The organism is Pseudomonas sp. OE 28.3, from assembly GCF_014268205.2.
Lineage (GTDB): Bacteria > Pseudomonadota > Gammaproteobacteria > Pseudomonadales > Pseudomonadaceae > Aquipseudomonas > Aquipseudomonas edaphica.
The window spans coordinates 1667152-1779937 of the sequence record NZ_CP077082.1; the positions used below are offsets into that span (position 1 = coordinate 1667152).

At 60.5% G+C, this 112786-nt stretch carries 108 protein-coding genes (2 of these 108 running past the window's edge); 50 read left to right on the plus strand and 58 right to left on the minus strand.

What is annotated here, in order from left to right; genetic code table 11:
• From HU759_RS07435 to rpoS, 8 genes are all read left to right on the plus strand, one after another.
• Positions 1-538, plus strand: the end of a protein-coding gene (locus HU759_RS07435) for an S-(hydroxymethyl)glutathione dehydrogenase/class III alcohol dehydrogenase (protein ID WP_017137160.1). The gene continues 575 nt to the left of window position 1, outside the view; only the last 538 of its 1113 coding nucleotides appear in the window; its start codon lies beyond the left edge, outside the window; its stop codon occupies positions 536-538.
• 8 nt (positions 539-546) lie between these two features.
• Complete coding sequence (gene fghA / locus HU759_RS07440) at positions 547-1392, plus strand: S-formylglutathione hydrolase (protein ID WP_017137161.1); 846 nt, start codon at positions 547-549, stop codon at positions 1390-1392.
• A gap of 54 nt (positions 1393-1446) precedes the next feature.
• Positions 1447-1920, plus strand: a complete 474-nt coding sequence (ispF, locus tag HU759_RS07445; protein WP_012722614.1) for a 2-C-methyl-D-erythritol 2,4-cyclodiphosphate synthase — start codon at positions 1447-1449, stop codon at positions 1918-1920.
• Positions 1917-2975 (plus strand): tRNA pseudouridine(13) synthase TruD, encoded by a 1059-nt coding sequence (truD, locus tag HU759_RS07450; protein ID WP_169985389.1) that lies wholly within the window; start codon positions 1917-1919, stop codon positions 2973-2975. Before ispF ends, truD begins: the two co-directional genes overlap by 4 nt.
• The gene (surE, locus tag HU759_RS07455; protein WP_017137163.1) at positions 2963-3712 is read left to right on the plus strand and encodes a 5'/3'-nucleotidase SurE; all 750 of its coding nucleotides are present in this window, start codon (positions 2963-2965) and stop codon (positions 3710-3712) included. The genes truD and surE overlap by 13 nt, the downstream gene beginning before the upstream one ends.
• 41 nt (positions 3713-3753) lie before the next feature.
• Entirely contained in the window at positions 3754-4389 is a 636-nt protein-coding gene (locus tag HU759_RS07460) for a protein-L-isoaspartate(D-aspartate) O-methyltransferase (RefSeq protein ID WP_169850588.1), read from the plus strand.
• 209 nt (positions 4390-4598) lie between these two features.
• Positions 4599-5441 carry a peptidoglycan DD-metalloendopeptidase family protein gene (locus tag HU759_RS07465; protein WP_017137164.1) on the plus strand — a complete coding sequence of 281 codons (843 nt, stop codon included), beginning with the start codon at positions 4599-4601 and terminating at the stop codon, positions 5439-5441.
• Between the two features lie 106 nt (positions 5442-5547).
• Positions 5548-6558: an RNA polymerase sigma factor RpoS gene (gene rpoS, locus HU759_RS07470; protein ID WP_017137165.1), complete on the plus strand. Its 1011-nt coding sequence runs from the start codon at positions 5548-5550 to the stop codon at positions 6556-6558.
• A 235-nt stretch (positions 6559-6793) separates the two neighbouring features.
• Here the strand turns inward: rpoS and HU759_RS07475 are convergent, their stop codons facing one another.
• Entirely contained in the window at positions 6794-7003 is a 210-nt protein-coding gene (locus HU759_RS07475) for a cold-shock protein (RefSeq protein ID WP_002554837.1), read from the minus strand.
• 389 nt (positions 7004-7392) lie between these two features.
• Between HU759_RS07475 and dcd the strand changes: the two genes are divergently transcribed.
• Both dcd and HU759_RS07485 read left to right on the plus strand, forming a co-directional pair.
• Positions 7393-7959: a dCTP deaminase gene (gene dcd / locus HU759_RS07480; RefSeq protein WP_017137166.1), complete on the plus strand. Its 567-nt coding sequence runs from the start codon at positions 7393-7395 to the stop codon at positions 7957-7959.
• A 107-nt stretch (positions 7960-8066) separates the two neighbouring features.
• On the plus strand, positions 8067-8267 hold the full coding sequence (locus HU759_RS07485; RefSeq protein ID WP_017137167.1) for a hypothetical protein: 201 nt from the start codon (positions 8067-8069) through the stop codon (positions 8265-8267).
• Positions 8268-8292: 25 nt separating this feature from the next.
• Here HU759_RS07485 and pdeM read toward each other — a convergent pair whose 3' ends face one another.
• The 15 genes from pdeM to HU759_RS07560 form a co-directional block, all read right to left on the minus strand.
• A complete protein-coding gene (gene pdeM / locus HU759_RS07490) occupies positions 8293-8943 on the minus strand; it encodes a ligase-associated DNA damage response endonuclease PdeM (protein ID WP_017137168.1) in 651 nt (216 codons plus the stop codon).
• A complete protein-coding gene (locus HU759_RS07495; protein WP_186616812.1) occupies positions 8943-11423 on the minus strand; it encodes a ligase-associated DNA damage response DEXH box helicase in 2481 nt (826 codons plus the stop codon). The genes pdeM and HU759_RS07495 overlap by 1 nt, the downstream gene beginning before the upstream one ends.
• A 57-nt stretch (positions 11424-11480) precedes the next feature.
• Positions 11481-12245: an ATP-binding cassette domain-containing protein gene (locus HU759_RS07500; protein WP_017137170.1), complete on the minus strand. Its 765-nt coding sequence runs from the start codon at positions 12243-12245 to the stop codon at positions 11481-11483.
• A gap of 13 nt (positions 12246-12258) precedes the next feature.
• Positions 12259-13377, minus strand: a complete 1119-nt coding sequence (locus HU759_RS07505) for a succinylglutamate desuccinylase/aspartoacylase family protein (RefSeq protein ID WP_170036468.1) — start codon at positions 13375-13377, stop codon at positions 12259-12261.
• Positions 13378-13386: 9 nt separating this feature from the next.
• Entirely contained in the window at positions 13387-14097 is a 711-nt protein-coding gene (locus HU759_RS07510; RefSeq protein ID WP_017137171.1) for an ABC transporter permease, read from the minus strand.
• On the minus strand, positions 14094-14822 hold the full coding sequence (locus tag HU759_RS07515; protein ID WP_186616813.1) for an ABC transporter permease: 729 nt from the start codon (positions 14820-14822) through the stop codon (positions 14094-14096). Before HU759_RS07515 ends, HU759_RS07510 begins: the two co-directional genes overlap by 4 nt.
• Positions 14823-14882: 60 nt before the next feature.
• Positions 14883-15662 carry a transporter substrate-binding domain-containing protein gene (locus HU759_RS07520; RefSeq protein ID WP_186616814.1) on the minus strand — a complete coding sequence of 260 codons (780 nt, stop codon included), beginning with the start codon at positions 15660-15662 and terminating at the stop codon, positions 14883-14885.
• Positions 15663-15990: 328 nt separating this feature from the next.
• Positions 15991-17625 carry an ATP-dependent DNA ligase gene (locus HU759_RS07525; protein WP_170036470.1) on the minus strand — a complete coding sequence of 545 codons (1635 nt, stop codon included), beginning with the start codon at positions 17623-17625 and terminating at the stop codon, positions 15991-15993.
• A complete protein-coding gene (locus HU759_RS07530; RefSeq protein ID WP_017137175.1) occupies positions 17622-18626 on the minus strand; it encodes a ligase-associated DNA damage response exonuclease in 1005 nt (334 codons plus the stop codon). Before HU759_RS07530 ends, HU759_RS07525 begins: the two co-directional genes overlap by 4 nt.
• Before the next feature lie 235 nt (positions 18627-18861).
• Positions 18862-21303: a penicillin acylase family protein gene (locus HU759_RS07535; RefSeq protein WP_170036472.1), complete on the minus strand. Its 2442-nt coding sequence runs from the start codon at positions 21301-21303 to the stop codon at positions 18862-18864.
• A gap of 206 nt (positions 21304-21509) precedes the next feature.
• Positions 21510-22154, minus strand: a complete 645-nt coding sequence (locus HU759_RS07540) for a glutathione binding-like protein (protein ID WP_170036474.1) — start codon at positions 22152-22154, stop codon at positions 21510-21512.
• Positions 22155-22247: 93 nt separating this feature from the next.
• Positions 22248-23033: an ABC transporter ATP-binding protein gene (locus tag HU759_RS07545; protein WP_170036476.1), complete on the minus strand. Its 786-nt coding sequence runs from the start codon at positions 23031-23033 to the stop codon at positions 22248-22250.
• Positions 23030-24088: an iron ABC transporter permease gene (locus tag HU759_RS07550; protein ID WP_017137179.1), complete on the minus strand. Its 1059-nt coding sequence runs from the start codon at positions 24086-24088 to the stop codon at positions 23030-23032. The genes HU759_RS07545 and HU759_RS07550 overlap by 4 nt, the downstream gene beginning before the upstream one ends.
• Before the next feature lie 204 nt (positions 24089-24292).
• Positions 24293-25411: an ABC transporter substrate-binding protein gene (locus HU759_RS07555; protein WP_170036478.1), complete on the minus strand. Its 1119-nt coding sequence runs from the start codon at positions 25409-25411 to the stop codon at positions 24293-24295.
• A 25-nt stretch (positions 25412-25436) separates the two neighbouring features.
• A complete protein-coding gene (locus HU759_RS07560) occupies positions 25437-27821 on the minus strand; it encodes a TonB-dependent siderophore receptor (protein ID WP_170036480.1) in 2385 nt (794 codons plus the stop codon).
• 197 nt (positions 27822-28018) lie between these two features.
• Between HU759_RS07560 and HU759_RS07565 the strand changes: the two genes are divergently transcribed.
• Positions 28019-28729 carry a response regulator gene (locus tag HU759_RS07565; RefSeq protein WP_017137182.1) on the plus strand — a complete coding sequence of 237 codons (711 nt, stop codon included), beginning with the start codon at positions 28019-28021 and terminating at the stop codon, positions 28727-28729.
• Positions 28726-30111 carry an ATP-binding protein gene (locus tag HU759_RS07570; protein WP_170036482.1) on the plus strand — a complete coding sequence of 462 codons (1386 nt, stop codon included), beginning with the start codon at positions 28726-28728 and terminating at the stop codon, positions 30109-30111. Before HU759_RS07565 ends, HU759_RS07570 begins: the two co-directional genes overlap by 4 nt.
• Before the next feature lie 125 nt (positions 30112-30236).
• Here the strand turns inward: HU759_RS07570 and HU759_RS07575 are convergent, their stop codons facing one another.
• From HU759_RS07575 to HU759_RS07590, 4 genes are read right to left on the minus strand one after another with little or no spacing between them, the layout of a single operon-like run.
• On the minus strand, positions 30237-30449 hold the full coding sequence (locus HU759_RS07575; RefSeq protein WP_017137184.1) for an SEC-C metal-binding domain-containing protein: 213 nt from the start codon (positions 30447-30449) through the stop codon (positions 30237-30239).
• On the minus strand, positions 30446-30928 hold the full coding sequence (locus tag HU759_RS07580; RefSeq protein ID WP_017137185.1) for an LEA type 2 family protein: 483 nt from the start codon (positions 30926-30928) through the stop codon (positions 30446-30448). Before HU759_RS07580 ends, HU759_RS07575 begins: the two co-directional genes overlap by 4 nt.
• Before the next feature lie 20 nt (positions 30929-30948).
• Positions 30949-31419 carry a YchJ family protein gene (locus HU759_RS07585; protein WP_017137186.1) on the minus strand — a complete coding sequence of 157 codons (471 nt, stop codon included), beginning with the start codon at positions 31417-31419 and terminating at the stop codon, positions 30949-30951.
• Positions 31420-31423: 4 nt separating this feature from the next.
• Positions 31424-31921, minus strand: coding sequence for a DUF6231 family protein (locus HU759_RS07590; RefSeq protein WP_017137187.1), 498 nt, complete (start codon positions 31919-31921; stop codon positions 31424-31426).
• Positions 31922-32111: 190 nt separating this feature from the next.
• On the opposite strand from HU759_RS07590, the gene HU759_RS07595 reads away from it, so the two are divergent.
• The 3 genes from HU759_RS07595 (at position 32112) to HU759_RS07605 (ending at position 33984) form a co-directional block, all read left to right on the plus strand.
• Complete coding sequence (locus HU759_RS07595) at positions 32112-32807, plus strand: OmpA family protein (RefSeq protein WP_017137188.1); 696 nt, start codon at positions 32112-32114, stop codon at positions 32805-32807.
• A 132-nt stretch (positions 32808-32939) separates the two neighbouring features.
• The gene (locus tag HU759_RS07600; RefSeq protein ID WP_186616815.1) at positions 32940-33233 is read left to right on the plus strand and encodes a DUF1145 domain-containing protein; all 294 of its coding nucleotides are present in this window, start codon (positions 32940-32942) and stop codon (positions 33231-33233) included.
• The gene (locus HU759_RS07605) at positions 33226-33984 is read left to right on the plus strand and encodes a collagen-like protein (RefSeq protein ID WP_138453675.1); all 759 of its coding nucleotides are present in this window, start codon (positions 33226-33228) and stop codon (positions 33982-33984) included. Before HU759_RS07600 ends, HU759_RS07605 begins: the two co-directional genes overlap by 8 nt.
• A gap of 106 nt (positions 33985-34090) precedes the next feature.
• On the opposite strand, the gene HU759_RS07610 is transcribed toward HU759_RS07605, so the two are convergent.
• Complete coding sequence (locus HU759_RS07610; RefSeq protein ID WP_017137191.1) at positions 34091-34555, minus strand: CopD family protein; 465 nt, start codon at positions 34553-34555, stop codon at positions 34091-34093.
• Between the two features lie 99 nt (positions 34556-34654).
• Between HU759_RS07610 and dinG the strand changes: the two genes are divergently transcribed.
• The 6 genes from dinG (at position 34655) to HU759_RS07640 (ending at position 43141) form a co-directional block, all read left to right on the plus strand.
• Positions 34655-36799 carry an ATP-dependent DNA helicase DinG gene (gene dinG, locus HU759_RS07615; RefSeq protein WP_170036486.1) on the plus strand — a complete coding sequence of 715 codons (2145 nt, stop codon included), beginning with the start codon at positions 34655-34657 and terminating at the stop codon, positions 36797-36799.
• A gap of 113 nt (positions 36800-36912) precedes the next feature.
• The gene (locus HU759_RS07620) at positions 36913-39210 is read left to right on the plus strand and encodes a beta-galactosidase (protein ID WP_170036488.1); all 2298 of its coding nucleotides are present in this window, start codon (positions 36913-36915) and stop codon (positions 39208-39210) included.
• Positions 39211-39292: 82 nt separating this feature from the next.
• Positions 39293-40438, plus strand: coding sequence for an EstA family serine hydrolase (locus HU759_RS07625; RefSeq protein WP_017137194.1), 1146 nt, complete (start codon positions 39293-39295; stop codon positions 40436-40438).
• Positions 40439-40581: 143 nt separating this feature from the next.
• Positions 40582-41739 (plus strand): OmpA family protein, encoded by a 1158-nt coding sequence (locus HU759_RS07630; RefSeq protein ID WP_170036490.1) that lies wholly within the window; start codon positions 40582-40584, stop codon positions 41737-41739.
• Between the two features lie 27 nt (positions 41740-41766).
• Positions 41767-42414, plus strand: coding sequence for a pyridoxamine 5'-phosphate oxidase (gene pdxH / locus HU759_RS07635; RefSeq protein ID WP_099548576.1), 648 nt, complete (start codon positions 41767-41769; stop codon positions 42412-42414).
• 262 nt (positions 42415-42676) lie between these two features.
• Positions 42677-43141: a glycine zipper 2TM domain-containing protein gene (locus tag HU759_RS07640; protein WP_017137197.1), complete on the plus strand. Its 465-nt coding sequence runs from the start codon at positions 42677-42679 to the stop codon at positions 43139-43141.
• 282 nt (positions 43142-43423) lie between these two features.
• Here HU759_RS07640 and HU759_RS07645 read toward each other — a convergent pair whose 3' ends face one another.
• Complete coding sequence (locus HU759_RS07645) at positions 43424-45046, minus strand: methyl-accepting chemotaxis protein (RefSeq protein WP_169985418.1); 1623 nt, start codon at positions 45044-45046, stop codon at positions 43424-43426.
• A gap of 196 nt (positions 45047-45242) precedes the next feature.
• Entirely contained in the window at positions 45243-46418 is a 1176-nt protein-coding gene (nhaA, locus tag HU759_RS07650) for a Na+/H+ antiporter NhaA (protein WP_017137199.1), read from the minus strand.
• Between the two features lie 215 nt (positions 46419-46633).
• Here nhaA and HU759_RS07655 point away from each other — a divergent pair, with 215 nt between their 5' ends.
• Complete coding sequence (locus HU759_RS07655) at positions 46634-47728, plus strand: PLP-dependent cysteine synthase family protein (RefSeq protein ID WP_017137200.1); 1095 nt, start codon at positions 46634-46636, stop codon at positions 47726-47728.
• A 135-nt stretch (positions 47729-47863) separates the two neighbouring features.
• On the opposite strand, the gene HU759_RS07660 is transcribed toward HU759_RS07655, so the two are convergent.
• Together HU759_RS07660 and HU759_RS07665 are read right to left on the minus strand one after the other, a co-directional pair.
• Complete coding sequence (locus HU759_RS07660) at positions 47864-49477, minus strand: NAD(P)/FAD-dependent oxidoreductase (RefSeq protein WP_017137201.1); 1614 nt, start codon at positions 49475-49477, stop codon at positions 47864-47866.
• Positions 49478-49583: 106 nt separating this feature from the next.
• A complete protein-coding gene (locus HU759_RS07665) occupies positions 49584-50255 on the minus strand; it encodes a hypothetical protein (RefSeq protein ID WP_099548579.1) in 672 nt (223 codons plus the stop codon).
• Positions 50256-50437: 182 nt separating this feature from the next.
• Between HU759_RS07665 and HU759_RS07670 the strand changes: the two genes are divergently transcribed.
• Positions 50438-50818: a hypothetical protein gene (locus HU759_RS07670; RefSeq protein ID WP_170036492.1), complete on the plus strand. Its 381-nt coding sequence runs from the start codon at positions 50438-50440 to the stop codon at positions 50816-50818.
• Here HU759_RS07670 and HU759_RS07675 read toward each other — a convergent pair.
• Positions 50803-51402, minus strand: coding sequence for a short chain dehydrogenase (locus tag HU759_RS07675; RefSeq protein ID WP_099548580.1), 600 nt, complete (start codon positions 51400-51402; stop codon positions 50803-50805). The two genes, HU759_RS07670 and HU759_RS07675, sit on opposite strands and share 16 nt — an antisense overlap.
• A gap of 104 nt (positions 51403-51506) precedes the next feature.
• On the opposite strand from HU759_RS07675, the gene HU759_RS07680 reads away from it, so the two are divergent.
• Positions 51507-52421, plus strand: a complete 915-nt coding sequence (locus tag HU759_RS07680; protein WP_017137203.1) for a LysR family transcriptional regulator — start codon at positions 51507-51509, stop codon at positions 52419-52421.
• Here the strand turns inward: HU759_RS07680 and HU759_RS07685 are convergent.
• Genes HU759_RS07685 through HU759_RS07700 form a run of 4 tightly spaced genes read right to left on the minus strand, consistent with a single transcriptional unit; the run spans position 52412 to position 54886 of the window.
• Entirely contained in the window at positions 52412-52897 is a 486-nt protein-coding gene (locus HU759_RS07685) for a DoxX family protein (RefSeq protein ID WP_017137204.1), read from the minus strand. The two genes, HU759_RS07680 and HU759_RS07685, sit on opposite strands and share 10 nt — an antisense overlap.
• Positions 52894-53670, minus strand: a complete 777-nt coding sequence (locus HU759_RS07690) for a DNA-binding domain-containing protein (RefSeq protein ID WP_170036494.1) — start codon at positions 53668-53670, stop codon at positions 52894-52896. The genes HU759_RS07685 and HU759_RS07690 overlap by 4 nt, the downstream gene beginning before the upstream one ends.
• Positions 53667-54554: a DUF692 domain-containing protein gene (locus tag HU759_RS07695; protein ID WP_170036496.1), complete on the minus strand. Its 888-nt coding sequence runs from the start codon at positions 54552-54554 to the stop codon at positions 53667-53669. The genes HU759_RS07690 and HU759_RS07695 overlap by 4 nt, the downstream gene beginning before the upstream one ends.
• A 23-nt stretch (positions 54555-54577) precedes the next feature.
• Positions 54578-54886 carry a DUF2282 domain-containing protein gene (locus tag HU759_RS07700; protein WP_017137207.1) on the minus strand — a complete coding sequence of 103 codons (309 nt, stop codon included), beginning with the start codon at positions 54884-54886 and terminating at the stop codon, positions 54578-54580.
• A 225-nt stretch (positions 54887-55111) separates the two neighbouring features.
• Between HU759_RS07700 and HU759_RS07705 the strand changes: the two genes are divergently transcribed.
• Positions 55112-56404, plus strand: a complete 1293-nt coding sequence (locus HU759_RS07705) for an MFS transporter (RefSeq protein WP_170036498.1) — start codon at positions 55112-55114, stop codon at positions 56402-56404.
• Positions 56405-56454: 50 nt separating this feature from the next.
• On the opposite strand, the gene HU759_RS07710 is transcribed toward HU759_RS07705, so the two are convergent.
• From HU759_RS07710 to HU759_RS07730, 5 genes are all read right to left on the minus strand, one after another.
• Positions 56455-57156 carry an ABC transporter ATP-binding protein gene (locus tag HU759_RS07710; RefSeq protein WP_017137209.1) on the minus strand — a complete coding sequence of 234 codons (702 nt, stop codon included), beginning with the start codon at positions 57154-57156 and terminating at the stop codon, positions 56455-56457.
• 1 nt (position 57157) lies between these two features.
• Entirely contained in the window at positions 57158-57925 is a 768-nt protein-coding gene (gene livG / locus HU759_RS07715; protein WP_017137210.1) for a high-affinity branched-chain amino acid ABC transporter ATP-binding protein LivG, read from the minus strand.
• Complete coding sequence (locus HU759_RS07720; protein ID WP_017137211.1) at positions 57922-59175, minus strand: high-affinity branched-chain amino acid ABC transporter permease LivM; 1254 nt, start codon at positions 59173-59175, stop codon at positions 57922-57924. The genes livG and HU759_RS07720 overlap by 4 nt, the downstream gene beginning before the upstream one ends.
• Entirely contained in the window at positions 59172-60095 is a 924-nt protein-coding gene (livH, locus tag HU759_RS07725; RefSeq protein WP_017137212.1) for a high-affinity branched-chain amino acid ABC transporter permease LivH, read from the minus strand. Before livH ends, HU759_RS07720 begins: the two co-directional genes overlap by 4 nt.
• Before the next feature lie 228 nt (positions 60096-60323).
• Positions 60324-61451 (minus strand): branched-chain amino acid ABC transporter substrate-binding protein, encoded by a 1128-nt coding sequence (locus HU759_RS07730; RefSeq protein ID WP_017137213.1) that lies wholly within the window; start codon positions 61449-61451, stop codon positions 60324-60326.
• Positions 61452-61588: 137 nt separating this feature from the next.
• Between HU759_RS07730 and HU759_RS07735 the strand changes: the two genes are divergently transcribed.
• Together HU759_RS07735 and HU759_RS07740 are read left to right on the plus strand one after the other, a co-directional pair.
• Positions 61589-61795, plus strand: a complete 207-nt coding sequence (locus tag HU759_RS07735; protein WP_138453093.1) for a hypothetical protein — start codon at positions 61589-61591, stop codon at positions 61793-61795.
• A complete protein-coding gene (locus HU759_RS07740; protein WP_017137214.1) occupies positions 61792-62112 on the plus strand; it encodes a DUF2288 domain-containing protein in 321 nt (106 codons plus the stop codon). Before HU759_RS07735 ends, HU759_RS07740 begins: the two co-directional genes overlap by 4 nt.
• A gap of 299 nt (positions 62113-62411) precedes the next feature.
• On the opposite strand, the gene HU759_RS07745 is transcribed toward HU759_RS07740, so the two are convergent.
• Positions 62412-64676, minus strand: a complete 2265-nt coding sequence (locus tag HU759_RS07745) for a bifunctional diguanylate cyclase/phosphodiesterase (RefSeq protein WP_099548586.1) — start codon at positions 64674-64676, stop codon at positions 62412-62414.
• Positions 64677-64814: 138 nt separating this feature from the next.
• The gene (locus HU759_RS07750) at positions 64815-65180 is read right to left on the minus strand and encodes a YkgJ family cysteine cluster protein (protein WP_170036500.1); all 366 of its coding nucleotides are present in this window, start codon (positions 65178-65180) and stop codon (positions 64815-64817) included.
• Between the two features lie 251 nt (positions 65181-65431).
• On the opposite strand from HU759_RS07750, the gene HU759_RS07755 reads away from it, so the two are divergent.
• Positions 65432-66778 carry an MFS transporter gene (locus HU759_RS07755; RefSeq protein ID WP_017137218.1) on the plus strand — a complete coding sequence of 449 codons (1347 nt, stop codon included), beginning with the start codon at positions 65432-65434 and terminating at the stop codon, positions 66776-66778.
• A gap of 128 nt (positions 66779-66906) precedes the next feature.
• Here the strand turns inward: HU759_RS07755 and rapA are convergent, their stop codons facing one another.
• Positions 66907-69753 (minus strand): RNA polymerase-associated protein RapA, encoded by a 2847-nt coding sequence (gene rapA / locus HU759_RS07760; RefSeq protein WP_186616816.1) that lies wholly within the window; start codon positions 69751-69753, stop codon positions 66907-66909.
• Between the two features lie 217 nt (positions 69754-69970).
• On the opposite strand from rapA, the gene HU759_RS07765 reads away from it, so the two are divergent.
• Positions 69971-70312: a hypothetical protein gene (locus HU759_RS07765; protein WP_017137220.1), complete on the plus strand. Its 342-nt coding sequence runs from the start codon at positions 69971-69973 to the stop codon at positions 70310-70312.
• On the opposite strand, the gene HU759_RS07770 is transcribed toward HU759_RS07765, so the two are convergent.
• The 3 genes from HU759_RS07770 to HU759_RS07780 form a co-directional block, all read right to left on the minus strand.
• Positions 70309-71490 (minus strand): aminotransferase class V-fold PLP-dependent enzyme, encoded by a 1182-nt coding sequence (locus HU759_RS07770; protein WP_017137221.1) that lies wholly within the window; start codon positions 71488-71490, stop codon positions 70309-70311. The genes HU759_RS07765 and HU759_RS07770 overlap by 4 nt on opposite strands.
• On the minus strand, positions 71487-71957 hold the full coding sequence (locus tag HU759_RS07775) for a RidA family protein (RefSeq protein WP_186616817.1): 471 nt from the start codon (positions 71955-71957) through the stop codon (positions 71487-71489). Before HU759_RS07775 ends, HU759_RS07770 begins: the two co-directional genes overlap by 4 nt.
• A gap of 90 nt (positions 71958-72047) precedes the next feature.
• Complete coding sequence (locus HU759_RS07780) at positions 72048-72920, minus strand: LysR substrate-binding domain-containing protein (protein ID WP_186616818.1); 873 nt, start codon at positions 72918-72920, stop codon at positions 72048-72050.
• 158 nt (positions 72921-73078) lie between these two features.
• Here HU759_RS07780 and HU759_RS07785 point away from each other — a divergent pair, with 158 nt between their 5' ends.
• The 3 genes from HU759_RS07785 (at position 73079) to ccoM (ending at position 74087) form a co-directional block, all read left to right on the plus strand.
• The gene (locus tag HU759_RS07785) at positions 73079-73564 is read left to right on the plus strand and encodes a lipocalin-like domain-containing protein (RefSeq protein ID WP_099548593.1); all 486 of its coding nucleotides are present in this window, start codon (positions 73079-73081) and stop codon (positions 73562-73564) included.
• Positions 73565-73665: 101 nt separating this feature from the next.
• Complete coding sequence (locus tag HU759_RS07790; protein ID WP_017137225.1) at positions 73666-73827, plus strand: hypothetical protein; 162 nt, start codon at positions 73666-73668, stop codon at positions 73825-73827.
• Between the two features lie 143 nt (positions 73828-73970).
• Positions 73971-74087: a cytochrome c oxidase subunit CcoM gene (gene ccoM / locus HU759_RS30000; RefSeq protein ID WP_017137226.1), complete on the plus strand. Its 117-nt coding sequence runs from the start codon at positions 73971-73973 to the stop codon at positions 74085-74087.
• A 201-nt stretch (positions 74088-74288) separates the two neighbouring features.
• Here ccoM and HU759_RS07795 read toward each other — a convergent pair whose 3' ends face one another.
• The 3 genes from HU759_RS07795 to HU759_RS07805 all read right to left on the minus strand — a co-directional run bounded on the left by HU759_RS07795 (position 74289) and on the right by HU759_RS07805 (position 76816).
• The gene (locus HU759_RS07795; RefSeq protein WP_186616819.1) at positions 74289-75764 is read right to left on the minus strand and encodes an inorganic phosphate transporter; all 1476 of its coding nucleotides are present in this window, start codon (positions 75762-75764) and stop codon (positions 74289-74291) included.
• Positions 75765-76098: 334 nt separating this feature from the next.
• Positions 76099-76299, minus strand: coding sequence for a hypothetical protein (locus HU759_RS07800; RefSeq protein ID WP_003189295.1), 201 nt, complete (start codon positions 76297-76299; stop codon positions 76099-76101).
• A gap of 295 nt (positions 76300-76594) precedes the next feature.
• Positions 76595-76816 carry a hypothetical protein gene (locus HU759_RS07805; RefSeq protein WP_138452464.1) on the minus strand — a complete coding sequence of 74 codons (222 nt, stop codon included), beginning with the start codon at positions 76814-76816 and terminating at the stop codon, positions 76595-76597.
• Between HU759_RS07805 and pcaR the strand changes: the two genes are divergently transcribed.
• The 11 genes from pcaR (at position 76805) to pcaC (ending at position 87806) form a co-directional block, all read left to right on the plus strand.
• Entirely contained in the window at positions 76805-77647 is an 843-nt protein-coding gene (pcaR, locus tag HU759_RS07810) for a pca regulon transcriptional regulator PcaR (protein WP_017137228.1), read from the plus strand. The genes HU759_RS07805 and pcaR overlap by 12 nt on opposite strands.
• A 144-nt stretch (positions 77648-77791) precedes the next feature.
• Complete coding sequence (locus HU759_RS07815; RefSeq protein ID WP_017137229.1) at positions 77792-79132, plus strand: MFS transporter; 1341 nt, start codon at positions 77792-77794, stop codon at positions 79130-79132.
• Positions 79133-79375: 243 nt separating this feature from the next.
• Positions 79376-80233, plus strand: coding sequence for a CoA transferase subunit A (locus HU759_RS07820; protein WP_017137230.1), 858 nt, complete (start codon positions 79376-79378; stop codon positions 80231-80233).
• Positions 80233-81012: a CoA-transferase subunit beta gene (locus HU759_RS07825; protein ID WP_017137231.1), complete on the plus strand. Its 780-nt coding sequence runs from the start codon at positions 80233-80235 to the stop codon at positions 81010-81012. The genes HU759_RS07820 and HU759_RS07825 overlap by 1 nt, the downstream gene beginning before the upstream one ends.
• On the plus strand, positions 81009-82211 hold the full coding sequence (gene pcaF, locus HU759_RS07830) for a 3-oxoadipyl-CoA thiolase (protein ID WP_169985849.1): 1203 nt from the start codon (positions 81009-81011) through the stop codon (positions 82209-82211). The genes HU759_RS07825 and pcaF overlap by 4 nt, the downstream gene beginning before the upstream one ends.
• 17 nt (positions 82212-82228) lie before the next feature.
• A complete protein-coding gene (gene pcaH, locus HU759_RS07835; protein WP_017137233.1) occupies positions 82229-82933 on the plus strand; it encodes a protocatechuate 3,4-dioxygenase subunit beta in 705 nt (234 codons plus the stop codon).
• Position 82934: 1 nt separating this feature from the next.
• Positions 82935-83501 (plus strand): protocatechuate 3,4-dioxygenase subunit alpha, encoded by a 567-nt coding sequence (gene pcaG / locus HU759_RS07840; RefSeq protein ID WP_186616820.1) that lies wholly within the window; start codon positions 82935-82937, stop codon positions 83499-83501.
• A 189-nt stretch (positions 83502-83690) separates the two neighbouring features.
• Positions 83691-84986, plus strand: a complete 1296-nt coding sequence (locus HU759_RS07845; protein WP_017137235.1) for an MFS family transporter — start codon at positions 83691-83693, stop codon at positions 84984-84986.
• A 9-nt stretch (positions 84987-84995) separates the two neighbouring features.
• Positions 84996-86360, plus strand: coding sequence for a 3-carboxy-cis,cis-muconate cycloisomerase (locus tag HU759_RS07850; RefSeq protein WP_186616821.1), 1365 nt, complete (start codon positions 84996-84998; stop codon positions 86358-86360).
• A gap of 10 nt (positions 86361-86370) precedes the next feature.
• Positions 86371-87162, plus strand: a complete 792-nt coding sequence (pcaD, locus tag HU759_RS07855; RefSeq protein WP_017137237.1) for a 3-oxoadipate enol-lactonase — start codon at positions 86371-86373, stop codon at positions 87160-87162.
• A gap of 245 nt (positions 87163-87407) precedes the next feature.
• Positions 87408-87806, plus strand: coding sequence for a 4-carboxymuconolactone decarboxylase (pcaC, locus tag HU759_RS07860; RefSeq protein ID WP_017137238.1), 399 nt, complete (start codon positions 87408-87410; stop codon positions 87804-87806).
• Between the two features lie 27 nt (positions 87807-87833).
• Here the strand turns inward: pcaC and HU759_RS07865 are convergent, their stop codons facing one another.
• The 8 genes from HU759_RS07865 to HU759_RS07900 all read right to left on the minus strand — a co-directional run bounded on the left by HU759_RS07865 (position 87834) and on the right by HU759_RS07900 (position 101238).
• Positions 87834-89429: a M91 family zinc metallopeptidase gene (locus tag HU759_RS07865; protein WP_186616822.1), complete on the minus strand. Its 1596-nt coding sequence runs from the start codon at positions 89427-89429 to the stop codon at positions 87834-87836.
• A 110-nt stretch (positions 89430-89539) separates the two neighbouring features.
• Positions 89540-90427: a polysaccharide deacetylase family protein gene (locus HU759_RS07870; protein WP_017137240.1), complete on the minus strand. Its 888-nt coding sequence runs from the start codon at positions 90425-90427 to the stop codon at positions 89540-89542.
• An 83-nt stretch (positions 90428-90510) separates the two neighbouring features.
• Positions 90511-91761 carry an OprD family porin gene (locus tag HU759_RS07875; RefSeq protein ID WP_186616823.1) on the minus strand — a complete coding sequence of 417 codons (1251 nt, stop codon included), beginning with the start codon at positions 91759-91761 and terminating at the stop codon, positions 90511-90513.
• Positions 91762-91911: 150 nt separating this feature from the next.
• The gene (locus HU759_RS07880; RefSeq protein WP_169985448.1) at positions 91912-93597 is read right to left on the minus strand and encodes a J domain-containing protein; all 1686 of its coding nucleotides are present in this window, start codon (positions 93595-93597) and stop codon (positions 91912-91914) included.
• An 11-nt stretch (positions 93598-93608) separates the two neighbouring features.
• Complete coding sequence (locus HU759_RS07885; RefSeq protein ID WP_017137245.1) at positions 93609-95306, minus strand: molecular chaperone HscC; 1698 nt, start codon at positions 95304-95306, stop codon at positions 93609-93611.
• A 164-nt stretch (positions 95307-95470) separates the two neighbouring features.
• The gene (gene adeC / locus HU759_RS07890) at positions 95471-96928 is read right to left on the minus strand and encodes an AdeC/AdeK/OprM family multidrug efflux complex outer membrane factor (protein ID WP_017137246.1); all 1458 of its coding nucleotides are present in this window, start codon (positions 96926-96928) and stop codon (positions 95471-95473) included.
• Positions 96925-100086: an efflux RND transporter permease subunit gene (locus HU759_RS07895; protein WP_017137247.1), complete on the minus strand. Its 3162-nt coding sequence runs from the start codon at positions 100084-100086 to the stop codon at positions 96925-96927. Before HU759_RS07895 ends, adeC begins: the two co-directional genes overlap by 4 nt.
• Positions 100087-100089: 3 nt before the next feature.
• Positions 100090-101238 (minus strand): efflux RND transporter periplasmic adaptor subunit, encoded by a 1149-nt coding sequence (locus HU759_RS07900; protein WP_017137248.1) that lies wholly within the window; start codon positions 101236-101238, stop codon positions 100090-100092.
• 265 nt (positions 101239-101503) lie between these two features.
• Here HU759_RS07900 and HU759_RS07905 point away from each other — a divergent pair, with 265 nt between their 5' ends.
• Positions 101504-102136: a TetR family transcriptional regulator gene (locus HU759_RS07905; protein ID WP_017137249.1), complete on the plus strand. Its 633-nt coding sequence runs from the start codon at positions 101504-101506 to the stop codon at positions 102134-102136.
• A 382-nt stretch (positions 102137-102518) separates the two neighbouring features.
• A complete protein-coding gene (locus tag HU759_RS07910; RefSeq protein ID WP_099549335.1) occupies positions 102519-103688 on the plus strand; it encodes an IS4 family transposase in 1170 nt (389 codons plus the stop codon).
• A gap of 106 nt (positions 103689-103794) precedes the next feature.
• Here HU759_RS07910 and HU759_RS07915 read toward each other — a convergent pair whose 3' ends face one another.
• From HU759_RS07915 to HU759_RS07925, 3 genes are read right to left on the minus strand one after another with little or no spacing between them, the layout of a single operon-like run.
• Positions 103795-104850, minus strand: a complete 1056-nt coding sequence (locus HU759_RS07915; RefSeq protein WP_170040890.1) for an alkene reductase — start codon at positions 104848-104850, stop codon at positions 103795-103797.
• 31 nt (positions 104851-104881) lie between these two features.
• Positions 104882-106048, minus strand: coding sequence for an MFS transporter (locus tag HU759_RS07920; RefSeq protein WP_186618394.1), 1167 nt, complete (start codon positions 106046-106048; stop codon positions 104882-104884).
• 13 nt (positions 106049-106061) lie between these two features.
• Complete coding sequence (locus HU759_RS07925; protein ID WP_017137252.1) at positions 106062-106388, minus strand: helix-turn-helix transcriptional regulator; 327 nt, start codon at positions 106386-106388, stop codon at positions 106062-106064.
• 154 nt (positions 106389-106542) lie between these two features.
• On the opposite strand from HU759_RS07925, the gene HU759_RS07930 reads away from it, so the two are divergent.
• Positions 106543-107127, plus strand: coding sequence for an ACP phosphodiesterase (locus tag HU759_RS07930; RefSeq protein ID WP_017137253.1), 585 nt, complete (start codon positions 106543-106545; stop codon positions 107125-107127).
• A gap of 113 nt (positions 107128-107240) precedes the next feature.
• Here HU759_RS07930 and HU759_RS07935 read toward each other — a convergent pair whose 3' ends face one another.
• Both HU759_RS07935 and olsB read right to left on the minus strand, forming a co-directional pair.
• The gene (locus HU759_RS07935; RefSeq protein ID WP_017137254.1) at positions 107241-108032 is read right to left on the minus strand and encodes a lysophospholipid acyltransferase family protein; all 792 of its coding nucleotides are present in this window, start codon (positions 108030-108032) and stop codon (positions 107241-107243) included.
• Entirely contained in the window at positions 108032-108787 is a 756-nt protein-coding gene (gene olsB / locus HU759_RS07940) for an L-ornithine N(alpha)-acyltransferase (RefSeq protein WP_017137255.1), read from the minus strand. Before olsB ends, HU759_RS07935 begins: the two co-directional genes overlap by 1 nt.
• A gap of 185 nt (positions 108788-108972) precedes the next feature.
• Here olsB and HU759_RS07945 point away from each other — a divergent pair, with 185 nt between their 5' ends.
• Complete coding sequence (locus HU759_RS07945) at positions 108973-110055, plus strand: serine hydrolase (protein WP_186618396.1); 1083 nt, start codon at positions 108973-108975, stop codon at positions 110053-110055.
• Positions 110052-110366, plus strand: a complete 315-nt coding sequence (locus tag HU759_RS07950) for an amidase (protein ID WP_138454419.1) — start codon at positions 110052-110054, stop codon at positions 110364-110366. Before HU759_RS07945 ends, HU759_RS07950 begins: the two co-directional genes overlap by 4 nt.
• 179 nt (positions 110367-110545) lie before the next feature.
• Here HU759_RS07950 and HU759_RS07955 read toward each other — a convergent pair whose 3' ends face one another.
• Positions 110546-110836, minus strand: a complete 291-nt coding sequence (locus HU759_RS07955) for a DUF3077 domain-containing protein (protein WP_017137258.1) — start codon at positions 110834-110836, stop codon at positions 110546-110548.
• Between the two features lie 558 nt (positions 110837-111394).
• Between HU759_RS07955 and HU759_RS07960 the strand changes: the two genes are divergently transcribed.
• Both HU759_RS07960 and HU759_RS07965 read left to right on the plus strand, forming a co-directional pair.
• Positions 111395-111766: a colicin E1 family microcin immunity protein gene (locus HU759_RS07960; protein ID WP_170040888.1), complete on the plus strand. Its 372-nt coding sequence runs from the start codon at positions 111395-111397 to the stop codon at positions 111764-111766.
• Between the two features lie 236 nt (positions 111767-112002).
• A protein-coding gene (locus HU759_RS07965; protein WP_170040887.1) for a M20 aminoacylase family protein crosses the window boundary here: on the plus strand, positions 112003-112786 show its 5' portion. Its footprint extends 392 nt past the window's final position; the window shows 784 of its 1176 coding nt (coding positions 1-784); its start codon is at positions 112003-112005; its stop codon lies off the right edge, out of view.

Consider the following 112786-nt stretch of genomic DNA (forward strand, 5'->3'; position numbering starts at 1 on the left):
CATCTTCGGCCTCGGCGGCATCGGCCTGTCGGCGGTGATTGGCGCGGTGAAAGCCAAGGCCGGTCGCATCATTGCCATCGACATCAACCCGGCCAAGTTCGAAATCGCCAAGCAACTGGGCGCCACCGACTGTATTAACCCGAAAGACTATGACCGCCCGATCCAGGACGTGATCGTCGACTTGACCGACGGCGGCGTGGACTTCTCCTTCGAGTGCATCGGCAACGTACAACTGATGCGCGCCGCCCTCGAGTGCTGCCACAAAGGTTGGGGCGAGTCGGTCATCATCGGTGTGGCCGGTGCCGGCCAGGAAATCTCCACCCGCCCATTTCAACTGGTGACGGGGCGCGTCTGGCGCGGTTCGGCGTTCGGCGGTGTGCGCGGTCGTACCGAATTGCCAAGCTATGTGGAAATGGCCCAGACCGGCGAAATCCCGCTGGACACCTTTATCACTCACACCATGGGCCTGGAAGACATCAACAAAGCGTTTGATCTGATGCATGAAGGCAAGAGCATTCGTACCGTCATCCACTTCTGAGGTCGGCCATGAACCTGGAAAACCTGTCGTGCCAGAAGAGCTTCGGTGGCTGGCATAAACGCTACAAGCACCATTCCGATGTGCTCGGTTGCGACATGACTTTCGCCGTCTACCTGCCGCCGCAAGCGGAGCAGGGCGGCAAGTTGCCAGTGCTGTACTGGCTGTCGGGGCTTACCTGCACCGATGAGAACTTCATGCAAAAGGCCGGCGCCCAGCGCATGGCCGCCGAGCTTGGGTTGATCATTGTCGCGCCGGACACCAGCCCGCGTGGGCCGGGTGTGCCGGGCGACCCGGACAACGCCTGGGATTTTGGCCTGGGTGCCGGCTTCTACCTGAATGCCACGCAGGAACCGTGGGCCAAGCACTATCGGATGCATGATTATGTCGTGCAGGAATTGCCTGCCTTGGTTGAAGCGCATTTCCCGGCTTCAGACAAGCGCGGCATCAGCGGCCACTCCATGGGCGGTCACGGTGCGCTGGTGTGTGCCTTGCGCAACCCGGGGCGTTACCAATCGGTGTCGGCGTTTTCGCCGATCAACAATCCGATGGATTGCCCGTGGGGCCAGAAAGCTTTCTCCCGTTACCTGGGCGAAGAGCGCTCCAAATGGCGCGAGTGGGATGCCTGCGTGCTGATCAGCGAAGCCTCGGAAAAACTGCCGCTGCTGGTGGATCAGGGCGATCGCGACGATTTCCTTGCCGTGCAGCTTAAGCCTGAGGCGTTGCAGCAAGCGGCCAAGGCTGCCAACCATCCGCTTGAACTGCGCCTGCAGCCGGGTTATGACCACAGTTACTTCTTTATCGCCAGCTTCATCGAAGATCATTTGCGACATCATGGTCGTGCTTTGCTCGGTTAATGTGAGGCAAAAGTAGGTAGAATCACGCCCTGAATTAAATCGGGGCGTTTTTTTATGCGTATTGGCCACGGCTACGATGTGCACCGTTTCGCTGAAGGCGATTTCATCACCTTGGGCGGCGTGCGCATTGCACACCACCATGGGTTGCTGGCTCATTCCGACGGCGACGTTGTGCTGCATGCCTTGAGCGATGCCTTGCTCGGCGCGGCTGCGTTGGGCGATATCGGCAAGCACTTTCCAGACACCGACCCGACCTTCAAGGGCGCGGACAGCCGTGTCTTGCTGCGCCACGTGGTCGGCCTGATCCATGCCAAGGGCTGGAAGGTCGGCAACGTCGACAACACCATCGTGGCCCAGGCGCCGAAAATGGCACCCCACATCGAATCGATGCGCGCGCTGATTGCCGCCGACCTGCAAATTGAATTGGATCAAGTCAACGTGAAAGCCACCACCACCGAAAAGCTCGGGTTTACCGGCCGGGAAGAAGGCATCGCGGTGCACTCCGTCGCCTTGTTGCTGCGCGCATGAATGATCTGCAATTGCTGGGCCCGCGTGCCTATGGCGAGGCCTTGGGCAGCGCGGTTTTGAAGGCAACGGCTGAAGACTTCCAGGTCGACGAAGTGCTGGACATTCCCCTGAGCGGCGACGGTGAGCACCTGTGGCTGTGGGTAGAAAAGCGCGGCCTGAATACCGAAGAGGCTGCGCGCCGTATCGCCAAGGCTGCTGGCGTGCCCTTGCGCACCGTCAGCTATGCCGGGCTCAAGGACCGTCAGGCGTTGACCCGTCAGTGGTTCAGCGTGCAACTGCCGGGCAAGGCCGACCCGGACATGAGCGGGGCCGAAAACGACACCCTCAAGATCCTCAAAATGGGCCGCCACAAGCGCAAGCTGCAACGCGGCGCGCATTCGGCCAACGGCTTTACCCTGCGCCTGACGCAATTGGCCGGCGATACCGCCGCCATCGACGCACGCTTGCAACTGATCGCCCAGCACGGCATCCCGAACTACTTCGGTGCCCAGCGTTTCGGGCATAACGGCGGCAACGTGGTGGATGCCCGTGAGTGGGCGGCACGCAAGGCGTTGCCCGAGCAGCGCAATGTGCGTTCGCGGCTGCTGTCGACCGCGCGCAGCTTTCTGTTTAACAAAGTGTTGGCGGCGCGGGTCGCGGACGGCTCCTGGCAACGTGCCCAGGTCGGTGACCTGCTGGCGTTTACCGACAGTCGCAGTTTTTTTCCGGCGGGTGAGGCTGAATGCAGCGACCCGCGCCTGGCGATTCTGGATCTGCACCCCACCGGCCCACAGTGGGGCGAGGGTGATTCACCGGCCGGCGGCGCGACCCACACGCTTGAGCAAACCATTGCCGCGAGCGAGCCAGAGCTGCGCGATTGGCTGGTGAACGCCGGCATGAGCCAGGAACGTCGCATTCTGCGACTGCCCATTGGCGGGTTGACGTGGCATTATCCCGGTCCTGACATTCTGCAATTGGAATTCGTCCTGCCGGCCGGATGCTTCGCCACTGTGTTGGTGCGCGAGCTTGTTGATCTGGTGCCGGTGGGGCCGACGGACAACCCATGCGTATTCTGATATCAAACGATGACGGTGCCACCGCACCCGGTCTTGCCGCGCTTTATGCTGCGCTGCAGGATTACGCCGAGTGTGTGGTGGTTGCCCCGGACCAGGACAAGAGCGGCGCCAGCAGTTCGCTGACGCTCGACCGTCCGCTGCACCCGCAGGTTCTGGCCAATGGCTTTATCAGCGTGAACGGCACCCCCACCGACTGCGTGCACCTGGCAATCAACAGCTTGTTGGACCAGGAGCCGGATCTGGTGGTGTCGGGCATCAACCTGGGCGCCAACCTGGGCGATGATGTGCTGTATTCCGGCACCGTGGCGGCGGCCCTTGAAGGGCGTTTCCTGGGGCGCACCTCATTCGCTTTTTCGTTTGCCTCACGGCAACTGGATAACCTGGCGACGGCGGCGTATTTCGCCCGCAAGCTGGTGGAAGCCCACGGCTCGCTGGACTTGCCACCGCGCACGGTGCTCAACGTTAATATCCCCAATTTGCCCCTCGACCATATCCGCGGCATCCAGCTGACGCGCCTGGGCCATCGCGCTCGTGCGGCAGCACCGTTGAAGGTGGTCGACCCGCGTGGCAAGGAAGGTTACTGGATTGCCGCCGCCGGCGATGCCGAAGACGGCGGCCCCGGCACCGACTTTCATGCGGTGATGCAAGGTTATGTTTCGATTACCCCGTTGCAGCTCGATCGCACCTTCAGTGATGCCTTCAGTAGTCTGGATGGCTGGCTTGAGGGGTTGCGTTAATGGCGCGTGAACAAGACGACCTGTTGCGTCGTGGTATCGGGATGACCTCCCAGCGTACCCGCGAGCGTTTGATCCAGCGTCTGTATGAAGAAGGCCTGTCCAACGCCCAGGTGCTGGAAGTCATCCGGCGCACGCCTCGGCATCTGTTCGTGGATGAGGCGCTGGCGCATCGTGCCTATGAAGACACTGCGTTGCCAATCGGCCATAACCAGACCATCTCGCAACCTTATATGGTCGCGCGCATGAGTGAACTGCTGCTGGCGGCGGGGCCGTTGGACAAGGTGCTGGAGATCGGCACCGGTTCGGGTTACCAGACCGCCGTGCTCTCGCAGCTGGTGGAACGGGTGTTCTCGGTGGAGCGCATCAAGGTCCTGCAGGACCGCGCCAAGGAGCGCCTGGTGGAGCTCAACCTGCGCAACGTGGTGTTCCGTTGGGGCGACGGTTGGGAAGGCTGGCCGGCGCTGGCGCCGTATAACGGCATTATCGTCACGGCGGTCGCCACCGATGTGCCCCAGGCGTTGCTCGATCAGCTCGCCCCTGGCGGGCGCTTGGTCATCCCGGTGGGCTCTGGCGAAGTGCAACAATTGATGCTCATTATTCGCGAGGACGAAGGCTTTTCCCGGCATGTACTGGGTGCTGTGCGCTTCGTTCCGCTGCTCAATGGCCCGCTGGCCTGATCATTTCTTTGCAAACAGTGAATTCTGTTGATGGGGATGTGTCTTACGGCGGGGCTTATTGAGTCAACATGATTGGAAGCCGGGTTTAAACGCGATGAATTTTTCGTTTCAGTCGTGTACCGGTAAAAAGCCAATGCCCAGTTATACTTGCGACATATTTCAAGCCTGATACAGGCATTCATGTTCGGCCAGCACAAAGGGAGCGGCGGGTGAGTCTCACAGGTCTAGCGCAGCGTATGAGTAAAACAAGTTTTCAGCGACTGGTGCTTGGCCTTGTCTTGAGTTCCTTATTGGTGGGTTGCTCAAGCTCTCCGTCCAGCGGCGCTCGGGTTGTCGACCGAAACGGTGCCAGCGCCGTGCCGCAAAAACCGACAGTCACCACCGGGCAATATGTAGTGCGAAAGGGGGACACGATGTTCTCAATCGCCTTCCGTTACGGCTGGGATTACAAGGCGCTCGCAGCTCGTAACAATATTCCTGTGCCGTATACGATACATCCCGGGCAAACCATCCGTTTCGATGGGCGTACCGGTTCGGCATCTACGGCAGTTGTGACAAAGTCCGGATCTTCGGCCTCGTCCTCAAGCAAAACCACAATCATCACCAGGCCTGCAGGCACCGCTGCGCCTACGGTTGCGAGCAAGCCGGCAGCCACGCCGTTGCCACCTGCCGGGCCGGCGCCGACCGGTTGGGGATGGCCTTCAAACGGGGTGCTGATTGGAAAATTCTCTTCAAACGGTAGTTTGAATAAAGGCATTGATATCGCCGGGGATTTGGGACAGCCTGTTTTAGCTGCGTCTGATGGGACAGTGGTTTACGCCGGGAGTGGTTTACGGGGCTACGGCGAGCTGGTCATCATCAAACACAGCGATACCTACGTCAGTGCCTACGGTCATAACCGCAGGCTGTTGGTTCGGGAGGGGCAGCAGGTCAAAGTCGGACAGACAATTGCCGAAATGGGGTCAACTGGTACAGACCGGGTGAAACTGCACTTTGAGATTCGCCGCCAAGGGAAGCCTGTAGATCCGCTGCAATTCCTGCCCCGTCGTTGATGTGTTGCACAGCCTGTTCCCTCACGTAGAAGGAACAGGCTCCAGCGTTGCCAAGGATAAAGGCGTCGCTTGAGCTTGAGGTCGAACTCACCAAAGGACTATAACAATGGCTCTCAGTAAAGAAGCGCCGGAGTTTGACATCGACGATGAGGTTCTCCTTGAAATGGAGATCCTCACCGAAAAGGAATCGATGTCGAATGATGAAGGAGCTGCTAAACCTTCAGTTCGCACCAAATCCAAAAACGCCACCGCGTTAAAGCAGCACAAGTACATTGACTACACGCGGGCGCTCGACGCTACGCAGTTGTACCTCAATGAAATTGGCTTTTCCCCTTTGCTGACTCCCGAAGAAGAAGTCCATTTTGCGCGCTTGTCGCAAAAGGGCGATCCGGCTGGGCGCAAGCGCATGATTGAAAGTAACTTGCGGCTGGTGGTGAAAATCGCCCGACGCTACGTCAATCGTGGCCTGTCGCTGTTGGACCTGATTGAGGAGGGCAACCTGGGCTTGATCCGGGCAGTGGAGAAGTTCGACCCTGAGCGGGGCTTCCGCTTCTCTACCTATGCCACCTGGTGGATTCGCCAGACCATCGAACGGGCGATCATGAATCAGACCCGTACGATCCGGTTGCCGATCCATGTGGTCAAGGAGCTCAACGTCTACCTGCGGGCGGCACGTGAGCTGACACAAAAACTCGATCATGAACCTTCGCCTGAGGAAATCGCCAACCTGCTGGAAAAGCCAGTGGGCGAGGTTAAACGCATGCTCGGCTTGAACGAGCGCGTGTCTTCGGTCGATGTCTCGCTGGGTCCGGATTCGGATAAAACCCTGCTGGACACCCTGACAGATGATCGCCCGACAGATCCTTGTGAGCTGTTGCAGGACGATGATCTTTCCCAAAGCATTGACCAGTGGCTGTCCGAACTCACGGACAAGCAGCGCGAGGTGGTGATTCGCCGCTTCGGCTTGCGCGGCCATGAGAGCAGCACCCTGGAGGATGTAGGCCTGGAGATCGGCTTGACCCGTGAGCGGGTGCGGCAGATTCAGGTGGAGGGCCTCAAGCGCTTGCGTGAGATCCTCGAGAAGAACGGCTTGTCGAGTGAGTCGTTGTTCCAATAAAGACGCAGTACAAAATGTGGGAGCGGGCTTGTGTGGGAGCTGGCTTGCCTGCGATAGCATCACCTCGGTGTACCTGATACACCGAGGTGTCAGTATCGCAGGCAAGCCAGCTCCCACATAAAGCTCGCTCCCACATTTTTTTGTGCCTGGTATTACCTGGGTGCCGGGACTAAATCCCAGGCATAAAAAAACCCCGCTTTTAAGGGCGGGGTTTTTTCGACTAAGTCAGTACAAGTTAGATAACTTGAACTTCTTCAGCTTGCATGCCTTTCTGACCGCGGGTAGCGATGAAAGAAACCTGTTGGCCTTCTTTCAGGCTTTTGAAGCCGTCGGATTGGATAGCTTTGAAGTGAACGAACAGGTCGTCACCGGATTGTGGAGTGATGAAGCCGAAGCCTTTTTCATCGTTGAACCACTTAACGGTACCAGTTTGGCGATTAGACATGGTGTATCTCCTTGGACAAAGTTAACTGCGACTCAGGAAAAGCCCTGGCCGAGACTGAGTGCAAAGAGCAGGAAAAATTCTTGGAGATGGTTGGATCGAAATTCAACATATCGTGTAGAGATTCTCAGTGACACAAGCAGCACAGTGGCGCCACCTTAACCCTTTTTCCGGGACGTGCCAATGGTATTTCCGAAGGTTTCTCTATTTTCGTGACTGGCGGTGGTATTTACAGTCACCTGGCACTGTAATGTGGGGCCCGGCCCCGCTGGCTGCCGCTTATAGACGGCTGCACATTCATCAACAAATGCCCTGCGCCCTTTGAACCCCAGGGCCAGCCCCGGTAAGATGCCCAACAGAATTTTTCCACCTCGCTATTCAGGACACCCGCCATGAGCATCAAATCGGACAAGTGGATTCGCCGCATGGCGCAAGAACACGGCATGATCGAACCTTTCGTTGAACGCCAGATCCGTGGCGAAGGCGCGGCTCCCGTGATTTCCTACGGTGTTTCCAGCTACGGCTACGACGTACGCTGTGCCGATGAATTCAAGGTGTTCACCAACATCAACTCGGCGATCGTCGATCCGAAAAACTTCGACGAAAAGAGCTTCGTCGACGTTAAAAGCGACGTGTGCATCATTCCGCCAAACTCCTTTGCCCTGGCGCGCACCGTGGAGTTCTTCCGTATTCCACGTGACGTGTTGACCATCTGCCTGGGTAAAAGCACCTACGCGCGCTGCGGCATCATCGTTAACGTGACGCCGCTTGAGCCGGAGTGGGAAGGCCACGTGACCCTGGAGTTCTCCAACACCACCACCTTGCCGGCAAAGATCTACGCCAACGAAGGCGTGGCGCAGATGCTGTTCCTGCAGTCCGACGAAGCCTGTGAAGTGTCCTATAAAGACCGCGCCGGCAAGTATCAGGGCCAGCGTGGCGTTACTCTCCCACGCGCTTGATCGAAAGGTCTTACACGCAAAGGGAATTAGTCTGCGTGAAGTGACTCTATTGGGTGTACTGCCTCGGTGCGTGCAAAACGCGCCGAGCCACGCTTGAGGAGTACTTTATGAAGATCGACCCGCGAATCAGCGCCGAACTCGCCCGGCTTGAACCCAACCAGATTGGTGTTCTGGCCTGGTCCCTGATGGCCGACCCAGCGTATGCGGGTGGCATCCCTGGCCAACCTGACGAAGATTGGCCGCAGCAGCCCACCGAGCCCGGTGAGCCAGTCCTTCCCGATGAGCCGCCTCCCGCGCCTGTCGCCTGACTTATCAAAAGACATGGCTGGCGCTTCAGCACACCGGCCATACGTCTTGATCGCCGATCACAAATACTTGCCGATCGTCGCTTTTCTCTACGGAGTAACCGCCGGTAAAAGCTCCGAATGCCGGCAGCAAGCTGATCTTCGAGCCGATCTGGAAGCACGGCAAACGCAAACTCTGCCGACCTTTGCCGCGCAACCGGTACACAGGATGCACATGCCCGGCCAGCACATGCTGGCTGGGATGGGCATCCGGCTCATGCTGCAATGCAAATGGCCCCATCAATAGCGGCTCGGCCACCACTTCAATCCTCAAGTCGGCAGGCGGGTCGCCAGCGCGTTTATCGTGATTGCCGCGAATCAAGGTCAGGTTCAGTGCGTGATTGCGCTCGCGCCAGGTTCTCAAGGCGCTCAGGGTGCCGCTGGCGTGCGAACCCGGGCCGTGCAGGAAGTCACCGAGAAAGATCACCTGCGCACACGGCAGGGCCGATAACAGGCGGTCCAGGCGCTGCAGGTTGTCGGTAGTGGTGCCCTGCGGCACCGGTTGCCCGAGGCTGCGGTACGCCGAGGCCTTGCCAAAATGCGCATCGGCGATCAGCAGGCACTGGCGGGCGGGCCAGTAAATCGCCTTTTCCGCCAGCAGCCACAACTCCTCACCCTCAAGCGTCAGCGAATAATGCATCAACGTTTCCCGGTATCCGCGACTTTTTCCAGGTCCTTGACCATGCGTGCAATACGCTCGGACAGCTTCTCCGAACTCATGCTCTCGCGCATTCGCTCAACCAGCAGTGGAAAAGCCAGCGGCGTCGGCCGTTCGATCATGTGCAGGTCGAGTTTCAGCGCCGACAAATGACGCAATGTCTCTTCCAGCCGACGAATATCCAACTCATCACGCAGGACTTCTTCTCCGGCCTGGGTCAGCAAAAGGTTCTCTGGGTCGTATTGTTTGAACACCTCAAAGAACAAGCCGCTGGAAGCCTGCACCTGCCGTGTGCTTTTCGGCGCGCCAGGGTAACCGGCAAACACCAGCCCGGCGATGCGGGCGATTTCGCGAAAGCGGCGCAGCGCCAGCTCACCGGCATTCAAGCTGGCCGCCACGTCCAACAGTAAGTTCGTTGGGCTCAGCAACGCTTGATTCAACACAACCGGCCAGTCCACCGGCGTAGCGCTCAATAGTTCCAGCCCGTAATCATTCACCGCAATCGAAAAGGTCACCGGCTGGCCTTGGCTGACCCTCCACGCCAGCAGGCTCGCCAGCCCCAGATGCACCTGGCGACCGGCGAACGGGTAGAGAAACAGGTGCCAGCCTTCCCGCGACTTCAGGGCTTCCGCCAGCAAGTACGCACGTGTCGGCAGGCCAGACCAGCGCAACTGGGTTTGTAACAGGGGTTGCACTGCCCGCATCTCCGGGCCATCGAAGTGCCCGTGGGCGGCTGCATCAAAGCGCTCGACCACCGCCTGCGCCAATTCATTGGATAGCGGCATGCGCCCGCCATTCCAGCGCGGCACGGCAGCCTTTTTCGCGGTGCTGCGCCGTACATACGCGGTCATGTTTTCCACTCGCACCAACTCCAGCAAACGCCCTGCAAACAAAAAACCGTCGCCAGGCTTGAGCCGGGCGATAAAACCTTCCTCGACACTGCCCAGATTCTTGCCGCCGCCGCCCTTGCTCCAGAATTTCAACTGGATACTCGCATCGCTGACGATAGTGCCCACGCTCATGCGATGACGCCGCGCCAGGCGTGCATCCGGCACGCGCCACACGCCATGCTCGTCGGGTTCCACTCGGCGGTAATCCGGATAGGCCGTCAACGACAGGCCGCCATGGCGCACAAACCCCAGCGCCCAGGCCCAGTCGGCGTCAGTAAGGTCACGATAAGCCCAGGCATCACGCACCTCCGCCAACAGCGCATCCGGGGTAAAACCACCGCCCAGGGCCATGCTCACCAAGTGTTGTACGAGCACATCCAATGGCTTGTAGGGCGATTCGCGAGCTTCGATGCGCCGCTGCGCTATCGCGTCCTGGGCGGCGGCGGCTTCCACCAGTTCCAGGCTATGGGTTGGCACCAACGTCACCCGTGATGGCCTGCCTGGCGCATGACCAGAGCGGCCGGCGCGCTGCATCAGGCGCGCCACGCCTTTGGCCGAGCCGATTTGCAGCACGCGCTCCACCGGCAGGAAATCCACACCCAGGTCCAGGCTCGAGGTACACACCACGGCCTTGAGCTGGCCGTCTTTCAGGGCGCGCTCCACCCAGTCGCGTGTTTCACGCGACAGCGAGCCATGGTGCAGGGCAATCACGCCCGCCCAGTCCGGACGCGCCTCCAGCAACGCCTGGTACCAGATCTCCGACTGTGCCCGCGTATTGGTAAACACCAGGCAACTGCTGCTGGCGTCCACTTCGGCCACCACTTGCGGGAGCATCTTCAAGCCGATATGGCCAGCCCAGGGAAATCGCTCGGTGGTCGGCGGTAACAAGGTGTCGACCTTCAGTTCTTTAGCCGTCTGCCCCTGCACATTGATCCCACCGCCTTGTGGGACAAGAACCTCAAGGGCGTGAGACTGATTGCCCAAGGTCGCGGAAATCCCCCACACCATCAAATCCGGATGCCAACGCCGCAAGCGCGCCAACGCCAGTTGCAGTTGCACGCCACGCTTGTTGCCAATCAGTTCGTGCCACTCATCCACGATCACCATGCGCAGGTGCGCCAGGCTGGTCTCACTGTCGGCACGCGCGAGCATCAATGTCAGGCTTTCCGGCGTGGTCACCAGCGCGGTGGGCTGACGCCGGGTTTGGCGCGCGCGTTCGCTGCTGCTGGTGTCGCCGGTACGCAGGCCGACACTCCATGGAATCTCCAGTACCGCCAGTGGCGCCTCCAGGGCGCGCGCCGTGTCGGCGGCCAAGGCTCGCATGGGCGTGATCCACAACACCGTCAGTGGCTCAGCGGGCGCTTTGCGTTTACCGGTGGCGGGCGGGCGAGTGACGGCGAAGCGGTTGAGGGCGGCAAACCACAGCGCATAGGTTTTACCCGCGCCGGTGCTGGCGTGCAGCAGGCCTGATTGGCCGTCTTTAACCGCCGCCCACACGGCTTTTTGAAAGGCGAACGGCTTCCAGCCCTTGGTGGCAAACCATGTTTTGGCGAAATCGAGGGGTTTTGCCATTCGGCGGCTGACGCTCTGGAGTCTCTATGTCAGAGACCCTCCAGGCGTCGCAAAGGTTTACTTCAAGTTACCGCTCAGAAATTGCTGCAGGCGCTCGCTCTTCGGGTTGCCCAACACATCTTCGGGCGTGCCTTGCTCTTCCACCAGACCCTTGTGCAGGAACAGCACCTGGTTCGACACCTTGCGCGCAAAACTCATCTCGTGGGTGACCATGATCATGGTGCGGCCTTCCTCGGCCAAACCCTGTATTACTTTCAACACTTCGCCGACCAGTTCCGGGTCGAGGGCCGAGGTGGGTTCGTCAAACAGCATCACCTCCGGCTCCATGGCCAGGGCGCGGGCGATGGCCACCCGTTGCTGTTGGCCACCAGAAAGGAACGCCGGGTATTGATCGGCCACGCGTGCCGGCAACCCGACCTTATCCAGGTAGCGACGGGCACGGTCTTCGGCGTCCTTCTTGCTGCAACCCAGTACCCGGCGCGGTGCCATGGTGATGTTTTCCAGCACGCTCATATGGCTCCACAGGTTGAAGTGCTGGAACACCATCGCCAGCCGCGTACGCAGGCGTTGCAATTCGGCGTCGTCGGCCACGCGCATGCCATGGCGATCGCTGACCATGCGGATCTGCTGACCATCTAGGGTCATGGCGCCGTCGTTGGGCGTTTCCAGAAAGTTGATGCAGCGCAAAAAGGTGCTTTTGCCCGAGCCGCTGGCGCCGATCAGGCTGATCACATCACCGGTGTTGGCCTTGAGCGAGACACCTTTGAGCACTTCATTGTCGCCATAGCTTTTATGCAGGCCTTCAACGGTCAATTTGTACATGGGGCGTGCATCCTCAAGGCGAAAGTAGGTAGCCGCTGCGGTAGGCTTGCGTGCCTGCAACATGGCTGATCACCATGCCGGCAGTGGCCATGCGCCGCAGCGAACGGGCGTAAAGCAGGCCGGCATGTTTGCAGTGCACAGGCGTTACGCGGTCAGTAATGGGGTCGATGATTTCGGCGATCAGTTGCCCGGCTTCCAGGTATTCACCGGGCAGGGCGCTGAACACCAGCAAGCCGCCGACCGGCGTGGTCACCGGTTCCACGCCCGCCAGCGGCGTGGCCGGGTAGGGCAGCTCGGGCAGTGGCGGCGCGTCACCGGTGATGGCACCGAAGTGAGTCAGATAATCGATGATCGCCTGGCAATCCAGCGCCGCCAGGCCGTGGTTGACGTCGCCCTGGCCGCGCAGTTCGACGGTCACCGAAAAACTGCCCATCGGGATCGGGAAGCGCTCGCCGAAGCGTTGCTGTAACTGCCACCACACCAGCGTGAAGCACTCGTCGAACGACTGCCCGCCGGAGTCGGTCGCCAGCAAGTTGGCTTCCGAGCCGATATAGCGCGCCAGCGGCTCCACCTGCGGCCATGCCTCGGGCGTGGTGTACAGGTGCGCCACGGCTTCAAAGTCGCAATGCAGGTCCAACACCATGTCGGCATCGCATGCCAGGCGTTGCAACACCAGGCGTTGGGATTGCAGCTGGGTAGCAGGCGTTTGCGCCGCAAGGGCCAGGCTCAGGGCGTCGCGAATAAGCTCGACGTTGTGCGTGGGGTCGTCGCCCAGCAGGCCTTCGACCTGATTGCCGACCTCCTCACTGAGGTCGACAAACAGGCGATTGAAATTTTGCCCGCTTTCCAGCTCGTAGCGGCCCAACGGAATGTCCATCAACACCTGCTCAAGTCCCACCGGATTGGCGATGGGCACCAGCACGATCTCACTGCGCAGGCGCCCAGCCGCCGCCAGCTCCGCCAGGCGCAGCTTCAGGTGCCAGGCCACCAGCATGCCCGGCAGCTCATCGGCATGCAGTGATGACTGGATATAGATCTTGCCTTCAGCCTGTTCCGGGCCGAAGTGGAAACTGTGAACCTGCCGCGCCGTGCCCGGCACCGGCGCGATCAGTTCATGCACCTGATGACGCATGACGACTCCTTAGTGGCTCGGCCCGAGAAAGGCCAGCCAGCGACGTTCCGCTAGACGAAACAGCCCGACCAGCGCGAAGGTCACGGTCAGGTAGATCAGCGCGGCGATGCCGAATGATTGAAAGGTCATGTAGGTGGCCGAGTTGGCATCCCGCGCCACCTTGAGAATGTCCGGCACCGTCGCGGTAAACGCCACCGTGGTCGAGTGCAGCATCAGGATCACTTCGTTGCTGTAGTAGGGCAGCGAGCGGCGTAGGGCCGAGGGCATGATCACATAGGCATACAGCTTCCAACCGCTCAGGCCGTAAGCCTTGGCCGCTTCGACTTCGCCATGAGCCATGCTGCGGATCGCGCCGGCGAAAATTTCCGTGGTGTATGCGCAGGTGTTGAGGGCGAAGGCCAGAATGGTGCAGTTCATCGCGTCGCGAAAGAACGCATCCAGCACCGGTTGCGCGCGCACGGCGGCGATGCTGTAGATGCCGGTGTAGCAAATCAACAGTTGGATATACAGCGGCGTGCCACGAAACAGGTAGGTGTAGAACTGCACCGGCCAGCGTATGGAGCGTTTGCGCGAAACGCGGGCGATGGACAGCGGAATCGAGACCAGAAAGCCGATCACCAGCGCCGCGCTGAGCAGCCACATGGTCATCGCCAGCCCGGTGATGTGCTGACCGTCGCTATAAAGGAAAGGCCGCCAGTATTGCTGGATAAGTTCGATCATCGCACGGCCTCCCGGGACCCAGCGGAGTAGCGGCGCTCAAGCCCGCGCAGGACGACGTTGGATGCACTGGTGATCAGCAGGTAGATCAGCGCCGCGATGACCAGAAAATAGAACAGCTGATAAGTACTCTTGCCCGCATCCTGCGCGGCCTTGACCAGGTCCGCCAGACCGATGATCGACACCAGCGCGGTGGCCTTGAGCATCACCATCCAGTTGTTGCCGATGCCCGGCAAGGCAAAGCGCATCATCTGCGGGAAGGTCACGAAGCGAAACCGCTGCCCGCGCGTGAGCCCGTAGGCGGTCGCCGCTTCCAACTGGCCACGCGGCACGGCGAGGATCGCGCCGCGAAACGTCTCGGTGAAATAGGCGCCATAGATGAAGCCCAGGGTGATGACCCCGGCGCTGAATGGGTCGATCTCGATGTAGTCCCATTCCATAAAGTCGGTAAAGCCGGTCAGCCAGATTTGCAGGCTGTAGAAAATCAGCAGCATCAGCACCAGGTCGGGCACGCCGCGAATCAAGGTGGTGTAGAGCTGGGCAGGGATGCGGATCAGGCTGACGCTGGACAGTTTGGCGCTGGCGCCGAGCAGGCCCAGCAGGACGCTGACGGCCAGGGAGGCGACCGACAGTTTCACGGTCATCCACGTACCTTGCAGCAACAGCGGGCCGAACCCCTTCAAGCTGAAGGCACCCAGCCCCAGGGTTTGCAAAAGATCTTCAAACATGAATTCAGGACCTAATGGCGATAAAAAAGCGCCCACCGCAAACCGGTGGGCGCCGGGGTGTTATTTACCGCTGTAGAGGTTCAGGTCGCCGAAGTGTTTCTTCTGGATGGTGGCGTAGGTGCCATCATCGTGTAACGCTTTGATACCTTTATCGAGCAAGGCCTTGAGGTCTTTGTTACCTTTTTTGATACCGACCGCAGTTTTGGATGGCAGCAGTGGGTCATCGATGGCCTTGCTGACTTCGTAGTCAGCGCCGGCTGGCGACTTCAAAAAGCCCAGTTCGGCTTGCAGCATGTCCTGTACGGAAGCATCCAGGCGGCCTGAGGTCAGGTCGGCGTAGACCTGGTCCTGGTTGGCGTAGGCCTTGGTGGTCACACCGGCTTTGTCCAGCACGGCCTTGGCGTAGGCTTCCTGGATGGTGCCTTGCTCGTAGCCCACGGATTTGCCCCTGAGGGACTCAGGCGTGGAGAAGTTCGCGCCCTTTTTGAACACCAGGGACGTCGGGCCGGAGAACAGCTCGCTGGAGAAATCGATCGCCTTTTCACGGGCTTCGGTCACGGTCATCGAGGAAATCACACCGTCGAACTTGTTGGCGTTGAGGCCTGGAATCATGCCGTCGAAGTCGCTTTCAACCCACTTGCACTTCACTTTCAGCTCGGCACAGATCGCATTGCCCAGGTCGATATCGAAGCCTACGAGGCTGCCGTCGGCGGCCTTGGACTCGAATGGCGCGTAGGAAGGATCGACACCAAAACGCAATTCCTTGTATTCCTTGGCCAGCGCGGTACCAGCAGCCATGCACAGAGCCAGTGCAGAAAGGGTCAGCAATGCTTTTTTCATTATGTAATCCCTGGAAACCAAGATAAGCGCTTGTGGCGCGGTTAGGACTGTTACTGAACGGTGTCAGACGGATCACAAGTAGCAATTTCTGCACCATAGTTCCGAATGAGTGTTTTAAAAGGTGGGATAAGGGAGATGTGAGTGTAGGAGATGCCCGAAAATGGGCATGGAAAATTCAGCGCACCATTTTGAAGCAAATGAAATTCAAAATGTGGGAGCGGGCTTGCCCGCGATAGCGGTGTGTCTGCCCAATCTCTCTAAGCTGACCCACCGCCATCGCGGGCAAGCCCGGCTCCCACAGGGTTTTGCAGTGTTTGGGGGGAAGGGGTCAGGTCAACAAATCCTGCAACGTGCCGAGGTTGTCGGCTTCTTCCACTGTCTTATCCTGCCGCCACCGCAACATCCTGGGAAACCGTACGGCAATCCCGCTCTTGTGGCGTTTGGACAAGGCAATCCCCTCAAACCCCAGCTCAAACACCATGCTCGGCGTTACGCTGCTGACCGGGCCGAATTTTTCCACCGTGGTCTTGCGCACGATGGCGTCGACCTTGCGCATTTCTTCGTCAGTCAGCCCTGAATAAGCCTTGGCGAATGGCACCAGCGTGCGTTCAGTGCCGGGCGGGCCGTCCCACACTGCAAAGGTGTAGTCGCTGTACAGACTGGCGCGGCGGCCATGGCCGCGCTGGGCGTAAATCAGTACGGCATCGACACTGAACGGGTCGACTTTCCACTTCCACCACACGCCCATGTCCTTGGTGCGGCCCACGCCGTACAGGCCATCGCGGGCTTTTAGCATCATGCCTTCCACGCCGAGGCGGCGAGAGTCTTCGCGTTGCTCCGCCAGGTCCTTCCAGCTCTTGCCCGTCAGCAAGGGAGATGGCAACAGCACGGGCTGGTTGCACTGCGCGATCACTTGCTCAAGCTGGACGCGGCGCTCGGCCTGGGTGTGGTTGCGCCAATCGTCGTCCTGATGCTCCAGCAGGTCATAGGCCAGGACCGCGACGGGCGCATCCTCCAGGACCTTTTTGCTCAAGGTTTTGCGGCCGATGCGCTGTTGCAACAGCGCGAAGGGTTGCACCGCGTCTTTCCACACGACAATTTCGCCATCGATCACCGTGCCATCCGGCAGGCCGCTGACCAAACTGTGCAGTTCGGGGAAGCGCTCGGTGACCAACTCTTCACCGCGCGACCAGACCCACAGGCGACCGTCGCGCTTGACCAGTTGCGCGCGAATGCCGTCCCACTTCCATTCCACCTGCCAGTCGGCGGGTGCGCCGAGCAAGGCGTCGAACTGCTCCACCGGTTGCGCCAGCCCATGGGCCAGAAAAAACGGATACGGCTGACCGCCGCGTTGCGCATGCTCGTCGGACGATTCGGCGGCGATCAGCTTGAGGTAGCCTTCGGCCGTAGGCCGGTTGGACAAATCGGTGTAGCCCACCAAGCGTTGTGCCACACGTTTGCTGTCCAGGTCGGCCATGGCGGCGAGGGCGCGGGTGACCAGCAGTTTGGACACGCCGACACGAAAACTGCCGGTGATCAATTTGATGCACACCATCAGGCTCGGCTGATCGAGCTGCGCCCATAACGCCGGCAGGCGTTCGGCCAATTCCAGCGGCGGCAGGCCACGCAGGGGCAGCAGCTTTTCCTCCAGCCACACTGCAAGCCCGTCTTCCGAGGTATAGGAGGATTCGGGCAACAACAGGGAAATGGTCTCGGCCAGGTCGCCTACCGACTGGTAACTTTCTTCGAATAACCAAGGTTCTATGCCCGATGCTGCGGTGGCCATGTCGCGCAGCAGACGGGTCGGCACCAATTGCCGGGGCCGCCCGCCGGAGAGGAAGTACACCGCCCAGGCCGCATCTTCGGGTGGCGCCTGGCGGAAGTAGGCTTGCAGCGCGGCCAGCTTGGCGTTGCTGGAGGTGGTGGCGTCGAGGTTGGCGTACAGCTCGGCGAAGGCTTTCATGCCGTGGCCTCTTCTTCGTCATCGCCGTATTCGGTGGTGAACCCTTGGGCGTCCAGGCCCTTTTCGCGCAGATGACGCACCAAAACGCCTACGGAACCATGGGTGACCATCACCCGTTCGGCGCCGGTCTGTGCGATGGCCCACAGCAGTCCGGGCCAATCGGCGTGGTCCGAGAGCACAAAGCCTCGGTCCACACCGCGCCGCCGTCGCGTGCCACGCAGGCGCATCCAGCCGCTGGCGAAGGCGTCGCTGTAGTCGCCGAAGCGCTTGATCCAACTGCTGCCACCGGCGGACGGCGGCGCAATGATCAGTGCCTGACGCAGCAATGGGTCAGTCTTTTTGAAGTCCCCGGCATATAAGGTTTCGGGGATATAGATGCCGGCCTCGCGGTACACGCGGTTCAGCGGTTCCACCGCGCCATGGCTGAGAATCGGGCCGATGCTGGCGTCGATGCCATGCAGGATGCGCTGGGCTTTGCCAAAGGAATAACAGAACAACACGCTGGCTTTGCCGACCGCGATATTGGCCTGCCACCAATCATTGATGCCGGCAAAAATCTGCGCCTGGGGTTGCCAGCGGTAAATCGGCAGGCCGAAGGTGGATTCAGTAATAAAGGTGTGGCAACGCACTGGCTCAAAGGGCGCACAGGTGCCATCGGGTTCGACTTTGTAGTCGCCGGAGGCTACCCAGACTTCGCCCTGGTATTCCAGGCGCACCTGCGCGGAACCGAGCACATGCCCGGCGGGATGGAAACTCAGGGTGACGCCGTGGTGGATGAGTTTTTCGCCGTAGGCCAGGGTTTGCAGGTTGATGTCCTGGCCCAGTCGCGAACGCAGGATGCCTTCGCCGGGAGCGGCGGCCAGGTAATGCTGGTTGCCGGTGCGGGCGTGGTCCCCATGGGCGTGGGTGATGACGGCGCGGTCCACCGGGCGCCATGGGTCGATGTAGAAATCTCCCGCAGTACAATAGAGGCCTTCGGGGCGGGCGATGACAAGGTCCATGGGCGTGCCGGGGCAGTGGGCTTATCAGGTATGAGGGGAGCGAGACTTGAGAAGTTCTATCTAAATGCAGGCGATCAAATGTGGGAGCTGGCTTGCCTGCGATTGCGGTGTGTCAGTCGATTAATTAGTGACTGACACACCGCAATCGCAGGCAAGCCAGCTCCCACATTTTGATGGCGTGACGCGGAGCGTCACAGGATGCATTCCCACGCAGAGCGTGGGAACGATCACCGGGTTACTTGCCGGGTGTGAGGGTCAAGCGGGTTTTCCCGTACACCTTGTCAAAGTTCTGCGGCTGCATAGGGAAGCTCAGGTATTGCGCCTTGAGCGACGCATCGATGCCGTTCGCATAACTCGGGCTGGCCGGGTTGCCGGATTGGCCGATGCCACCTTGACCCATCATCGGTTCGATTTGGCTGAAGTCGACGATCATGCGCAGCGCCGGCACTTGGGTGGTGACAAAATCCTGCCCCCAGCTGTACGGCGCCGGGTTCAGGGTGTTGTGGTCGCCGCCACTGGCAAACGGCCCGCGGATCACCTGGCCATTGGTGTTTTTCCAGGTGGTGGTGTGCAGTTTGCCCCACTGCCAGGCCTTGTGATCACCACCCAATTGGCTGTCGCCAGCGGTGATGGCGGCGGCAAGGCTGCGGGCGAGGATCGCCGGTTTGTCTTCTTTTTGCGCGGTGCGCACGTCGTCCCAGAAGGGGCTGTCTTCGCGGCCCAGCAGGTGGTCGGCGTTGGCGGAATAGGACAGGTTGGCGTTGCTGACAAAGGCTTTCCAGCTGGCGCTGGTTTCCGGGCCGAGTTCGTCGAGGAAGATCTGCTTGGTGCTTTCCTGCAGGAACAACTCATAGATCGCCGCGTCTGCGGAGGTCGGTGCCAGGCGGCCATCAAACGCCATCAAGCGACTGAGCGCTTCGCGTGCCTTCACAGCTTCGGTTGCCGGCAGCGCATCGATTGCCTGTTTCAGTGGCTGGGCCATACCCGGCGCCTGGAACATGGTCTTGAGCTTGGCGGCAAACGTGGTGGTCTGGTCGTACTGCATGGCGATCATGCTGCGGCTGTCATGCTTGCCGGCGTTGGCCAGTTGTGCCAGGCGCTCGCTGCGCTCCGGGGCGTCCCAGGAATTGGACAACTGCATGCCATAACCGCGTGGCGCGGTGCGCTGGTTGGCCGTGCCGATCCAGCCTTGGGCCGGGTCCTGATCGTAAGGGTGCAGCATCGCGTCGGCGTAGCCGTCCCAGTCAAAGCGCGCGTCCCAGCCCGGCGAGGGCAGCAGGCCTTCGCCTTCGCGACGGTTGGGGAAGCGGCCAGTGACTTGCCAGCCAATGCTGCTCGCGTCGGCAAAGATCATGTTGAGGGCGATGGCGCGGATTTCCCGGGTTGCGTCCGAGGCCTTGCCGGCGCTTTGGGCGCGGGACAGGTCGAAGAATGCGTCCAGGCTCTTGTCGTCCTTGAGGTCGGCGGTTTGCAGGGCCAGGCCGAATCCGGTGGTGAGTGCCTGGCTGCTGTTGAGCAGGGCGCCGTGGCGGGTTTCGTACACCACTTCGCGAATCGGCCGCTGGCCGTTGGCGAAGTAGGTTTCGTTGCGCACGACGGCCGGTAGCCATTTGCCGTTGTTCTCGTAGTACAACGCGCTGCCTTGGCGTTTGACCTTCTCCAGGAACAGGTCCTGGGTGTCGCCTTTTACCGCGCTCATGCTCCACGCCACTTTGCCGTTGAAGCCGGACAGCAGGGTCGGCAAACCGGCAATCGAGACGCCGACCGCCTGGTATTTCGGGGCACGGATCTGCACGTAGTTCCATGGCGACGGTGCTTGTGGCTGGGCTGCCAGGTCGTTGGCCAACAGGCTTTTGCCACTGCGGCTGCGTTGCGGGCCGATGGCCCAGTTGTTAGAGGTGGTGACGGCCAGTGCGTTGAGGCTGTTCAACTGCTGGCCGATGCTTTCGAGCCCCGCAAGGCCGGTGATCTGGCTGAGGTTCACGCCCTTGAGCTTGTCGGCTTCGTCCATCGGGATCGGCTCGTCCGGCGCACTCGGCGTCAGCCAGGCGAGCTTGTCGGCCCCGACTTTCTGCGCCAGCACCAGCGACGAGAGTTCTTCCTGCAGGTTGCTCGACTCGCTGAAATTCAGCAGGCAGAACAGCAGCGCCGAATCTTCCGGCTTCCAGTACTCGGGCTTGAAGCCGGTCTGGGCCAGGTCCGGCGGCAGCTTGTCGCGGTAGCGGAACAGGTAGGCGTTGACGCCACGGGCATACACTTCAAAGAAGCGCTTGAGGCGCGGCGACGAAGCGTTATACAGCTCGCCGGCGCTTTTTTTCAGGTTGACCGCGCGCATGAAACGGTCGACATCCAGCACTTGCGGGCCGGACATCTCCGCCAGGCGGCCCTGGGCCAACAGGCGCAAAGTGACCATCTGCGTGATGCGGTCGCTGGCGTGTACATAACCGAGGCTGAACAGCGCGTCATGGAAGGTGTTGCTTTCGATCAACGGCATGCCCTGGGCATTGCGGCGCACCGACACATTCTGTGCCAGGCCTTTGATCGGTTGCACACCGGCCACCGGCGGCAGGGTGTCCTGGGTGCTCTGGAGCTGGCAACCGGCCAGGCTTAAAGCACTGGCCACTGCCGCGGCAACGCCGAACCGGGGGATAAAGTGTGAGAGGGCTGGCGAGGCCATGGCAAAGCTCCTGCGGGGGGTAGCGTCATTAAAGGCGCTACGTTAGTGAGCGCGGCGAAACGACGCAAGCAGGAGTTTGGGTTAAGCGTGAGATCTTGAGACCGGTAGAGAACAATGTGGGAGCTGGCTTGCCTGCGATGCTGACGCCTCGGTGTGTCAGTTACACCGAGGTGATGCTATCGCAGGCAAGCCAGCTCCCACATAGATCAGGATTTTGGCGGATTCACTTTCTGCACCAGTTCATACGCCCGCACCGTCGCCGGCCGTTCCTTGATGCTGTTGAACCAGCGCTGCACGTGCGGGAAGTCCTCCAGACGCTGGCTCTGCCACTTGTGGGAAACGATCCACGGGTAGATCGCCATGTCGGCGATGCTGTAGTCCTCACCCGCCACGAACGCGCGGTCCGCCAGGCGTCGGTCCAACACGCCGTACAGGCGCGCGGTTTCGTCCACATAGCGCTTGATCGCGTAAGGAATCTTTTCCGGTGCGAATTGGCTGAAGTGATGATTCTGACCCGCCATCGGCCCCAGCCCGCCCATTTGCCAGAACAGCCATTGCAGCGCTTCCTGGCGGCCGCGCAGGTCTTTTGGAATGAATTGGCCGGTTTTTTCCGCGAGGTACAGCAAGATCGCGCCGGATTCGAACAGCGAAATCGGCGCGCCGCCGTCGGTCGGGCTGTGATCGACGATGGCCGGGATGCGGTTGTTGGGAGCGATCTTCAGGAAGTCCGGCTTGAACTGCTCGCCCTGGCCAATGTTGATCGGGTGCACCGTGTAGGGCAGGCCGGCTTCTTCCAGGAACAGCGATACTTTGTGACCGTTGGGGGTGGTCCAGTAGTACAGGTCGATCATGAAGCTCTCCAAATGAGCGAATGCCTGTCTCTATAGGTGATGATCAAGGGGCAATAATTCAATCAAACATTTGCGTCTAACCTTAGAAGCCAATCACACCGCCCCATCGACCAACACCTGCAATGACTGCTGCGAGCACCGCTCAATGCGCACCTGTACGCCATAGACCTCGGCAAACAACGCCGGGTCGAGCACCTCATCCGCCACGCCGCTGGCGTACAACCTGCCCTGGCGCAGCACGGCAATATGGTCGGCGAAGCGTGCAGCCAGGTTGATATCGTGCAGCACCACCACGGCGATCAAATTGTGTTCGCGCACCAGCGTGCGCACGCAGCCCATGACTTTTAATTGGTAATTAAGGTCGAGCGCGCTGGTGGGTTCGTCGAGCAGCATCACTTGCGGGCGACGCGCAATCAGCTGGGCGAGGCCGACCAATTGGCGCTGGCCGCCGGACAACGTGCTCAGCAGCTGATCGGCCAAATGCGCGATGCCGATACGCTGCAACGCTTCGAAGGCTTCGCCCAGGCAGGCCTCGCTGGACAGCGCAATGCCGTCCACATTGGCCACACGTAACGCGGCGATCACGCTTTCCATCACGCTGAGGCTCAGGCCCGGCGGCAGGTTTTGCGGCATGTACGTCACGCGGCGCGCACGCTCGGCCACCGACATGGCTGACAGGTCGAGGTCACCCAGCCTGACCACGCCTTGCATCTTTTCCAGCCCGGCAATGGCCCGCAGCAGCGTGGATTTACCCGCGCCATTAGGGCCGATCAAGGCGGTGAGGCTGCCGTGGGGCAGGGTCGGCAAGCTCAGCTCATGCACAATCTGCCGACGCCCGTAGCTGACCGTGGCGTTGTGTACCGATAACCCCGCACTCATAACTGCCTCCCGCGCTTGAACACCAACACCACAAAAATCGGTACGCCCACCAAGGCGGTGACAATGCCCACCGGCACAATCACGCCGGGCATGATCAGTTTGCTGGCAATCGACGACAGCGCCAGCAGCAAGGCGCCGGTCAACGCACTGGCGGGCAGGAGGAAACGCTGGTCTTCACCCACGAGAATCCGCGCGATATGCGGCCCCACCAGGCCGATAAAACCGATGGTGCCTACAAACGCCACGGCGGTGGCCGACAGCAGGCTGATGCGAAGCAACGAGAAAAACCGCAGGCGCTTCACGTCCACGCCAAAGCTTTGTGCGCGGTCTTCGCCCATGCGCAGCAGGGTCAGGCGCGGCGCGGCGGCGAAGGAAAACGGCAGCACCACGGCAACCACAAAGGCGAGGATGCCGAGCTTGTCCCAGTTGGCGCGGGTCACGCTGCCCAAGGTCCAGAACACCAATTGTTGCAGCACGTCTTCGGTGGCCACCAGTTGCAGCAAAGCCACCACGGCGTTGCAACTGAACACCAGTGCGATGCCGAACAGCACCAGGCTTTCCACGCCCGCACCGCGCAGGCGTGACATGGCTTGCAGCAAAAACACCGAGGCGGCGGCAAAGATAAACGCCGAGATGGAAATCGCGGTGTTGGCCGACACCCACAGCGTGGTCACCGGAAACACGATGACCAGCGAGGCGCCCAAGGCCGCCGCCGACGACACGCCCAACGTAAACGGGCTGGCCAGCGGGTTATTGAGGATCGCCTGCATCTCGGCCCCGGCCAGAGACAGCGCGCAACCCACCAGCACCGCCATCAGCGCGTAGGGCAGGCGCACGTTCCAGATGATCACCTGGTCGGTGGCGCTCAGGTGCGACGGATGCAGGATGCCGTCGAGCAACGCCAGCAGGCCCATGCCCGACGGGCCGCTGGCCAGGTCCACCAGAATGGCGCAGACCAGCGCGATGCCGAGCAGCGCCAGCAGCCAGGCACGCCGGGCCAGCAAACGGCGATAGCCATGAGTGGCGCTGGCAAGGTCGAGGGTTTGAGTGGTCATGGGGCTCACACAATGTTGAAAACAACGAAAATCCACATGTGGGAGCTGGCTTGCCTGCGATAGCGGTGTGCCAGTCGATTAATTCAGTGACTGACACACCGCTATCGCAGGCAAGCCAGCTCCCACACTGACTGCATTCCTGCATTCCTGCATTCCTGCATTCCTGCATTCCTGCATTCCTGCATTTGTGCATGGCGCTAGGGGTTACTTGGTTTTGGCGTCAATCCAGTAAGCACCCTGCAGCGGCATCCCCAAAAACTGCTGGTTGATCTGTTCCATAGTCGCTTGCGGGTCGAGCTTGGCGAACAGTTCCGGGTGTACCCATTTGGCCAATACTTCAATCGCCAGCAGGTTGTACGGCGAGTTGTAGAAATCGTGCCACAGGCCGTGGGCATTGCCCTCGCGGATGGCACGGAGGCTGGCGAACTCCGGCCGCGCCAATACCCGATCAAACGCCTCACGGGCTTCATCGGTGCTCACGCCAGCGCCGAGAATCAGCCCAGGCTTGTGGTTGCCGGTGGCCACGTACACATCCGGGTCGGCCTTGAGCGCGTATTCAACGCTGATATCCCCCAGCGCACCCGGCACCACCTCGGCGGCGATATTGCGCCCGCCGACCAGCTTGATCACTTCACCCATGCCGCTTTTGCCGGTGGTGTGCCCCGGTGCCTGCCAGGCACCGGCGAGCAATTCGAGGAACACACTCGGGCGCGGGCCGGCGGCAGGCAAGGTGGCAACGGCGTCGGTGATGGCCTTGATGTGCTGGTCATAGAAACCCAGAAACGCCTTGGCCTGGGCTTCACGGCCCAAGGCCTGGCCCAGCGCGTTCATGCTGGTGTGGGTGCCTTGCACCGGGTTGATGCGAAAGTCGACGAACAACACCGGGATGCCGGCTTTGGCCAGCACGTCTGCCACCGCGCTGTGTTCGGTCGGGCCGTGGCCGGAAATGCTGAACACCGCCAGGTCCGGTTTCAGCGAGAGAATCTCCTCAGCACTGACACTCTGCTCCGACGCTTGCCCGATCAACGGGATGTCTTTGACCGTAGGAAACTTCGCCACATAGGCGTTGTAAGTGTGCTGGTCCAGCAGCTTCAAATCGTTCTGCCAGCCGACGATGCGCTGGAACGGCGCGTCCTTGTCGAGCAAGGCAAACGCCGAAATCAAGCGGCCTTCGCCCAGCACCACACGTTTGACGTGGTCTTTGACCTCGACCTTGCGGCCCAACGCGTCGGTGACTTCATGGGCAGCGGCAGTTTCGGCGTGGCCGAGGACCAGCGCGGCGCACAGCACGCCGAGCTTAAGCACGTTACGAGGTTTGAACATGGAAAGGACTCCGGGTGAGGGGCAATCAGAATTCATAATCGACACTGGCGGTGAGCGTGCGAGCGGCACCTGGGATGCCGTAGAGCTGGAAGCCGTCGAGGGACGCGCCGACCTGGCTGTAATAGAACGTGTTGAACACATTGTTGAGGTTAAGGTTGACCGTGGTGTCCTTGTTCACCTTGTATTGCGCCGCCAGGTTGCTCAGCCAGTAACCCGGGGCTTTTTCGTGGTCGCGGGTGTAGATCGCATACACGCCGGACGGGCCGTTGGCGTAGCTGCTGTTGTTGTTCAAACCGCCGACATCCTTGTTGTCGCTGTAGCGGCGACGGCCCACGTATTGCTCGCCGTAGCTGAGGCTCAGGGCGTCGGTGACGGCGTAGGTGGTCCATAGGTTGGCGGTCAGGTCGGGGACGTTCTTGGCTTCCGCGCCTTTATTGATACCTTTGGTCTGCGTGCTTTTGAGCGCCGAGAAGCCGGTGTAGACGGTCCAGCGCGGGGTGATGTTGCCTTGCAGGCCGAGTTCGATGCCGTCCACACGCTTGGCGGGCAGGGCGCGCACCGGGGCGGATTCGCCGTCCTGGTATTCCCAGGCGTTGTCCAATTCGGTGCGGAAGATCGCCGCCGTGACATTGAGCATGTCGTGGGCAATGTCCCACTTGGTGCCGATCTCGTAGGTTTTCGACTTGGCCGGGCTGTAGTTGCTGGTGGTGGACGCGCCGTAGATCTGGTTGTTGGTGGACGCGCCCAGCGCCGACGGTTGCGCCGCCTCGCTGTAGGACACGTAGATGCTGCCGTTCGGCAATGGCTTGTACACCGCGCCGACGCGACCGCTCACTGCGCCGTCGGTGCTGCTGATGTCGGCCTGGCCGCGCTGGCTGGTTTGCGCGCGCCAGTTGTCGTAGCGCAGCGAGCCGAGCACTTGCCATTGCTCGTTGAGGGTGACGGTGTCGCCCGCGTAGACACCGGCGTTATCGATCACCGAGCGCGGGTCGCCTTCGCCTTTGGTCACGTAGGTGCTGGCGAAGCTGTGGCTGGGGTCGTTCATGTTGAAGAACAGATCGCCGGCCGGCACTTCGGCGTTGCGTTTCAGGCCGCCGTAGGTCTCGTGATAGAACTCCAGGCCGCTGACCACGGCGTGCTGCAGGCTGCCGGTGTTGAACGTGAAGCTGAAGTCGGTCTGGTTATCCAGGATGGTGTAGCGCTTGGACAGGCCAAAATCGCCGCCCCGCAGGATGCCGTGGCCGGTGTTGCTGTTGTTCACGTAGTCGGTGTAGGCATTCACCGTGCTGCCGGGCACTTGGCTGATAGGCCCTACGCCGGTGTAGCCCAAGGTCGCACAGCGGGCGCCGGTGCAGGTTTTTTTACCGCTGGCATCGGCGACGAAGAAGCGTGCCGGCGACAGCACGGCGAAGTTGTCGCTGCGTTCCCAGCGCGTCTGGTTGCGCAGGTGGGCGTCGTGCCAGTCAAAGTCATGCTCGAAGCGGGCGGTCAGCGAGGTGGTTTCGTTCTCCTGGGTATAAAGGCTGGAGTCGCCGTACCAGTCGGAGCGTTTGACGCCGGGCATGCGGTGGCCGTCGGTGCCACGCTGGATCGGCACGCCTCCGTCCGGCGTATTGGTGTCTTTCTGGTAAAAGGTGTCGACGAAAAAGCGCGTGTCGGTGCCCAGGCCGAAGCCGAATGAGGTGGCGATGCCCCAGCGGTCGTAGTCCACGTCGTCGCGGTCGGCCACTTGGTTGTAGTGCTTCATCAGGTTGATGCGCACGGCGGTGGTGTCGTTCAGCTGTTTATTGAGGTCGGCGGTGAGGCGACGGTAGCTGTCGGTGCCGATCCCGGCGGACACCTTGTTGGCATCGCCCAGGTGCGCTTCTTTGCTCACCAGGTTGACGCTGCCGCCCACGGCGGAAACGCCGGACTCGATCGAACCCGTGCCCTTGAACACTTCGGCCTGTTGCAGGTTGAAAGTGTCGGTGCGTGTGGACATGCCCGCGTCGCGCACGCCGTCGACGGTCAGGCTTTGCTCGGAGGAAAACCCACGGATCGAAAACAGATCGCCCCAGCCCAAGTTGCCTTCGCCGGACATGAAGGTGATGCCGGGCACGTTGCGCAACACTTCCTGCAAGGTCTGCGCGTTCTGCTCCTTGAGCACCTGCTGCGGCACGATGGTCACGCTTTGCGGGGCGTCGAGCAGTGGCTGGCTGATTTTGGCGGAGGTCACGCGGTCGACTTTGAAGGTGGAGGTGGCTTCCTGGCCGTCGACCTTGATTTGCGGCAGGCTTACCACCGAATCATTCGGCGTGGCGGCCGGCGCATGGGCCCAGGCGGTCGGCGCAACACTGCCGGCGGCGAGGAAACCGAACATCGGTGCCAGGGTTGTGTGCAGCGTGTGACGTTGGGGCGTGGGCAATGACATAGGTGATGATCCGAGTCTAAATTACAATTACTCTCATTTAGGTTCGGTAGTCTAAAGAGCGATTCCGCCTGCCATGCCCTGGCTTTGTATCGCTGATGCGTGATTATGGTTTCCCACAACATTCCATTACATTTGCGTGTATCGCTGGATGAACTTTCGGCTATCTCCTGCGTTTTGAGTTTTCGGATTGACTGCCCATGGCCAAGCTTGACCACCTGCTGATCGTTGATGATGACCCGCAAATCCGTCAGTTGCTTTGCGACTACTTGAGTGACGCGGGGTTTCAGGTGTCCACCGCCGCCGACGGCAAGGAAATGCGCCGCCGCCTGGCGCTGAATGTGATCGACCTGATCGTGCTTGACCTGATGCTGCCTGGCGAAGACGGCTTGAGCCTGTGCCGCGAACTGCGCGTCAGTTCCAACACGCCGGTGGTGATGCTCACCGCCAAAGGCTCGTTGATCGACCGCATCGTCGGCCTGGAAATCGGCGCCGACGACTACCTGCCCAAGCCGTTCGACCCGCGTGAGTTGCTGGTGCGAATCAAGGTGGTGTTGCGCCGGGTGCAGAGCTTTCCCGATCGAGCACGCCTGGATGAAGCACCGAGTATTCGTTTTGCCGGCTGGCAACTCGACACACGGGCGCGGCAATTGCTCACGCCCGAGGGCGTGGTGGTGAGCCTGGGCAACTCGGATTACCGTGTGCTGCGCCTGCTGTTGCAGCACCCCAACCGGCCGTTGAGTCGCGACTTTTTGCTCAACCATGTCTTCGACAAGGACAGCACGCCGTTCGACCGCTCCATCGACGTGTGTGTCAGCCGCCTGCGCTCGCAGCTGCCGGTGGGGCTGATCAAAACCGTGCGCAATGAGGGTTACATGCTGACCGCCGATGATGTGGTGCTGGAGTCGTGAGACTGCTGCCGCGTTCGCTGTTCGGGCGGCTGGTGCTGATTCTGGTCAGCGGCATGCTCGCGGCCCAGGCGCTGACCAGCAGCATCTGGTACGACCGTCGGCATGGCCAGGTGCTGGAGATTCCTGCGCGGTTGATCGCCACACGCCTGGCAGACGTGGTGCGCCTGGTACACAGCGACCCGCAGCAGGCCGACCAGTTGATCAAACTGCTCAATACGCCGCATTTTCAGCTGACCTTAAGCGATCAGGCCAGCAACACGCCGAGCACGTTGACCGACAGTGACCGGCCCACCGAGCGGCTGATCAAGCAGGTGCTGACGGAGAAAACCGGTTCTGCCCAGACCCTGATGTTGCTGCGCCTGTCTCTGGTTGATGGCGAAGGGCAAGGCGCCGGGCTCTCGACCCTGCTCAGTTCCAAGCCGGTCATCGGGCAGTTCCTGATCGACCTGCGCCTGCCCGATGGGCGCTGGTTGCAGGTGGACGCCAGTGAGGAGCAGGGCTGGACCAGCACGTCGCCGCTGGACTTGCTGTTCGACTACGTGATGCGCATCTATTTGCTGCGCGTGCTGGTGCTGGTGATCATCGCGTTGGTGGCGGTGCGCCTGGCCATCCGCCCGCTCAATGCCTTGGCCAAGGCCGCCGAAGCCCTGGGCCGGGATATCCAGCGCCCGCCGTTAGCGTTGGACGGCCCCACCGAAGTGCGCCGCGCCGCCCAGGCGTTTAATGCGATGCAGCAACGGTTGATAGCCAATATTGCCGAGCGCACGCGCTTTCTGGCGGCGATTTCCCACGACCTGCGCTCGCCGATCACACGCCTGCGCCTGCGCACCGAGATGCTCGAAGACACGCGCACCAAGGAGCGGTTTCGCAGTGACCTGGAAGAAATGGAACACATGGTCTCCAGCACCCTGGATTTTGTCAGCAGCGGCGAAATCAACGAGACGCGGCAGAACATCGACATCAATGCCTTGCTGCAAAGCCTGCAGGCCGACCTTGAAGACGTGGGCGAAAGCGTGACCATTGTCGGTCGCGCCCGGCAACCGCTGCCGGGCTATGCACGCAGCCTCAAGCGTTGCGTGCAGAACCTGCTGGAAAATGCGGTGCGTTATGGCCGAGAGGTGGTGGTGCGGGTTGAGGATCAGGTGGACAGTTTGAAAATCGTCATCAGTGACCGTGGCCCAGGGATTCCCCAGGAGCAACTGGAGCAGGTGATGGAACCGTTTTACCGCATCGAAGGCTCACGCAATGCCGATACGGGCGGTTACGGGTTGGGGCTGAGCATTGCGCACACGATTGCGCGGGCGCATGAGGGCCGGTTGAGTTTGAGTAATCGGGAAGGCGGGGGGGTGGAGGTGGTGTTGCAGTTCCAGAGAAAGCTCTGATCTGAAATACGGAGCAAATGTGGGAGCTGGCTTGCCTGCGATGGCGGTGGGTCAGCTGACACATTGTTAACTGTCAGACCGCTATCGCAGGCAAGCCAGCTCCCACACTGACTGCATTCAGGGCATCAGGCCCCGTGGCACTTCTTGAATTTCTTCTCACTGCCGCACGGGCACGGATCGTTGCGACCCACGTCCTTCAACGCGTTGCGCACCGGCTCCTGGTGAGCGTGGCCGCAGTTCGGGCCGTGGACATGGCCGTGGTCGTGATCATGGCCGTGATCATGCTGATCGTGATCGTGGTTGCAGTCAGGACCATGGACATGGGGTTGCTGAGTCATCGATGTCGCTCCGGAATAAAATCACCGGGGATTATCTCGCCATTGTGGGCGACCTGCACGTCATTACCGATGAATAATCCGGTTTTCAGCTCGCCTTCCAGGCGATAGGGCACGGGTTTGGTCGGGTTTTTGAGCATTTGCACCACATCGCGGATCTTCGGCCAGAGGTTGGTGCGCACCTTCACCCGAAAAAAACCATGACTGCGCGGCGGTATGGTCAGCCATTCGTTGGACTCGCCTTCGGTCAAGACAAAACCGCCCAGGCTGACCTTATAGATCAGGCCGCGCACCGTGAGGTCGGCGTCGTCGCGGTTATCCACGCGAAACCACAGTTTGAATTTCTGCTCCAGCAGCTTGGCCCGTACCACCTCGACTTTCACCAGGGCGACGTGGGGCGTAGGCGCATCGTCTTCAAACCACGACGCGCAGCCGCTGAGACTCAAGGTCAACGCCAGCATCAAGCTGTACATCCGAAGCATGGCGTTTTCCCTGTGGGTGATTAGAGGTAGCTGGAACAGCACTTCTTGAATTTTTGGCCACTGCCGCACAAACATACATCATTGCGCCCGGCCTTGAACTCAACCGTCGGATCGATGAAGTACCAGCGCCCGTCATTCTGTACGAAAGACGACTGCTCACGGTGGCTGTGTTCGCCGGTGCTGTCATGCCAGCGTGCGGTAAAGGTCACGAATGCATGTTCCGGCTGGCCGCCGAACACTTCCGAACTTTCCACCTCCAGGCCCAGCCAGGTGCTCTGCGCGCTCCAGGCGCTGATCGCGATGCGGTCCAGGCCGGCTTGCTGCGCGGGCAAGGTTGTGGCCACCAGGTAGTCCACCAGGCCCAGCACATAGGCGCTGTAGCGCGAGCGCATCAGCGCGGTGGCGCACGGCGCCGGGTGGCCGGCGTGATAGTGGCCGCAGCAGGCATCCAACAGGTTGCCGCTGCCGCAGGGGCAAATGGATGTACTCATCGGGTTACCACCAATACTTTCCAAAATTTTCCGGGTTGGCCCAGAAACGGGCGTTGAGCCAGTCGGGCACCTGTTTGTAGTCAAGCAGATCATAGGTAAACAGTGTCAGTACCTGCTCGTCGCGCTGGAAACGCTCGCCGGCTTGCAGGGCCAGGGAGAAGAAGTCGGTGTCTTTCCAGCCGCAGGCGCCCAGGTCCACCAGCACCGCAATGCGGCTGCTATTAAGGTTGCGAATGCCGCCGAGCAAGGTCAGGCCTTGCGGTTTTGACAGGTGCTCCAGGCAGTCGACCACCAGCGCCAGGTCAAAACGCTGCGCCGCCAGTTCTGCCGGCAACGGCCCGGGCGGGGCGATGGCCACGATGGTGTCCGGGTGCTCGGCCTGGAACGCCTCCAGCGCCGGAAACTGGCTGGCGCCCAACAACAACAGGCGTTTGGGCTGGTGCAAGTCGAGCAAAGCGGCCAGGGCTTGCTGGGGTGTACGGGAAGAAATACCAGCGGTCATCACAGATCCTCACATCAGAACCCTAGAGACTAGCGCGGCTGAGCGTGCGGGCCTAGAGCGGGCGGCAGCGAAAAGTCCTACAAATGCGGCGATCCTCAATGAAACCGGGGGTGTGGCGTACTGGCGCAGATGAAAAGAGCGGTCTTTACTCCACCTGTCGGCCCCCGCCGATCCCCTCAGGAGAAATCACATGAGCATCATGCGGACAGCTCTACCCTTGGTTCTGCTAACCGGAGTATTGACAGGTTGCGCAGGGTTGCAAAAAACCGATTGGCCCACCTGTGCAGCAGTCGGTGGTGTGACGGGCGCTGCCATTGGCGCCACTGAAAGTTCAGCCTATGCGGGCGCAGGCGCGCTGTTGATCGGCGGCATGGCCGGCGCCTATTGCTGGGTGCATGGCGATGGCGACGAAGATGGTGACGGTGTGCCGGACAGCCGCGACAAGTGCCCTGGCACGCCAAAAGGCGTGCAGGTCGATGCCAATGGTTGCCCACCCGCACCGCCGGCCGCCGTGGTTGAGGAAGTGGTGGTGGTCAAGGAAGAAACCATCGTGATTCGCGATGTGCACTTCCAGTTCGATTCGGCCAAGTTGACGGCAGCGGACAAAACCAAGCTCGACATCATTGCCACTCGCCTGAAAAAAGAAGCCCCAGGCGCGCAACTGCGGGTCAGTGGGCATACCGACAGCGTCGGTAAAGATGCCTACAACCAGAAACTCTCGGAAAAACGCGCTCATTCGGTGACGGATTACCTGGTCAGCTCCGGTGTGCCTCGCAGCAACTTTGTCTCGGTGACCGGTGCTGGCGAAAGCCACCCAGTGGCCGACAACAAAACCGCTGAAGGGCGTGCGTTGAACCGTCGCGTGGAAATCCAGATCAACCGCTGACAGCCCTTGCCCCTGCGGGCACCGCAGGGGCATTGCCGGCGAGCCCTGGCAAGTTTTTTCATCCTTCACTGGCAAATCGCCTGCAGAAGTCGGTACTGTGCGCCCAAAGAATAATAGGCAGGGGCATGCGGGATGAAGGTGTTTTGGGGGCTGGGAACGTTTCTGACGTTGTTGTTCTGGGTAGTGGTGCTGGTCAACCTGTTCCGGCCGCTGACGAATCCGTTTCACCTGTTGGTCAGCCTGGCCGGCAGTCTGTTGATGCTTACCCACCTGCTTGAATTGCTGTTGTTCAACAGCAGCTTGAAACACCGTGCCCACCCTTGGCGTGACCGCTTGCAGATTCTGCTGGTGGGGATGTTCCATGTGCGGGGCCTGTCGGCGCCTGCTGCGGTTAATGAAACGAACGAGGAGGCCAATCATGCGTAAGGTTTTTCTGTTGGCCCTGTTGGTCAGCCCCATTGCTATGGCGCAGAGCGTCAGTGTTGAAACCAACTCGCTGATGCGCCTGCCCAGCAGCACCAGCGTGTTACAACTGGAGCGCCTGGATGTGGCGGACTACGGCACGTTGCTGGTGCCGGCGACCATCAGCCAAGTGACCGTGGATGAGTTGCACCTGGGTCGCGAGGCGCGTATCACCATCGCCCCCGGCAATACCGCGCTGCAATTGCAGGTGCGTAATGCGCAACTGGAACATGGCAGCCAGATCACGTCGCGCGGCGCCCCCGGTACCCACGAAAAGCCGGCCAAGGCCGGGCGTGACCTGGTGCTGCGCATTAACGCGCTGACCGCCGAAGAGCTGTCGGTGGACGCGCGTGGCGGCGCCGGTGCCCAAGGTTATGCCGGCCTCGATGGCGCCAACGGTGTGGACCCAGGCTGCACCTGGGGTTCCGCCGGGCGTGGTGCCAATGGCGATAACGGCGGCGACGGCCTGCCGGGCGCGTCGGGGGCGACTGTGCGGGTTGAGCTGCCACAGAGCTTCCCGGCAGAGCAGATCAAAGTGTGGGTCGACGGCGGGCCGGGTGGTTTGGCCGGTACGGCGGGCAAGCCGGGCAAAGGCGGGCAGTCCAAGGGCTGCCTGGTGTACCGCGCCGATGGCGGCGATAAAGGCCGGCCAGGGCTGGAAGGCCAGCCGGGGCCGGCTGGGCCTGCGGGTGCTGTGACCATTCAGCGGTTGTGAGTCGTTTGGGCTGACGCCATCGCGGGCAAGCCCGGCTCCCACAGGTTGGAATGCGTTCCAAATGTGGGAGCCGGGCTTGCCCGCGATGAGGCCCTGAAAGACAACCTCAGAACATCGGCCGCGCCGAAGCAATCGCCACCACCACCAACCCCACTATTAAATTAATCCCTACCAATTTGCGGATCTGCCCCAGCGCAGCCGCGCCCGCCGGCCAATCCTCAGCCGCCACCGCTGTGCGCAGTTCCGGGAACTTCAGTGCCTGGATGCGGATAAACAGCGCCGTCATCACCAGATACAGACCCATCATCACCTGCACATAGCGCGGCGCAGTCTCAAAACCACTGAAGCGCAGTTGCAACAGGCCGATGCCGCTGATCGGCAAAATCAGCACCGCGACCCAGACCCACACAAAAAAACGCTGAAACACATTTGCCCACAGCTTGAGCCGGGCAGGGCCTTCAAGTGCCGCCATGGCGGCGGGACGCAGGATCATCCAGGCGAAAAACATACCGCCGACCCAAACCAGGGCGGCCAATACATGCAGGGTGTAAGCGAGGCTAAACGCGGTCATTGTGGTACTCCGTTCTGCGCGGGATTAATTAGCGGGGTATGATAGCGGCCGATCCGAACCACTGAAAATTTATCCAGCGTTTTTTGCGCCCGACTATCCATGATCAGCACTGAACTCAAAACCACGATCCAGGGCGCCTATTCGCGTTTTCTCGAAGCCAAGAGCTTGAAACCGCGCTACGGCCAACGCCTGATGATCGCCGAAGTGGCCAAGGTCCTCGGGGATATCGACACCGACGACGAAGGGCGGCGCAGTGGCGACCCTGCGATTGTGGCTGTCGAGGCCGGCACCGGCACCGGCAAGACCGTGGCCTACAGCCTGGCCGCGATCCCTACCGCCAAGGCTGCCGGCAAGCGCCTGGTGATCGCCACCGCCACTGTCGCCCTGCAAGAGCAGATCGTCTACAAAGACCTGCCCGACCTGATGCGCAACAGCGGTCTGAACTTCACTTTCGCCCTGGCCAAGGGGCGTGGGCGCTACATGTGCCTGTCCAAGCTCGACGTGTTGCTGCAGGAAGGCCATGCGCAAACCGCCACTGCCTCCTTGTTCGAAGAAGAAGGCTTCAAGATCGAGGTGGATGAAGTCAGCCAGAAGCTGTTTACCAGCATGATCGAGAAGCTGGCCGGCAATAAATGGGACGGCGACCGCGACAGCTGGCCCACCGCTCTTGAAGATTCGGACTGGGCACGCCTGACCACCGACCACAGCCAGTGCACCAACCGCCATTGCCCCAACTTCGGCCAGTGCGCCTTTTACAAGGCCCGCGAAGGCATGGGCAAGGTCGACGTGATCGTCACCAACCACGACATGGTACTGGCCGACCTGGCCCTGGGCGGCGGCGCGGTGTTGCCGGACCCGCGCGACACCCTCTACGTATTCGACGAAGGCCACCACCTGCCGGACAAGGCAATTGGCCACTTCGCCCATTACACGCGCCTGCGTTCCACGGCCGACTGGCTGGAAACCACTGCCAAGAACCTCACCAAACTGCTGGCCCAGCATCCGCTGCCCGGCGATTTGGGCAAGTTGATCGAGCAAGTGCCGGAGCTGGCGCGGGAGATCAAGACTCAGCAGCAGTTCATGTTCAGCGCCTGTGAACAGGTCGCCGACTTCAAGCCCGGCGAAGACGTGGAGGGCCGTGAGCGGCCGCGCCACCGCTTTGTCGGCGGGCTGATCCCCGAGCATATGCGCGAAATGGGTATTGAGCTGAAGAAGGGCTTTTCACGCCTCACCGACCTGTTCACGCGCCTCACCGACTTGCTCAAGGAAGGCATGGATGGCGAGGTCAATATCGGCATCGCCAGCAACCAGGCCGAGGAGTGGTACCCACTGTTCGGCAGCCTGTTGTCACGCTCCCAGGGCAACTGGGAGCTGTGGACCGCCTTCACCGTCGAAGACCCGGAAGACAACCCGCCGATGGCGCGTTGGCTGACCCTGTCGGAAAGCGGTGCGCTGTTCGATATCGAGGTTAACGCCAGCCCCATCCTCGCCGCCGAAATGCTGCGTCGCAACCTGTGGAACTTGGCTTATGGCTGCCTGGTGACCTCGGCCACGCTGACGGCCCTGGGCACTTTCGACCGTTTCCGCATGCGCGCCGGGCTGCCGAAAAAAGCAGTGACGGCCGTGGTGCCGAGCCCGTTCCACCATGCCGATGCTGGCGTGCTGCGCGTACCGGACCTCAAGGCCGACCCACGGGATGCGGCCGCGCACACGGCGGCGATCATCCGCGACTTGCCGGAGCTGGTCGAAGGTTCGCGCGGCACACTGGTACTGTTTTCGTCACGTAAACAGATGCAGGACGTGTTTGACGGCCTCGACCGTGACTGGCGCAAACAGGTGTTTATCCAGGGCAACCTGTCCAAGCAGGAAACCCTCAACAAACACAAGGCGCGGGTTGATGGCGGCGATTCCAGCGTGCTGTTCGGCCTGGCCAGTTTTGCCGAAGGCGTGGACTTGCCCGGCGCCTATTGCGAGCACGTGGTGATTGCCAAGATCCCGTTCTCGGTACCGGATGACCCGGTCGAGGCAGCCTTGGCCGAGTGGATCGAGGCGCGGGGCGGTAACCCGTTCATGGAAATCTCGGTGCCGGATGCGTCCTTGAAGCTGGTCCAGGCCTGCGGTCGCTTGCTGCGTACCGAGGAAGACCGGGGCACCATCACCTTGCTCGACCGCCGCTTGGTCACGCAGCGCTATGGCAAAGCTATCCTTAATGCCTTGCCGCCGTTCAGGCGCGAAATTTCTTAAGCCACTCATTTATTAAGCTGCTGTGGGCGAAGTCGCCCACTTCGTGGTCTATCTCACTGCCACGCTTTATGTCATCAGGCCAGTTATCGGCCGATTGGGAGAACCTTGTTCGTATGATTCGCACGCTGCCTGCTCTTTTTGCCCTGTTATTCGCTGCGCCCTTGATGGCCGCGCCTGCCGGGCAACAAACGCTGTTCAACTTCGTCCGACCTGCCGATGTGGTCAAGGTGGCGACTCAGGACGCCAGCCTGCCGCAATACAACGCCGAACAAACCCCCGAAGGCGAGGTGTTGCGCCGCATCACCTTCAACCCGGTGGCCGAACCGAGCCTGGTGCTCAGCCCGCAGGCCGGGAGCTGGGACTGGTCGCAATCCGGCGCCATGAGCCTGCGTATCCAGAGCGCCATGGACTGGGCGTTGACCCTCTATGTCAAAGTACAGAGCGTCGACGGCAAGACTCTGGTCAGCCGTATCGACCTGCCGGCCGGCCCGGCCCAGACCCTGTTGATCCCGTTGCAAGCCAACTCGCCGCTGAGCCAGGGCATGAAGGCCGGCCCGCCCATGCCGATCACCCTGGACGGCCAGCGTGTATTGCTGGCCGCCAGTGCTGGCGAGATCGACCGCAGCCAAGTGGCCTCGGTCACCTTGTCGATGCTCAAGCCCAACGCCGCCCAAAGCATTTTGCTTGAGCGTTTTGGCGTGCAGGACAGCGAGCCGGTGCTGAAGGCGGTCTACAGTGAGCTGGTGGACGCTTATGGCCAGTCCACCCGTGCGCGCTGGCCGGAAAAGGTCAGCACTGACGAGCAACTCAAAGCCGCAGCGGCCAAGGAGCAGCAACAGCTCAAGGGCTGGCTGGCCGAGCGTGACAAATCCGCTCTGGACCAATACGGTGGCTGGAACAAAGGCCCGGCGTTCGACGCCAGTGGTTTTTTCCGTACCGAGAAGCGTGACGGCCGCTGGTACCTGGTGACGCCGCAAGGCCATCCGTTCTATTCGTTGGGTGTTAACACCGTGGCACCGGACAACAACCAGACCTACGTGGCCGGCCGCGAGTGGATGTTCGCCGCGCTGCCCAAGGCTGGCGAACCGTTCGACAAGTACTACGGCAGTGGCGATAACCGGGGCGGCAACGGTGCCGATCAGGGCCGCGGCTTCAATGTCGGGCGTTGGTACGATTTTTACGGCGCCAACTTGCAGCGTACTTATGGCGGCGAAGGTTTCGACCAGAAGCGCTGGGTCAGCCACACCCTCGACCGCCTGCAAGCCTGGGGCTTCAACACCGTGGGCAACTGGAGTGATGAGGACCTGGCCCGCGCCGACCGTGTGCCCTACACCTTGCCGCTGTCGATTGTCGGTGACTACGCCAGCATCAGCACTGGCACCGACTGGTGGGGCGGCATGCCCGACCCGTTCGACCCGCGCTTTGCCATGGCCACCGAACGCGCCGTGGCCATTGCCGCCCGCGACCACCGTGATGACCCGTGGCTGATCGGCTACTTTGCCGACAACGAGCTGGCCTGGGCCGGCCCCGGCGATGATCCAAAATCCCGTTACGCCTTGGCCTATGGCACGTTGCGCATGACCACCGACGTACCGGCCAAACGCGCATTCCTCAAACAACTGCGCGACAAGTACCGTAACGAAGAAGGCCTGTCGAAAGCCTGGGGCATCCACCTGGCGGGTTGGGAGCTGATGGAAGACCCAGGCTTCGAGCCGCCGATGCCGAGCCCCGAGCACCCGGAAATCGAAGCTGACTTCAAATATTTCCAGAAGACCTTCGCTGATGCCTACTTCAAAACCATCTCCGATTCGTTGAAATGGCACGCGCCCAACCAGTTGCTGCTGGGTGGTCGGTATGCCGTCAGCACGCCCGAGGCCGTGGCGTCCTGCGCCCAGTATTGCGACGTGCTGAGTTTCAACATGTACACCCTGAAGCCGCAGGACGGTTATGACTCTGCTGCCTTGCGCGCGCTGGACAAGCCGGTGCTGATCACCGAGTTCAACTTCGGCTCGGCCGACCGTGGCCCGTTCTGGGGCGGCGTGACACAGTTGGCCCGTGAAGAAGACCGTGGCGTGGCGTACAGCAACTTCCTCAAGCAGGCCATGGCCGAGCCATCGATTGTCGGCGTGCATTGGTTCCAGTACCTGGACCAGCCGGTCACCGGGCGTCTGCTGGATGGTGAGAACGGCCACTTCGGGCTGGTGGGCATCACCGATGTGCCGTTCCAGGGCTTTGTCGAGAGTGTGCGTAAAAGCAACCTGGCGGCGGTCGACCAACTGGGCAAGGAAGCCGAAAAAGCCAAGGCGGCCAGCAAGGTTCGCGAGAACGAAGGCGGCAAGTCCGGGCAAGAAGGCAAAGGCGCGGGGCAGGGCGCCGGGCATGCGGGTGGACACTCTGGAAATGGCCATTGATTCATCACTGACGGGTTCACAAAACCTGCAATGACTGGAACAATGTCGGCCACTTCTTACGGTGTTTTCCAAGGCGGCTTAGGTGCAGATTCAGGGTCATTACGAGCTCCAGTTCGAAGCGGTACGTGAAGCCTTTGCCGCGTTGTTCGATGACCCGCAGGAGCGTGGTGCCGGGCTCTGTATCCAGATCGGCGGCGAAACCGTCGTCGACCTGTGGGCCGGTACCGCCGATAAGGACGGTGCCGAGGCCTGGCACAGCGACACCATCGTCAACCTGTTCTCCTGCACCAAGACCTTCACTGCCGTCACGGCCCTGCAGCTGGTTGCCGAAGGCAAGCTGAAACTGGATGCGCCAGTTGCCGACTACTGGCCCGAGTTTGCCGCGGCGGGTAAAGAAACCATCACGCTGCGCCAGTTGCTCTGCCACCAGGCCGGGCTGCCGGCGATTCGCCAGATGCTGCCGACCGAAGCCCTGTATGACTGGCCACTGATGGTCGACACCCTGGCGGCCGAAGCCCCGTGGTGGACGCCGGGCGAAGGGCATGGCTACGAGGCCATCACTTATGGCTGGTTGGTCGGCGAGTTGCTGCGCCGTGCCGACGGGCGCGGGCCGGGCGAGTCGATTGTGGCGCGGGTTGCGCGGCCCCTGGGCCTGGACTTCCATGTCGGTTTGGCGGACGAAGAGTTTTATCGGGTTGCGCATATAGCGCGCAGCAAAGGCAATATGGGCGATGAAGCCGCGCAACGTTTACTTCAAGTAATGATGCGCGAACCTAATGCCATGACCACCCGTGCATTTGCCAACCCACCGTCTATTCTGACCAGCACTAATAAGCCCGAATGGCGGCGGATGCAGCAGCCAGCGGCAAATGGTCACGGTAATGCGCGCAGCCTGGCAGGTTTTTATAGCGGATTGTTGGACGGTAGTTTGCTTGAGAGCGACATGCTCGAACAATTGACCCGCGAACACAGTATCGGGCCAGACAAAACATTATTGACTCAAACCCGTTTCGGTTTGGGGTGCATGTTGGATCAACCGCAACTGCCCAATGCCACCTTTGGCCTTGGCCCGCGTGCGTTTGGCCACCCTGGCGCCGGTGGTTCGGTGGGGTTTGCCGACCCTGAGCGCGATGTAGCATTTGGTTTTGTGACTAATACACTGGGCCCTTATGTACTTATGGACCCGCGTGCGCAGAAGTTGGTCGGAATATTGGCCGGTTGTCTGTAAAGAGCTTGCTGTTTCACGTTTTTTTGTTACAAAGGCAAGTATAAGAAGGCGCTGAACGAAATTGTGTAACTTTACTGTTCTCTAAGCGTCTGTTTAACGGGTCAACCAGGCCCCCCGTTTTTTTCTCATTTTGTGGATACCTCATGTTATCGAACAAGTCCTTGGCACTGGCGCTGTGCCTCACTATTACTGGCTGCGCACAAACACCACAAAGTGATGCCGAAGGTGGGCACTGGTGGTCATTTGGATCTGACAAGGCTGCTACCAAGGACGCCGTGACACAAACCGACGCCAAGCCGGATGCCAAACCTGCCGCCGGCGCCAAGCCTGTCGAACCTGTGGCCGCCGCTGCTGCTCCAGCGCCTGCACCGGTAGCCAAGGCTGACACCGGCTTCAACTGGTGGCCGTTCGCTGCCAAAAGCGCCGACGAAAAAGCGGCGGATGCCAAGGCCGACCTGAAAGCCGACCTCAAGGCCGCAACCCCTGCTTCCACGCCGGATGCTGCGCCTGCCGTCGCCAAGACCGACACCGAAACCAAATGGTGGTGGCCGTTCGAAAGCAAGCCAAAGCCACTGGCCAAGGTTGATGTGACCAACGTGCAGATGCCCGACCCGAAAATCACCCAAGCCTGGCTGGATGATTATGAGCCGCGTCTGCGCGCCGCCATCAAGGACAGCAACCTGCAACTGGAACGTCGTGACAACGTATTGGTCGTGATTGCCCCGGTGGACGGCTCCTACAACCCGAAACGCCCGGCAATGCTGCTGCCGGTCACACTCGGCCCGTTCACACGCGTTGCCAAAGCTGTTGAAGCTGACCCCAAGACCGCGGTCCTGGTCCTGGGTCACGTTGATGCCACAGGTACCGCCCCGGCCAGCCAGGCGTTGACCAAAGAACGCGCGCAATCCATCGCCTCTATCTTCAGCCTCAGCGGCTTGAAGCAGGATCGCTTGATGCTGCGCGGTATGGGCGACCTGATGCCGCGTGCCGCCAACGACAGCAATCAGGGGCGTGCGCTGAACCGTCGCATGGAAATCATGTTCACTCAGCGTACAACTATGTTGGCGCTGCTGAGCAAGTACAACTCGGGCAAACCACCGGTCGCTGACATGGTCGCTGTGCAAACTGCGCCAGCCCCTGTGCCGGCTCCGGCTGCGAAAAAAGCGGCTCCGGCGAAAAAAGCCCCGGCCAAGAAATCTGCCGCCAAGCCAGCTGCGAAAAAAGCCGCTGCCAAGCCTGCCGCGAAAAAAGCCGCACCGAAGGCTGCCGCCCCGGCTGCGAACGACCAGGCGAAAAACTGATCCGTTGAAACAGAAGGATAAAGCTGCATGACCCAGGCACTGGCCGATATGCGCCGTGACTACACACGGGACGGTTTGAGCGAGGCCCAGGCCCCGGACGAGCCGTTTGCGTTGTTCCACCAATGGTTTGGCGATGCGGTGAAAACCGAGCAGCCACCGGTGGAGGCCAATGCCATGACCCTGGCAACGGTCGACCAGGACGGTCGCCCGCACTGTCGCATCCTGCTGCTCAAGGGCCTGGATGCACAGGGTTTTACCTTCTTCACTAACTATCAGAGCGCCAAGGGTGAACAACTCGCGGCGCGGCCGTTTGCGGCCATGACCTTCTTTTGGCCCTCCCTGGAGCGCCAGGTGCGCATCGAAGGGCGGGTGGTCAAGGTCACGCCTGAAGAGTCGGATGCCTATTATCAGGTCCGGCCTTTGGGCAGCCGTCTTGGCGCCTGGGCATCGCCGCAAAGCCAAGTCATTCGTGACCGTGAAGAGCTGCAGGAGCTGCTCAAGCAGACCGAACAGCGTTTCAGCGATACCCAACCCGACTGCCCCGAGCATTGGGGTGGCTATCGTTTGTTGCCTGAGCGCATCGAGTTCTGGCAAGGCCGCGCCAGTCGCCTGCATGACCGCCTGAACTATCGCCTGCAAGCGGGCGAGTGGACGCGCGAGCGCCTGGCGCCCTGAGCTACACCTTTCGTCATTCCATCTGAATGGTGATCATCACGCCGAAGTCTCTACACAGAGGCTTCGGCGTTTTTGATTGCGTGACTACAATAAAGAGCGCTTCCACGTGATTTTTGGATCGGGGCGGGAGCTACCGTTCGTCGAGTTTTTTGGTGCTGGCAGTCTGTACTCAGGCTGAATGAAAGCAATTTTCTGGCGTGCTTGCCGTGACAGGCGCCAAGCAGCGGCGTCTAATGAATACCTGTCCTTTGGAGTTGATGCTATGCGTAAGTCTGTTTTACTAGTTGCCTGCTTTACCACCTTGTCGTTGCTGTTGGGTGGCTGCGCCTCGAGTCTGACCGGCGACTCGTACTCCCGTGACGAGGCGCGTCGTGTACAGACCGTTCGTATGGGCACCATTGAATCCCTGCGGCCGGTGAAAATCGAAGGCACCAAGACCCCAATCGGCAGTGTTGCCGGTGCAGTGGTCGGCGGCGTTGGCGGCAGCGCGATCGGTGGTGGCCGTGGCAGTATCGTCACTGGCGTAATCGGTGCGGTTGCCGGTGGCTTGCTGGGTTCCGCCGCTGAAGAAGGTCTGACCCGCACCCAGGGTGTTGAAGTTACCGTTCGCGAAGACGACGGCAGCATGCGCGCCTACGTCCAGGCCGTCGACCCTAACGAAATCTTCCGCATTGGCGACCGCGTGCGCATCATGACGGTTAACGGCACCAGCCGTGTAACGCGCTAAGCGCTGGTTGTAGAAACGCAAAACCCCAACCGGGTGACGGGTTGGGGTTTTTTATTGCCTGCGGTTTTTTGAGAAAATGCAGGCGATAAAAAACCGCTTTAGTAGGGCGGTTTTTATTGCAAGCCATGTCTAAGTTTGCCTGTGGCGAGGGAGCTTGCTCCCGTTGGACTGCGTAGCAGTCCCATGCTTTTAAAGCAAAGAGCAGGGGCCGCTACGCGACCCAGCGGGAGCAAGCGCCCTCGCCACAGGTACGGTGTCCGGGCAGGCATTCACGCACTCACTTCACACCTGAAAGTGCTTCACCATCGTATTCAACTCATGCGCCAGGCTGGCAAGCGATTGCGAAGCGGCGGTGGTCTGAGTCGAGCCTTCGGCGGACTGAATCGACAGCTGTTGAATATTCAGTAAGTTGCGGTCGACCGCCCGGGCAACGTCAGCTTGCTCCGCCGCCGCCGTGGTAATCACCAGATTGCGGTTGTTGATCTCGTCATTGGCGGCAAGGATATCCGCCAGCGCTTGCTGCGCCAGTTCGGCCAGGCCAATGGTTTGCTGGGTCATGGTGCTGCTGTCGAGCATGGTGTTGACGGTGCTGGCGGTGTTGGTCTGGATGCTGCCAATCATCTGTTCGATTTCCTGGGTCGATTGCGCGGTGCGATGGGCGAGGGCGCGTACTTCGTCGGCGACCACGGCAAAACCACGGCCCGCATCACCGGCCCGCGCCGCTTCGATGGCCGCGTTCAGTGCCAATAAATTGGTTTGCTCGGCAATGGTGCGGATAACGTCGAGCACTTTGCCGATGCCTTTGGCCTGCTCGGCCAGGCCGCCCACTTGGCTGGAGCTTAGCTCTACACCACGGGTCAGGGCCTGGATGGAACTCAGTGCCTCGACCATACGTTGCTGGCCTTTCAAGGCGATGCTGCGCGACGCCTGGGACAGGTCGGAGGTGGTGGCGGCATTCCGGGCGACCTCTTCAATGGCCGTGGTCATCTCGGTGACGGCCGTGGCGGCCTGCTCGATCTCGCCATGTTGCTGCTGCAGGTCGCGGCTGCCCTCGGCAGTAACGGCATTCAGTTCCTCGGCCGCTGCCGCCAGTTGGCTCGACGAGCCGGTTATTTGCCGCAGTGTCTGCACCAGGTTATTACGCATGGTCTCTTGTGCCCGCAACAGGCGTGTGGCTTCGTCATTGCCGGTCGGGTTGATGGGCTGGCTGAGATCGCCCTTGGCGATGGTTTCAGCCACCCGTACCGCCTCAATGATGGGGCCGGTGATGCTGCGGGTCAGCAGCCAGGCCACCAGCACCGTGCCGCCACTTACCAGCACGATGACGATGGCGATACCGCCCACGGCATGCTGGTACGCGGCCACGGAAGTCTGGCCGGCAAGTTCTGCGCCCTTGTTGGCGAGGTCGATCAATTGATCGAAGTTCTTGGTCATCTGCTCATAGCTTTCTCGAATGCTGTTGAGAAAGTCACGGGCGCCAGCCTTGTCACCTGAGCGCGAGCGTTTGAGCATCTCGGTGTGGTTCTTGGCGTACCCTTCCAGGCTCTGGTTAAACACGTCCAGGCGCGATTTTTCCTCCGGCGTGCGCAGCAGCGCTGCATATTGAGCCAGTTGCTCCTTGACGCTCTTCAGGCGACCCGCGGATTTGTCTTCGTACGTCTGCATATCGGCGTCGCTGGCGGACAGGATGTGCGCCATTTCCCCCAAGCGAAAACGATCCAGCGAGGCATTGGCAAGGGCGAGGATCCTCACGCGCTGCATCCAGTTGTTTTGGATGTCGGCAGCCTGGGATTGCACTTCGCCGATCTGCTTGAGCGCGAACAGGCCGAGAAACACACTCAGCGACGCAATAGCAGCGAAGCCGATGAAGGCTCTGGCTGCGATTCTTATATTTCTCAGGAACATGGGTTTTCGCTCGGGCTGGGAACGCGTTGAAGAGCTGTGTCAGGCGGGTGCCCCAGACGGGGCAGGCGGATCGCCACAATCCTTAGTCGGCGGCCGAGACAAAGTCTTTAGGCGTTACGCGAAAGTGTCATCTTCGCCAAAAGAAAAACCCCAACCGGGTAACCGGTTGGGGTTTTTTGTGGGGCGTTCAGAGTGTTCAGGCTTTCTTGCGACTCGCCAGCGCTGTGACCGCGTAGCCAATACAGGCTGCCAGGATCGACCCGGTGAGGATGCCCATTCGATCCTCACCCGCGAACTCACTGGCGCCCGGCACAAACGCCAGGGAGCCGACAAACAGGCTCATGGTGAAGCCGATGCCGCACAAGATGGCCACTCCCAGCACTTGGCCCCAATTGGCGCCGCTGGGCAGGGTGGCGATTCCGGTCTTGATGGCCAGCCAAGTGAGGCCGAACACGCCGATGGTCTTGCCGATCAGCAGGCCGGCAGCGATGCCCATGGGCACGTGGTGAGTGAAGCTGTCCAGGGTAACCCCGGTCAGCGACACGCCAGCGTTGGCGAAGGCGAACAACGGCAGGATAGCGTAGGCCACCCAAGGGTGCAGGGCGTGCTCCAGAGTCAGCAGTGGCGAGGGTTCGGCATTTTTGGTGCGCAGTGGAATGCAGAACGCCAAGGTTACCCCGGCCAGGGTGGCGTGCACGCCACTCTTAAGCACGCAGACCCACAGGATCAGGCCGATGATCATATACGGGCCGAGCTTGACCACGCCCAGGCGGTTCATCGCGATCAAGGCGACCAGGCACGTGGCCGCGCCCGCCAAGGCTGCATTCGACAGTTCGGCGGAGTAGAACACCGCGATGACGATGATAGCGCCCAGGTCATCAATGATGGCCAGGGTCATCAGGAACAGCTTCAGTGACACCGGTACACGCTTGCCGAGCAGGGCCAGGACGCCGAGTGCAAAAGCGATATCGGTGGCCATCGGGATTGCCCAGCCGGCAAGTGCGGCGGGGTTGTCCTTGTTCAGTGCCCAATAGATCAAAGCCGGCACCACCATGCCGCCAATCGCGGCCGCCCCCGGCAGTACCACTTGCGATGGCTTGGACAGGTGGCCGTCGAGCAACTCGCGTTTGACCTCCAGACCGATCAGGAGGAAGAACAGCGCCATCAGGCCATCGTTGATCCACAGCAGCGCTGGCTTGGCGATTTTCAGCGCGCCAACCTGCGCCACCACCGGCGTATCGAGGAAGGCGCCGTAGAGGTGGGATAGTGGTGAGTTATTGATGATCAGCGCCAAAGCGGCAGCGGCGATCAATAACAGACCGCTGGCGGCCTCCAGCTGGAAGAAACGGGTGAAAGTGTTACGCAGAGGCAAGGGATGCTCTCCAATAAGGTTCAATAGGTGGGTACCCTAACCCGTACTGTTAGTTGTTAAAACAAAAGTTATATTCTTATTTGTTATAAGAGAGGGTCAGGATTGGTCTTGCGTCAAAGCTTAGCAATTGTGTGTCTAATTGAGTCGTCACTGTATCTGTGTGGCGTGTAGGAAAGCCCCTAAAATCGGGACTGAAACCCTTAGAGACTCACCTCATGAACGACCACCGTACCTGGGCTCGCGAAGCCATCCGTGTCATCGAAGCGGACTTCCAGCGCAGCGCCGACACGCACCTCATCCCTCTTCCATTGCCGGGGCTGCCGGGTATCGAGTTGTACTTCAAGGACGAGTCCAGCCACCCCACTGGCAGCCTCAAGCATCGGCTGGCGCGTTCGCTGTTCCTTTATGCGCTGTGTAATGGCTGGCTCAAGCCGGGTGCGCCGGTGATCGAAGCGTCCAGTGGGTCTACTGCGGTGTCGGAGGCGTACTTTGCGCGTTTGCTTGACCTGCCGTTTATCGCGGTGATGCCGGCCACCACGTCCCAGGCGAAGATCGACCAGATTGCCTTCTATGGTGGCAAGAGCCATCTGGTAAAGGATCCGACGCAGATCTACGCCGAGTCCGAACGTTTGGCGAAGGAAAGTGGCGGTCACTTCATGGACCAGTTCACCTACGCCGAGCGCGCGACGGACTGGCGGGCAAACAACAACATCGCTGAGTCGATTTTCCAGCAGATGCGTTTTGAGCATTACCCGGAGCCGAGCTGGTTGATTTCCAGCCCCGGCACCGGTGGCACCACGGCGACCCTGGGCCGCTACGTGCGTTATCGCCAGCATTGCACCCGCGTGCTGTGTGCCGATGCCGAGCGTTCGGTGTTTTTTGACTACTACCAGACGGGCGATGCCAGTTTGCGTCTGGAGTGCGGTTCACGCATCGAAGGGATCGGCCGGCCACGCGTCGAGGCTTCGTTTTTACCCCAGGTGATTGATGCGATGGTCAAGGTGCCGGATGCGCTGTCATTGGCAGCCATGCATTACCTGGCCGAGCGGTTGGGGCGGCGGGTGGGTGGTTCCAGCGGGACTAACCTGATCGGCGCTTTGGTCGCGGCGCTGCAGATGAAAGCGGCGGGGGAGTCGGGGTCGATCGTGGCGATCTTGTGTGATGGGGGCGAGCGGTATGCGAACACATACTACGATCAGGCTTGGTTGGCGGAGCAGGGGTATGAGCTTGGCGGCTTGATTGCAGCCGTTGCGGCCAGTGTAGAGAAGGGTGAGCCGTTGCCTGCCAGCGTCCTGCGCGCCAATATCTGACACGCCCCATCAACTAATGTGGGAGCTGGCTTGCCTGCGATGGCGGTGGTTCAGTCGAGAAATTCGGCGACTGACACTCCGTTATCGCAGGCAAGCCAGCTCCCACATTTGATCCGGGTTGGCTGTAAGAAGTGCTTAAGCTTCTATACCCAGCATATCCCGCGCCAACGCCTCGGCAATCCGAATTCCGTCAACACCCGCCGACAGGATGCCACCGGCGTAACCTGCGCCTTCACCGGCCGGGAACAAACCTTTTACGTTCAGGCTCTGCATCGACTCGTTACGGGTAATGCGCAGTGGCGACGAGGTGCGGGTCTCAATACCGGTCAGTACCGCATCGTGCAGCGAGTAACCTTTGATCTGTTTCTCGAACGCCGGCAGCGCTTCACGAATCGCCTCAATGGCGAAGTCCGGCAATGCCAGCGCCAGGTCGCCCAGGGCCACCCCCGGCTTGTAGGACGGTTCCACACTGCCAATGGCGGTGGACGGCTTACCAGCGATGAAATCACCCACCAGCTGCGCCGGCGCCTCGTAGTTGCTGCCGCCGAGGATGTAGGCGTGAGACTCCAGGCGCTCCTGCAACTCGATACCGGCCAGCGGTCCGCCTGGGTAATCCACCTCAGGCGTGATGCCGACCACGATGCCGGAGTTGGCGTTGCGCTCGTTGCGTGAATATTGGCTCATGCCATTGGTGACCACGCGGTTCGGCTCGGAAGTCGCCGCCACCACGGTGCCGCCCGGGCACATGCAGAAGCTGTAGACCGAACGGCCGTTCTTGGCGTGGTGTACCAGTTTGTAGTCGGCGGCGCCCAGTTTCGGGTGCCCGGCGTATTTGCCCAGGCGCGCTGCGTCGATCAGTGACTGCGGGTGTTCGATACGGAAGCCCACCGAGAATGGTTTGGCCTCCATGTACACGCCACGGCCGTGCAGCATACGGAAGGTGTCGCGGGCGCTGTGGCCCAGGGCCAGAATCACGTGCTTGGAGAGGATCTGCTCGCCGCCGTCGACGACCACGCCGTTCAACTGGCCATCTTCGATCAGCACATCAGTGACGCGCTGCTCAAAACGCACTTCACCACCGAGAGCGATGATCTGCTCGCGCATGTTTTCCACCACGCCGGTCAGGCGGAAGGTGCCAATGTGCGGCTTGCTGACGTAGAGGATTTCTTCCGGCGCGCCGGCCTTGACGAACTCGTGCAGCACTTTGCGACCGTGGAACTTCGGGTCTTTGATCTGGCTGTAGAGTTTGCCGTCGGAAAAGGTCCCGGCACCGCCTTCGCCAAATTGCACATTGGACTCGGGGTTGAGCACGCTTTTGCGCCACAGGCCCCAAGTGTCTTTGGTGCGCTGGCGCACTTCCTTGCCGCGTTCGAGGATGATCGGCTTGAAGCCCATCTGCGCAAGCAACAGCCCGGCGAAAATGCCGCAGGGGCCGAAACCCACCACGATCGGCCGTTCAACCAGGCCTCGCGGCGCCTGGCCCACCACTTTGTAGCTGACGTCCGGTGCCGGGTTGATGTTGCGGTCATCGGCGAACTTGAGCAGCAGGGCGGCTTCGCCCTTTACGTTCAGATCGATGGTGTAGATGAAGCACAGCTCCGACGATTTCTTGCGCGCGTCGTAGCTGCGTTTGAACAGGGTGAAGTCGAGCAGGTCATCACTGGCGATGCCCAGGCGCTGCACGATGGCAGGCCGCAGGTCTTCTTCGGGATGGTCGATGGGCAGCTTGAGTTCGGTGATTCGTAACATGACAGGATCCGGTGGGCGGCGGGCTTCGATGCCGGCTGTTTTGCAAACCGGCGATTATAAGCCCCAAAGGCTGATTCCCGTCATGTTAAAACAGCCCAAGGCTGAATCAGTCGTCCCGCGAGCCGCCGAATGATGCACAACCGCGCTGGACCTGGCCATTGACCCGCAACTCGGCGGTCATGTGTTGCAAGCTCCCGCTGGCGGCATCGATGCAGCGTTGTGGGGCTACCCACAGTTCGATGTGCTGGTTATTGGCTTCGGTCATCAGGTTGAAACGGCCGTCACCCAGTTGCTCTTCGACAAAAGGCACCGCCAGTGGCGGCTGGCCCTCGCGTTCCAGCACCATGCCCTTGGCCGTTACGCTCATCGCCCAGGCCGGTTTATGGCCATTGGCCCGCAGAATCATGCGTTTGAAGTCCGGGTCGTTACAGGCCGAGGTCGAGCGTTCTACACGATACAGTTGTTGCAGGTCGACCGAACCCTGGGTGCCGCTGGCCACCCCGGAAAACTTGCCGCGTAAATCGGCAAACAGCACGCCTTGCTGGCCGGCCAGGGACGCGGCTTCCTGCAAGACGCTGGTGCCGCCGGTGTCATTGACCACGTAGTTGCGTTTGTCGCCGCACGGCTGGAACAGCAGTTTGTCGCCCACTGCCGTGAGCTCACCCTGCATGCGGGTCAGCCCGACGGTAGACGGTTTGGCCGGCTCGCTCTCGAACATCTGGCAAGCGGTGAAGAGGGGCAGCAGGGCAAACAGAGCAAGGGTACGGGCGGCGCGCATTATTGGGTCTCCAAACTAGTGCCGCCACGTTACGCAGGGTGGCGCCGCATCACAAGCTCGGGACACAGTTTGAATAATCTGTTCCCTGGACGATGGCAGCGCAGGCGTTACTAATAGGGATGTTTCCTATAGTGAAGATTGGAGAGCCGTGAGAGTGTCGGCGTTTTTGGTAGGGGGCCGTGATGAGTATCAAATGGAGTATTTGCGTTCTTTTGCTCTGGGCAGGCGCTGCCTTGTCAGACGAGCCCATCCGGTTCGTCCTCTCGTCAGCCAGTGATTTCACCGACATCTCGGTGACGCTGAAAAAGGCCGAAAACCCTGATCCGGCCTACGTTGAGGTGAATGTCACGTTAACTCCTGAGGCGAAGGCAAGAGCGAAATCCCTTACGTTGCTTGCCTACAAGAAGCACCTGACACTTTATGTCGACGGCTATCAGCTCAGTACCGCCATGGTTCAAAGTGAGCTGGGTGGGCAGTTCAGTTTTGTTGCCCCGCGCGCACTGGTGATCGAGTGGATGTCTCAGTTCTCGCGTGAGGCAAGCGCCACTCAACCCACGATGTAGGTCTGACCAGTCTGTAAGCCTTCGACACTTTTCGCGTAGGCCAGTGCTACATCGGCACCCGGAGCCGGTTTGTAGCCGCGGAAGTACGGCGCGTAGCTGCCCATGGCTTCGAGCAAGACGGTCGGGCTCACCGAGTTGATGCGCAAGCCGCGCGGCAATTCGATCGCCGCCGCCTTGACGAAGGCATCCAATGCGCCGTTGACCAATGCGGCAGAAGCGCCGGTGCGGATCGGATCGCGGTTCAGAATGCCGCTGGTAAAGGTGAACGAGGCACCGTCGTTAGCGTAGTCGCGGCCGATCAGCAGCAGGTTGACCTGGCCCATCAGCTTGTCCCGCAGGCCCAGTTCAAAGTCGGCTTCGCTCATCTCACCCAGTGCCACAAAATTCACACTGCCTGCCGCGCAGACCAACGCGTCGAACTTGCCGGTCTGCTCAAACAGTTTGCGGATCGATGCGCTGTCGCTGATATCCACCTGGAAGTCGCCGCCGCTGCGGCCGATGCTGATCACCTCGTGACGCTGCGCCAGTTCCGCCTTGACCGCTGAGCCGACCGTGCCGCTGGCACCAATCAATAGGATTTTCATCGTGCTGTTCCTCCGGGGATTAAGTGAGGTTTCAGTCTAGGATGGCTTTTTAAGTGGATAAACGCGCTAATAGGCAACCTTTGGTTTTCAATTGGAAACAATCTATGAGCGAAATGGATGACCTGGCGGCCTTTGCCGTGCTGATCGAGGCGGGCAGTTTTACCCTGGCGGCGGAGCAATTGGGCTGCAGCAAGGGCCAATTGTCCAAGCGCATCAGCCAATTGGAAGCGCAGTTTTCGGTGGTGTTATTGCACCGTACCACTCGCAAGCTCAGCCTGACCGCCGCCGGTGCGGCGTTGTTGCCCCAGGCTCAGGCGCTGGTGGACCAGGTGGAGCGCGCCCGTCAGGCGTTGGCGCGGCTCAAGGACGATCTGGCTGGCCCAGTGCGTATGACGGTTCCGGTGTCGCTGGGGGAAACCTTCTTCGATGGCTTGTTGCTGGAGTTCACCCAGCAATACCCGCAGGTTCAGATCGAGCTGGAACTGAACAACAGCTACCGCGACCTGGCGCGTGATGGCTTCGATTTGGGCGTGCGCATGGGGGCGATGGATAACGAGCGGCTGGTGGCCAAGCCACTGTTGGCCTGGCATGAAATGACCTGCGCCAGCCCGGCCTACCTTGCGCAGCATGGCGAACCGCTGACGCCTGCGGATCTGGCCGCGCACACCTGTCTGCTCAACAGCCATTACAGCGGGCGTGAGGAGTGGTTGTACCACCAGCAACATGAACTGCTGCGGGTGCGGGTCAGCGGTACCTTCGCTTCCAACCACTACAACCTGTTGAAAAAAGCCGCCTTGGTGGGCGCCGGCATCGCCCGCCTGCCGTCCTACGTGTTACCGGCAGAACTGGCCGACGGGCGCTTGCGCTGGCTGCTGCGTGATTATCAAACGCGCAGCATGCCGATGTACCTGGTTCATCCTTATCAAGGTGGCCTGCCGCGCCGAACCCAAGTGTTGGCCGACTACTTGGTGGACTGGTTCAGACGCAGCGGCGAAACCCTGGATCGCCTTCAGCGGTAACGGCGCGCGATCAGGTGATCAATCGACAGGCAACCTGGGCCTTTGGCCACCAACAGCAGCAGTAACGCGATCCAGGTGCCATGGGTGGGGTAGGCCTCGGGGTAGACGAACAGTTGAATGGTCAAGGTCATGCCGATCAGCGCCAGGGCCGAGAAGCGCGTGGCAAAGCCCACCAGGATCAGTACCGGGAAAAAGTGTTCGGCAAATGCTGCCATGTGCGCGGCCACTTCCGGTGACAGCAAGGGCACGTGGTACTCGCTGCGAAACAGCGGCAGGGTTGAAGCGGCAAGCTTGGGTTCGCCCAATTGGAAGGTGCCGTTGATGATATCAATCGCAAAGCCTTCGACTTTGGTCTGGCCGGACTTCCAGAACACCGCCGCAATGGAAAACCGTGCGAGAAATGCGATCAGGCTGTAGGGGATTTTTTCGAACAGCGCGATGGTCCGTTTTACCAGGCAAGTAGGGGAAGTGTTCATGGCGATTCCTTTTGTTCTGTGTGCAAATGAATGATGGCGTCGTGGCTGATCAGCAGTGTCAGGCAATGGTTGAGGTCGAATTCGGCTGATGCTTCAAGCGCGTGCTCTACCGCCATTTCCAGGCCTGATCCCTGGTCAAGGCTGTTGATAAACGCCACCGAACCGCTGTCGATGGCGAAGACCTTGACCGCCAAGCCCTGGCGTAACACCAGTGCACTTTGGGCGTACCAAGGGTTCAAGGTGGCAATGGTGCCTTCGGTCTGGTGCGCGGCCCATACCGCAACCACGGCGTAGGGTGAATTCAAGGTGGCCAGGGACGGATGCAGGTGCAGGCTTAGCTGCCCCAGGTCGGTCGGCCCTTGCAGTTGTTCAAGGATGGCCTGCTGATTCAGTGGCTGGCGGTCCGCGGCGTGATAAGCACGCACCCGCAGGCGTTCCAGGCGTGCGACGTCCGCCAGGTAAGGCACGCTCGCAGCCGGTTCGAACGCCTGGATGAACGCGGCAAACGTGCTGCCGTAATCGCTGATCAACGGGCTGTCGGGCGGGCTGGCTTGCACGTACAGGCTGGCCATCGCGCGAAAAAATTCATCGCCAACCAATTGCAGCGTTACCGGATAAGCGGCGGCGAGCGCGTTGATCAGCGAGCTGTGGACATTGTTTCGATACACCGCGAAACGGCTGGCCGGGTCGGCGCCGTTGTTGCTGAACAATCCGTCGGGGCAGGCCTGATCGGCGTCGAGCAAGGCGCCGGCAAATGCAGCTTGATCGCTCATAGCTTCAATACCTTCGCCTGTGACAGATGCCAGTCGGCGTGTTGGGCTTCGGCGTGTAACACGCTGAAGGCGGGCACCTGGTTGTCCCGCTCGATCAGCGTGGCCACCGGGCCGGTGTACTTGAGCACCTGTTCATAGAGCTGCCACACCGCGTTATCGATGGGCGCGCCATGGTCATCGATCAGCAGGCGGTCGCCCAGGCTGTCGGTGTCTTCGGCAAAGCCGGCCAGATGAATCTCACCGACGGCCTTCAGCGGTAGCGCATCGATGTAGGCCAGTGGATCGCGCTGATGATTGATGCACGACACATAGACGTTGTTGACGTCCAGCAACAGCCCGCAACCGGTGCGCCGGATGATCTCGCTGATGAAGTCCGTCTCGTCCAGAGTCGAGCGTTGGAACTGCAGGTACGTCGAGGGGTTCTCCAGCAGCATCGGCCGCTTGAGGGTGCTTTGTACCTGATCGATGTGCTCGCACACCCGGTCCAGGGTCGCGGCGTCGTAGGCAAGCGGCAGCAAGTCATTGAGGAACACCGGGCCGTGGCTGGACCAGGCCAGGTGTTCAGAGAAAGAGTGGGGTTGATAGCGTTCGATCAGCGTGGCCAACCGTGCCAGGTGCTCACGATTAAGCGGGCCTTCGCCGCCGATGGACAGACCCACGCCATGCAATGACAGTGGGTACTGTTCGCGTATCAAACCCAGGTAGTGATGAAACGGGCCGCCGGCGACCATGTAGTTTTCGGCGTGAACTTCAAAAAAACCGATATCGGGCGAGGTCTCGAGCACTTCAAGAAAGTGCTCGTTCTTCAGCCCCAGCCCGGCCCGGTAAGGGAGGCCGGGCACCTGAGCCGGTGAGACCGTGTGCTGGGGTAAAAGCGTCATCATCAGTACTCAGGTTTTGCAGGGTTTCAGGACTTGGCGGTGAAGGCTGCTTCCTGGCCGAAACCGGTCGGCGAGGTGGCGCTTGGGGTCTTTGCGCAAGTGCCGGCTGGGACCAGTTTCCAGGCGTTGGCCTGGTCTTTGACTTTCGAGGTACCGGCGCAGGTAGTACCGGCGCCTGCAGCGCAATCGTTCTTGCCGGCTTCGGCGACACCAAAGCACTTGTCCATTTTCGCTTCGTCAGCGTGGGCCATGTTGGTCAGGGCGGAAAAGCTCAGGGCCGAACCCAGGGCCAGAACGAGGGTAGCGGCGGACAGCGAACGGGATTTAGTAGTCATGGTGTAACTCCAGCAGTGAGGTTGGGTAAGGAAGCGTTTTTGCTTGCTTACCCCTCTAGAGTTGGGGCATCAGGCTGCGTTACAGCAGGTGATAAATAAATTTTCGAGGCCGAGCAAATGGCGCCGTGAGTCTTAGTGTTCGCAAGCCCCGTATGCGCTTGCTGTAGGATCAAGCAATGCCTGGCACTGGGCGAATGTGCGCAAGACCAATAAGGAGCGTTGGCTGTGAAGAACCGCTTTGCAGATTTTTTCATCAGCAGAAATTTCTCATTCCTGTGGCTGGGGCAAGCCCTCTCATCGTTTGGCGAGTTCGTTTTCGAGAGCACCGTCATTGTGTGGCTGGTGACTGACCTGTTTCACGACAGTGCGTTCTTGCCGATGGCCGTAGGCCTGGCAGTGGCGGCTTCGGCTATACCGCGTGTATGGGTGGCCCCACTGGCCGGGGCTTGGGTCGATCGGATGGCCCCGCTGTACGTGATGATCGCGGGGGATGGGATTCGGGTGCTCAACTTCCTGATCTTTTTCGTGATCTATTCACTGGCCGGGTTGGACCCGATGCAAGTGTTCGTCGGCGTTCTGCTGTTGTTGTTGGTGAACAGCACGGCCGCACAGTTTTTCAACCCGTCGCGCCAGGCGATAATGCAAGTGGTCATCCCTACGGCTCGACGCGTTGAGGCATCGGCCAAGGCAATGTTTTCCCTGACGGGTATTTCAGTGTTGTCGGCGTCCCTTGGGCCGGCCTTATTTGTCTGGGTTGGCCCCGCCCTGGCACTGCTGATAAATGTGCTGGCTTTTGCCTGTTCGGCCCTGTGCATCGCGTTTACCCAGGGCCTGCGCCGGACCTTGCTGGCCGAGCAACAACGGCTGCCCTTTTGGCGTGGAGTGCTCGCAGGGCTGCGGTTTTCCTGGGGGCACGCCTCGATCAGGACGTTGTTGATCGGTGTCGCGTTGTACGGGTTTTCCCTGGGGGTCAATAACGTCGCGTTGTCCTTGTATGCATTCAAAACCCTGGGCTTGAGCCCTTATGAATACGGCCTGATTCTCGCGGCGTTCCCTGTCGGCGGGTTGGTTGCTGCCGTGCTGGTCCGGCCGCTGTTGAAGTCATTGAGCACGCGCCAGGCCTTTACCTTTGCGTTACTGTGCATGGGGTTCAGTTACCTGGCGTATTCGCTGCATCCGCCGTTTTACCTGGCCTGGGCGCTGATGTTCAGTTGTGGGTTGTTCTTCTCGGTGTTTGCGATTGTGCAAGGGCCGATGCTTCAGGAAGCCGTGCCTGAAGGCTACATGGGGCGTGTGTCCGCAACGGTCACGCCGGTACTGGCCATCGCCTCGTTGACCGGTACGCTGGTGTGTTCTCAGACATTGAATAGGGCAGAGCGCGTCATCGCCTATTTCGACGCGCCGCTGGATGTGTACGGCGCGTATATCTTCCTGGCGGCGGGCTTGTTGCTATTGGGCGGGGCATTGATGCTGGCCGGCCAGCGCGCGGGCAAGGGGGAGTTGGTCGCGACGCTTTGAACCGCGATAAAAAAACGGCCCGAAGGCCGTTTTTTTGTTACCTCAATGGCTCAGCCACCGAGATAGGCTTCACGCACCTTCGGATCCGTGAGCAATTGCTCCCCGGTGCCCTGCATCACCACCCGGCCGTTTTCCAGCACGTAGGCGCGGTCGGCGATTTTCAGCGCCTGGTTGGCGTTCTGCTCCACCAGGAATACCGTCACACCGTCCTTGCGCAGTTGTTCGATGATATCGAAGATCTGCTGGATGATGATCGGTGCCAGGCCCAGTGAAGGCTCGTCGAGCAGCAACAGCTTGGGCTTGCTCATCAGCGCCCGGCCGATGGCGAGCATTTGCTGCTCGCCGCCGGACATGGTGCCGCCGCGCTGGCTGAAGCGTTCCTTGAGCCGTGGGAACAGGTGCAGCACCTTGTCCATCTGCTCCTGATAATCGCCCTTATCGGTGAAGAACCCGCCCATGGCCAGGTTCTCTTCCACCGTCAGGCGCGAGAACACACGACGGCCTTCGGGCACAACGGCAATGCTCTTGCGCATGATCTCGGAGGAAGCCTGGCCCACCAGTTCTTCACCCATGTAGCGGATGCTGCCGCTATGGGCCTGCGGTGAACCGCACAGGGTCATCAGCAAGGTCGACTTGCCGGCACCGTTGGCGCCGATCAGCGTGACGATTTCACCTTGGCGCACTTCCACGTTGACGCTGTGCAGCGCCTGGATCTTGCCGTAGAAAGTGGAAACGTTTTCGAATTGCAGCATTTTACGCTTCCCCCAAATAGGCTTTGATCACTTCCGGGTTGTCGCGGATCTGCTCCGGCGTACCGTTGGCCAATGGCGTGCCCTGGTTGATCACCACGATGTGGTCGGAAATGCTCATGACCAGTTTCATATCGTGTTCGATCAACAGCACCGTGGCGTTGTTTTCCTCACGCAGCACCGTGATCAGCGCCTTGAGGTCTTCGGTTTCCTTGGGGTTCAGGCCGGCGGCCGGTTCGTCGAGCATCAGGATCCGCGGGCGGGTCATCATGCAGCGAGCGATTTCCAGTCGGCGTTGTTGGCCGTAAGCCAGGGTGCCGGCCGGGCGGTTGGCAAACTCGGTGAGGTTGACCTTGTCCAGCCAGTACGCCGCGTATTCCATGGCCTCGCGCTCGCTCTTGCGGAACGCCGGGGTCTTGAACAGGCCAGCAAAGAAGTTGGTGTTCAAGTGCCGGTGCTGGGCGATCAACAGGTTTTCGACCGCCGTCATGTCCTTGAACAAGCGCACGTTCTGGAAGGTACGCACCACGCCCTTGCGGGCGATCTCGTGACCGGCCAAGCCCTGGATGGGTTGGCCATCCAGCAGGATGCTGCCACCGCTCGGCTTGTAGAAGCCGGTAAGGCAGTTGAACACCGTGGTCTTGCCGGCGCCGTTCGGGCCGATCAGCGCCACAACCTGTTTCTCTTTGACGGTCAGGGCCACGCCGTTGACCGCGAGCAAGCCGCCAAAACGCATGCTCAAGTTTTCGACTTTCAGGATCTCGCGGCTCATTTGCGCAGCTCCATGTGTGGGCGTTGCATCGGCAGCAGACCTTGAGGACGCCAGATCATCATCAGTACCATCATGGCGCCGAACATCAACATGCGGTATTCGCTGAACTCACGCATCATTTCCGGCAGCAGGATCATCACGATCGCCGCCAGGATCACGCCCAGCTGCGAGCCCATGCCACCCAGTACCACGATGGCGAGAATGATCGCCGACTCGATAAAGGTGAACGACTCCGGGGTCACCAGGCCTTGGCGCGCGGCGAAGAAGCTGCCGGCGAAACCGGCGAAGGTTGCCCCCAGGGTGAATGCCGAGAGTTTGATGACGGTCGGGTTCATGCCTAATGCACGGCAGGCGATTTCATCTTCGCGCAACGCTTCCCACGCGCGGCCGATCGGCATGCGCAGCAGGCGGTTGATCACGAACAGTGCCGCCAATGCCAGCAACAACGCCACCAGGTACAGGAACACCACTTTGCTCACCGGGTTGTAGTCGATCCCGAAGTATTCGTGGAAGGTCTGCATGCCTTCGGCTGCGGTGCGGTCGAACGACAGCCCGAAGAACGTCGGTTTGGGGATGCTGCTGATGCCGTTGGGGCCACCGGTGATATCGGTGAGGTTCCGCAGGAACAGCCGGATGATTTCACCGAAGCCCAGGGTCACGATCGCCAGATAGTCACCGCGCAGGCGCAGCACCGGGAAGCCCAGCAGGAAGCCGAACGTGGCCGCCGCCATGCCGGCCAGTGGCAGGCAGATCCAGAAGCCCCAGCCCAGGTAGTGCGAGAGCAGCGCGTAGGTGTAGGCACCCACGGCATAGAAACCCACATAACCGAGGTCGAGCAGGCCGGCCAGGCCGACTACGATGTTCAGGCCCAGGCCCAGCAACACGTAGATCAGGATCAGGGTGGCAATGTCGACGGCGCCGCGCGAGCCGAAGAACGGCCAGATCAACGCGGCCACGATCAGCCCGATGATGATGTAGCGCTGGGTACGCGGCAGGGTCAGGAATTGGCTGACCTTGGGCGACACCAACGGGCCACGGTTGCCCTTGAGCAACGCACCGACCTGCTGGGTGAACAGCACACGCAGGAACATCAGCACCGAGCACAGGGCGATGATGGTCAGGGTCACGGGACCGGTGCCATGCACTTCCAGGTTGATGCCGACAATGCTCAGCTTGAGGCCGAGTACCGGAAAGGCCACGGCCCAGACCAGCAAGGCGCTGAAGAACGCCGATTTAAGATATCTGCTCATACTTTCTCAACCTCCGGACGACCCAGGATGCCGGTCGGACGGAACAACAGCACCAGAACCAACAGGCCGAACGCCACGACGTCCTTGTACTGGTCGCCGAACACGTCGGCGCCAAAGGCTTCAGCCACACCCAGCACCAGCCCGCCGAGCATCGCGCCCGGAATACTGCCGATACCGCCCAAGACCGCTGCGGTAAAAGCCTTGAGGCCTACCAGGAAACCGGCGTTGGGGTTGATCACGCCGTACTGCATGCTCAGCAGCACCGCCGCAATGGCTGCGAGTGCGGCACCGATCACGAAGGTCAGGGCGATGATGTTGTTGGTGTTGATGCCCAACAGGTTGGCCATCTTGATGTCTTCGGCGCAGGCCCGGCAGGCGCGCCCCAGACGGGAGCGGGAAATGAACAGGGTCAGGCCGAGCATTGCCACCAGGGTGACGACGAAAACCAGCACCTGCATGTACGAAATCAGCACTTCTTGTGCGCCACCTGGGCCGAAGGAGAAGCTCCCCGGAATCAGGTTGGGAATGGACTTATCCTTGGAGTCCTGGGACAGCAATACAGTGTTCTGCAGGAAAATCGACATGCCGATGGCGGAAATCAGCGGGATCAAACGGTTGCTGCCACGCAAGGGGCGGTAGGCGACGCGCTCGATACTGTAGCCATAAGCACTGGTCACGACGATCGATGCCAGGAACGCAGCGGTCATCAACAGCGGCAGGGAATGGATACCCAGCATGGCCAGCCCGGCAAGGGCGATGAAGGCCACGTAGGAACCAATCATGTACACCTCGCCATGGGCGAAGTTGATCATTCCAATGATGCCGTAAACCATTGTGTAGCCAATGGCTATCAAGGCATAGGTGCTGCCAACGGTCATGCCGTTAACCAGCGTTTGGAAAAAATGATAGATCTCAGGCATTACAGCGCTCCTAAAAACCCGATACGCATTTCACTGGTGGAGTCATTTCCGGCTCGGTGCCCTGCTCTGTGATCAGGTTGCACGAAGCGTTTGCCAGCGAACCGCTGGTGACGGTTTTAAGATTTTCAGGTGAGCCAGCGCCCGGATCGCGGGTGACATGGCCCATAAACCTCGTAAAACAAAGCCCACTGCTCTCACAGTGGGCTTGTTGGACCAGTAACGCCTGGCTTACTGAGGGGAAACTTCGGTTTTTGGTTTACCGAAGTGCCATTCGTAGACCACGAATTTGAAGTCCTTCAGGTCACCCTTGGCGTCGAAGCTCAGGTCGCCAGTTGGGGTCTTGAAGGTGCCGGCGTGGATAGCAGCAGCCACTTTGGCGGTGTCTTCGCTTTTCGCGGCGGCGATACCGCCGGCGATCACTTCAACGGCCGAGTAGGCCGGGAACACGAACGGACCGGTTGGGTCCTGCTTGTTCTTGGTGAACTCTTCAACGATGGCCTTGTTGGCCGGGTCGGTGTCGAAGGATTTCGGCAGGGTAACCAGCAGGCCTTCGGAAGCGCCCTGGGCGATTTGCGAGATGGAGTCGTTACCCACACCTTCTGGGCCCATGAACTTGGCGTTCACGCCTTTTTCCTTGGCCTGGCGCAGGATCAAGCCCAGCTCTGGGTGGTAGCCGCCGTAGTAGACGAAGTCGACGTTGGCTTGCTTGAGCTTCTGGATCAGCGAGCCGAAGTCTTTGTCGCCAGCGTTGATGCCTTCGAACAGGGCGACTTTCACGCCTTTCTTCTCGAGGGTCTGCTTGACGGCGGTGGCGATGCCTTCACCGTACTGCTGTTTGTCGTGGATAACAGCAACGACTTTCGGCTTCACGTGGTCGGCAATGTAGTTACCGGCCGCTGGGCCTTGGGCGCTGTCCAGGCCGATGGTACGGAACACCAGCTTGTAGCCACGGGAAGTGATTTCCGGGCTGGTAGCCGCCGGGGTGATCATGATCACGCCTTCGTCTTCATAGATGTCGGACGCTGGCTGAGTGGAGCTGGAGCAGAGGTGACCGACCACGAACTTGACGCCGTCGTTGACCACTTTGTTCGCTACGGCAACGGCTTGTTTTGGATCGCACGCATCGTCGTATTCTTTCGCTTCAAGCATTTTGCCGTCGACACCGCCCTTGGCGTTGATGTCAGCGATTGCCTGCTTGGCACCCATGAATTGCATGTCGCCGTATTGCGTCACTGGACCTGTCTTAGGCCCGGCGATACCGATCTTGATGGTGTCGGCTGCGAACGAATGGCCGGCAACCCCAGCCAGGACCATAGCGGCAAACAGTTTGGAAATCTGCTTAGTAGCCTTATTCATAGTGCTCCACTCTTACTGTTGTATTTTTTATAGTTCTAGCGGCCTTGTGAGCTGCAGAACCGGATCAGATATCGCGGATATCCCCCGGCATTGCCCTGGCAACTGTACCGGTACAGTGTAGAGCGCCGGTTCATCGCTTGAAAAGCTGGCTGCTGGGGGCAAACCTTGGGTGTGTCGCTTTAATGAAAGAAAAAGACAGAATTGCGGCGGGCTTATGCCAGAGTTTCGGGCAATCCTTGGCTTTCCTGACACTTTCGTTCGGTGCCTCATTTGCAACTGGGTTTTTCTGCCTGACGCCTGACGCTATGATTGCGCCGATTTTTTCTTCAGGTGAATTCCCATGACGCAAGAACCTAGCACCCTCTATGCCAAGCTGCTCGGTGAAACCGCCGAAATTTCCTGGAAGGAGCTTGAACCGTTCTTTGCCAAGGGTGCCCTATTGTGGGTCGACGCTGGCCTGGATTTGATCGAAGCGGCCGAAGGAATGGCCGAGGATAACCGCGACAAAGTCGCTGGTTGGCTGGCCGCAGGGAGCCTTGGCGAAGTGTCTGCGACGCGGGCGTTGGACTTGGTTGAGCGTGATCCGAGCCTGTGGGCGGTCGTGGTTTCGCCGTGGATTCTGATCCAGGAAAGGGCGGCGCAAGAAAGACTCGCACTATAAAGGTGCGCGTTTTCTTGCCGAGCAAGTGTGTAGCCGAGTAACCGCTGGCGCCGTGATGGCATCTTGCCGTAGAGAAAGGTCACAGGTGACGGTGACGTAAGCGTCACGGGAACAGTTTTAAAGTGGGCGGAACATCGGGGGAATTGTTTCCGGGTGTGGCAAAGCCAGATCGTTCCCACGCAGAGCGTGGGAACGATCAACCCTGACTTTTCAAGAGGAGTACCCGGCGTACTCCGATGATTCGGCCGCTCGTCGGCGTTCATCCAAGTAGATGATGGCTAAATCCCAAAGATACGACGTCATCGAATGGGCCTGACAATCGACGGCGGGCCGATGCGGCCTGCACCAGGGTCCTTCGGCGCGATGGCGTCCTTATTGCCCTCGATGCTGAACGGGTAGAGTGGGTTGCGCATCTGGATGCCCTGGATCACACCCACCACATCGCTCAAAGGCACCGCCGGGCTCAGCAGGTAACCCTGGATAAAGTCGCAGCCGTGCTTGAGCAGCAGTTCAAATTGCGCCTGGGTTTCCACGCCTTCGGTGACCACCTGCAAGTGCAGGGTATGGGCCATGCCGATGATCGCCTGGACGATCTCGACATCGGCGGTGGACTTGGGAATGTCCTGGATAAACGACCGGTCTATCTTCAGGGTATTGAGCGGCAGGCGCTTGAGGTAGGCCAGGGATGAATAACCGGTGCCGAAATCATCAATGGCCAGCGAAACGCCCAGGGCGCGGATCTGGCGCAACAGCGCCAGGGTGCTGCTGATATTGCCCATCAGCGCGTTTTCGGTGACTTCCAGTTCCAGGCGGCTGGCGGCGATCCCGGCAAAACGCAGGGCGGCTTCGATCTCATCTGCCAGCTCGTCACGGGCCAGGTTCAAGGCCGAGCAATTCACGGCCATGGTCAGCTCGGTGTAACCGCGGTCAGACAGCAGGCTCAAATCGTGACAGGCCTGACGCAATACCCAGTGGTCGAGTTCGGCAATCAACCCGTTGTTTTCGGCGATGCCGATAAACCGGTCCGGGGCCAGCAGCCCATGTTGCGGATGTTGCCAGCGCACCAGTGCTTCCAGGCGGGTGACCTTGCCCAGCTTCATGTCGAAGATCGGCTGGTAGAACAGCACCAATTCATTGCGGCCGCGCAACGCAGCGCGCAATTGCTCCTCCAGTTGCAGCTCGAGGAAGGCGCGGGTTTTAAGGTTGGAGCTGAAGAAGTTCAAGCTGTTGCGACCGGCATCCTTGGACTGGTACAGCGCCAGGTCAGCGGTTTTAAGCAACTCTTCGCAGGTCAGTCCGTCATCGGGGAACAGGCTGATGCCAATGCTGGTGGTCATCACCATGCGCCGGCCGGCCAGTTCGATTGGTTCTTTCATCTTATGCATGATGCGCTGGGCCAGGTGCCGCGCTTCGTCGCGATGGTGAATGTTGATCAGGATGCAGAACTCGTCGCCGCCAAACCGCGCGACCACATCGCTATGGCTGCGCACCGACCCCTTGATATGCCCGGCCAGTACGGTGAGCAGTTGGTCGCCGGCATCGTGGCCAAGGCTGTCATTGATGCGCTTGAAGTGGTCGATATCGAGGAAGATCACCGCCATCATGCCGTGGCCGGCGGTTTTTTCGGCGACCTTCTCGGCAAAGATCTGGTTGAAGCCGCGACGGTTGAGCAGGCTGGTCAGCGCATCGAAGTGCGCCACTTGTTGCAGCGAGGCACGGGCTTGGTCCAGCTCACTGAGCAGGGCGTTGACCCGGCGCAGGTCACGCTCCTTGTGCTGCAGTTTTTTGTCGGCGAGGGCGGCGCTGACGCTGCTGCCAATCACCAGCAGGGTGATCACGGCCACCGACAGGCCCAGTTGAATCGGGTTGTTATCCAGTGGCAACGACAGGTCAGCACCGGCCGGTACCAGCATCCGCATGGCCGCCATGCCGGTGAAGTGCATGCTGAGGATGCCCGCGCCCAGCACCAGGCTGGCGGCGTACTTGAGCAGTTGATGAAACACGCCGGCGCCGGTGCGCAGGTAGCTCGACAGCAACAGCGCGGCCAGGCTGGCGCCGATGGCAATCGCCACGGAGGCCATGAACAGGTCGGTCTCGAAGTACACATCGGCCTGGGAGCGCATGGCCGACATGCCCACGTAATGCATCAGCGCGATACCCAGGCCCATCCATACCGACGCCAGCAGGTATTGATGGAATCGCAGATGGGTATGACTCAGGGTTTGCATGGCGAACAGTGAAGCGATCAAGGCGATCACCAGCGAGGCGAACGTCATGATCAATTCATAATGAATGGCGATAGGTGCCTGGAAGGCCAGCATGCTGATGAAGTGCGTCGACCAGATGCCACCCGCCAGGCAACCCGCTCCCAGCCAACGCCAATGACGGCGGGCGGTAGGGTCTTCGACATGGCCGACGCGCTCAGCCATGTCCAGCGTGCCGAAGCCGGCCGCGCAAGCAACCAGATACGCCAGTAGCACCAGAAAAGGGTTATGACTGCAATTGAGTAATAAGTGCCCGTTCTCTGGCAGGTCGGTAAAAAAATGCAGACCCAGCCATTCCATAGCAAGCCCCGTCATAGCGTCACGTCACAGCCAACGGCGATGACCTATGAAGTCGATTATAGAAGCCGCGCGGGATTTGCCATGGATAATGGCACTTTGCTTTCAACCATTTTGGCATGCCCGCCATAGCGTTTGATGCTAAGCGCTGATCGGCAGGTCCAGTTCAAAAGGTGCTTCTAATGGCGGCAGGCCAAAGGCGGCGCGAGCGCTATCGCAGTCGACGTTCTGCTCGCCCTGGCTCCACGACGCATCGAACTCTCGGCAGGGGCTTGAGCGTTGTTCATAGATGGTGCAACGGGTGCCCTTGCCGACCTCACCCTCGAGGCTGCAACACCTGGCGGGTTTCTGGTCGGTACCAATCATCGCCACGCGTGTGGGGTTGATCTGCACCACCAGGTCATCGGGCACCGTGCCGCCCGATGAGGCGCACTCGCCCCAGAAGAAAGACACGCGAAAGTGTGAACAGCAGGCACCGCAACTCAGACACGGACTGGCTTCGGACATGGGCGTCATCGATAAGAAAAGTAGGATGTGGGTGTTACGGAAGGCTCGCCATTCTATCCGTGCCATGGCGGTTGGGAAGGGGGGCGCGAACTTATATTTTCGTAGGGAAAGTCCCGTCGCTGCGGGTGAAATCATGCCCTATCAGCTTTACGAATCATTACAGACAAGCGTGCCTGGCCTGATTATGTTGCAGGTACCGGGCAGGATGCATCGGGCATCGCAGCTCTCATAACAATAAAAGAGACGGACCCATGCAGAACTCGACCCAAGCGGCGAATGCCTGGCGCATTCTGTTCCTGCTGTTCCTCGCCAACCTGTTCAATTTCTTCGACCGCACCATCCCCGCCATCATCATCGAGCCAATCCGCATGGAATGGCACTTGAGCGACTTCCAGCTCGGTATCATCGGCACCGCCTTCACCATCGTCTACGCCATCGCCGGCCTGCCGCTCGGGCGCCTGGCCGATACCGGCTCACGCAGCAAACTGATGGGCTGGGGCCTGTTTGCCTGGAGCGGGCTGACGGCGGTCAACGGCATGGTCGGCAGCTTCTGGACCTTTTTGCTGGTGCGAATGGGCATCGGCATCGGTGAAGCCAGCTACGCGCCGGCGGCCAATTCGCTGATCGGCGACCTGTTTCCCGCCCACCGCCGCGCCCGGGCCATGGGCATTTTCATGTTGGGCCTGCCGTTGGGCCTGCTGCTGGCGTTCTTCACCATTGGCGCGATGGTCAAGGCGTTCGACAGCTGGCGCGCACCGTTCTTTATCGCCGCCGTGCCGGGGCTGATCCTCGCGATCTTTATGTTCTATATCAAGGAACCCAAGCGCGGCGCAGCGGAAACCGTGCAAGTCTCCCAGGAGCGCGTCGACCGCCCGATTCGTCGCGTTCTGGCGGTGCCGACCTTCCTGTGGCTGGTGCTGGCCGGGTTGTGCTTTAACTTCGCCACCTATGCGTGCAATTCATTTTTGGTGCCGATGTTGCAGCGTTACTTCCTGATGCCGTTGCAGGACGCCGCGGTGGCCACCGGCGTGATCGTCGGCATCACCGGGCTGGTGGGCCTGACCCTGGGCGGCTGGATTGCCGACAAGATCCATCAGCGCGTCGCCAACGGCCGGCTGCTGTTTGCCGCGTGCAGCTTGATTATCTCGACCATTACCACTGCCTGGGCCTTGCACGCGGGGCGCATTGAGATTGGCGTGTTTGTGGCGCTGTTCAGTGTGGGCTGGTTGTTCGCCTATAACTTCTACACCTGCGTGTACACGGCGATTCAGGACGTGGTTGAGCCACGCCTGCGCGCCACGGCGATGGCGCTGTTTTTTGCCGGGTTGTACTTGCTCGGCGGTGGCATGGGGCCGGTGGTGGTGGGCGGCCTGTCCGACCATTTTGCCCATTCGGCGATGTACGCCGATGGCGCCTCGCAGATGACCGAGGCGTATAAAGCGGTTGGGTTGCACGACGCCATGTACCTGATTCCGGTGGCGCTGTTCTTGACCATGCTGTTTCTGTTCCAGGCCTCGCGCAGTTTTGTGCGCGATGCCAAGAAGATGAAAGATGGGTTGGGGGCGGTTGAGGTGCCGGCTGCTGCCGCTGTAGCTTGATCGTTCCCACGCTCCGCGTGGGAATGCATCCTGTGACGCTCTGCGTCATGCTTCTAGGAGCGGACGCAGAGCGTCCAGGGCGGCGTTCCCACGCAGAGCGTGGGAACGATCAAAGGCCCGCATGTTGATCAACCCGCCACCAACACCCGAATCGCCTCCAACCGCAGCGCAGCCTTGTCGAGCATGGCCAGGCCTTGCTCGCGCTGGTTGCGCAGCGCCACCAGCTCGCTGTCGCGCACGGTCGGGTTGACCGCTTGCAACGCGGTCAGGCGCGCCAGTTCTTCGTCGGTGTCGGCTGCCAGACGGCGTTTCGCCTCGGCCACACGCTCGGCGTGACGCGGGGTGATCTTCTCTTCACCGGCATTGATGCGTGGCGTGAGCTGATCGCGCTGGGCCTGCACAAACTTGTTGGCGCTGGCGCGTGGCACGCTTTCCAACTGGTCGTTCAAGGTTTCAAACGACACACGACCGGACAGGTCATTACCGTTGGTATCCAGCAGGCAGCGCAAGGCGGCCGGTGGCAGGTAGCGGCCCAGTTGCAGCGAGCGCGGCGCAACCACTTCACTGACGTAGAGCAGTTCGAGCAACACGGTGCCTGGCTTGAGCGCCTTGTTCTTGATCAGCGCCACGGCGGTGTTGCCCATCGAGCCGGACAGCACCAGGTCCATGCCGCCTTGCACCATCGGGTGTTCCCAGGTGATGAACTGCATGTCTTCACGCGACAGCGCCTGGTTACGGTCGTAGGTGATGGTCACACCTTCGTCGTCGCCCAGGGGGAAGCTGGCGTCGAGCATTTTTTCGCTGGGCTTGAGGATCAGTGCGTTTTCCGAATGGTCCTCGCTGTCGATGCCGAAGGCGTCGAACAGGGTTTCCATGTAGATCGGCAGGGCGAACTGGTCGTCTTGCTCAAGAATGTCTTCCACCAGCGCATCGCCTTCACCCGCGCCGCCGGAGTTGAGCTCCAGCAAGCGGTCGCGACCGGTGTGCAGTTCCTGTTCCAGACGCTCGCGCTCGGCACGCGCTTCGTCGATCAGGGCTTGCCACTCGCCGTCGTCGGCGTTTTCCAGCAGCGGCAGCAGGCGTGGGCCGAACTGATGCTGCAAGGCGTTGCCGGTCGGGCAGGTGTTGAGGAACGCGTTCAACGCTTCGTGGTACCACTGGAACAGGCGCTCTTGCGGGCTGGTTTCCAGGTACGGCACGTGCAGTTCGATCACATGCTTCTGGCCGATCCGGTCCAAACGGCCGATCCGCTGTTCCAGCAGGTCGGGGTGGGACGGCAGGTCGAACAGCACCAAGTGGTGGGAGAACTGGAAGTTGCGGCCTTCACTGCCGATTTCCGAGCAGATCAGCACCTGGGCGCCGAACTCTTCGTCTGCGAAGTAGGCAGCAGCGCGGTCACGCTCGAGGATGTTCATGCCCTCGTGGAACACCGTGGCCGGGATGCCGGAGCGCACGCGCAGGGCGTCTTCCAGGTCCATGGCGGTTTCGGCGTGGGCGCAGATCACCAACACTTTGGTGCGCTTGAGCATTTTCAGCTGGTCGATCAGCCACTCGACGCGCGGGTCGAAGCGCCACCAGCGGTTTTCTTCTTCAACATCCGGTTGCGATTGGAAGCTGACTTCCGGGTACAGCTCGGCGTGTTCGCCCAGCGGCAGTTCGAGGTATTCGTCCGGGTTCGGCAGCGGGTAGGCATGCAGCTTGCGCTCCGGGAAACCCTGCACGGCGGCGCGGGTGTTACGGAACAGTACGCGGCCGGTGCCGTGGCGGTCGAGCAGCTCACGCACCAGGCGTGCGCTGGCTTCGGTGTCGCCATCGTTGACGGCGGTGAGCAGTGCTTCACCTTCGTCACCGAGGAAACCCTGGATGGTTTTGTGCGCTTTTGGCGACAGGCGGCCCTTGTCCAGCAGTTCCTGCACGGCTTCGGCTACCGGGCGATAGTTCTCGCTTTCGGCGCGGAAGGCGTGCAGGTCGTGGAAGCGGTTCGGGTCCAACAGGCGCAGGCGTGCGAAGTGGCTGTCCTGGCCCAGTTGTTCCGGGGTGGCGGTGAGCAGCAGCACGCCAGGGATCACTTCGGCCAGTTGCTCGACCAGCGCGTATTCCGGGCTGGCTTTTTCTTCATGCCACACCAAGTGGTGGGCTTCGTCGACCACCAGCAGGTCCCAGCCGGCAGCGAACAGCGCGTCCTGGGCCTTCTCGTCGTCCACCAGCCATTCGAGTGCAACCAGTGCAAGCTGGGTGTCTTCGAACGGGTTGGCGGCATCGCTTTCGATAAAACGCTCTTCGTCGAACAGCGCAACCTGCAGGTTAAAGCGGCGGCGCATTTCCACCAGCCACTGGTGTTGCAGGTTTTCCGGCACCAGGATCAGCACGCGGTTGGCGCGACCCGACAGCAACTGGCGATGAATCACCAGGCCGGCTTCGATGGTCTTGCCCAGGCCCACTTCGTCGGCCAGCAATACCCGTGGCGCGATACGGTCAGCGACTTCGCGAGCGATGTGCAGTTGGTGAGCAATAGGTTGCGCACGCACGCCGCCCAGGCCCCACAGCGAGGACTGCAACTGACGGCTGGTGTGTTCCAGCGTGTGGTAGCGCAGCGAGAACCAGGCCAGCGGGTCGATCTGCCCGGCGAACAGACGGTCGCTGGCCAGACGGAACTGGATGAAGTTCGACAGTTGGGTTTCCGGCAGGGTGACCTGCTCGTTCTGCCCATTGAGGCCGTGGTAGACCAGCAGGCCATCGACGTCGTCGACTTCCTGTACGGTCATTTTCCAGCCTTCGAAATGGGTGATGCTGTCACCCGGCGAAAACCTCACACGAGTGAGGGGCGCATTCCGTAGCGCATACTGACGAGTGTCGCCAGTGGCCGGATAGAGCACGGTCAACAAGCGCCCGTCCTGTGCCAGAACGGTGCCTAACCCCAGCTCTGCTTCGCTGTCACTAATCCAGCGTTGCCCCGGTTGATACTGCTGCGCCATGCTGCCTGACTCCCGCCGTGAAAAAGCCGACTATTCTAACGGAACACGGCTTCCAGACCAAAAGGAATAGCTGCAGCTTCAAGCTTTAAGCTCCAAGCGGCAAGAAAAAGGGCGATATGTTCGTCGGATAGATGACGATTGGTTCACAAGTTGGGGGCTTGATGCTCAAGTCGCCCCTCCCGCAGCCGACAGTCTGCGCAATAGGAGACTAAAAACCATGCTGCCACCCATACTGCCCTTGAGCGTTGTACCGGTCACGTCGCAACTTGATCCGGTGCGCCAGAAGCCGGATATCCCGCCCGTGGTGCCCGTGCAGGCCGGCTCCAACGAAAGCACCATCGACCTGAAAAAGGGCGATGCCGAGCAGTCGACTTTGTTACTGCGCGAAGAACAACGCCGCCAGCAAGAACAGCAGAAACGCCGGCGCGAAGCGGATGAAGACCCTGACGCGCACTTGGCGATCCCCGGCGATGAGCTCAACGCCGACAACACCGTGCCGGTAGCGCCGCTGATCGAGGACGCGCCGCGCCAGGGTTTGTGGGTGGACGTCGAGGTTTAATCGCGCAATTCGCGCAGCGCGGCGATCAGCAACTCGATGTCGTGTTCGGTGTTGAGTGGGCTGACAGAAACCCGCGCGATGCTTGTAAGACCCCGCGCCTGCATATCCAGAGGCGTGTAGGCCACACCATTGGCGCCGATGTTGATGCGCTTTAATCCCAGCCGACGTTTGAGTTCAAACGCCTCCCAGCCGGCGAGGTTAAAGGCGATCAGTCCTGAGTGAAGCGTGCCCAGATCGTGCAGGGAAACGCCCGGAATCTGACGCAGCGCGTCGCGGATTCGTCCGCTAAGCTGCAAGACCCTTTCCCATGTCCGCTCCACGCCCAGTCGGTTAACTTCCTGCAACGCATTGCCCAACCCCGCCAATAAGGCGTAGGACACTTCGCTGGTTTCAAAGCGGCGGGCATCGTTACGCAGGTCGAACCCTTCAACGGTCCAGGGCGCCGAGAACACGTCGCGCTGGGCGGGGTTCAGGCGTTGCAGAAAGTCTGGTCGCACATACAGCAGCGCCGTACCCCGCGGCCCGCGCAGGTGTTTACGCCCGGCGGACTTGAGCACATCGCAGTGCAGCGCCTGCACATCCACCGGCAACTGGCCGACCGCTTGGCCGGCGTCGATGAAGTAGGGGATTGCGTGGCGCCTGGCCACTTCGCCGATGGCTGGGGCAGGGTTGATCAGGCCGCCGTTGGCCGGCAGCCAGGTCAGGTCGATCAGCTTGACGTTGGCATCAATCATTGCTTCCAGCGCCAATGGGCAGACTGCGCCGGTTGCATCGCAGGGAATCACCTCCACTCGGGCACCCGCTTGCACGGCCAACTGCATACTCGCCAGGTTGCCGCCCCATTCATGGCGCCCAACCAGGATGCGATCGCCCGGCTGCCACGGCCCCAAGGCCTGGAAAGCCAGGCTCCAGGCGGTTGAGCCGCTGCTGGCGAAGGCAATCGAGGAGACGGGCGCATTGAGTAATTGCCCAGCTGCGCGCCGGGCTTTTTCTACCAGGATCGCGCCATGCTCGCCGGCCTCCATCGGGCCATCGCGGGCTTCGCGTTGCAACTGGTCGATGATCGCGTCGAGGGTGGCTTGGCTCGGCAGCGAGGCACCGGCATGGTTGAAGTGCACGATGCCTGATTGGCAGCCAGGTGTGTCGTCACGCAGATGCTGGACCTGCAGCGGGCTCACGACAGCAGCTCGAAAATTGCGTCCACCTCCACGGCGACGCCGGCGGGCAGGCTCGAGACGCCGACGGCGGTGCGCACGTGCCGGCCTTTGTCGCCCAGGGCATTGACCACCAGATTGGATGCGCCATTGGCAACGACGCTTTGGCGCGTGAAATCGCCGCTGCTGGCGATGAACACGCCCAAGCGGAGAATGCGCACTACACGCGACAGGTCATCACCGATGGCAGCACTTAACTGGCCGAGCAAGCCCAACGCCGCCAGCTCTGCTGCCTGGGCACCTTCTTCATCGCTGAGGGATTGCCCCAGCCGGCCGATGTAGGTGGGTTTGCCGTCGAGCATAGGAATTTGCCCGGAGATAAACAGCTGGTTCTGGCTGACCACATGATTGATGTAATTGGCCGCCGGCTGGCTAGGGGTTGGCAGCGTCAGGCCAAGGGCTTGTACGCGTTGGCGGATGGAGTCGCTCATGTTGGATCCTCTTGGGTTAAGAGGTTTGAGCATGTTTGTTGTATCAATGGGCGACAAACGGATAGATCTCACTCGACGTATCGAAATAGCTCATGCATCGGCGCAGGTGTCTTTCAACCATTGACTGAAGCATTCGACCGCTTGGCTCGCAGGGCCTTGAGGCACGATCAGCCAGTAACCGATTTCACTGTGGTAGGGCGGCCAGTCAAAGGCTTCCACCAGGCTGCCGTCCTTGAGCCTGCGCTCTATCAGGCGGTGACGGCCCATGGCGATGCCTTGGCCAGCCACGGCGGCTTCGACCACGATGTTGTAGTCGTGCAGCAGCACGCGGGAATGGTGGTCGAGGTTGACCTGGTAGTGCGCCGACCAATCCGTCCACTCGAAAGGGCGGTGCGAGGTGGCCATCAACAAGGGCGCATTGTGCAGTTGGCTGGCCTTGAAGGCCGGGCTGCACACCGGTGAAATGACTTCCGCCATCAAACGCGTGGCCTGTACATCGGGCCAGTCGCCCTTGCCATAGCGGATGGCCAGGTCGACCTCCGCGGTGGCGACGTTGGCTAATTGAATCGCCGGCAGCAGTTCCACCTGGATATGCGGGTAGCGGTTGAGAAACCCGGCCAGACGCGGGGCCAGCCACAGGGTGGCAAACGAGGCCAGCAGGCCCACGCGCAAAATTGTGGTCGTGGGGGCGACTTTCTGCGCGCGGGTGGCGGCGGCGATCATATCGAGGGCCGGGCGGATTTCGTCGTAGTAACGTTGGCCGTCGGCGGTCAGATCAATCGCGCGGGTGCGTCGGATAAACAGTGGTTTGCCCAGATACTGTTCGAGCTTTTGCACTTGGTGGCTGAGTGCGCTCTGGGTAACCGACAACTCATTGGCGGCCTTGATAAAACTCAAGTGCCGCGCCACCGCCTCAAAAGCGCGCAGGGCCAGCAGCGGCGGAAGGTCATTGTGCAGTGCCAACTGAGTGCGCCTACAGGGTAAGTTGGGAAGTGTCGATTTTGGGCGATGTGCTTCCTTTTGTCGCCCGCAGATTCTCCTGTCGTAGTTTGGGGATATGCCCTACATCTCCCCGGGCAGCCGTGCGCAAAGCTCTGTGTCTTTTTTGAGACGGTAGAGCGATGAAACTCCCTATAAAGGCAAATGTGATCGGGTTGGCTGTTTCAATGGGCCTTTGCGCGGGCGCAGCAGCGAATGAGTCACCGCTGGTCGGGGCCTGGAAGCTGGTCGGCTATCAGGTCGAGTCCCAGGATACCCGTGAGAAAATTCCGGCAATGGGCAGCCGTCCTTCCGGGCGCGTTATTTTTACCGCGGATCATCGAGTGGCTTTCGTGTTGACCGGTGAGGGAAGAAAAGCCGGCGCTTCCGACGCTGAAAAATCAGCGCTGTTGAATACGCTGGTGGCTTATACCGGTATTGAGCGGGTCGAGGGCAATCAATGGTGCACAGAGGTTGATTCTGCCTGGAATCCGGCGTGGGTGGGGACGGTGCAATGCCGCGATTTTCAGGTCAGGGGCGATACGCTGGAAGTGCTGACGCCCTGGCGCCAAATGCCGAATTGGCCGGGGACTACACGTTCCATCATTACGTTTGAGCGGGATAAATAAGCGCCAGGAAAGAGAAGTACGAGGATTTTCACCCAGGCATTTGCCGTCGAGCGGGAGAGGCCGCATTATTGAGCCATTCCCGCCACGACGTAAGCCCAGCCATGAGTGAAGACGACAAACTGATCGACCTGAATGCCGAACGTGCCAAACGTGTGCATGACTTGAATGACAAGCGCCTGAATGAAGTTCGCCAGGCATTTGAGCAGGCGATGCCGCTTGGCAAAGTTAAGAAAAAACCCAAGAACAAGCCGAAAAAGCGTTGAAACAGCCTGCATTTGTTGATGCAGGTCAGTTATTACCCTTCTTTAAGCCCCGTTGCGGGCGACATTGATCCCGGTCAATTTTCCACTCCGCCTTCTCCATTAACTTAGCCCTATCGCAACAGGGCATGAGCAGGAGGCCGGTCATGTTTTTCGATAATGTGGTGTTTGCCGGGGTGCTGACTGTCAGCCTCATGGTGCTGTTTTTTGTAGGGTTTGGGATTTTTATCTGGAAGGACGCTAATAAGCGTAAAGAACCGTAAGTTCTTCTGGGTTACATGAGCACGCAAGGCATTTTGGGCGACTTCGGTCGCCCTTTTTTTTGCCTGCTATTTAATGTGATCGTTCCCACGCTCCGCGTGGGAATGCCGCCGAGGACGCTCTGCGTCCCGCACCTGTAGTTGTGAGATAAAAAAAAGCGCGATCCCCATCAGGATCGCGCCTTCTTTTTCAGCCGCAGCCTATCAACTACCCAATGCCTTGGACGCCAGCCAGAACAACCCGGCTGACAGGCCCACGGTTGCCGGCAAGGTCAACACCCAAGCCATCAGGATGGTCTTCACCGTGCCGCCTTGCAGGCCGCTCTTATTGGCAACCATGGTCCCGGCCACGCCTGAAGACAGTACGTGAGTGGTGGAAACCGGCAGGCTGAAAATGTTGGCCAGGCCAATCATGCTCGCCGTGGTGATCTGTGCCGACATGCCTTGGGCATAGGTCATGCCCTGCTTGCCGATCTTCTCACCGATGGTCAGTACCACACGCTTCCAGCCCACCATGGTACCCAGGCCCAGGGCCAGTGCGACGGCGAGGATCACCCAGAACGGGGCGTACTCGGTGGTGGCGGTCAAGTCTTTGCGCAGCTTGTCCAGGTCGGACTTCTCACGCGCATCCAGGCCCGGCAGCTTGCCGACTTTCTTCGCGGTGTCGTCCAGGCACAGCAAGTAGCGGCGCACTTCAATGCGGTGCTCGGCAGTCAGCGAGTGGTAGTCGGAAACGCCTTTCAGGGTTTCCATCAATGCATTGATAGTCGGCTCGGTCTGCTGCGGGTTGCACCGAAACTTGCCCGGCAGGTCGTCCTTCACGCTTTTGCCCAGTGCCAGGAACTCGCCGAGCGTGGCGTTATTGCGCTCGTAAAACTGGCTCAAATGCACGGTGGCATCGCGAGTACGTTCAATCTGGTAAGTGGTGCTGCCCAGGTCGAGTACGAACTGCGCCGGTACGATACCGATGAGCACCAGCATGATCAGGCCGATGCCTTTCTGGCCATCATTGGAGCCGTGTACGAAGCTCACGGCCATGGCCGAGATCACCAGTACCAGACGGTTCCAGAACGGTGGGTGCTTCTTGTCGTCAAGTTTGCGGCGCTGGTCCGGGGTCTTGTGCATTTTCGACAGTGGGCGCCACCATTTCAGGCCGATCAGCACCAGAGCTGCGACCATGAAGCCGGCCATCGGCGAGAACACCAGGGAAGCACCGATATCGATGGCTTTCTGCCAGTTCACACCGTCAGCCAATGGGATGTCGTTGATCAGGGCATTGGCCAGGCCGACACCAAGGATCGAGCCGATCAAGGTATGGGAGCTGGAGGCCGGGATACCGAAGTACCAGGTGCCCAGGTTCCAGGTGATCGCCGCTGCCAATAAAGAGAAGACCATTGCCAGGCCATGGCCGGTGTTCACATTGATCAGCAACTCCACCGGCAGCAAGTGCACGATGGCGTAGGCGACGCCGACACCACCGAGCAACACGCCGAGGAAGTTGAACACCCCGGAGAAGAACACGGCCAGGTGCGGCGGCATGGCTTTGGTGTAGATGACTGTGGCCACCGCGTTAGCGGTGTCATGAAAGCCATTGATGAACTCGAAGGCGAGGACAAAGGCCAGGGCGAGCAACAGGCTCACTAGAACCCAAGCATCCAGTCCGCTGAATAAATCGATCATGAAGGTTTTCTGACCCGGTCGTAAGGGGGCGCGATTATGCCAGAAAACCTCAGTAATCGATGCATTAGCTGCTCATCGGTAACAATCTTCACTGAAAAAACACCGGGCAAAGCGGCGCATCCCAGGGTTTTCGGGGCTTTGGCAAGTCTTTGATTTATAAAGTGCGGGGCCGAAAAGACACGGATTTGTCATGCAAACGTCATGTCTGAAACATTTGTATGAAATTTCGTTGGCGGCAGCAGGACGCTGACCAATGGTGAGCCAATGCACGGTGCCTTCCGCCGGCGCTGGGCCGGCAGAGACAGCAAGACCCTGGAAACTCTGAGCGAAGGGCTTATGGCTCTTCGGTCTTGAGTTCCTGTTCAATCTTTTGAATTTCCTGGGCAAATGCCTGATCCAGCAAACTGGCCCGTTTGCGCCAGGGTTTGCGCTCGGGTTCAGGTTGCGCGGCGTAGGTGGTGACTTCCCCGCCGTAAACGTCCTTGTAACGTTGTTCCTGGCGCTCAAGTTCCGCGCGCAGTTCGTCTTTCGTCACAGTGTTACCTAATTAAGTTGAGTGTATTGACGGTGCAGCGTCATGCCTGAAAGTCGTCCTCGGGTTGTTCAAGATTGAACAGTAGAACCATTCAAGTTTGAAAAAGGGCCAAAGGGCAAATCTTATAAACAGGTATGTGTGACCGATGATGCCTGTAACGCGCATCGCCTCGTGAGCTCCACTCCCGATGATAATGAAATCGGGCTGACCTCTGCACAAGCTGCATTATAGCGGCGCATTTGGATAAAACTATCAGCATTAAGTTAAAAAGCGTCAACTTCGTGTGAGACTTTTGTTACATGACGGTGTGAGTCATTTGCGCGTTTTGCGCATGACTGTAGTGGTCTACCCGGCTGTCGGGTTCCATCGGCAAAATTGCGATAATCGCATGGCTGTCCGATAATCGCCCGATGTTGCGGGCGCAACCTTGTGCATCCCGGCCGGCACGGCTTGTAATGGCGGCCAACCCTCCCTGCGGTTGAAAACAAGAGAAAGGACCCTGGAAATGAACGATCAATTGCGCAACTCCTTCGCATCAGTGGCGCCGCCGATCGTGGCTTCACCGGCCAAGCGTATCCAGGCGTTTACCGGTGATCCGGACTTCATGACCTCCCTGGCGCGCGGCCTGGCAGTGGTGCAAGCGTTTCAGGAGCGCAAACGCCACCTGACCATCGCCCAGATCAGTCATCGCACCGAAATCCCGCGTGCCGCCGTGCGCCGTTGCCTGCACACCTTGATCAAGCTCGGTTATGCCACCACCGATGGGCGCACCTATTCGCTGCTGCCCAAAGTCTTGACCCTGGGGCATGCGTATTTGTCCTCCACGCCATTGGCCGTATCGGCCCAGCCTTACCTGGACCGTATGAGCGAGCAATTGCACGAGGCTTGCAACATGGCGACCCTGGAAGGCGACGACATCCTTTATATCGCCCGCTCGGCCACCACCCAGCGCCTGATCTCGGTGGACCTGTCGGTGGGCGGGCGTTTGCCGGCGTATTGCACATCGATGGGGCGCATCCTCCTGGCGGCGCTGGACGATGCCTCGCTCAAGGACTATCTCGACCACGCCGACCTGCAAACCAAGACCAGCCGCACCCTGACCACGCCCGAAGCCTTGTTCGAATGCCTGCAACAAGTGCGTCAACAAGGCTGGTGCATCGTCGATCAGGAGCTGGAGCAGGGTTTGCGCTCCATCGCCGTGCCGGTGTACGACGCTTCCGGCCAGGTGTTGGCCGCGCTCAATGTCAGCACCCACGCCGGGCGTGTCAGCCGCAGCGAGCTGGAGCAGCGGTTTTTGCCAAGCATGCTCAGCGCCAGCCGCGAGTTGAGTGCGCAACTGTTTGCCTAAGTGTTCGGTGACCGCACAGATCCCGGCTTGATCAATTGACGCTGTTTCCCCCGACTTATTACTGTGCGGCAGCGCTCTGAAGAGCCGCCCAATAATAATGACGACCCCAGGTCGTTGGCCCGCCATCGGTGTGGAATAAAAATAATGAATCAGCCTTCTGTCGGTACCACCCTGGACGTGCAGTCCTTTATCAACGCCCAGCCACTCTCGCGTTACCAGTGGCGTGTGGTAATCCTGTGTTTCCTGATTGTCTTCCTCGATGGCCTCGACACCGCTGCCATGGGCTTTATTGCGCCTGCGCTGTCCCAGGACTGGGGCATCGACCGCGCCAGCCTTGGCCCGGTAATGAGTGCCGCGTTGATCGGCATGGTGTTTGGTGCGCTCGGTTCCGGCCCGCTGGCGGACCGTTTCGGGCGCAAAGTGGTGCTGGTGAGTGCGGTGTTGGTGTTTGGCGCATTCAGCCTGGCCTCGGCCTACAGCAGCAACGTCGACCAACTGCTGGTGTTGCGCTTCCTGACCGGGCTGGGCCTGGGCGCAGGGATGCCGAACGCCACGACGCTGCTGTCCGAATACACCCCCGAGCGCCACAAATCGTTGCTGGTGACCAGCATGTTCTGCGGTTTCAACCTGGGCATGGCCGGCGGCGGGTTTATCTCGGCCAAGCTGATCCCGGCGTTTGGCTGGCATAGCCTGCTGCTGATCGGCGGCATTCTGCCGTTGATTTTGGCGGTGGTGCTATTGGTATGGCTGCCGGAATCGGCGCGTTACCTGGTGGTGCGCAACCGCGGCACCGACAAGGTGCGTAAAACCTTGTCTCCCATCGAACCTACGATCGTTGCCCAGGCGAGCAGCTTCAGCGTGCCCGAGCAAAAAACCGTCAAGGCGCGCAACGTGTTCGCGGTGATCTTCTCCGGCACCTACAGCGCCGGCACCCTGCTGCTGTGGCTCACCTACTTTATGGGCCTGGTGATTGTTTACCTGCTGACCAGTTGGCTGCCGACCCTGATGCGCGACAGCGGCGCCAGTATGGAACAGGCAGCCTTTATCGGCGCGTTGTTCCAGTTCGGCGGCGTGCTGAGTGCGGTCGGCGTGGGCTGGGCAATGGACCGCTTCAATCCCCACAAGGTCATCGGCACTTTCTACCTGTTGGCCGGGGTGTTTGCCTACGCCGTGGGGCAGAGCCTGGGCAATATCACCGTACTGGCGACCTTGGTGTTGATCGCCGGAATGTGCGTCAACGGCGCGCAATCGGCCATGCCATCCCTGGCCGCGCGCTTCTACCCGACACAGGGCCGCGCGACCGGTGTGTCGTGGATGCTCGGCATCGGTCGCTTCGGCGCGATCCTCGGCGCGTGGATGGGCGCCACCTTGCTGGGCCTGGGCTGGAACTTCGAACAAGTGCTGACGGCGCTGGTGATTCCGGCGGCGTTGGCCACGGCTGCCGTGGTGATCAAGGGTATGGTCAGCCATGCGGATGCTACCTGATCCCCGCGCGATTCAAGTGGGCGCTAAATTGTGTGGGAGCTGGCTTGGGTGGGAGCTGGCTCCCACATAAGCCAGGCCCTCAGACTGAGCGAGTTTTCGTAAACGATTAGCTAGACAACAATCCGTTCGATAATCGAACGCTGAGTCGATTATCGGATTGTTTGGCCCATTTGCCCGGCTTAATCTTCAAGCACTTCGGCGCCACCTCAGCGCCTTTTTCGATCAACACCGGGAGCCCAACCCATGGCTGAAATTCTCACCCTGCGTGATGCGGTCAAGCGCTTCGTGAACGACGGCGATACCGTCGCCCTCGAAGGCTTCACCCATCTGATCCCTACGGCAGCGGGTCATGAAATCATTCGTCAGGGCAAGAAAGACCTGACGCTGGTGCGCATGACGCCTGACCTGATCTACGACCAGTTGATCGGTGCCGGCTGCGCGCGCAAGTTGATTTTCTCCTGGGGCGGCAACCCGGGCGTGGGTTCCCTGCATCGCCTGCGCGACGCCGTTGAAAAGCAATGGCCGCAGCCGCTGGAGATCGAAGAACACAGCCACGCCGACCTGGCCAATGCCTACGTTGCCGGAGCCTCGGGCCTGCCGTTTGCGGTGCTGCGCGCCTATGCCGGCTCCGACCTGCCCAAGGTCAACCCGCTGATCAAAACCGTGACCTGCCCATTCACTGGCGAAGTGCTGGCGGCCGTGCCGTCGGTGCGTCCGGACATCACCGTGATCCACGCACAAAAGGCCGACCGCAAGGGCAATGTGCTGCTCTGGGGCATTCTCGGTGTGCAGAAGGAAGCGGCCCTGGCGGCCAAGCGTTGCATCGTCACCGTCGAAGAAATCGTCGATGACCTGAATGCACCGATGAACAGCTGCGTGCTGCCGACCTGGGCCTTGACTGCGGTGTGCCATGTACCCGGTGGTGCGCACCCGTCCTACGCCCATGGCTACAACGAGCGCGACAACCGCTTCTATCAGGCGTGGGACCCCATCGCCCGCGACCGTGGGACCTTTACCGCGTGGATCGACGAATATATCCACGGCACCGCTGACTTCAGTGAATTCCAGGCCAAGCTGGCCCACGCGCAGGAGGCCAAGTAATGGCTTACTCGACCAATGAAATGATGACCGTCGCCGCCGCGCGCCGCCTCAAGAACGGCTCGGTGTGCTTTGTCGGTATCGGCTTGCCTTCCAAGGCCGCCAACCTGGCACGCCTGACCTCGTCGCCGGACGTGGTGCTGATCTACGAATCCGGCCCGATTGGCGCCAAGCCAAGCGTATTGCCGCTGTCGATCGGTGACGGCGAACTGGCAGAAACCGCCGACACGGTAGTACCGACCGGTGAGATTTTTCGCTACTGGCTGCAAGGCGGGCGCATCGACGTCGGCTTTCTCGGCGCCGCCCAGGTCGACCGCTTCGGCAACATCAACACCACCGTGGTGGGCGATTATCACCAACCCAAAGTGCGCCTGCCGGGTGCCGGTGGCGCGCCGGAGATTGCCGGTTCCGCCAAGAGCGTGTTGATCATCCTCAAGCAGTCGGCGCGCTCGTTTGTCGACAAACTGGACTTCATTACCTCGGTCGGCCACGGCGAAGGCGGTGACTCACGCAAGCGCCTGGGCCTGCCTGGCGCCGGCCCTGTAGGGATTATTACCGACCTGTGCATCATGGAACCGGAGGAGGGCAGCCATGAGTTTGTGGTCACCGCGCTGCACCCTGGCGTCACCCGTGAACAAGTGGTGGCAGCCACCGGTTGGGCAATTCGTTTTGCCGACCACGTAAGCACCACCGCCGAGCCGACCGAGGTGGAGCTGACCGCGCTGCGTGATCTCGAAGCGCGCACTGCCGCCGCCCACGGCCAAGCACCGGGAGAAGCCTGATGCGTGACGTCTTTATCTGTGATGCCATCCGCACGCCCATCGGCCGTTTCGGCGGTGGCTTGTCCACGGTGCGCGCCGATGACTTGGCAGCCTTGCCAATCAAGGCACTGATCGAGCGCAACCCGTCGGTGGACTGGAGCGCGGTCGACGAAGTATTCCTCGGCTGCGCCAACCAGGCCGGTGAAGACAACCGCAACGTCGCGCGTATGGCGTTGCTGTTGGCGGGCTTGCCGCAAAGCATTCCGGGCGTGACCCTCAACCGCCTGTGCGCCTCGGGCATGGACGCGATCGGCACGGCCTTCCGCGCCATCGCCAGCGGCGAAATGGAGCTGGCGATTGCCGGTGGCGTCGAGTCGATGTCCCGTGCGCCGTTCGTGATGGGCAAGGCTGACGCGGCGTTTTCGCGCAACATGAAACTGGAAGACACCACCATCGGCTGGCGTTTTATCAACCCGTTGATGAAGGCCCAATACGGCGTGGATGCGATGCCGCAAACGGCCGATAACGTCGCCGACGACTACAACGTGTCCCGCGCCGATCAGGACGCCTTCGCCCTGCGCAGCCAGCAACGCACCGCCGCCGCGCAAGCCGCCGGGTTCTTTGCTGAAGAAATCGTGCCGGTGCGCGTCGCCCATAAAAAAGGCGAAACCGTGGTGGAGCACGACGAGCATCCACGCGACACCACCCTGGAGGCCCTGGCCAAACTCAAGCCGGTCAATGGCCCGGATAAAACCGTCACCGCCGGCAATGCGTCGGGCGTGAATGACGGTGCGGCGGCGCTGATTCTGGCGTCTGCCGAAGCGGTCAAAAAGCACGGCCTCACCGCCCGCGCTCGCGTATTGGGCATGGCCAGCGCCGGCGTTGCGCCGCGTGTAATGGGCATCGGCCCGGTGCCGGCGGTGCGCAAACTGGTGGAGCGCCTTGGTTTGGCGGTCACCGACTTTGACGTGATCGAACTCAACGAAGCCTTCGCCAGCCAAGGCCTGGCGGTGCTGCGTGAACTGGGGATCGCCGACGATGCCGCGCAGGTCAACCCGAACGGCGGCGCCATCGCCCTTGGCCACCCGTTGGGCATGAGCGGCGCGCGGTTGGTGCTGACGGCACTGCATCAGTTGGAGAAAACCGGCGGCCGCAAAGGCCTGGCGACCATGTGTGTGGGCGTCGGCCAAGGCCTGGCCCTGGCGATTGAACGCATCTGATAAGAGAGGATTGCTCCATGAGTGACAAGCCCGGTTACCGGCGCCCGCAAGCGGGCACCCAACCTGATTACCTGCACCCGGCCTACCAGTCGACGAACCTGCGTTCGCCGTCTCAGCCATTGGTGTTTCTGCCGCACTCCTTGTCGGAAATCACCGGCCCGACCATCGGCGCCGAGCGGATCAACGAGAAGGACAACGACCTCACCGCCCAGCACGAAGGCGAGCCCCAGGGCGAACGCATCATCATCCACGGCCGTGTGCTGGATGAAAACGGCCTGCCGGTACCGGGCATTCTGGTGGAGATCTGGCAGGCCAACGCCGCCGGTCGCTACAACCACAAGCGCGACCTGCACGACGCGCCGCTGGACCCGAACTTTACCGGCACCGGCCGCACCGTCACCGACGCCGACGGCTGGTATCAGTTCCAGACCATCAAGCCCGGCGCCTACCCGTGGGGCAACCACCACAACGCGTGGCGCCCGGCGCATATCCACTTCTCGCTGTTTGGTCCCAGCGTACTGACGCGACTGGTCACGCAGATGTATTTCCCCGGTGACCCGCTGCTGGAATACGACCCGATCTACAACTGTGTGCCGGACACCAGCGCCAAGCAGCGTCTGATCGCGCGTTTTGATCTGGAAAAAACCATTCCGTCCTATGCCCTCGGCTATCGCTGGGACATCGTTTTGCGCGGCCGCGACGCCACGCCGATGGAGAAATGAGATGACCCTCAATGCGACCACGTCCCACACCGTCGGGCCGTATTACCACATCGGCCTGACCTGGCTGAACCGCGAAGACCTGACCGTGCCGGCCACCTTGGGCGAGCGCGTGGCAATCAGCGGGCAGGTGGTGGACGGCAACGGTGATGTCGTCAACGACGCCATGCTGGAAGTCTGGCAAGCCAATGCCGCCGGCAAGTACGACCACCCCGAAGACGAGCAGGCCAAGGCCGTCGATCCCACCTTTGAAGGGTTTGGCCGGGTGCCGGTGGATGCCGAAGGCCGCTTTCGGTTTACCACCATCAAGCCGGGCAGTGTGCCGGGCCTGCAAGGCACGACTCAGGCGCCGCATCTGGTGGTGCTGGTGTTTGCCCGTGGTTTGGTCAAGCACCTGCTGACGCGGATCTATTTCGATGGCGAAGCGTTGAATGGCGATGACCCGTTGCTGGCGTGTGTGCCTGCGGAGCGTCGCGCTACGTTGATTGCCAAGCCGGATGCGCAGGGTGTGCATCAGTGGAATGTGATTTTGCAGGGCACAGACAAGGAGACGGTGTTCTTCGATTATTGAGTTGAGCTGGCGGGCGCCATCGCGGGCAAGCCCGGCTCCCACATTTTGAACGGTGAACAGGTTCAAAGGTGGGAGCTGGCTTGCCTGCGATGGCGCCCTCAAGGCCGCACCTATGCAAAAGTCTGCTTGCGGAACATGGTTGTTGCAAAGTATGTCTAGGCTATAACCGTTCCCACTGAGTAAAAAAACATGACAACAAAAACGAGTCACTACACCGGAGAAGAACGCAGCAAACGGATTTTTGCGATTGTCGGGGCCTCCTCCGGCAACCTGGTCGAATGGTTCGACTTCTACGTCTATGCCTTCTGCGCGATTTATTTTGCCCCGGCGTTTTTCCCCTCGGACGATCCCACGGTCCAGTTGCTCAACACCGCCGGGGTGTTTGCTGCCGGATTCCTGATGCGACCCATCGGTGGCTGGCTGTTTGGCCGAGTGGCCGACAAGCACGGGCGCAAAAACTCGATGATGATCTCGGTGCTGATGATGTGCGCCGGTTCGCTGGTCATCGCCTTTTTGCCCACCTACAAAGATATCGGCGCCTGGGCGCCGGCCTTGCTGCTGGTGGCGCGCCTGTTCCAGGGCCTGTCGGTGGGTGGCGAATACGGCACCACGGCGACCTACATGAGTGAAGTGGCACTCAAGGGCCAGCGCGGCTTTTTTGCGTCATTCCAATACGTGACCCTGATCGGCGGCCAATTGCTGGCGGTGCTGGTGGTGGTGATCCTGCAACAGATCCTGAGTGAAGAAGAACTGCGCGCCTGGGGCTGGCGGATTCCGTTCGTGATCGGTGCCATTGCTGCGGTGATCTCCCTGCTGCTGCGTCGCACCTTGAAAGAAACCACCAGCAAGGAAATGCGTGAAGACAAAGACGCCGGCAGCATCGTCGCGCTGTTCCGCGACCACGGCAAAGCCTTCATTACCGTGCTGGGCTACACCGCCGGTGGCTCGTTGATTTTCTACACCTTTACCACGTACATGCAGAAATACCTGGTGAACACCGTGGGCATGCACGCCAAGACGTCGAGCTACATCATGACCGGCGCGCTGTTCCTGTACATGTGCATGCAGCCGCTGTTCGGCATGTTGGCGGACAAGATCGGTCGACGTAATTCGATGCTCTGGTTCGCAGGCCTGGGCACGCTGTTCACCGTGCCGATCCTGCTGACCCTGAAAACCGTCACCAGTCCGTTCCTGGCCTTTGTGTTGATCACCCTGGCTTTGGCGATCGTCAGCTTCTACACCTCGATCAGCGGCCTGGTCAAAGCGGAGATGTTCCCGCCGCAGGTGCGCGCACTGGGTGTGGGCCTGGCGTATGCGGTGGCGAATGCGATTTTTGGTGGTTCGGCCGAAGTCGTTGCGTTGAGCCTGAAATCCATTGGCATGGAAAATACCTTTTACTGGTACGTCACCGCGATGATGGCGGTCGCTTTCCTGTTCAGCCTGCGTCTGCCCAAACAGGCGGCTTATCTACATCACGACCTCTAGGGATGAGTTATGACACTGCGCACGAGCAATCAACTGTTCGACGCTTACTTCACCGCTGACAGCATGGCCGAGGTGTTCTGCGACCAGGGACGTTTGCAGGGCATGCTGGATTTCGAAGCGGCGCTGGCCCGGGCCGAGGCCCGGGTCGGGCTGATTCCGCAAGCCGCCGTCGCACCGATTGCCCAGGCGTGCCTGGCTTCGCTTTACGATGTGGACGCCCTCGGTGAGGCGATTGCCTCGGCGGGGAATTCGGCAATTCCGCTGGTGAAGGCCTTGGGCAAGTTGATTGCCGCTGAAGATGCCGGTGCCGAGCGTTACGTGCACCTGGGCGCGACCAGCCAGGATGTGATGGACACCGGGCTGGTGCTGCAACTGCGCCAGGCGTTCGCGCTGATTGAAGCGGACCTGGCGCAATTGGGCGAGGTGCTTGCTGCCCAGGCCCAGCGTTATGCCGACGTACCTTTGGCTGGGCGGACCTGGCTGCAGCATGCGACGCCGGTCACGCTGGGGATGAAAATTGCCGGGTGGCTGGGCGCGGTGACGCGCAGTCGCCAGCGCCTGGCCGAGCTGAAGCCGCGCTTGTTGGTGCTGCAGTTCGGTGGCGCGTCCGGCACCCTGGCGGCACTTGGTGAGCACGCCATGCCGGTGGCGCACGCCTTGGCGGCTGAGTTGCAACTGGGCTTGCCCGAGCAACCCTGGCACACCCAACGTGATCGGCTGGTGGAGTTTGCCAGTGTGCTCGGCCTGATCGCCGGCAGCCTTGGCAAACTGGGGCGCGACCTCAGCCTGCTGATGCAGACCGAAGCGGCGGAGGTGTTCGAGCCGTCGGCGCCGGGCAAGGGCGGCTCATCGACCATGCCGCATAAGCGCAACCCGGTGGGCGCCGCCGTGTTGATCAGCGCTGCCACCCGCGTGCCGGGGCTGGTGGCGACGATGTTCAGCGCCATGCCCCAGGAGCACGAGCGCAGCCTGGGCCTGTGGCACGCCGAGTGGGAAACCCTGCCAGAGATTTGTCGGCTGGTGTCCGGTGCCTTGAAACAGGCGCTGTTGGTGAGCCAAGGCTTGGAGGTCGACCCCGAGCGCATGGCGCACAACCTCGACCTGACCCAAGGGCTGGTGCTGGCCGAAGCCGTGAGTATCGTGCTTGCCCAACGCCTGGGCCGCGAGACCGCTCACCATCTATTGGAGCAATGTTGTAAACGCGCCGTCGCCGAACGGCGACATCTGCGCGCGGTTCTGGCGGACGAAGCACAGGTCACCGCCGAGTTGTCGGCGGTGGAACTGGACCGCCTGCTCGATCCGGCCCACTACTTGGGCCAGGCTCAAACCTGGGTTACCCGTGCGGTGACCGACCATTTTGCTTTGACTGCGTAAGGAGACCGCCGTGGCATTTGTACAACTGGCCGAAGGCCCATTGCATTACCAACTGGACGGGCCTGAGGGCGCGCCGGTGCTGGTGTTGTCCAACTCGTTGGGCACCGACCTGCATATGTGGGACATCCAGATCCCGGCCTTCACCCAGCACTTTCGCGTACTGCGTTTCGATACCCGTGGCCATGGCAAATCCCTGGTCACCGAAGGGCCGTACAGCATCGAGCAGCTGGGTCGCGATGTGATTGCGTTGCTCGATGCGCTGGATATTCAGCGTGCGCATTTTTGCGGGCTGTCCATGGGCGGCCTGATCGGCCAATGGCTGGGCATCCACGCAGGTGATCGCCTGCTGCGCCTGGTGGTGTGCAACACCGCCGCCAGGATCGGCACGCCGGAGATCTGGAACCCGCGAATCGAGATGGTTTTGCGTGACGGTGCGGCGGCCATGGTAGCGCTGCGCGATGCGTCGATTGCACGCTGGTTTACCGCCGATTTCGCCGCCGCCAACCCGCACCAGGCCCAGCAGATTACCGACATGCTTGCCGCCACGTCGCCCCAAGGTTACGCCGCCAACTGCGCAGCCGTACGCGATGCGGATTTGCGCGAGCAACTGTCCACGATCCAAGTGCCGACCCTGGCGATTGCCGGCACCGAAGATGCCGTTACGCCGCCGGCCGGCAGCCGCTTTATCCAGAATCAGATCAAGGGCGCCGAGTACGCCGAGTTCTACGCGGCGCACCTGTCCAACGTACAGGCCGGCGCCGCGTTCAGCGACCGTGTGCTGGCGTTCCTGTTGGCTGATTAAACCTGTGGCAGCGAGCTTGTTCTGGAGAGCTGACGTGTTCTGTATAGCAGGCTTGTTGTGACAGACAGGCTTGTTGTGGCGAGCAGGCTTGCCCTGCGTTGGGCGGCGAAGCGGCCCTGATACAGACACCGCGTTCTTCCCGATGAACCGCATCGCCAGGTTTTGGGGCCGCTTCGCGCCCCAGCGCAGGGCAAGCCTGCTCGCCACACGTGTTCGAGCTTCTATCAAATGTTTAAGGAGTTTTTGTGGACGAGAAACAACGTTATGCCGATGGCCTGCAAGTGCGTCGCGAAGTGCTGGGCGATGCCCATGTCGACCGCAGCCTCAATGCCCTGACCGAGTTCAACAGCGAGTTCCAGGAAATGATCACCCGCCACGCCTGGGGTGATATCTGGACCCGCCCCGGCCTGCCTCGGCATACCCGCAGCCTGATCACCATCGCCATGTTGATCGGCATGAATCGTAGTGAAGAATTAAAACTTCACCTGCGTGCCGCCGCCAGCAACGGCGTGACACGCGCCGAGATCAAGGAAGTGCTGATGCAGAGCGCGATCTACTGCGGGATACCGGCAGCCAATGCGACGTTCCACTTGGCCGAGTCGGTGTGGGATGAGCTGGGCGTCGAGTCACGGGAGTCGGTTTGATCAACCCACTCCCTCGCTCAATACCCCTCAGGTGTAGGTAGTGCGTAACGGACGGCGCATCTCCTCTCGAAACCCATTTTCGGAAAACGGCTTGGGGTTTGTTGTACTCGGTTCGGCCGCGGGGTGACCTACAAAATTAAATGGCTGAGCAACGGTAAACAGTCCTACGGCTTGCCGTTCATCATTGGGTTCACCGTCGGGGTTCTCCCGTATGGCGGTGCTGCCTGCGAGGAACGTTCCCGAGGCGCCATTATAGGCGTGGGCCATTTCGTGATAGAGGGCGTTGACGGGTGCGCTGTCTGCATCCAGCGAATACGAGGGGTTGTATTGTATCTGCGCACCCGTTGCGACGGCGCCAGCTTGTTGGTGTGTGATGAAGCCTTGGGCCGCAGGTGCCAGCGTATCCATAGAGTGACCTGCTTCGAGGTGGTTGCGAATGGCCGCATTACTGAAGTAGTAGCTGCCGTTGTCCTCCGTCAATTCAGTAATGCGTACCGGGGAATCATTCCGCTGAGCTGCGGCGTCGGCAGTACCGAGCATTCTCTTGCCTTGCCGGGATATTCTTAGCAGCTCCATATCGTCTTCTACGTTTTGTACGAACTCGGCAGAGCCCTCAATCACATAGCCACTTTTGCCCACCTCGCTGTGTTGCGTGTGAACGCGCTGGGAGCCCGGGGTACGATGAACCTCGTCCGACGGTTTGGCGTAGATGACGGTATTGTCGTTATCAGACCTGACGATGTTTTTGTCGCGCCCGGTGTAAATTGTGGCGGGGCCATTTGCGACGATCAGGTTTTCACCTTTGCCACCGTGCAGGACTGTCGGGATTTGAGTGTCGTTGCGCGTGACAATCATGAAGTCGTGACCGTCGCCGCCGTCCATGAACAGGCGACGATCAGCCGAGCCTTTTCCTGCCTGCATACGGTCATTGCCATTGTTGCCTTTCAGGACACCGTTCCCGGTGCCGGCGATCAACACGTCATTGCCATCGTTACCGAATGCGATGCCGTCGCCGCTCCCAAGCTTGAGCATATCGTTCCCCGCACCGCCATAGAGGCGGGTGTCTCCTGCGCCGGCACGCGCGTAATCATTGCCGGCGCCGAGCTCGATGCGAATGGCGTTTTTAACTTCAGGATCGATCAGAACACAATCGTCGCCCCCGTTGGTCCTGATGCGTAAGGGTTGCGATTCACTGCCGTCAGGGGACGTCAGCAGGTTCAGTTGATAGGGCTTATTGTTGATGGTCGCGATCAGACTATGACCCGGGCCTTTTTTAATGGTTACCTTGTCGGCACGGTTACCGGTCTCGATTACAAGTTCGTTGGAGGACGAGCCTATCGGCTTGCCGTTTTCGCTCATGTAGGCGATTTCCTGGTAGAACTTCACGTGCTTGTCGTGTCGCAATACGTCGGTGTTGATGTATTTTTTTTGGGTACTGTCCAGCGGATGCTGATCGGGAGTGAGTTTGGAATGCGAGGATAGGTATAGAAAATCTATCGGTCTGTCGCGCCCCACGTAGTAGGAACGCCGGGCACTGATCTCAATGGGCGCTTGCGATGCTGTTGGCGTTGTATCCGGGAGGGCAATCGAATGCTGATTAAGCGATGGCGAAGTGACGTTCATGGGATTCTCTTTTTTATTGACGTCCCTATGTGTGTTGGCGGCGTGAACTTGAGTTCCCCATGAGCGGCAAGCGCAAGTAGCAGCAAATATAACCGGTCGTCGCAGAGCGCCTAATGCGAGTCCGCATCCCACACCCAGTTCCACACCCCCGGCAGATGCACTACTTCATTCATATCCTTGACTGTGCGTGCCAACGCTGCGCGTTCCAGCGTGGCGTGGTCGGTGTAGAACGGCTCGGCTGCGACCTTCATGCCATTGATCCGAGCGCTGTCCATCAGGATTTGCAAGTACTCCTGCATGTGTCGCGCGGTGTAACGGTTGATATCGTGGAAGGTCACCACCACGGGTATCACGCCGTCCACCGTTGGCAGTTCGCCCAGAGCAATGCGTTCGCGCACCACAGACAGTTGCCGATACAAGTTCGCTCGCCGGCGTGGGCTGCCATTGAAACCCCAGATTTTTCCGTCATTGGCACTCAGGTCAGTCAGCAGCACATGCATGCCGTGGCGCTGGTAGGCGGCGAAGGTGCGCCGGTCGTAGTTCCAGAAGGGTGGGCGTACCAGCGTGGGCGCAGTGCCAGTGATCGACGCAATGTCGGCTGCGCCCTCGGTGAGGGTGCTTTCCAGCTCGGCGTCATTGAGCCAACGGTGGTTGGTGTGAAACGCCGTGGCTGTGTGAAAGGCCAACACATGCCCGGCGGCGTATTCGCGCTCCATGGTCTTGCGACCCCGCAGGCTGCCACCGGAGCGGGACGCTTCGGTCTGCAGGAAAAATACCGCCTTGATGCCCGGCAGTATCGGGTTGTGCAGCAAATCGGCCATCACTGACCGGCTGGGGTTGTTATAACCCGAGGCGCTGGGGCCGTCATCGAAGGTCAACAAAAAGCGGATGGGCGCCTGAGCCTGCAAGCGTTGCGCCGTCTGCGGCGTCAGGACGACAGGTGCGCCGATGCAGCCGCAAAGGCTCAGAGCCAGGACCAGCATGGCGAAGAATTTCATGGTGTGCATGCGCTCGAATAGAGGCCGCTGCTGGGCGGATCAGCAGCGGCAGGCGCGCACCATACAGTAAGTCCGACGCTGGTTTACAGCAGACTTATCGGGTAGCTGACGATCAACCGGTTCTCATCAAATTCGTTGTTGCTGTAATCACGACGCATCGTGGAGTTGCGCCAGCGCACATTGAGGTTCCTGAAGGTGCCGCTTTGCACCGTATAGCCCACTTCGCTCTCGCGCCCCCATTCCTTGCCGTCGGTGATGGTGCCGGTATGCACGTTGCTACCGCTGATATAACGGTTCATCAAAGTCAGGCCAGGTATGCCCAGCGCGGCGAAGTTGTAGTCGTGGCGCACTTGCCAGGACTTTTCCTGGGCGTTGTCGTAGCTGGAGTTATAGCTGTCGTTGGCCAGGGTGCCGCCGCTGGTGCCGTTGACGCGCATCCAGGCACTGTTGCCGGTGAGTTTTTGCAGGCCGACATAGAAGGTGTTGCCGCCGTAACGGGCGGAGAACAGGCCGGACCAGGTCTTGTTGTCCAAGTCACCTGCCCGGGCGCTGCCGTCGTCCTTGCCGTAGAAAAAGCCGAGGTTGGCGCCCAGGGTCCAGTCGCCTATGGGCTGGCTATGGATCAGGTTGATGTATTGCTGGCTGTAGATGTCCTTGAGCTGGGCATTCCACACGCCGACTTGGGTGCGTTTGTCGTTGAACGCGTATTCACCGCCCTGGAAGTTGAAACGGTCGGAGGTGAAGGCCGTTTTACCGACCATCGACATGTCGGTCATGCTGCTGTCGTCGCGTGGGCTGTTGGCGCGGAACTGGCCGCCATAGAGGGTCAGGCCGTCGATCTCCTTTGAGGTGATCTGCCCGCCACGCAGGGTTTGCGGCAGGGAGCGGCCGTCGTCCGAGCGCAAAATCGGCAGCACCGGCATCCATTCGCCGACCTTGACTTCGGTCTTGGAGATTCGCGCCTTGAACGCGACCCCAAGACGCCCGAAGTTATCCGCCGGGCGGCCGTCGCGGTCCAGCGGCAATAGCTGGGTGCCGCCGGTGCCGCGCCCGCCATCGAGCTTTTGCGAGTACATGCCCAATACATCCACACCGAAACCCACCGTGCCCTGGGTGAAGCCGGAGCGGGCATCGAGGATAAAACTCTGCGTCCACTCCTGCGCGCCACCCTGGGTTTTGGTCGGGTTGGTGTAATTGCGGTTGAAGAAGAAGTTGCGCAGGTTGAGGTTGGCGCTGGCGTCTTCGAGAAAGCCGTGTTCTTCGGCGGCGACGGGCAGGGCAAGGCTGGCGACAGCGGTTGCCAGCAATAGCTGGCGCGGGCGGAACGTGCTCATGGTGTTGGACCTGTTGTTATTGGGTTTATGCAGGTGCCGGCCATGGTGAGGGGCGGTGCGGGAGCGATGAAAGTAGGGTAGGGCGGGTTGTGGGCGATGATCGAACGCAAGTTGCGGGCCAGCGCACTACGCTCAGGCCCGATCTTCTTGTTACCGTTTTGGCAGGTCGATATGTGTCCATGGCACAGTTGGCAGGTAATGCTGCGCGACGATGATCACCGCCACCATCACCACCAGGAATACCACTTGCAGCGGGCTCCAGAAGGCCCAATGCAGACCATTGAGCCACGGATAGTTGAGGCTTTTCTCACCCATGTGGCCGATGCGTTTGCTGTGCAGCAGGTTGATCAGCAGCATCCCGGCATAAGTAATCGCCCCCAGAATCCCCAGCATCAGCCCGCACGCCACGAGCATGGCCAATTGCGGGATGCCGTGGCGTAACACCAGCCAATACTGGTTGGGGTTGACGCGCTTAGGGATCAAATACTGGCTCAGCCACAGGTCCGCAACCATAAAGGACGAACTCATCCAGACCCACACCTGCGTGATCCGAAAGAAAACCGCGGCCGGCAAGATCGCCAATACCACTAAGATGAGTACGACCCCGAAGTCCAGCTCTTCGGTTTGAACGTGAGCGAGGTTCAGGACAGCGGCCAAGGCAAAGATCGCCCAGAGCCGGATAAGCACTTGGACGTAAATCGGTCGTGGGACGAATTTGCGCCAGAAGAACAGGTCGCTTTGGGGCAGGCGTTCGATCAACTGCGGATAACGCCAGGTCAGGGTTTCGCCCAGATGCTGGCAGGCGTTCCATTCGTTTTGGCCAAACGTGCCGATGATGCTCATCTGTTGGGTGGCGGTCATGGGCGTGAGCAACAAGCGCGCGGCCAGGGCGTCGGCGCTGGTGCGCCGGGTGTCCTGGGCTTTGTCTTGGAGGTTGATATAAAAGCTTTCCTGCTCGCAACGCGACACCAAGCCACGCCACATCCACTCAGGTTCCGGGTACACGCCTTTCTGGTCGTCCCAGCCAAAGGCCTGGCACACGCGTTCAAACAGCGGCACGCTCCATTGGGTGTCGTGCAGCAGTTGCAGAATAATGCGCTGCCACTGTTGCTGCTGATCGAACACCCGCAGCCAGGCTTGCTCGTTGTAGTGCGTCAGTTGGGTGATGAACTCGCGCTCGGCCTTTTGCTCCAGCAGTTCCTGCAAGGTGCGGCGGTAGTCCTGCAGCAGCTCGCTGGTGAGGGCTTCGTGCTGCCACGGGGTCATCACCACCTGTTGCCAGGGCGTCAGCCATTCCAGGTGTTGCATCGCCCAACCGGCAATTGCACTGCGCTCGCCGGGGGCTTCAAAGCAGTGGCGCAGCAGGCCGGCCTGGAATGTTTCTTCGCAGCTCTGCTGTTGGGCCTGGGCCCAGCGTTCATCGAGGTTGTGCAGGTTCACGCCGGCGAGCAGCGCGTGGGCCGGGTCGGGCTTTGGCGCTTCAAACGCGGCGGGGCTGAGTGGGCTGATGTTCATCAGCTCGGCGAGGTCATACGCGTTTTTCGCCATGGGCGGTTCGAACGACGCAGGACTCAAGGGGCGAACGTCCATCAGTTCAGCCAGATCGTTGAGATTGCCGTGTGCCTGTTCGGCCATCGGCGCCTCGACGGTTTCCACTTCCTCGTTGTCGGCCCGCCAGCGCGCGATGTTCAGCGCCTGTTCATAGGCCTCGCGCAGGCGCTGGAAACCCTCGGCGTCATCGTCCGGGCGGCAGCTTTTCAGCAGTCGCGCGTAGGTGCGCTTGATGGTCCGTTCGTCGGCATCGTCTGCCAGTTGCAACACTGTCCAACAGTCCATGTGGATTTCCTTCAGCGCCAGAACCCGTTATCGAGTTGCTCAAGTTGTCGGGTCAGCTCGCTGCGGGCCTCACGGATGCGGCGTTCGTCCTGGGTGTCGAGCACTTGCTGGAACTGCGCGGCCCAGTGTCCGAGTTGCTCACGCAATTCGCCGAGGTTTTCCTGGTAGAGCCGCTCGAGGCGGGCGGTCAGCACGGTGTTGACCTGCTGGTCGCGCGGGTGAATTTTCAACAATGCCAACGCTTGCAGGCGTTGCTGGATCTCTTGCGGGCTGAGCACGCCGGGGTTGTTCTCGATCACCAGCGAGTGCTGCTCGCCGGTCAGCGGAATGTTCACCTGAGCTTCGAGCAAACCGTTGTTGTCGTAGGTGAAGCGCACGTCCAGCGAGACTTCGCCAGCCTTGCGCTTGGGCACGGGGATTTCCAACTGGCCCAGTTCGATATTGTCTTTCACCAGGCGACTTTCGCCTTGGTAAATTTTCAGCAGCACGCGGGGCTGGTCGTCGTAGAGCGTGACCACGCTTTTGACCCGGCTCACCGGCACGCTGCTGTTGCGTTCGATCAACGGCAGGTAATGCCCGCTCTCGATATGGCCGCCGTACTGGTTCGAGGTTTCGATACCCAGGGTGTAGGGGCAGACGTCGGTCAGCACGATTTCTTCCAGCGCCGCCGAGCGGGCCTTGAGCGCGGCCTGGATCGCCGCGCCGTGGGCGACCACCTGGTCCGGGTCGAGGCTGATGGACGGGAAACGCCCGAACAAACCTGCGGCCAGTTTGCGCACCAGCGGCATGCGCGTGGTGCCGCCGACCAGCAGGATTTCATCGAGGTCGCCGACCCGAATCCGTGCGTCGCGCAGGGCGCGTTCAATCGGTGCGCGCAGGCGTTCCAACAACGGCGTGTAGAGCTTGGCGAGTTCGGCCTGGGTGATGGTTGTGACCCACTGTTGGCCATCTATACGCAGGGCGAACTCGGCGCTGTCGTCCTGACCCAAGGCTTTGCGCACGCGCTCGGCTTCGCGGCGCAGGGCTTGCAATACACTGCTGGTGGGCGGGAAACCCTGGGCATTGCGCTGGCTGTCGACGAAGTGTTCCAGCAACAACGTGTCGAAGTCTTCGCCGCCCAGGAAGTTGTCGCCGGCGCTGGCGCGTACTTCCATCACACCGTCGAACAGCTCGATGATCGACACGTCAAAGGTGCCGCCGCCGAGGTCGAACACCAGGAACGAGGTTTCCTTGTCACGCTGGTGCAAGCCATAAGCCAAGGCGGCGGCGGTGGGTTCGTTGATCAGTTTTTCAACATTGAGCCCCGCCAGTTCACCGGCAATGCGCGTGGCTTTGCGCTGGCCGTCGCTGAAGTAGGCGGGCACGCTGATCACTGCTTCGGTGACGGTTTGGCCGTAGGTGCGCTCGATGTCTTCTTTGAGGCTTTTGAGGACCAGCGCCGACAGCTCTTCGGGGCGGAACGAGCGGTCGCCCAGGCGCACTTCGGTGGCACTGCCCATGTAGCGCTTGAACAGCGACGTGGTCAGGAGTGGGTGAGTATGCAGGCGTTCCTTGGCGGCTTGGCCCACCAGGATACGGCCTTGATCATCCAGGCCGACCACGCTGGGGGTCAGCAACTGGCCAAGCGCATTGGGCACCATTTCGGCCGCATCGCCGCGCCACACGGCGGCCAGGCTATTGGTCGTCCCCAGGTCGATTCCTACGATCATTACGACAAGCTCCCTCTGTGGTCTGTAAGAATCTGTTACTAATTTTACCCTGAAAGGTTGAAGGGAAGGCAAGCCAGCGCCCACCTTTGATTCGCGCTGATTAACGACATGGCAAAAAAAAACCGCTTCCGGTAAGGGAAGCGGTTTTATCTACATCAGCACGATCAGAACAACTTCAGCGCCGGTGCTTCTTCTTTCAACGGCTCGTTCTTCGCGGTCTGCTCGTTCCAGCCGCCGCCGAGGGCCTTGTACAAGTTGACCTCGCTGTTGAGCTGCGCCAGGCGGTCGGTGATCAGCGATTGCTGGGCACTGAACAGTTGGCGCTGGGCGTCGAGGAAGGTCAGGTTGCTGTCGACACCAATGCGGTAGCGACGCTCGGCCAGGCGGTAGTAATCCTGGTTGGCCGCAACGAAGCCGCGCTGAGCATCCAGCTGCTGCTTGTAGGTCTCGCGGGCGGCGAGGCCGTCGGAGACTTCCTGGAAGCCGGTCTGGATCGCCTTCTCGTAGTTGGCCACGTTGATCTCTTTCTGGATCTTCGAGTAGTCCAGGCTTGCGCGCAGGCTACCGGCGTTGAAGATCGGGATGTTGATCTGCGGGGCAAACGACCAGGTGCCCGAACCGCCTTTGAACAGGCCACCCAGGGTAGGGCTGGCGGTACCGGCGCTGGCAGTCAGGCTGATGCTCGGGAAGAACGCAGCACGGGCCGCGCCGATATTGGCGTTGGCGGCCTTGAGGTTGTACTCGGCCTGCACAATGTCGGGACGACGTTGCAGCAGGTCCGAGGGCAACCCGGCAGGCACTTCGCTGAGCAGGTCATCCGACAGCGGCTTGCTGGTGATATTGGCTGGCAGGCCAGTGCCCAGCAACAGGGTCAGGCTGTTTTCGTCCTGTGCCACCTGACGCGTATAGCGCGCCAATTGAACACGGGCGTTTTCCACCGAGGTGCGTGCCTGGCTGAGGTCGAGGGCCGAGGCCACGCCGACTTCGTTGCTGCGCGAGGTCAGCTTGAAGCTCTGCTCAAACGCGCCGAGGGTGTCCTGGGTCAGCTTGAGCAGTTCCTTGTCGGCCTGCCAGGTCAGGTAGGCATTCGCCACACTGGCCACCAGGCTGATCTGGGTGCTGCGCCGCGCTTCTTCAGTGGCGAAGTACTTTTGCAGCGCTTCTTCACTCAGGCTGCGCACGCGGCCGAACAGGTCCAGCTCATACGAACTGATACCCAGGCCGGCCGAGTACTGGCTGGAGATGCTCGATTCGCCGGTCTGTGACAACTTGGCCGGGGTGCGCGAGCGGCTGCCGCTGCCGGTGGCCGAAACCGCCGGGAACAGGTCGGCACGCTGGATCTGATACTGCGCCGCATAAGCGTCGATGTTCAGGGCAGCGACACGCAGGTCACGGTTGTTGACCAACGCGGTCTGGATCAGCTGTTGCAGGGCAGGGTCATGGAAAAACTGCTTCCAGCCTTGCTCGGCAGCGGCCTGGCTCGGCGCCTGGGCCGACGAGTACGCCGGCCCCTGCGGGAACTGGGCTGCTACCGGCGCTTCAGGGCGCTGGTAGTCAGGGATCAGCGAGCAGCCACTGAGCACGAATGCGGTGACGGCTAAGGAAAGTAGCGACTTGCTCATTGGCCAGCCTCTTTAGGAGTTTCAGTAGTGTCTTTCTTTTTGCGTTCGCCAGCGGCGGATACAGTTGCGTAGAACAGCGGCACCCAGAAGATCGCCAGCACAGTGGCCGTGATCATACCGCCGATCACGCCGGTACCGATCGCATGCTGGCTGCCTGAGCCGGCGCCCGTGGAGATCGCCAGCGGCAATACGCCGAGCATGAACGCCAACGAGGTCATGATGATCGGGCGCAGACGCATGCGGGACGCTTCGATAGCCGCCTCGACGATGCCTTTGCCTTGCTCATGCAGCTCTTTGGCGAACTCCACGATGAGGATGGCGTTTTTCGCCGCCAGGCCCACCGTCACCAACAGGCCCACCTGGAAGAACACGTCGTTGGACAAGCCGCGCAGGCTGGTGGCGATCAACGCACCGATCACCCCTAAAGGTACCACCAGAATCACCGCGATCGGGATCGACCAGCTTTCGTACAGTGCCGCCAGGCACAGGAACACTACCAGCAGCGACAGTGCGTACAGCGCTGGCGCCTGGGAGCCGGAAAGGCGCTCTTCGTACGACAGGCCTGTCCAGGCATAACCAACACCGGCCGGCAGTTCTTTGGCAATGCGTTCGACTTCGGCCATTGCATCACCGGTACTGTAGCCAGGTGCCGGGGTACCGAGGATTTCCATCGCCGCTACACCGTTGTAGCGCGAAAGCTTGGGCGAACCGTAGATCCACTTGCCCGACGAGATGGCCGACAGCGGCACCATTTTCCCGTCGTTGCTGCGCACGTACCATTTGTCCAGGTCTTCCGGCGACATGCGGCTGGCGGCGTCACCTTGTACATACACCTTTTTCACGCGACCACGGTCGATGAAGTCGTTGATGTAGCTGCCACCCAAGGCAATGGCCAGTGTCTGCTGGATATCCGCTAGGCTGATGCCCTGGGCACTGGCCTTCTCGTCGTCAACGGTCAGCTCGTACTGCGGCTCGTCGTTCACGCCGTTAGGACGTACGCCGGCCAGCACCTTGCTTTGTGCCGCCGCACCCAGGAACTGGTTACGTGCAGCCATCAGCTTGTCGTGGCCGACGCCACCCTGGTCTTGCAGGAACACGTCGAAACCAGTGGCGTTACCCAGCTCCAGTACCGAAGGCGGCACGATGGCGAAGACCATGGCGTCCTTGAAGGCCCCGAAGAAGTAACCCTGGGCACGCTTGGCCACTTCGAACACCGATTGGGTAGAGTCACGCTCATCCCACGGCTTGAGCATCACGAATGCAAGCCCCGAGCTCTGGCCACGACCGGCGAAGTTAAAGCCGTTCACGGTAAACACCGACTTCACCGCCTTGCCTTCGCCTGGCTCGCCTTCCTTGTCGTTCAGCAGGAAGGCGCGCATGTCGTCGACGACTTTTTGCGTGCGCTCAGCCGAAGCACCGACCGGAGTCTGCACCTGGGCGAAGATCACACCCTGGTCTTCCTCAGGCAGGAACGCGCTTGGAATACGGGTGAACATCCAGATCATGCCGGCCAGGATCAGCGCATACACCAGGAATGCCGGAATCTTGTGCTTGATCATGCCGCCCACGCCGCGCTCGTACTTGAGTACGCCACGGTCGAAGGTGCGGTTGAACCAGCCAAAGAAGCCGCGCTTGGGCTGGCCGTGTTTTTCCGGATCAATCGGCTTGAGCATGGTGGCGCACAAAGCCGGGGTGAAGATCAGGGCAACCATTACCGACAAGGCCATCGCCGAAACGATGGTGATGGAGAACTGCCGGTAGATCACACCAGTGGAACCACCGAAAAACGCCATCGGCAGCAGTACCGCCGACAGTACCAGGGCAATACCCACCAGGGCGCCCTGGATCTGGCCCATGGACTTGATCGTCGCTTCCTTGGGCGACAGGTGCTCCTCGGCCATCACCCGTTCGACGTTTTCCACCACGACGATGGCATCGTCCACCAGCAAGCCGATGGCCAGGATCATGCCGAACATGGTCAGGGTGTTGATGGTGAAACCGCACGCCGCCAGGATCCCGAAGGTACCCAGCAATACCACCGGTACGGTCATGGTGGTGATGATGGTGGCACGGAAGTTCTGCAGGAACAGGAACATCACCAGGAACACCAGCACGATCGCTTCGACCAGGGTGTGAACCACACCGGAGATCGATTCGGTCACTACCGGGGTGGTGTCATATGGCACCACCGCCTTCATGCCAGGCGGGAAGAACGGCTCCAGGGACTTCACTGTTTCGCGGATGGCCTTGCCGGTGTCCAGTGCGTTGGCACCGGCCGCCAGCTTGATCGCCATACCCGAAGCCGGCTTGCCGTTGAACTGCGCACTGATGCTGTAGTTCTGGCCGCCCAGTTCGATGCGTGCGAGGTCACCCAGGCGAACCTGCGAGCCGTCGGTGTTCACCTTCATCAGGATCTTGGCGAATTCCTCGGTGCTTTGCAGGCGCGTCTTGCCGATGATCGTGGCGTTCAGCTGGGTGCCGGGCAGGGCAGGCAGGCCGCCCAATTGGCCGGTGGCCACCTGCACGTTCTGGGCCTTGATGGCATTGCTGACGTCCACTGGCGTGAGCTGGTAGTTGTTCAGCTTGGCCGGGTCGAGCCAGATACGCATGGCGTACTGCGAACCGAACACCTGGAAGTCACCCACCCCCGCGGTACGGGAGATCGGGTCCTGGATGTTGGACACGATGTAGTTGGAGAGGTCGTCCTTGGTCATGCTGCCGTCTTCCGACACCAGACCGATCACCATCAGGAAGTTCTTCACCGACTTGGTCACGCGGATACCCTGTTGCTGCACTTCTTGCGGCAGCAGTGGGGTCGCCAGGTTCAGCTTGTTCTGTACCTGGACCTGGGCGATATCCGGGTTGGTACCCTGGTTGAACGTCACGGTGATGGTCATGCTGCCGTCGGAGTTACTGTCCGAGGAGACATAACGCAGGTTGTCGATACCGTTGAGCTGTTGTTCGATCACCTGCACCACGGTGTCCTGCACGGTTTGTGCGGACGCGCCTGGGTAGGTCACCTGGATGTCGATGGCGGTCGGCGCAATGGCCGGGTATTGGTTGATGGGCAACTTCAGGATCGAGAGTGCCCCGACCAGCATGATCACCAGGGCAATTACCCAGGCGAAAATGGGACGGTCGATAAAAAATTTCGACATGGATTACTCCCCTTTACCAGCATCGGCAGCAGGCGCTGCGGCAGTGCCGGCGGGTTTGGCGTTGTCAGCGTCTTTAACCTTGACTTCGATGCCCGGCTTGATGAACTGCAGGCCTTCGGTGATCACGCGGTCACCGGCATCCAGGCCCTTTTCCACCAGCCAGTAGGCGCCGGCAGTGCGGTTGGCAACCAGTTGACGCTGCTCGACCTTGTTGTCCTTGTTCACGATCAGCGCAGTCGGGATGCCCTTGAGGTCACGGGTCACGCCTTGCTGAGGTGCCAGGATGGCCTTGCTGTTCACACCGGCTTGCAGCTGGGCGTGGACGAACATGCCCGGCAGCAGGGTGTGGTCAGGGTTGGGGAACACCGCGCGCAGGGTCACGGAGCCAGTAGTCTGGTCCACCGACACTTCGGAGAACTCCAGCTTGCCGTCCTGGGCGTAGGCGGTGCCGTCTTCCAGGGTCAGCTTGACCTTGGCAGCGTTGTCGCCGGCTTTTTCCAGCTGGCCGCTTTCGAGGTCGCGGCGCAGTTTCAGCATTTCTGCCGAAGACTGGGTGACGTCGACGTAGATCGGGTCCAGTTGCTGGATCACGGCCATGGCATCGGCCTGGCCATTGCTGACCAGCGCGCCTTCGGTGACCGAAGAACGACCGATACGCCCGGAGATCGGCGCGAACACTTTGGTGTAGCGCACGTTGATCTGGGCGGTTTGCACGTCGGCTTCAGCCGTCATGCGGTTGGCCACGGCGGTGTCGTATTCCTGACGGCTGACGGCTTGCTCATCGACAAGTTGCTTGTAGCGGTCGGTGATGGACTTGGTCTGGGTCAGTTTCGCTTGAGCGCTTTTGAGGGTGGCGTCATACACCGACGGGTCGATCTGGTAGAGCTGTTGCCCTTCCTTCACGTCGCCGCCTTCCTTGAACAGGCGCTTGAGAATGATGCCGTTCACCTGGGGACGAACTTCCGCGATGCGGTAGGCAGTGGTGCGGCCTGGCAGCTCGGATGTCAGGGTAAAGGCTTGCGGTTGAATAGTGACCACGCCGACCTGAGGGGTTTGAGCGGGCGGAGCCGCTTCTTCCTTTTTACATCCGCTGAGCAGCGATGCCAGGGCGACGGCAGTGACCAGAGCGGTAACAGCTGGCTTAAGTTGCATGAAGATCCTCGGGTCAGGCGCGCAAAATGCGCACAAGAAGTGTGGAAGGGTAAAAAACAAGCCGTGAGTGGATAAGTAGCTTGCTACGCAATATACTTACGTTCACGGTTGTTTGTAAACTCTTGACAGGCTTCGCGGATTGTTGACAAAGCAAGCGCCAAAGCCTCGATTTTAGTACGTTCGGCGTCCAAGACGACGTCGTCCCACAATTATTCAGATGTTGCTCAAGCACCATCCAAAGTGTCCTGATTGAGGTTTTACTGCCATGGTTCGTCGCACCAAAGAGGAAGCTCAGGAAACGCGCAGCCAGATTCTCGACGCCGCCGAGCAAGCCTTTTATCAACGCGGTGTGGCGCGCACCACGCTGGCGGACATCGCCGCGTTGGCCGGGGTGACGCGCGGGGCTATCTATTGGCATTTCAGTAACAAGTCCGATTTGCTCCAGGCACTGCTCGACACGCTGCACGAACCCCTGGACGAATTGGCCCGGGCCAGTGAAAGCGAGGATGAAGTCGACCCGCTGGGCTGTATGCGCAAGCTGTTGATCCATCTTTATCATCAAGTGGCCCTGGACCCGAAAACCCGGCGCATCAACGAAATCCTGTTTCATAAGTGCGAGTTCACCGATGAAATGTGCGACATGCGGCGCCAACGCCAGACCCATAGCCTGGAGTGCAACCTGCGTATCAGCCTGACACTGCGCAACGCGGTCCATCGCGGGCAACTTCCGGAAAACCTCGACACCACGCGTGGCGCGGTGTGCATTCATGCCTATATTCACGGCCTGATTGGCCAATGGCTACTAGTCCCCGACAGCTTCCAGTTGCATCAGGACGCCGAACGCTGGGTTGACGCAGGGCTGGACATGCTGCGCTTGAGCCCTAGCCTACGCAATTAAGACAAAATGCGTAATTGCATCCAGTTGTGTCAACAGTAAAGTCCAGAGACAGTCAATCGTCCCTTCGCAGGATTTGCGGGGTGACTTTATATACGGGCTGGCGGGCGGTTGATAGGTAGCCGCCTAAGTATTTTGTAGCGATATTGTTGCAAGGCTGTGAAGGAGTGTTTCCCAGCTACTGTGCGATCGTTCCCACGCTCCGCGTGGGAATGCATCCTGTGACGCTCCGCGTCACGCTTTAGGGGCAGACGCAGAGCGTCCAGGGCGGCATTCCCACGCAGAGCGTCACTAGTGTCCGGTAAAAACCAAAGGGGGAGCTTGCTCCCCCTTGTTGTTCGCGACTGTCAGTCATAATCGGATTTTTCAGACTCGATTTTGACCCATGTTTACCAGTACCCGTTTAGCCCACCTACTCAGTGCGATCCCGCGCCAGTTCTTTCGGCAATCCACCGAAAAGCACCAGGCTGATCGCTACGTCAAACGCTGCACGAGCTGGCAATTGCTGGTGACACTGGTCAGCGGCCATATAACCCAAGCTTTAAGCCTGCGGTCCTTGGCCACTTTTTCCGAAACGCTAAGTCCGCATAGTTACCATCTTAAAGCGGGGCCCGTCGCCCGATCGACCCTGTCAGATGCCTTGAACAAGCGAAACTACCGGCCATTCCAGGATCTTTGCCAATTGCTGTTGAGCGGCATCAGCCGCCAGCAGCGCAAAGAAGTCGGTGCCATGATTAGCCTGCTTGATTCCACGTCAATCACTTTGCGCGGACCTCACTTTGATGACTGGACAGCCTCCACGAAAACCCGCATCACGCAGGGCCTGAAAGTACATGTCGGACTAGATTTGGCGCAGTTGGCCCCGGTGTACGTCAACATCACTCCTGCCAACGTCAACGACCTGAGCGATGCGCTGGAAATGCCGATTCAGGTCGGCATGACGTATGTCTTTGACAAGGGATATTGCGATTACAACTGGTGGCACCAGTTGCAGACCAAAGGAGCCTTTTTCGTCACCCGCCTGAAAAAAAACGCCAATATCAAAGTGCTGCACAAGCACTCGATCGCAGCCGAGCAAAGCCCCGTCATGACCGACGAAGTCATCCTGTTCGGAAAAAAGCATCTAGGCGGCAAGCGTCTTAATGACTACCGAGAAACGCCGGCAAGACGCGTGGTGGTAGAACGCGAGGGACACGCCACGCCGTTAATCCTGGTGACCAATGACTTCGTAAGATCAGCCGAAGAAATCGCGGGATTGTACAAAGATCGCTGGAAGATCGAGCTGTTTTTCAAGTGGGTCAAGCAACATCTGAAACTCAAACGCTTCTACGCATTCTCTGAAAACGCCGTGCGTCTGCAGATTTACAGTGCCTTGATCAGCTACTTGTTATTGCACCTTTACCATCGTCGCTCAGAATTTACCGGTTCGTTGTTTGAGCTGACGGTTCGCATATCTCATGTCCTGCACGAACGGCCCGCGACGCCAGAGTTGAGGGATCGACGAAGGCAGGAGCGAGAAAAGCTGAAGGCTGCCCAAGGCAGCCTTCAGCTATGAAACATGTTTACCGGACACTAGTGACGCAGAGCGTGGGAACGATCAATCAGCCGAAAAAAAGCCCCGGTTCCTGCGAACCGGGGCTTTTTCGTTTCAGCGAATTACATCACAGCGCCAGCGTGGGGTAGTCGATGTAACCCACTGGGCCTTTGCCGTAGAAGGTTTCCGGGTGCGGTTCGTTCAACGGCGCATCGGCCTTCAGGCGCGCCGGCAGGTCCGGGTTGGCAATGAACGGCACGCCGAAGGCCACTGCATCGGCCTTGCCGGCCGCCAGCCAGGCGTTGGCGCTGTCTTTGGTGAAGCGTTCGTTAGCGATGTACGGGCCACCGAAGGCTTTTTTCAGTTGTGGACCGAGGCTGTCGCCGGCTTCTTTTTCACGGGAGCAGATGAAGGCGATGCCACGCTTGCCCAGCTCGCTGGCGACGTAGGTGAAGGTTTCCGCCAAATTGTCGTCGCCCATGTCGTGGGAGTCGGCGCGTGGTGCCAAGTGCACACCCACACGGCCGGCGCCCCAGACTTCAATGGCGGCGTCGGTCACTTCCAGCAGCAGGCGAGCACGGTTTTCCAGGGAGCCACCGTAGTTGTCGGTGCGCTGGTTGGTGCTGCTTTGCAGGAACTGGTCGAGCAGGTAGCCGTTGGCGCCATGGATCTCCACGCCGTCAAAGCCTGCGGCCTTGGCGTTTTCAGCGCCGACGCGGTAAGCGTCAACGATGTCGGCGATTTCAGCGGTTTCCAGGGCGCGTGGCGTCGGGTAGTCGGCCAGCGGGCGAACCAGGCTGACGTGGCCTTTAGGCTGGATGGCGCTTGGTGCCACCGGGGTTTCGCCGTTGAGGTACGACTCATGGGAGATACGGCCCACGTGCCACAATTGCAGGAAAATCTTGCCGCCCGCGCCGTGTATAGCCTTGGTTACATTGGCCCAGCCGCGAACCTGGTCGTTGGACCAGATACCCGGTGTGTCCGGGTAGCCAACGCCCAGCGGCGTCACGGAGGTGGCTTCGCTTAAGATCAGCCCGGCGGAAGCGCGTTGCACGTAGTACTCGGCCATCAGCGCGTTGGGTACGCGGCCTTCATCGGCGCGGCAGCGGGTCAGCGGCGCCATGATGATGCGGTTGGACAATTGCAGGTCGCCCAGTTTGATCGGATCGAAAATAGTCGTCATGGGAAAACACCCTTCTCTTTAAGTGGATTGATCAGTTGGTCACAGGGGCCAGGTCGGCATCGCCGCTCTGACGGAAAGTAATCAGGGTCACCAGCAGGGCCAGAATCGCCAGGGCCGCCGCGGCCAAAGGCACGCTGGTCAGGCCGAAACCGTGGGCAATCACGCTGCCGCCGACCCAGGCGCCGAGCGCGTTGCCGATGTTGAAGGCGCCGATATTCAAGGTGGACACCAGGTTTGGAGCGGCCTTGCCGAAGGTCACCACGTTGATTTGCAGCGCCGGTACGGCGGCGAACGAAGCGGTGGCCCACAGGAACAGGGTGATTTCCGTCGGGATCACCGCGACGCTGGTCCAGGTCAACACCGTGGAGACCACTGCCATGCTGATGAACACGCCGATCAGGGTGGCGGCCAGGCGTTTGTCCGCCAGCTTGCCGCCAATGATGTTGCCGACGGTAAGCCCCAGGCCGATCAGCAGCAGGGTCCAGGTCACGCCTTTGGGCGACACGCCGGTGACATCGCCGAGCAGCGGTGCGACGTAAGTAAAGAGGGTGAACATGGACGCGGCGAACAACGCAGTCATGGTCAGCGACAGCCAGATGCCGGCGCCCTTGAGCGCGGCCAGTTCGGCGCGCATGTCGAGTTTTTCTTCGTCACGCTTGGCCGGCAGGAAGCGGATCAGACCGATCAAGGCGACTACGCCAATCACCGTCACCGCCCAAAAGGTCGAGCGCCAGCCGGCTTCCTGTCCCAGTGCGGTACCCAGCGGCACGCCGAGCACGTTGGCCAGGGTCAAACCGGTGAACATCAAGGCCACGGCCGAAGCCCGTTTGTTGGCCGGCACCAGGTTGGCCGCTACCACCGAACCGATCCCGAAGAACGCACCGTGGCACAGCGCGGTGACCACACGGGCAAACATCAGCACGTTGTAGTCACTGGCCAGGGCGCAGAGCAGGTTGCCGACAATAAAGATGCCCATCAACGCTACCAGGGCGGCCTTGCGTGGCAGCTTGGCGGTGGCCAGTGCCATGAACGGCGCGCCGATGGCCACGCCCAGGGCGTAGCCGGTGACCAGCCAGCCGGCGCCGGGGATCGACACGCCCAGGTCCGCCGCCACATCGGGCAGCAAGCCCATGATGACGAACTCGGTGGTGCCGATGGCGAAGGCGCTGAGGGCCAGTATGAGTAGCGAGAGGGGCATTGGCGTTTCCTTGTTACAGCGCTGCGTTTTCGTCAGCACTGAGTTCGGTGATGAGCGCCGCGAGGAAGGCCTGGATGGTTGCCTCGTTGCGTTTGAAAAAATGCCACTGCCCGGCCTTCTGGCTGCTGATCAACCCGGCGCGTTGCAAGGTGGCCAAATGGGCCGACACGGTCGACTGCGACAAGCCGCAGCGCTGGTCGATCTGCCCGGCACAGATCCCGTATTCGTGGTTGTGCACTTGCTCGGGAAACTGCACCTTCGGGTCTTTCAGCCAGGTGAGGATGTCTCGTCGTACTGGGTGTGCCAGGGCTTTTATTATTTCGTCGAGGTCAATGGACATGGCGGTTGCTCGGTTTCGTACAGCGTTATATCGCGATGAGGCGAACTTTAAATCGGTCTATCCCGATATACCAATATGATTTTGATCTGAGATCAGGCTATTTCGGTATATCGGGTTATAACGATACGTAATCGGCAGTGGTAGACTGCGCGGCATGAATTATCTCGCACATCTGCACCTGGGCGGCCAACTTCCTGCTCAATTGCTCGGCAGCCTGTATGGCGACTTTGTAAAAGGCCGCCTGCAAGGCCAGTTCAGCCCGCAAATCGAGTCGGCGATTCAGTTGCATCGCTCAATCGACCGCTTTACCGACAGCCACCCGCTGGTGGATGAGGCGTTGTCACGCTTCAGCCTGACCCGCAAGCGCTACGCCGGGATTGTCCTCGATGTGTTTTTCGACCACTGCCTGGCGCGGGATTGGGCGCTGTACGCCGAGCAGCCGCTGGAACGCTTCACTGCGCAGGTGTACCGCGTGCTGGCGGCCGAGCCGCAACTGCCGGGGCGGCTGGCGCAGATTGCGCCGTATATGGCGGCGGATGATTGGCTGGGTTCGTACCGCGAGTTTGCGGTGATGGAGCAGGTGTTGCGGGGGATCTCGCGGCGCCTGACACAGCCCCAGGAATTGGGCCATGCGATGCAGGAGTTGCGGGTTTTGTATGAGCCGTTGAGTGAAGATTTTCGGTTGTTTTATCCAGAGCTACAGAAGTTTGCACAGCTCCAACTGACTACTGAGATCTAACTGTGGGAGCTGGCTTGCCTGCGATAGCGGTGGGGCAGCCACATCTCTTTCAACTGACAGACTGCTATCGCAGGCAAGCCAGCTCCCACATTTGAACCGGTGTTCAGTTCATCTCAGGCCGCAAATGCAGGTCGAGCCGCCACCTGCTCAACTTCCGGCAACGGCCCAAACAACGCTTTCTGCACCGCCTGCTGCGCCTGATACGCCAGCGCCGCACGTTCCTGCCCGGCACAGGCAATCGGCTGGAGCACATGAATCTCCACATCACCCTGGTCATTACTGAACAGACGCATCAGGTGCGAGAGCAAATCGTCATCGCCAATAAAAGGTGCCAACGCATCCACCTGCCCATCACGCAAATAACGAATCGCTACCGGTTGCAGCGACACATCCGCATCAATCGCACTGGCCAGCAAACGCCCGTGGAACGTACGCAGGCTGCGCCCATCAGTGGTGGTGCCTTCGGGGAACATCAGCAGCGGATGCTGTTGCTCCAGATGGCGAGTCATCTGCTTGCGGATCAACTGGCTGTCGCCTGAGCCGCGGCGAATAAACAAGCTGCCGGCCTTGGCCGCCAACCAGCCGGCCACCGGCCAGGTGCGCACTTCGGCCTTGGACAAAAACGACATCGGCGCCACCGCGCCGAGCAGCGGAATGTCGGTCCAGGACACGTGATTGCTTACCCACAGCATCGGCTGCGTCGGCAACTCACCGTGTACCGTCACGCGAAAGGGCAGGGCGTTAGTCAGCCGTGCCATAAAAAAACGCGACCAACGCTGGCGCCGCACCATCGAGTTGGCAATGCCCATGCGTTCGAATACACCAAACACACTGGCCATGCTCAACCCCAGCGCCACCACCAGCAGCACCCGGGCAATGCGCCCGTACACGCGCAGGCGGCTCATCACATGGCCGCCTTGAAGTGGCGGGCGTAGCGCGGGCACAACTCATCGCGCTTGAGCAGGATGAACACATCGGCCACCTGGAAGTCTTCATCCCAGCACGGCTCGCCGCAGATCTTCGCACCCAGGCGCATATAGGCTTTGAGCAGCGGCGGCATTTCCGCGATGACGTTGGACGGCAGGTCCAGCGCCGGCAGTGGTTTTTTCGGTTCGGCGCGCAGGTGCTCGTTGCACAGGTAGCGTTCGCGCAGGCGCTGCATGATCGCGTGAGCCTGGATGCCGCCGTCGTGCATCGGGATGCTCGCGCAACCCATCAGATAGCTGTAACCGCCCTGGTTGAGGACTTCGGCCAACTCGCCCCACAACACCGCGATGGTGCCGCCATTGCGATAGGCCGGGTCGACGCAGGTGCGGCCGATCTCCAGGATCGGGCCTTGCAAATGCAGCAAGCCATGCAGGCTGAATTCTTCTTCGCTGTAGAACCGGCCCAAGGTGCTGGCGGCCTGGTGGTCGAGCAAACGGGTGGTGGCCACCAGTCGACCGCTGTTCAAATCCCGCACGCCTATATGGCTGCAGTGAACATCATAGTCATCCATGTCCAGACCCTGTTCCGCGCCTTTCAGCTTGGCGTTGAACTCGCCGCTGAACACGTTGAAACGCAGGGCCTGGGCTTCCTGCAAAGCCTTGGCGCCAACCAGGCGTTCGGCTTGCAGACGGCGTTCATTGCCGGTGTCGCTGATGCGGGCGATCTGAGTCATGGCGAATCTCCGAGTGCCGGCCACTTACCGGCCGGTCGACTTGTTTGTCCAAACTCAGGCTATGTAGGCTCGGTGTCAGCTCCATGAAGTTATGGTGACGCTTGGATGACAGGCCTTCCTGTCGCAAATCTGTCATGCGCCTGGGCTAGGCTCGCGGGCTTGAAAGCCCCCTTGAGTTTGCGTCCATGGTCCGAGGCCTGTTGTGCGTTGCCCTGCTGTTAGTCACCGCTGCCGCCCACGCCGACACCTGGCCGGACAAGGAATGGGCCAAGGGCGCGCCGCTCGAAGGCCCGGCGGTCGATGCACTGAATGCCTATGCTTTTCCACCCCGTGACGACGCCACTCGTAAAGGCATCCGCACCGACGCGCTGCTGGTGATCCGCGATGGCGTGATCGTTTACGAGCGCTACGACGCGCCCACCACCGCCAGCACGCCGCACCTGACCTGGTCGGTGAGCAAAAGCTTGATGGCCACTGTGCTCGGCGTGGCCTACGGCGAAAATCGCTTCAAACTGAATGACCCGGCCGCGCGTTTTTACCCGCCGATGAAACAGCACCCCAAAGTCACCATGGCCGACCTGCTGCACTGGGCCTCGGGCCTGGATTGGCAGGAAGACTACGAATACGCCCCGCTGAAATCCTCGGTGGTGGCGATGCTCTACACCCGAGGCCGCAGCGATATGGCCGAGTTTGCCGCAGCCACCGAGGCCGCCGCCGCACCGGGCCAGGCCTTTCGTTATTCCAGTGGCGACAGCAATATTCTGTCCGCCGCCCTTAAAGGCATGCTCGGCCACAAGGCCTATATGAGTTACCCGTGGGACGCGCTGTTCAAGCCGCTGGGCATTCACAACGCCTCCTGGGAAACCGACGCCGACGAAACCTTCGTCGCCTCGTCCTATGCCTACCTCACCGCTCGCGATTTGGCGCGGGTCGGCCTGCTGATGGCGCGCGACGGTCGTTGGGGAGAGCAGCAGTTGCTGCCTAAAGAGTGGGTCGCCTTCAACCGCCAGCCATTCGATAAATACAAGGCCGGCCAGGACGACGCCGTCCCCGGCGGGCAATGGTGGCTCAACCTCGACGTACGAGGTGCCCCAAGACCCTGGCCCGATGCGCCTGCCGACACCTTCGCCGCCCTCGGCCACTGGGGCCAGGCGCTCTATGTGCTGCCCGACGAACACCTGGTGATCGTGCGCTACGGCGATGACCGTGACGGCACTTACCGTCACAACGAACTGCTCAAGCGCGTACTGGCGGCGGTGCAACCATGATCCGTCGTCATCCGTTTATCAGCGTGTTTTTGCTGCTGTTGCTCGCCCTGTCGGGCTGGGTGTGGCACGAACGCGTCAACCTGCAAGCCTTCCCAGACATCATCGCGGCGTACACGGCCAAGGAGTATTGCTCGTGCCGGTATGTGGAGAACAACCCGGCGGACTATTGCCTGGGGTATGTGAAGCAGTATGTGCCGACCAGTGCGTTCACTGATTCGCCGGAACGCAGTGAAGTCACGGCAAGCGGCTTAGGGCGCACGCATACAGCGCGCTGGCTAGGCGACCGCCAAGGCTGCCGCCTCAGCCCCTGACACACCAAAGATTCTCTGTGGGAGCTGGCTTGCCTGCGATGGTGGCGGCACAGGCGACAGTGATGTTGACTGACCGGCCGCTATCGCAGGCAAGCCAGCTCCCACATGGATTTGTGCTGATCTTGGGAAATGAGGCAGTCCGGACAGGCGCCCGATGCACTGCACCGGGCGCGGACGACTTACTGCGGGGTTGGGCTGCCAGGCTGCAAGGCCAGCAACAGGTCATCGATGATCGCCTTGCCCATTTCCCCCAGGTAATGCGAGGCGAATGCAAACTTCTCCGCCTTGGGGTCCATGGCGGCTTCAAGGGAGAGCATTTTTGCGTAATAGAGCACGTGGGATGCGTGTTCGAGGGCTTCTACGAGCGGAACCCCGGCGTTGACGCGGAAGAGTTTCAGGTGGCTTTTGTTTTCTCCGCAGTCTGCGAAGGTGGCGGCGCCGAGGGTTTCGGCTGATGTGGCGTTAGTCATAACTGAATCCTTTTGCATGAACAAAAAGAGCTGCCACTAACGTTTCCAGGCGAAGGGTGGCAACTGTACGCGGGCTGGAAACCGAGGCAAAAGGAACCCGGCAGACCCGAAGGTCTCCCACGTACAGCCGCCAAAAAGCACAATCTGCAGGCATAAAAAAAGCGCCTGCTGATTGTTTGACGACGCTGTAGCGTCCTTAAGCGTCGGGTTTCCAGGCCCGGTCGCTGATGAGCAGCGACGGAGGCGAGGTTAACCCTATGCACGCGCCGTCGCAACCGGTGGCCAATAGCTGTCCGCAATCTGCGTTGTGTGGCGAGGGCGCTTGTCGGATCGCCGTACCGTCCCGTTTGACTGCGCAGCAGTCACCGGCTTTTTGGGGGCGCTTCGCACCCCAGCGCAAGCAAGCTTGCTCGCCACAGGGTTATGCGCAGCGGCAGAAGTGTCGGTTGTTGCCTTGAAACTTGCCGGGTGCTGTGTTTCCAGCGCGCGCCCCTGTAGTAACCTTGCCCGCGGCCGACCCCACACACGTCGGCCGTTAACAGGCATAAAAGGAGACTTATGACGCTGGGGCGCAAGGCCGAAAAATACTTCAGGATGATAAGAACGCGAATGGGCCTGGAGAAAAACTATTATTTAAAAAGCTTCATTATTGCGTTGTTTATTTTTTGCATGAGCGTCTACGGTTTCAAATCAAGCGAAAAGGCCGCGATCTATATTTTGATCTGCGGGGTTAATGCGCTGTTGTTCCCGCTGGCCAGGCGTGCAGTCGAAAACGTTGTCTTTCGTTTTACTGGAAAAGAATTTTGGGCGACACATCCCCTACAGACCGCCGCATCGAATGGTGGTCACACACTGCTATGGATGTTTTATTTCGTTTTTGCCATTCCGCTTGGCGTCTTCTATGGGCTGTGGTTGTGGCTGAAAAAATAGTGCCCGTTCGCGCGGCCTCTGCTTTCTGAGAACGGAACCTCTAGTTGTTGGGCCCCGCGTTTTGGGCGCGCTTCGCACCCCGGCGCAAGCAAGCTTGCTCGCCACAGGGTTATTAGGTGTCGGCCTTAGGTTCCACCCAGTGGAACCACCTTTGATTGTCCTCGCGCTCACATCGCGCTTAGCTGTCGATGTGCCGCCAACAAGAACGGGACCACCCGCCTGTGAGGAGAATCACCATGCGCCCACACCAGCACATTATGGATTGGCTCAGCGACGTCGCCAGCGACTTGCACGCTGTGCGCCACGATATCCACGCCCATCCCGAACTCGGCTTTGAAGAAAACCGCACCAGCGCGCTCGTTGCGCAGTCCTTGAAAGAATGGGGCTACGAGGTGCACACCGACATCGGCAAAACCGGTGTGGTCGGCGTGCTGCGCAATGGCAGCAGCTCGCGCACGCTGGGCATTCGCGCCGACATGGACGCCTTGCCCATCATCGAGAACACCGGCGCGGCCTACACCAGCCAGCACGCTGGTTGCATGCACGCCTGCGGGCATGACGGCCACACCACCATGCTGCTCGGTGCCGCGCGTTACTTGGCGGCGACGCGGCAATTTGACGGCACCTTGAACCTGATTTTCCAACCCGCCGAAGAAGGCCAGGGCGGCGCCGAGGCGATGCTGGCCGATGGTTTGCTCGAGCGCTTTCCGTGTGACGGCCTGTTCGGCATGCACAATATGCCGGGCTTGCCGGCGGGGCATCTGGGCTTGCGGGTCGGGCCGATGATGGCCTCGCAGGACTTGCTTACCGTGACGCTGGAAGGCGTCGGTGGCCACGGTTCCATGCCGCATCTGACGGTGGATCCGCTGGTGGCCGCCGCGAGTATGGTCATGGCGTTGCAAACGGTGGTGGCGCGCAATATCGACACCCAGGAAGCCGCCGTGGTCACGGTCGGTGCGCTGCAAGCGGGGCAGGCCGCCAACGTGATTCCTCAGCAAGCGCTGTTGCGCCTGAGCCTGC

What these genes read in the sequence shown, in the direction of transcription:
- HU759_RS07765 (WP_017137220.1), top strand. Translation starts at nt 69,971, where the DNA reads ATGCTGCCACCCATACTGCCCTTGAGCGTTGTACCGGTCACGTCGCAA.
- HU759_RS07955 (WP_017137258.1), bottom strand. Translation starts at nt 110,836, where the DNA reads ATGACTAACGCCACATCAGCCGAAACCCTCGGCGCCGCCACCTTCGCA.
- HU759_RS07545 (WP_170036476.1), bottom strand. Translation starts at nt 23,033, where the DNA reads ATGAGTGCGGGGTTATCGGTACACAACGCCACGGTCAGCTACGGGCGT.
- HU759_RS07510 (WP_017137171.1), bottom strand. Translation starts at nt 14,097, where the DNA reads ATGATCGAACTTATCCAGCAATACTGGCGGCCTTTCCTTTATAGCGAC.
- HU759_RS07645 (WP_169985418.1), bottom strand. Translation starts at nt 45,046, where the DNA reads ATGTTCCTGAGAAATATAAGAATCGCAGCCAGAGCCTTCATCGGCTTC.
- HU759_RS07710 (WP_017137209.1), bottom strand. Translation starts at nt 57,156, where the DNA reads ATGCTGCAATTCGAAAACGTTTCCACTTTCTACGGCAAGATCCAGGCG.
- truD (WP_169985389.1), top strand. Translation starts at nt 1,917, where the DNA reads ATGAATGATCTGCAATTGCTGGGCCCGCGTGCCTATGGCGAGGCCTTG.
- HU759_RS07895 (WP_017137247.1), bottom strand. Translation starts at nt 100,086, where the DNA reads ATGTCGAAATTTTTTATCGACCGTCCCATTTTCGCCTGGGTAATTGCC.
- HU759_RS07595 (WP_017137188.1), top strand. Translation starts at nt 32,112, where the DNA reads ATGAGCATCATGCGGACAGCTCTACCCTTGGTTCTGCTAACCGGAGTA.
- HU759_RS07875 (WP_186616823.1), bottom strand. Translation starts at nt 91,761, where the DNA reads ATGAGCACGTTCCGCCCGCGCCAGCTATTGCTGGCAACCGCTGTCGCC.
- HU759_RS07755 (WP_017137218.1), top strand. Translation starts at nt 65,432, where the DNA reads ATGCAGAACTCGACCCAAGCGGCGAATGCCTGGCGCATTCTGTTCCTG.
- pdxH (WP_099548576.1), top strand. Translation starts at nt 41,767, where the DNA reads ATGACCCAGGCACTGGCCGATATGCGCCGTGACTACACACGGGACGGT.
- rpoS (WP_017137165.1), top strand. Translation starts at nt 5,548, where the DNA reads ATGGCTCTCAGTAAAGAAGCGCCGGAGTTTGACATCGACGATGAGGTT.
- HU759_RS07590 (WP_017137187.1), bottom strand. Translation starts at nt 31,921, where the DNA reads ATGACCGCTGGTATTTCTTCCCGTACACCCCAGCAAGCCCTGGCCGCT.
- HU759_RS07685 (WP_017137204.1), bottom strand. Translation starts at nt 52,897, where the DNA reads ATGAACACTTCCCCTACTTGCCTGGTAAAACGGACCATCGCGCTGTTC.
- surE (WP_017137163.1), top strand. Translation starts at nt 2,963, where the DNA reads ATGCGTATTCTGATATCAAACGATGACGGTGCCACCGCACCCGGTCTT.
- HU759_RS07565 (WP_017137182.1), top strand. Translation starts at nt 28,019, where the DNA reads ATGGCCAAGCTTGACCACCTGCTGATCGTTGATGATGACCCGCAAATC.
- HU759_RS07795 (WP_186616819.1), bottom strand. Translation starts at nt 75,764, where the DNA reads ATGATCGATTTATTCAGCGGACTGGATGCTTGGGTTCTAGTGAGCCTG.
- HU759_RS07475 (WP_002554837.1), bottom strand. Translation starts at nt 7,003, where the DNA reads ATGTCTAATCGCCAAACTGGTACCGTTAAGTGGTTCAACGATGAAAAA.
- HU759_RS07655 (WP_017137200.1), top strand. Translation starts at nt 46,634, where the DNA reads ATGAACGACCACCGTACCTGGGCTCGCGAAGCCATCCGTGTCATCGAA.
- HU759_RS07700 (WP_017137207.1), bottom strand. Translation starts at nt 54,886, where the DNA reads ATGACTACTAAATCCCGTTCGCTGTCCGCCGCTACCCTCGTTCTGGCC.
- pcaH (WP_017137233.1), top strand. Translation starts at nt 82,229, where the DNA reads ATGAGTGACAAGCCCGGTTACCGGCGCCCGCAAGCGGGCACCCAACCT.
- HU759_RS07960 (WP_170040888.1), top strand. Translation starts at nt 111,395, where the DNA reads ATGACGCTGGGGCGCAAGGCCGAAAAATACTTCAGGATGATAAGAACG.
- HU759_RS07720 (WP_017137211.1), bottom strand. Translation starts at nt 59,175, where the DNA reads ATGAGCAGATATCTTAAATCGGCGTTCTTCAGCGCCTTGCTGGTCTGG.
- ispF (WP_012722614.1), top strand. Translation starts at nt 1,447, where the DNA reads ATGCGTATTGGCCACGGCTACGATGTGCACCGTTTCGCTGAAGGCGAT.
- HU759_RS07605 (WP_138453675.1), top strand. Translation starts at nt 33,226, where the DNA reads ATGCGTAAGGTTTTTCTGTTGGCCCTGTTGGTCAGCCCCATTGCTATG.
- adeC (WP_017137246.1), bottom strand. Translation starts at nt 96,928, where the DNA reads ATGAGCAAGTCGCTACTTTCCTTAGCCGTCACCGCATTCGTGCTCAGT.
- HU759_RS07915 (WP_170040890.1), bottom strand. Translation starts at nt 104,850, where the DNA reads ATGACGACTATTTTCGATCCGATCAAACTGGGCGACCTGCAATTGTCC.
- HU759_RS07740 (WP_017137214.1), top strand. Translation starts at nt 61,792, where the DNA reads ATGACGCAAGAACCTAGCACCCTCTATGCCAAGCTGCTCGGTGAAACC.
- HU759_RS07485 (WP_017137167.1), top strand. Translation starts at nt 8,067, where the DNA reads ATGAAGATCGACCCGCGAATCAGCGCCGAACTCGCCCGGCTTGAACCC.
- pcaG (WP_186616820.1), top strand. Translation starts at nt 82,935, where the DNA reads ATGACCCTCAATGCGACCACGTCCCACACCGTCGGGCCGTATTACCAC.
- HU759_RS07790 (WP_017137225.1), top strand. Translation starts at nt 73,666, where the DNA reads ATGAGTGAAGACGACAAACTGATCGACCTGAATGCCGAACGTGCCAAA.
- ccoM (WP_017137226.1), top strand. Translation starts at nt 73,971, where the DNA reads ATGTTTTTCGATAATGTGGTGTTTGCCGGGGTGCTGACTGTCAGCCTC.
- HU759_RS07870 (WP_017137240.1), bottom strand. Translation starts at nt 90,427, where the DNA reads ATGAAATTCTTCGCCATGCTGGTCCTGGCTCTGAGCCTTTGCGGCTGC.
- HU759_RS07675 (WP_099548580.1), bottom strand. Translation starts at nt 51,402, where the DNA reads ATGAAAATCCTATTGATTGGTGCCAGCGGCACGGTCGGCTCAGCGGTC.
- HU759_RS07925 (WP_017137252.1), bottom strand. Translation starts at nt 106,388, where the DNA reads ATGTCCATTGACCTCGACGAAATAATAAAAGCCCTGGCACACCCAGTA.
- HU759_RS07610 (WP_017137191.1), bottom strand. Translation starts at nt 34,555, where the DNA reads ATGACCGCGTTTAGCCTCGCTTACACCCTGCATGTATTGGCCGCCCTG.
- HU759_RS07525 (WP_170036470.1), bottom strand. Translation starts at nt 17,625, where the DNA reads ATGAAAGCCTTCGCCGAGCTGTACGCCAACCTCGACGCCACCACCTCC.
- HU759_RS07585 (WP_017137186.1), bottom strand. Translation starts at nt 31,419, where the DNA reads ATGAGTACATCCATTTGCCCCTGCGGCAGCGGCAACCTGTTGGATGCC.
- HU759_RS07660 (WP_017137201.1), bottom strand. Translation starts at nt 49,477, where the DNA reads ATGTTACGAATCACCGAACTCAAGCTGCCCATCGACCATCCCGAAGAA.
- HU759_RS07935 (WP_017137254.1), bottom strand. Translation starts at nt 108,032, where the DNA reads ATGAGCCGCCTGCGCGTGTACGGGCGCATTGCCCGGGTGCTGCTGGTG.
- HU759_RS07575 (WP_017137184.1), bottom strand. Translation starts at nt 30,449, where the DNA reads ATGACTCAGCAACCCCATGTCCATGGTCCTGACTGCAACCACGATCAC.
- HU759_RS07505 (WP_170036468.1), bottom strand. Translation starts at nt 13,377, where the DNA reads ATGCGTCATCAGGTGCATGAACTGATCGCGCCGGTGCCGGGCACGGCG.
- HU759_RS07550 (WP_017137179.1), bottom strand. Translation starts at nt 24,088, where the DNA reads ATGACCACTCAAACCCTCGACCTTGCCAGCGCCACTCATGGCTATCGC.
- fghA (WP_017137161.1), top strand. Translation starts at nt 547, where the DNA reads ATGAACCTGGAAAACCTGTCGTGCCAGAAGAGCTTCGGTGGCTGGCAT.
- HU759_RS07540 (WP_170036474.1), bottom strand. Translation starts at nt 22,154, where the DNA reads ATGATCGACCTGTACTACTGGACCACCCCCAACGGTCACAAAGTATCG.
- HU759_RS07530 (WP_017137175.1), bottom strand. Translation starts at nt 18,626, where the DNA reads ATGGACCTTGTCATCGCCCGCCCCGAAGGCCTCTATTGTACTGCGGGA.
- HU759_RS07665 (WP_099548579.1), bottom strand. Translation starts at nt 50,255, where the DNA reads ATGCGCGCCGCCCGTACCCTTGCTCTGTTTGCCCTGCTGCCCCTCTTC.
- livH (WP_017137212.1), bottom strand. Translation starts at nt 60,095, where the DNA reads ATGCCTGAGATCTATCATTTTTTCCAAACGCTGGTTAACGGCATGACC.
- HU759_RS07920 (WP_186618394.1), bottom strand. Translation starts at nt 106,048, where the DNA reads ATGCCCCTCTCGCTACTCATACTGGCCCTCAGCGCCTTCGCCATCGGC.
- HU759_RS07670 (WP_170036492.1), top strand. Translation starts at nt 50,438, where the DNA reads ATGAGTATCAAATGGAGTATTTGCGTTCTTTTGCTCTGGGCAGGCGCT.
- HU759_RS07820 (WP_017137230.1), top strand. Translation starts at nt 79,376, where the DNA reads ATGGCTGAAATTCTCACCCTGCGTGATGCGGTCAAGCGCTTCGTGAAC.
- HU759_RS07520 (WP_186616814.1), bottom strand. Translation starts at nt 15,662, where the DNA reads ATGAAAAAAGCATTGCTGACCCTTTCTGCACTGGCTCTGTGCATGGCT.
- HU759_RS07600 (WP_186616815.1), top strand. Translation starts at nt 32,940, where the DNA reads ATGAAGGTGTTTTGGGGGCTGGGAACGTTTCTGACGTTGTTGTTCTGG.
- HU759_RS07460 (WP_169850588.1), top strand. Translation starts at nt 3,754, where the DNA reads ATGACCTCCCAGCGTACCCGCGAGCGTTTGATCCAGCGTCTGTATGAA.
- HU759_RS07905 (WP_017137249.1), top strand. Translation starts at nt 101,504, where the DNA reads ATGGTTCGTCGCACCAAAGAGGAAGCTCAGGAAACGCGCAGCCAGATT.
- HU759_RS07680 (WP_017137203.1), top strand. Translation starts at nt 51,507, where the DNA reads ATGAGCGAAATGGATGACCTGGCGGCCTTTGCCGTGCTGATCGAGGCG.
- HU759_RS07910 (WP_099549335.1), top strand. Translation starts at nt 102,519, where the DNA reads ATGTTTACCAGTACCCGTTTAGCCCACCTACTCAGTGCGATCCCGCGC.
- HU759_RS07815 (WP_017137229.1), top strand. Translation starts at nt 77,792, where the DNA reads ATGAATCAGCCTTCTGTCGGTACCACCCTGGACGTGCAGTCCTTTATC.
- rapA (WP_186616816.1), bottom strand. Translation starts at nt 69,753, where the DNA reads ATGGCGCAGCAGTATCAACCGGGGCAACGCTGGATTAGTGACAGCGAA.
- HU759_RS07880 (WP_169985448.1), bottom strand. Translation starts at nt 93,597, where the DNA reads ATGGACTGTTGGACAGTGTTGCAACTGGCAGACGATGCCGACGAACGG.
- pdeM (WP_017137168.1), bottom strand. Translation starts at nt 8,943, where the DNA reads ATGCATTATTCGCTGACGCTTGAGGGTGAGGAGTTGTGGCTGCTGGCG.
- HU759_RS07745 (WP_099548586.1), bottom strand. Translation starts at nt 64,676, where the DNA reads ATGGAATGGCTGGGTCTGCATTTTTTTACCGACCTGCCAGAGAACGGG.
- HU759_RS07950 (WP_138454419.1), top strand. Translation starts at nt 110,052, where the DNA reads ATGATCCGTCGTCATCCGTTTATCAGCGTGTTTTTGCTGCTGTTGCTC.
- dinG (WP_170036486.1), top strand. Translation starts at nt 34,655, where the DNA reads ATGATCAGCACTGAACTCAAAACCACGATCCAGGGCGCCTATTCGCGT.
- HU759_RS07730 (WP_017137213.1), bottom strand. Translation starts at nt 61,451, where the DNA reads ATGAATAAGGCTACTAAGCAGATTTCCAAACTGTTTGCCGCTATGGTC.
- pcaR (WP_017137228.1), top strand. Translation starts at nt 76,805, where the DNA reads ATGAACGATCAATTGCGCAACTCCTTCGCATCAGTGGCGCCGCCGATC.
- HU759_RS07900 (WP_017137248.1), bottom strand. Translation starts at nt 101,238, where the DNA reads ATGCAACTTAAGCCAGCTGTTACCGCTCTGGTCACTGCCGTCGCCCTG.
- HU759_RS07560 (WP_170036480.1), bottom strand. Translation starts at nt 27,821, where the DNA reads ATGTCATTGCCCACGCCCCAACGTCACACGCTGCACACAACCCTGGCA.
- HU759_RS07785 (WP_099548593.1), top strand. Translation starts at nt 73,079, where the DNA reads ATGAAACTCCCTATAAAGGCAAATGTGATCGGGTTGGCTGTTTCAATG.
- HU759_RS07775 (WP_186616817.1), bottom strand. Translation starts at nt 71,957, where the DNA reads ATGAGCGACTCCATCCGCCAACGCGTACAAGCCCTTGGCCTGACGCTG.
- HU759_RS07850 (WP_186616821.1), top strand. Translation starts at nt 84,996, where the DNA reads ATGACACTGCGCACGAGCAATCAACTGTTCGACGCTTACTTCACCGCT.
- HU759_RS07630 (WP_170036490.1), top strand. Translation starts at nt 40,582, where the DNA reads ATGTTATCGAACAAGTCCTTGGCACTGGCGCTGTGCCTCACTATTACT.
- olsB (WP_017137255.1), bottom strand. Translation starts at nt 108,787, where the DNA reads ATGACTCAGATCGCCCGCATCAGCGACACCGGCAATGAACGCCGTCTG.
- livG (WP_017137210.1), bottom strand. Translation starts at nt 57,925, where the DNA reads ATGAGCCGCGAGATCCTGAAAGTCGAAAACTTGAGCATGCGTTTTGGC.
- HU759_RS07515 (WP_186616813.1), bottom strand. Translation starts at nt 14,822, where the DNA reads ATGTTTGAAGATCTTTTGCAAACCCTGGGGCTGGGTGCCTTCAGCTTG.
- HU759_RS07640 (WP_017137197.1), top strand. Translation starts at nt 42,677, where the DNA reads ATGCGTAAGTCTGTTTTACTAGTTGCCTGCTTTACCACCTTGTCGTTG.
- HU759_RS07500 (WP_017137170.1), bottom strand. Translation starts at nt 12,245, where the DNA reads ATGTACAAATTGACCGTTGAAGGCCTGCATAAAAGCTATGGCGACAAT.
- HU759_RS07580 (WP_017137185.1), bottom strand. Translation starts at nt 30,928, where the DNA reads ATGCTTCGGATGTACAGCTTGATGCTGGCGTTGACCTTGAGTCTCAGC.
- HU759_RS07945 (WP_186618396.1), top strand. Translation starts at nt 108,973, where the DNA reads ATGGTCCGAGGCCTGTTGTGCGTTGCCCTGCTGTTAGTCACCGCTGCC.
- HU759_RS07865 (WP_186616822.1), bottom strand. Translation starts at nt 89,429, where the DNA reads ATGAACGTCACTTCGCCATCGCTTAATCAGCATTCGATTGCCCTCCCG.
- HU759_RS07885 (WP_017137245.1), bottom strand. Translation starts at nt 95,306, where the DNA reads ATGATCGTAGGAATCGACCTGGGGACGACCAATAGCCTGGCCGCCGTG.
- HU759_RS07495 (WP_186616812.1), bottom strand. Translation starts at nt 11,423, where the DNA reads ATGGCAAAACCCCTCGATTTCGCCAAAACATGGTTTGCCACCAAGGGC.
- HU759_RS07750 (WP_170036500.1), bottom strand. Translation starts at nt 65,180, where the DNA reads ATGTCCGAAGCCAGTCCGTGTCTGAGTTGCGGTGCCTGCTGTTCACAC.
- HU759_RS07695 (WP_170036496.1), bottom strand. Translation starts at nt 54,554, where the DNA reads ATGATGACGCTTTTACCCCAGCACACGGTCTCACCGGCTCAGGTGCCC.
- HU759_RS07690 (WP_170036494.1), bottom strand. Translation starts at nt 53,670, where the DNA reads ATGAGCGATCAAGCTGCATTTGCCGGCGCCTTGCTCGACGCCGATCAG.
- HU759_RS07535 (WP_170036472.1), bottom strand. Translation starts at nt 21,303, where the DNA reads ATGGCCTCGCCAGCCCTCTCACACTTTATCCCCCGGTTCGGCGTTGCC.
- HU759_RS07555 (WP_170036478.1), bottom strand. Translation starts at nt 25,411, where the DNA reads ATGTTCAAACCTCGTAACGTGCTTAAGCTCGGCGTGCTGTGCGCCGCG.
- HU759_RS07825 (WP_017137231.1), top strand. Translation starts at nt 80,233, where the DNA reads ATGGCTTACTCGACCAATGAAATGATGACCGTCGCCGCCGCGCGCCGC.
- HU759_RS07845 (WP_017137235.1), top strand. Translation starts at nt 83,691, where the DNA reads ATGACAACAAAAACGAGTCACTACACCGGAGAAGAACGCAGCAAACGG.
- dcd (WP_017137166.1), top strand. Translation starts at nt 7,393, where the DNA reads ATGAGCATCAAATCGGACAAGTGGATTCGCCGCATGGCGCAAGAACAC.
- HU759_RS07620 (WP_170036488.1), top strand. Translation starts at nt 36,913, where the DNA reads ATGATTCGCACGCTGCCTGCTCTTTTTGCCCTGTTATTCGCTGCGCCC.
- HU759_RS07930 (WP_017137253.1), top strand. Translation starts at nt 106,543, where the DNA reads ATGAATTATCTCGCACATCTGCACCTGGGCGGCCAACTTCCTGCTCAA.